Source organism: Nonlabens xiamenensis, from assembly GCF_003865345.1.
Classification (GTDB): Bacteria; Bacteroidota; Bacteroidia; order Flavobacteriales; family Flavobacteriaceae; genus Nonlabens; species Nonlabens xiamenensis.
In genome coordinates, this window is sequence record NZ_RMVE01000003.1 from 1 (window position 1) to 115,343 (window position 115,343).

Annotated in this window: 112 protein-coding genes and 1 pseudogene (1 of these 113 running past the window's edge); 75 read left to right on the plus strand and 38 right to left on the minus strand. The window is 39.8% G+C overall.

The window, feature by feature from the left end:
- The 7 genes from EGM47_RS08445 to EGM47_RS08475 all read left to right on the plus strand — a co-directional run.
- Nucleotides 1-2,650, plus strand: a 2,650-nt coding sequence (locus tag EGM47_RS08445; RefSeq protein WP_164510848.1) for a gliding motility-associated C-terminal domain-containing protein, incomplete at its 5' end; no start/stop codon positions are given.
- 36 nt (nt 2,651-2,686) lie between these two features.
- A complete protein-coding gene (locus EGM47_RS08450; protein WP_240642367.1) occupies nt 2,687-3,622 on the plus strand; it encodes a PorP/SprF family type IX secretion system membrane protein in 936 nt (311 codons plus the stop codon).
- Between the two features lie 16 nt (nt 3,623-3,638).
- Nucleotides 3,639-5,528 carry an OmpA family protein gene (locus EGM47_RS08455; RefSeq protein WP_124980373.1) on the plus strand — a complete coding sequence of 630 codons (1,890 nt, stop codon included), beginning with the start codon at nt 3,639-3,641 and terminating at the stop codon, nt 5,526-5,528.
- Between the two features lie 190 nt (nt 5,529-5,718).
- Nucleotides 5,719-6,024 carry an HPF/RaiA family ribosome-associated protein gene (locus EGM47_RS08460; protein WP_124980374.1) on the plus strand — a complete coding sequence of 102 codons (306 nt, stop codon included), beginning with the start codon at nt 5,719-5,721 and terminating at the stop codon, nt 6,022-6,024.
- A 4-nt stretch (nt 6,025-6,028) separates the two neighbouring features.
- On the plus strand, nt 6,029-6,430 hold the full coding sequence (locus EGM47_RS08465; protein ID WP_124980375.1) for a hypothetical protein: 402 nt from the start codon (nt 6,029-6,031) through the stop codon (nt 6,428-6,430).
- A gap of 76 nt (nt 6,431-6,506) precedes the next feature.
- Nucleotides 6,507-7,493 (plus strand): TerC family protein, encoded by a 987-nt coding sequence (locus tag EGM47_RS08470; RefSeq protein ID WP_124980376.1) that lies wholly within the window; start codon nt 6,507-6,509, stop codon nt 7,491-7,493.
- 145 nt (nt 7,494-7,638) lie between these two features.
- Nucleotides 7,639-7,938 carry a hypothetical protein gene (locus EGM47_RS08475; protein ID WP_124980377.1) on the plus strand — a complete coding sequence of 100 codons (300 nt, stop codon included), beginning with the start codon at nt 7,639-7,641 and terminating at the stop codon, nt 7,936-7,938.
- An 84-nt stretch (nt 7,939-8,022) separates the two neighbouring features.
- On the opposite strand, the gene EGM47_RS08480 is transcribed toward EGM47_RS08475, so the two are convergent.
- From EGM47_RS08480 to EGM47_RS08500, 5 genes are all read right to left on the minus strand, one after another.
- Nucleotides 8,023-8,646, minus strand: a complete 624-nt coding sequence (locus tag EGM47_RS08480; RefSeq protein ID WP_124980378.1) for an NADPH-dependent F420 reductase — start codon at nt 8,644-8,646, stop codon at nt 8,023-8,025.
- Nucleotides 8,647-8,667: 21 nt separating this feature from the next.
- On the minus strand, nt 8,668-9,288 hold the full coding sequence (locus tag EGM47_RS08485) for a nitroreductase family protein (protein WP_124980379.1): 621 nt from the start codon (nt 9,286-9,288) through the stop codon (nt 8,668-8,670).
- 1 nt (nt 9,289) lies between these two features.
- A complete protein-coding gene (locus tag EGM47_RS08490) occupies nt 9,290-10,006 on the minus strand; it encodes an MBL fold metallo-hydrolase (RefSeq protein ID WP_124980380.1) in 717 nt (238 codons plus the stop codon).
- Nucleotides 10,007-10,109: 103 nt separating this feature from the next.
- Nucleotides 10,110-12,698 carry a phosphoenolpyruvate carboxylase gene (locus tag EGM47_RS08495; protein ID WP_124980381.1) on the minus strand — a complete coding sequence of 863 codons (2,589 nt, stop codon included), beginning with the start codon at nt 12,696-12,698 and terminating at the stop codon, nt 10,110-10,112.
- Nucleotides 12,699-12,701: 3 nt separating this feature from the next.
- Nucleotides 12,702-12,971 (minus strand): acyl carrier protein, encoded by a 270-nt coding sequence (locus EGM47_RS08500; RefSeq protein ID WP_124980382.1) that lies wholly within the window; start codon nt 12,969-12,971, stop codon nt 12,702-12,704.
- 268 nt (nt 12,972-13,239) lie between these two features.
- Between EGM47_RS08500 and EGM47_RS08505 the strand changes: the two genes are divergently transcribed.
- The 9 genes from EGM47_RS08505 (at nt 13,240) to EGM47_RS08545 (ending at nt 22,804) form a co-directional block, all read left to right on the plus strand.
- Nucleotides 13,240-14,613: an aldehyde dehydrogenase gene (locus EGM47_RS08505; RefSeq protein WP_124980383.1), complete on the plus strand. Its 1,374-nt coding sequence runs from the start codon at nt 13,240-13,242 to the stop codon at nt 14,611-14,613.
- Between the two features lie 167 nt (nt 14,614-14,780).
- A complete protein-coding gene (locus tag EGM47_RS08510; protein ID WP_124980384.1) occupies nt 14,781-14,993 on the plus strand; it encodes a hypervirulence associated TUDOR domain-containing protein in 213 nt (70 codons plus the stop codon).
- 10 nt (nt 14,994-15,003) lie between these two features.
- Nucleotides 15,004-15,306, plus strand: a complete 303-nt coding sequence (locus tag EGM47_RS08515) for a hypothetical protein (RefSeq protein ID WP_124980385.1) — start codon at nt 15,004-15,006, stop codon at nt 15,304-15,306.
- 12 nt (nt 15,307-15,318) lie between these two features.
- Complete coding sequence (locus EGM47_RS08520; protein ID WP_124980386.1) at nt 15,319-15,936, plus strand: L-threonylcarbamoyladenylate synthase; 618 nt, start codon at nt 15,319-15,321, stop codon at nt 15,934-15,936.
- A gap of 177 nt (nt 15,937-16,113) precedes the next feature.
- Nucleotides 16,114-16,950, plus strand: coding sequence for an alpha/beta fold hydrolase (locus EGM47_RS08525; RefSeq protein ID WP_124980387.1), 837 nt, complete (start codon nt 16,114-16,116; stop codon nt 16,948-16,950).
- A gap of 160 nt (nt 16,951-17,110) precedes the next feature.
- Entirely contained in the window at nt 17,111-19,036 is a 1,926-nt protein-coding gene (locus EGM47_RS08530; RefSeq protein ID WP_124980388.1) for a transglutaminase domain-containing protein, read from the plus strand.
- 41 nt (nt 19,037-19,077) lie between these two features.
- A complete protein-coding gene (locus EGM47_RS08535; protein ID WP_124980389.1) occupies nt 19,078-21,249 on the plus strand; it encodes a DUF3857 domain-containing protein in 2,172 nt (723 codons plus the stop codon).
- 279 nt (nt 21,250-21,528) lie between these two features.
- Nucleotides 21,529-21,882 (plus strand): hypothetical protein, encoded by a 354-nt coding sequence (locus EGM47_RS08540; RefSeq protein ID WP_124980390.1) that lies wholly within the window; start codon nt 21,529-21,531, stop codon nt 21,880-21,882.
- 340 nt (nt 21,883-22,222) lie between these two features.
- Complete coding sequence (locus tag EGM47_RS08545; protein WP_124980391.1) at nt 22,223-22,804, plus strand: pseudouridine synthase; 582 nt, start codon at nt 22,223-22,225, stop codon at nt 22,802-22,804.
- Nucleotides 22,805-22,809: 5 nt separating this feature from the next.
- Here EGM47_RS08545 and EGM47_RS08550 read toward each other — a convergent pair whose 3' ends face one another.
- The gene (locus tag EGM47_RS08550; protein WP_124980392.1) at nt 22,810-23,421 is read right to left on the minus strand and encodes a hypothetical protein; all 612 of its coding nucleotides are present in this window, start codon (nt 23,419-23,421) and stop codon (nt 22,810-22,812) included.
- A 208-nt stretch (nt 23,422-23,629) separates the two neighbouring features.
- Nucleotides 23,630-24,940 (minus strand): UDP-N-acetylglucosamine 1-carboxyvinyltransferase, encoded by a 1,311-nt coding sequence (gene murA, locus EGM47_RS08555; RefSeq protein ID WP_124980393.1) that lies wholly within the window; start codon nt 24,938-24,940, stop codon nt 23,630-23,632.
- Nucleotides 24,941-25,106: 166 nt separating this feature from the next.
- On the opposite strand from murA, the gene EGM47_RS08560 reads away from it, so the two are divergent.
- Nucleotides 25,107-27,182, plus strand: coding sequence for a DUF3857 domain-containing transglutaminase family protein (locus EGM47_RS08560; protein WP_124980394.1), 2,076 nt, complete (start codon nt 25,107-25,109; stop codon nt 27,180-27,182).
- Nucleotides 27,183-27,196: 14 nt separating this feature from the next.
- Here the strand turns inward: EGM47_RS08560 and panB are convergent, their stop codons facing one another.
- The gene (panB, locus tag EGM47_RS08565) at nt 27,197-28,015 is read right to left on the minus strand and encodes a 3-methyl-2-oxobutanoate hydroxymethyltransferase (protein WP_124980395.1); all 819 of its coding nucleotides are present in this window, start codon (nt 28,013-28,015) and stop codon (nt 27,197-27,199) included.
- A 59-nt stretch (nt 28,016-28,074) separates the two neighbouring features.
- Between panB and EGM47_RS08570 the strand changes: the two genes are divergently transcribed.
- Entirely contained in the window at nt 28,075-28,566 is a 492-nt protein-coding gene (locus EGM47_RS08570) for a nuclear transport factor 2 family protein (RefSeq protein ID WP_124980396.1), read from the plus strand.
- Between the two features lie 25 nt (nt 28,567-28,591).
- On the opposite strand, the gene EGM47_RS08575 is transcribed toward EGM47_RS08570, so the two are convergent.
- The 12 genes from EGM47_RS08575 to EGM47_RS08630 form a co-directional block, all read right to left on the minus strand.
- Nucleotides 28,592-29,407: a prohibitin family protein gene (locus tag EGM47_RS08575; RefSeq protein WP_124980397.1), complete on the minus strand. Its 816-nt coding sequence runs from the start codon at nt 29,405-29,407 to the stop codon at nt 28,592-28,594.
- 43 nt (nt 29,408-29,450) lie between these two features.
- A complete protein-coding gene (locus EGM47_RS08580) occupies nt 29,451-31,469 on the minus strand; it encodes a vWA domain-containing protein (protein WP_124980398.1) in 2,019 nt (672 codons plus the stop codon).
- Between the two features lie 17 nt (nt 31,470-31,486).
- Nucleotides 31,487-32,233, minus strand: coding sequence for a 3-oxoacyl-[acyl-carrier-protein] reductase (fabG, locus tag EGM47_RS08585; protein ID WP_124980399.1), 747 nt, complete (start codon nt 32,231-32,233; stop codon nt 31,487-31,489).
- Nucleotides 32,230-32,760: a hypothetical protein gene (locus tag EGM47_RS08590; RefSeq protein ID WP_124980400.1), complete on the minus strand. Its 531-nt coding sequence runs from the start codon at nt 32,758-32,760 to the stop codon at nt 32,230-32,232. Before EGM47_RS08590 ends, fabG begins: the two co-directional genes overlap by 4 nt.
- A gap of 23 nt (nt 32,761-32,783) precedes the next feature.
- Nucleotides 32,784-33,656: a succinate--CoA ligase subunit alpha gene (gene sucD, locus EGM47_RS08595; protein ID WP_124980401.1), complete on the minus strand. Its 873-nt coding sequence runs from the start codon at nt 33,654-33,656 to the stop codon at nt 32,784-32,786.
- 32 nt (nt 33,657-33,688) lie between these two features.
- Entirely contained in the window at nt 33,689-34,069 is a 381-nt protein-coding gene (locus EGM47_RS08600; protein WP_124980402.1) for a nuclear transport factor 2 family protein, read from the minus strand.
- A gap of 85 nt (nt 34,070-34,154) precedes the next feature.
- On the minus strand, nt 34,155-35,105 hold the full coding sequence (locus EGM47_RS08605; protein ID WP_124980403.1) for a UDP-3-O-(3-hydroxymyristoyl)glucosamine N-acyltransferase: 951 nt from the start codon (nt 35,103-35,105) through the stop codon (nt 34,155-34,157).
- Nucleotides 35,106-35,672 (minus strand): elongation factor P, encoded by a 567-nt coding sequence (gene efp / locus EGM47_RS08610; RefSeq protein ID WP_124980404.1) that lies wholly within the window; start codon nt 35,670-35,672, stop codon nt 35,106-35,108.
- A gap of 3 nt (nt 35,673-35,675) precedes the next feature.
- On the minus strand, nt 35,676-36,461 hold the full coding sequence (gene lpxA, locus EGM47_RS08615) for an acyl-ACP--UDP-N-acetylglucosamine O-acyltransferase (RefSeq protein ID WP_124980405.1): 786 nt from the start codon (nt 36,459-36,461) through the stop codon (nt 35,676-35,678).
- Nucleotides 36,458-37,861, minus strand: coding sequence for a bifunctional UDP-3-O-[3-hydroxymyristoyl] N-acetylglucosamine deacetylase/3-hydroxyacyl-ACP dehydratase (locus EGM47_RS08620; RefSeq protein ID WP_124980406.1), 1,404 nt, complete (start codon nt 37,859-37,861; stop codon nt 36,458-36,460). Before EGM47_RS08620 ends, lpxA begins: the two co-directional genes overlap by 4 nt.
- Complete coding sequence (lpxD, locus tag EGM47_RS08625) at nt 37,862-38,881, minus strand: UDP-3-O-(3-hydroxymyristoyl)glucosamine N-acyltransferase (protein WP_124980407.1); 1,020 nt, start codon at nt 38,879-38,881, stop codon at nt 37,862-37,864.
- A 23-nt stretch (nt 38,882-38,904) separates the two neighbouring features.
- Complete coding sequence (locus tag EGM47_RS08630; protein ID WP_124980408.1) at nt 38,905-40,131, minus strand: HD domain-containing protein; 1,227 nt, start codon at nt 40,129-40,131, stop codon at nt 38,905-38,907.
- Nucleotides 40,132-40,164: 33 nt separating this feature from the next.
- Between EGM47_RS08630 and porX the strand changes: the two genes are divergently transcribed.
- The 6 genes from porX to EGM47_RS08655 all read left to right on the plus strand — a co-directional run bounded on the left by porX (nt 40,165) and on the right by EGM47_RS08655 (nt 44,666).
- Complete coding sequence (porX, locus tag EGM47_RS08635) at nt 40,165-41,715, plus strand: T9SS response regulator signal transducer PorX (RefSeq protein WP_124980409.1); 1,551 nt, start codon at nt 40,165-40,167, stop codon at nt 41,713-41,715.
- Nucleotides 41,715-42,122 (plus strand): tRNA (adenosine(37)-N6)-threonylcarbamoyltransferase complex ATPase subunit type 1 TsaE, encoded by a 408-nt coding sequence (tsaE, locus tag EGM47_RS08640; protein ID WP_124980410.1) that lies wholly within the window; start codon nt 41,715-41,717, stop codon nt 42,120-42,122. Before porX ends, tsaE begins: the two co-directional genes overlap by 1 nt.
- A gap of 166 nt (nt 42,123-42,288) precedes the next feature.
- The gene (locus EGM47_RS16310; protein WP_164510849.1) at nt 42,289-42,456 is read left to right on the plus strand and encodes a hypothetical protein; all 168 of its coding nucleotides are present in this window, start codon (nt 42,289-42,291) and stop codon (nt 42,454-42,456) included.
- A 110-nt stretch (nt 42,457-42,566) separates the two neighbouring features.
- The gene (locus EGM47_RS08645; protein WP_124980411.1) at nt 42,567-43,049 is read left to right on the plus strand and encodes a hypothetical protein; all 483 of its coding nucleotides are present in this window, start codon (nt 42,567-42,569) and stop codon (nt 43,047-43,049) included.
- A gap of 34 nt (nt 43,050-43,083) precedes the next feature.
- Nucleotides 43,084-44,283: an alanine dehydrogenase gene (locus EGM47_RS08650; RefSeq protein WP_124980412.1), complete on the plus strand. Its 1,200-nt coding sequence runs from the start codon at nt 43,084-43,086 to the stop codon at nt 44,281-44,283.
- 8 nt (nt 44,284-44,291) lie between these two features.
- The gene (locus EGM47_RS08655) at nt 44,292-44,666 is read left to right on the plus strand and encodes a DUF4258 domain-containing protein (protein WP_124980413.1); all 375 of its coding nucleotides are present in this window, start codon (nt 44,292-44,294) and stop codon (nt 44,664-44,666) included.
- Here the strand turns inward: EGM47_RS08655 and EGM47_RS08660 are convergent.
- Nucleotides 44,663-45,832: a proline dehydrogenase family protein gene (locus tag EGM47_RS08660; RefSeq protein WP_124980414.1), complete on the minus strand. Its 1,170-nt coding sequence runs from the start codon at nt 45,830-45,832 to the stop codon at nt 44,663-44,665. The genes EGM47_RS08655 and EGM47_RS08660 overlap by 4 nt on opposite strands.
- Before the next feature lie 156 nt (nt 45,833-45,988).
- Between EGM47_RS08660 and aroB the strand changes: the two genes are divergently transcribed.
- Nucleotides 45,989-47,059, plus strand: a complete 1,071-nt coding sequence (gene aroB, locus EGM47_RS08665; RefSeq protein ID WP_124980415.1) for a 3-dehydroquinate synthase — start codon at nt 45,989-45,991, stop codon at nt 47,057-47,059.
- An 85-nt stretch (nt 47,060-47,144) separates the two neighbouring features.
- The gene (locus EGM47_RS08670; RefSeq protein WP_124980416.1) at nt 47,145-47,453 is read left to right on the plus strand and encodes a hypothetical protein; all 309 of its coding nucleotides are present in this window, start codon (nt 47,145-47,147) and stop codon (nt 47,451-47,453) included.
- A gap of 68 nt (nt 47,454-47,521) precedes the next feature.
- Here the strand turns inward: EGM47_RS08670 and EGM47_RS08675 are convergent, their stop codons facing one another.
- On the minus strand, nt 47,522-47,872 hold the full coding sequence (locus tag EGM47_RS08675) for a 4Fe-4S binding protein (protein WP_124980417.1): 351 nt from the start codon (nt 47,870-47,872) through the stop codon (nt 47,522-47,524).
- Between the two features lie 35 nt (nt 47,873-47,907).
- Between EGM47_RS08675 and EGM47_RS08680 the strand changes: the two genes are divergently transcribed.
- From EGM47_RS08680 to EGM47_RS08700, 4 genes are all read left to right on the plus strand, one after another.
- Nucleotides 47,908-49,023, plus strand: a complete 1,116-nt coding sequence (locus EGM47_RS08680; RefSeq protein ID WP_124980418.1) for an acyl-CoA reductase — start codon at nt 47,908-47,910, stop codon at nt 49,021-49,023.
- A gap of 73 nt (nt 49,024-49,096) precedes the next feature.
- Complete coding sequence (gene serC, locus EGM47_RS08685; protein ID WP_124980419.1) at nt 49,097-50,158, plus strand: 3-phosphoserine/phosphohydroxythreonine transaminase; 1,062 nt, start codon at nt 49,097-49,099, stop codon at nt 50,156-50,158.
- 29 nt (nt 50,159-50,187) lie between these two features.
- Nucleotides 50,188-51,141, plus strand: coding sequence for a D-2-hydroxyacid dehydrogenase (locus EGM47_RS08690; RefSeq protein WP_124980420.1), 954 nt, complete (start codon nt 50,188-50,190; stop codon nt 51,139-51,141).
- A 438-nt stretch (nt 51,142-51,579) separates the two neighbouring features.
- A complete protein-coding gene (locus EGM47_RS08700) occupies nt 51,580-52,296 on the plus strand; it encodes a pirin family protein (protein ID WP_124980422.1) in 717 nt (238 codons plus the stop codon).
- 6 nt (nt 52,297-52,302) lie between these two features.
- On the opposite strand, the gene EGM47_RS08705 is transcribed toward EGM47_RS08700, so the two are convergent.
- Nucleotides 52,303-52,734 carry a hypothetical protein gene (locus EGM47_RS08705; RefSeq protein ID WP_124980423.1) on the minus strand — a complete coding sequence of 144 codons (432 nt, stop codon included), beginning with the start codon at nt 52,732-52,734 and terminating at the stop codon, nt 52,303-52,305.
- A 180-nt stretch (nt 52,735-52,914) separates the two neighbouring features.
- Here EGM47_RS08705 and EGM47_RS08710 point away from each other — a divergent pair, with 180 nt between their 5' ends.
- The 7 genes from EGM47_RS08710 (at nt 52,915) to EGM47_RS08740 (ending at nt 59,708) form a co-directional block, all read left to right on the plus strand.
- Nucleotides 52,915-53,559 (plus strand): DUF937 domain-containing protein, encoded by a 645-nt coding sequence (locus tag EGM47_RS08710; protein WP_124980424.1) that lies wholly within the window; start codon nt 52,915-52,917, stop codon nt 53,557-53,559.
- Nucleotides 53,560-53,788: 229 nt separating this feature from the next.
- A complete protein-coding gene (locus EGM47_RS08715; protein ID WP_124980425.1) occupies nt 53,789-54,199 on the plus strand; it encodes a DUF6146 family protein in 411 nt (136 codons plus the stop codon).
- Between the two features lie 14 nt (nt 54,200-54,213).
- Nucleotides 54,214-54,717, plus strand: a complete 504-nt coding sequence (locus tag EGM47_RS08720) for a DUF6787 family protein (RefSeq protein WP_124980426.1) — start codon at nt 54,214-54,216, stop codon at nt 54,715-54,717.
- Nucleotides 54,718-54,878: 161 nt separating this feature from the next.
- On the plus strand, nt 54,879-57,335 hold the full coding sequence (locus tag EGM47_RS08725) for a glycoside hydrolase family 9 protein (RefSeq protein ID WP_124980427.1): 2,457 nt from the start codon (nt 54,879-54,881) through the stop codon (nt 57,333-57,335).
- 238 nt (nt 57,336-57,573) lie between these two features.
- Nucleotides 57,574-58,503, plus strand: coding sequence for a hypothetical protein (locus tag EGM47_RS08730; protein ID WP_124980428.1), 930 nt, complete (start codon nt 57,574-57,576; stop codon nt 58,501-58,503).
- Between the two features lie 21 nt (nt 58,504-58,524).
- Nucleotides 58,525-59,019 (plus strand): YehS family protein, encoded by a 495-nt coding sequence (locus tag EGM47_RS08735; protein ID WP_124980429.1) that lies wholly within the window; start codon nt 58,525-58,527, stop codon nt 59,017-59,019.
- Between the two features lie 5 nt (nt 59,020-59,024).
- Nucleotides 59,025-59,708: an RluA family pseudouridine synthase gene (locus EGM47_RS08740; protein WP_124980430.1), complete on the plus strand. Its 684-nt coding sequence runs from the start codon at nt 59,025-59,027 to the stop codon at nt 59,706-59,708.
- Nucleotides 59,709-59,746: 38 nt separating this feature from the next.
- Here the strand turns inward: EGM47_RS08740 and EGM47_RS08745 are convergent, their stop codons facing one another.
- The 7 genes from EGM47_RS08745 to EGM47_RS08775 all read right to left on the minus strand — a co-directional run bounded on the left by EGM47_RS08745 (nt 59,747) and on the right by EGM47_RS08775 (nt 67,397).
- The gene (locus tag EGM47_RS08745) at nt 59,747-61,033 is read right to left on the minus strand and encodes a beta-ketoacyl-[acyl-carrier-protein] synthase family protein (RefSeq protein WP_124980431.1); all 1,287 of its coding nucleotides are present in this window, start codon (nt 61,031-61,033) and stop codon (nt 59,747-59,749) included.
- 46 nt (nt 61,034-61,079) lie between these two features.
- Nucleotides 61,080-61,523, minus strand: coding sequence for a 3-hydroxyacyl-ACP dehydratase FabZ family protein (locus tag EGM47_RS08750; protein WP_124980432.1), 444 nt, complete (start codon nt 61,521-61,523; stop codon nt 61,080-61,082).
- 10 nt (nt 61,524-61,533) lie between these two features.
- Nucleotides 61,534-62,316, minus strand: coding sequence for an SDR family oxidoreductase (locus tag EGM47_RS08755; protein ID WP_124980433.1), 783 nt, complete (start codon nt 62,314-62,316; stop codon nt 61,534-61,536).
- Nucleotides 62,310-63,365 carry a type III polyketide synthase gene (locus EGM47_RS08760; protein WP_124980434.1) on the minus strand — a complete coding sequence of 352 codons (1,056 nt, stop codon included), beginning with the start codon at nt 63,363-63,365 and terminating at the stop codon, nt 62,310-62,312. The genes EGM47_RS08755 and EGM47_RS08760 overlap by 7 nt, the downstream gene beginning before the upstream one ends.
- Nucleotides 63,349-64,065, minus strand: coding sequence for a methyltransferase domain-containing protein (locus EGM47_RS08765; protein ID WP_124980435.1), 717 nt, complete (start codon nt 64,063-64,065; stop codon nt 63,349-63,351). Before EGM47_RS08765 ends, EGM47_RS08760 begins: the two co-directional genes overlap by 17 nt.
- Nucleotides 64,062-65,174, minus strand: coding sequence for an NAD(P)/FAD-dependent oxidoreductase (locus EGM47_RS08770; RefSeq protein WP_124980436.1), 1,113 nt, complete (start codon nt 65,172-65,174; stop codon nt 64,062-64,064). Before EGM47_RS08770 ends, EGM47_RS08765 begins: the two co-directional genes overlap by 4 nt.
- A 306-nt stretch (nt 65,175-65,480) precedes the next feature.
- A complete protein-coding gene (locus EGM47_RS08775) occupies nt 65,481-67,397 on the minus strand; it encodes an alpha-ketoacid dehydrogenase subunit alpha/beta (protein WP_240642370.1) in 1,917 nt (638 codons plus the stop codon).
- A gap of 187 nt (nt 67,398-67,584) precedes the next feature.
- Here EGM47_RS08775 and EGM47_RS08780 point away from each other — a divergent pair, with 187 nt between their 5' ends.
- Nucleotides 67,585-68,337 carry a phosphatase PAP2 family protein gene (locus tag EGM47_RS08780; RefSeq protein ID WP_124980438.1) on the plus strand — a complete coding sequence of 251 codons (753 nt, stop codon included), beginning with the start codon at nt 67,585-67,587 and terminating at the stop codon, nt 68,335-68,337.
- Nucleotides 68,338-68,361: 24 nt separating this feature from the next.
- Nucleotides 68,362-69,312, plus strand: coding sequence for an isopenicillin N synthase family dioxygenase (locus EGM47_RS08785; protein ID WP_124980839.1), 951 nt, complete (start codon nt 68,362-68,364; stop codon nt 69,310-69,312).
- Between the two features lie 235 nt (nt 69,313-69,547).
- Here the strand turns inward: EGM47_RS08785 and EGM47_RS08790 are convergent, their stop codons facing one another.
- On the minus strand, nt 69,548-70,795 hold the full coding sequence (locus tag EGM47_RS08790) for an FAD-dependent oxidoreductase (RefSeq protein WP_124980439.1): 1,248 nt from the start codon (nt 70,793-70,795) through the stop codon (nt 69,548-69,550).
- Between the two features lie 98 nt (nt 70,796-70,893).
- Between EGM47_RS08790 and EGM47_RS08795 the strand changes: the two genes are divergently transcribed.
- Both EGM47_RS08795 and EGM47_RS08800 read left to right on the plus strand, forming a co-directional pair.
- Entirely contained in the window at nt 70,894-71,817 is a 924-nt protein-coding gene (locus EGM47_RS08795) for a mechanosensitive ion channel family protein (RefSeq protein WP_124980440.1), read from the plus strand.
- Nucleotides 71,810-72,103, plus strand: coding sequence for a DUF3817 domain-containing protein (locus tag EGM47_RS08800; RefSeq protein WP_124980441.1), 294 nt, complete (start codon nt 71,810-71,812; stop codon nt 72,101-72,103). The genes EGM47_RS08795 and EGM47_RS08800 overlap by 8 nt, the downstream gene beginning before the upstream one ends.
- Here the strand turns inward: EGM47_RS08800 and EGM47_RS08805 are convergent.
- Entirely contained in the window at nt 72,100-72,501 is a 402-nt protein-coding gene (locus tag EGM47_RS08805) for an acyl-CoA thioesterase (RefSeq protein WP_124980442.1), read from the minus strand. The genes EGM47_RS08800 and EGM47_RS08805 overlap by 4 nt on opposite strands.
- 60 nt (nt 72,502-72,561) lie before the next feature.
- On the opposite strand from EGM47_RS08805, the gene EGM47_RS08810 reads away from it, so the two are divergent.
- Both EGM47_RS08810 and EGM47_RS08815 read left to right on the plus strand, forming a co-directional pair.
- Entirely contained in the window at nt 72,562-73,377 is an 816-nt protein-coding gene (locus EGM47_RS08810; protein ID WP_124980443.1) for a TrmH family RNA methyltransferase, read from the plus strand.
- A 53-nt stretch (nt 73,378-73,430) separates the two neighbouring features.
- Nucleotides 73,431-74,675 (plus strand): M48 family metallopeptidase, encoded by a 1,245-nt coding sequence (locus tag EGM47_RS08815; protein ID WP_124980444.1) that lies wholly within the window; start codon nt 73,431-73,433, stop codon nt 74,673-74,675.
- Nucleotides 74,676-74,757: 82 nt separating this feature from the next.
- Here EGM47_RS08815 and EGM47_RS08820 read toward each other — a convergent pair whose 3' ends face one another.
- From EGM47_RS08820 to EGM47_RS08835, 4 genes are all read right to left on the minus strand, one after another.
- Nucleotides 74,758-76,281, minus strand: a complete 1,524-nt coding sequence (locus EGM47_RS08820) for a PH domain-containing protein (protein WP_124980445.1) — start codon at nt 76,279-76,281, stop codon at nt 74,758-74,760.
- Nucleotides 76,274-76,783 carry a PH domain-containing protein gene (locus EGM47_RS08825; RefSeq protein WP_240642372.1) on the minus strand — a complete coding sequence of 170 codons (510 nt, stop codon included), beginning with the start codon at nt 76,781-76,783 and terminating at the stop codon, nt 76,274-76,276. Before EGM47_RS08825 ends, EGM47_RS08820 begins: the two co-directional genes overlap by 8 nt.
- Before the next feature lie 87 nt (nt 76,784-76,870).
- The gene (locus EGM47_RS08830) at nt 76,871-80,545 is read right to left on the minus strand and encodes a metallophosphoesterase (protein ID WP_124980446.1); all 3,675 of its coding nucleotides are present in this window, start codon (nt 80,543-80,545) and stop codon (nt 76,871-76,873) included.
- Between the two features lie 75 nt (nt 80,546-80,620).
- Nucleotides 80,621-82,066, minus strand: coding sequence for an L-serine ammonia-lyase (locus EGM47_RS08835; RefSeq protein WP_124980447.1), 1,446 nt, complete (start codon nt 82,064-82,066; stop codon nt 80,621-80,623).
- Between the two features lie 256 nt (nt 82,067-82,322).
- Here EGM47_RS08835 and dnaK point away from each other — a divergent pair, with 256 nt between their 5' ends.
- The 14 genes from dnaK (at nt 82,323) to EGM47_RS08905 (ending at nt 99,698) form a co-directional block, all read left to right on the plus strand.
- Nucleotides 82,323-84,224 carry a molecular chaperone DnaK gene (dnaK, locus tag EGM47_RS08840; protein WP_124980448.1) on the plus strand — a complete coding sequence of 634 codons (1,902 nt, stop codon included), beginning with the start codon at nt 82,323-82,325 and terminating at the stop codon, nt 84,222-84,224.
- Nucleotides 84,225-85,251: 1,027 nt separating this feature from the next.
- The gene (locus EGM47_RS08845) at nt 85,252-86,277 is read left to right on the plus strand and encodes a DHH family phosphoesterase (RefSeq protein ID WP_124980449.1); all 1,026 of its coding nucleotides are present in this window, start codon (nt 85,252-85,254) and stop codon (nt 86,275-86,277) included.
- Between the two features lies 1 nt (nt 86,278).
- The gene (gldI, locus tag EGM47_RS08850) at nt 86,279-86,839 is read left to right on the plus strand and encodes a gliding motility-associated peptidyl-prolyl isomerase GldI (RefSeq protein ID WP_206052153.1); all 561 of its coding nucleotides are present in this window, start codon (nt 86,279-86,281) and stop codon (nt 86,837-86,839) included.
- Nucleotides 86,840-86,912: 73 nt separating this feature from the next.
- Nucleotides 86,913-88,055, plus strand: a complete 1,143-nt coding sequence (locus EGM47_RS08855; protein ID WP_124980451.1) for a peptidylprolyl isomerase — start codon at nt 86,913-86,915, stop codon at nt 88,053-88,055.
- A gap of 107 nt (nt 88,056-88,162) precedes the next feature.
- Nucleotides 88,163-88,561 (plus strand): Rid family detoxifying hydrolase, encoded by a 399-nt coding sequence (locus tag EGM47_RS08860; RefSeq protein WP_124980452.1) that lies wholly within the window; start codon nt 88,163-88,165, stop codon nt 88,559-88,561.
- Complete coding sequence (locus tag EGM47_RS08865) at nt 88,561-89,430, plus strand: nucleoside phosphorylase (protein WP_124980453.1); 870 nt, start codon at nt 88,561-88,563, stop codon at nt 89,428-89,430. The genes EGM47_RS08860 and EGM47_RS08865 overlap by 1 nt, the downstream gene beginning before the upstream one ends.
- A gap of 117 nt (nt 89,431-89,547) precedes the next feature.
- The gene (ppk1, locus tag EGM47_RS08870; RefSeq protein WP_124980454.1) at nt 89,548-91,620 is read left to right on the plus strand and encodes a polyphosphate kinase 1; all 2,073 of its coding nucleotides are present in this window, start codon (nt 89,548-89,550) and stop codon (nt 91,618-91,620) included.
- 3 nt (nt 91,621-91,623) lie between these two features.
- Complete coding sequence (locus tag EGM47_RS08875; RefSeq protein ID WP_124980455.1) at nt 91,624-92,505, plus strand: substrate-binding domain-containing protein; 882 nt, start codon at nt 91,624-91,626, stop codon at nt 92,503-92,505.
- A gap of 86 nt (nt 92,506-92,591) precedes the next feature.
- Nucleotides 92,592-93,206 (plus strand): hypothetical protein, encoded by a 615-nt coding sequence (locus EGM47_RS08880; RefSeq protein ID WP_124980456.1) that lies wholly within the window; start codon nt 92,592-92,594, stop codon nt 93,204-93,206.
- A 175-nt stretch (nt 93,207-93,381) separates the two neighbouring features.
- A complete protein-coding gene (locus EGM47_RS08885) occupies nt 93,382-95,913 on the plus strand; it encodes a hypothetical protein (RefSeq protein ID WP_124980457.1) in 2,532 nt (843 codons plus the stop codon).
- The gene (locus tag EGM47_RS08890; protein WP_124980458.1) at nt 95,900-96,829 is read left to right on the plus strand and encodes a hypothetical protein; all 930 of its coding nucleotides are present in this window, start codon (nt 95,900-95,902) and stop codon (nt 96,827-96,829) included. The genes EGM47_RS08885 and EGM47_RS08890 overlap by 14 nt, the downstream gene beginning before the upstream one ends.
- Nucleotides 96,830-96,950: 121 nt before the next feature.
- Nucleotides 96,951-97,676: a hypothetical protein gene (locus EGM47_RS08895; protein WP_124980459.1), complete on the plus strand. Its 726-nt coding sequence runs from the start codon at nt 96,951-96,953 to the stop codon at nt 97,674-97,676.
- 119 nt (nt 97,677-97,795) lie between these two features.
- Complete coding sequence (locus tag EGM47_RS08900; RefSeq protein WP_124980460.1) at nt 97,796-98,785, plus strand: SMODS domain-containing nucleotidyltransferase; 990 nt, start codon at nt 97,796-97,798, stop codon at nt 98,783-98,785.
- The gene (locus EGM47_RS08905) at nt 98,778-99,698 is read left to right on the plus strand and encodes an S-4TM family putative pore-forming effector (RefSeq protein WP_124980461.1); all 921 of its coding nucleotides are present in this window, start codon (nt 98,778-98,780) and stop codon (nt 99,696-99,698) included. Before EGM47_RS08900 ends, EGM47_RS08905 begins: the two co-directional genes overlap by 8 nt.
- A gap of 100 nt (nt 99,699-99,798) precedes the next feature.
- On the opposite strand, the pseudogene EGM47_RS08910 reads toward EGM47_RS08905, so the two are convergent.
- Nucleotides 99,799-100,182, minus strand: a pseudogene (locus EGM47_RS08910) (transposase); the annotation flags it as partial.
- A complete protein-coding gene (locus EGM47_RS16590) occupies nt 100,163-100,294 on the minus strand; it encodes a transposase (protein ID WP_164510850.1) in 132 nt (43 codons plus the stop codon). The pseudogene EGM47_RS08910 and the gene EGM47_RS16590, both read right to left, overlap by 20 nt.
- Before the next feature lie 369 nt (nt 100,295-100,663).
- Between EGM47_RS16590 and EGM47_RS08915 the strand changes: the two genes are divergently transcribed.
- The 18 genes from EGM47_RS08915 to EGM47_RS09000 form a co-directional block, all read left to right on the plus strand.
- Nucleotides 100,664-101,149 carry a GNAT family N-acetyltransferase gene (locus EGM47_RS08915; RefSeq protein WP_124980462.1) on the plus strand — a complete coding sequence of 162 codons (486 nt, stop codon included), beginning with the start codon at nt 100,664-100,666 and terminating at the stop codon, nt 101,147-101,149.
- 672 nt (nt 101,150-101,821) lie between these two features.
- Nucleotides 101,822-102,259: a hypothetical protein gene (locus EGM47_RS08920; protein WP_317126884.1), complete on the plus strand. Its 438-nt coding sequence runs from the start codon at nt 101,822-101,824 to the stop codon at nt 102,257-102,259.
- Between the two features lie 136 nt (nt 102,260-102,395).
- A complete protein-coding gene (locus EGM47_RS08925) occupies nt 102,396-102,974 on the plus strand; it encodes a nuclear transport factor 2-like protein (protein ID WP_124980463.1) in 579 nt (192 codons plus the stop codon).
- A gap of 205 nt (nt 102,975-103,179) precedes the next feature.
- Nucleotides 103,180-103,686 carry a hypothetical protein gene (locus tag EGM47_RS08930; protein WP_124980464.1) on the plus strand — a complete coding sequence of 169 codons (507 nt, stop codon included), beginning with the start codon at nt 103,180-103,182 and terminating at the stop codon, nt 103,684-103,686.
- A 143-nt stretch (nt 103,687-103,829) separates the two neighbouring features.
- Nucleotides 103,830-104,339: a hypothetical protein gene (locus EGM47_RS08935; RefSeq protein WP_124980465.1), complete on the plus strand. Its 510-nt coding sequence runs from the start codon at nt 103,830-103,832 to the stop codon at nt 104,337-104,339.
- Between the two features lie 876 nt (nt 104,340-105,215).
- Nucleotides 105,216-105,707, plus strand: coding sequence for a hypothetical protein (locus EGM47_RS08940; protein ID WP_124980466.1), 492 nt, complete (start codon nt 105,216-105,218; stop codon nt 105,705-105,707).
- Between the two features lie 81 nt (nt 105,708-105,788).
- Entirely contained in the window at nt 105,789-106,226 is a 438-nt protein-coding gene (locus EGM47_RS08945; RefSeq protein ID WP_124980467.1) for a hypothetical protein, read from the plus strand.
- The gene (locus EGM47_RS08950) at nt 106,223-106,570 is read left to right on the plus strand and encodes a hypothetical protein (RefSeq protein WP_124980468.1); all 348 of its coding nucleotides are present in this window, start codon (nt 106,223-106,225) and stop codon (nt 106,568-106,570) included. Before EGM47_RS08945 ends, EGM47_RS08950 begins: the two co-directional genes overlap by 4 nt.
- A gap of 335 nt (nt 106,571-106,905) precedes the next feature.
- The gene (locus EGM47_RS08955) at nt 106,906-107,439 is read left to right on the plus strand and encodes a hypothetical protein (RefSeq protein WP_124980469.1); all 534 of its coding nucleotides are present in this window, start codon (nt 106,906-106,908) and stop codon (nt 107,437-107,439) included.
- 314 nt (nt 107,440-107,753) lie between these two features.
- The gene (locus tag EGM47_RS08960) at nt 107,754-108,260 is read left to right on the plus strand and encodes a hypothetical protein (protein ID WP_124980470.1); all 507 of its coding nucleotides are present in this window, start codon (nt 107,754-107,756) and stop codon (nt 108,258-108,260) included.
- Between the two features lie 106 nt (nt 108,261-108,366).
- The gene (locus tag EGM47_RS08965; RefSeq protein WP_124980471.1) at nt 108,367-109,851 is read left to right on the plus strand and encodes a S41 family peptidase; all 1,485 of its coding nucleotides are present in this window, start codon (nt 108,367-108,369) and stop codon (nt 109,849-109,851) included.
- Nucleotides 109,852-109,993: 142 nt separating this feature from the next.
- Entirely contained in the window at nt 109,994-110,614 is a 621-nt protein-coding gene (locus EGM47_RS08970) for a hypothetical protein (RefSeq protein WP_124980472.1), read from the plus strand.
- A gap of 196 nt (nt 110,615-110,810) precedes the next feature.
- On the plus strand, nt 110,811-111,116 hold the full coding sequence (locus EGM47_RS16640) for a GldL-related protein (RefSeq protein WP_124980473.1): 306 nt from the start codon (nt 110,811-110,813) through the stop codon (nt 111,114-111,116).
- A gap of 185 nt (nt 111,117-111,301) precedes the next feature.
- A complete protein-coding gene (locus EGM47_RS08980) occupies nt 111,302-111,895 on the plus strand; it encodes a hypothetical protein (RefSeq protein WP_124980474.1) in 594 nt (197 codons plus the stop codon).
- 136 nt (nt 111,896-112,031) lie between these two features.
- Nucleotides 112,032-112,382 (plus strand): hypothetical protein, encoded by a 351-nt coding sequence (locus EGM47_RS08985; RefSeq protein ID WP_124980475.1) that lies wholly within the window; start codon nt 112,032-112,034, stop codon nt 112,380-112,382.
- 78 nt (nt 112,383-112,460) lie between these two features.
- Complete coding sequence (locus tag EGM47_RS08990) at nt 112,461-113,405, plus strand: carboxypeptidase-like regulatory domain-containing protein (RefSeq protein ID WP_124980476.1); 945 nt, start codon at nt 112,461-112,463, stop codon at nt 113,403-113,405.
- Nucleotides 113,406-113,653: 248 nt separating this feature from the next.
- Nucleotides 113,654-114,673, plus strand: a complete 1,020-nt coding sequence (locus tag EGM47_RS08995) for an SPFH domain-containing protein (protein WP_124980477.1) — start codon at nt 113,654-113,656, stop codon at nt 114,671-114,673.
- Nucleotides 114,673-115,343 carry the 5' portion of a diacylglycerol kinase catalytic domain-containing protein gene (locus tag EGM47_RS09000; RefSeq protein WP_124980478.1) on the plus strand. 262 nt of this gene lie beyond the right edge of the window, so the window shows 671 of its 933 coding nt (coding positions 1-671); it begins with the start codon at nt 114,673-114,675; the stop codon falls past the right edge of the window. Before EGM47_RS08995 ends, EGM47_RS09000 begins: the two co-directional genes overlap by 1 nt.

The window sequence follows — 115,343 nt, forward strand, 5'->3', positions numbered from 1 at the left end:
AAGCGATGTAGATTTGACCTTGTTGACTGTAGGTACTTATAATTACTCCTATACCATTACTGATGGCAACGGATGTACCAATACTTCTACAGTTCCAGTAACTGTTCAACCAGCTCCGGAATCAGGTAATTACGTAGGAACACCATTCCAAGTATGTGAGGATCAAGCTGCGGCAAATTCGCCTTATGACTTGTTCAACTTACTGGATGGTACCCAAGATACCAATGGAACCTGGTATGTAGGTGCTGATACTACCGGTGCTACCATTATGAACCCAATTGATCTGGCTACCTTAGGAACCGGAACATTCGACTTTACTTACTCTGTACCGCCGATTGGCACTTGTACGGATGTAGATGTTACGGTTCAAGTAATTATTGATGCAAATGTAAGTGCTGGGGTCGCTACGAATTATGAAATATGTGATGACCTACTTGCCGCCAATTCTCCACTCGATCTATTTGGTCAACTTTCTGGAAATGATGTTGGAGGTACATGGACCGATGACGATGCTACTGGAGCTTTGACAGGCAGTGATGTAGACCTCACTCAGCTGGCGGTTGGAAGCTACGGATTTACTTACACTGTTACCAATGGAAATTGTACAGATAGTGTCAGTCTGATGGTTGACATTCTTCCCGCTCCTGATGCTGGAAGCGCTTCTGATTTTGAAATTTGCTTGACAGATATCGCTCCTGGACAACAATTAGATCTGTTCAATCAGCTTGCAGGGAATGATGCAGGTGGTACTTGGTCAGACGATGATGCGACTGGAACTTTAACAGGCAGCATTGTTGATTTGACAGCGCTAACGGCTGGAAGTTACGACTTTACTTACAGTGTATCTCCATCGGCAGCATGTAACGCAGATACAGCGACTCTTTCCGTTATTATCAATGATATTGCCGCTCCTGTAGCACCAGCTTCACAGGAATTCTGTGATGCTGCGACAGTTGCCGACCTTACAGCTACTGGAAATATGATACAGTGGTATGCAGATGCTGGTCAGAACACTTTACTTACAGCGACGGATGCACTGATGGATGGCGGTGATTACTTTGCAACGCAAACTGATCCAGTTACAGGTTGTGAATCTGCTATGGCTACACAAGTTAGCGTTGTTATTAATACGAGTTCTAATGCAGGAAACGCTGTTCCATTGTCGGTATGTAATAACAATGCTTCAGTAGATCTGTTTACTGCCCTAGACGGTACGCAAGACGCTGGAGGATCTTGGATAGATACTGATGGAACTGGTGCAGTTACCGGAAGTAACTTCAACGCAAGTACGGTGGCTCCAGGAGTTTATAATTTTGAGTACATGGTTACTGGTATAAGTCCTTGTCCAGATGCTTCAACTGTAGTACAAGTAAACGTGGAAGTACCTGTTACCGCTGGAAATGATGCCTCGGTCGATCTTTGTTCTGACAACGGCACTGTTGATCTGTTTAACAGCTTAGGAAGTGCTGATATTGGTGGAACCTGGAGTCCTGCTTTGGCGAGTGGTACTGGAGTGTTTGATCCTTTGATCGACACGGCAGGTGCGTATTCGTATACGGTTTCAAGTGCTTGTAATATGGATACAGCAACTATAAACGTAACAGTTACACAAGCCCCTAATGCAGGAATGGACAATGTGATTTCTTTCTGTACTTCTGATGCAACGGTTGACTTGTTGACCCAACTGGGTGGAACTCCAGACGGTAATGGTACTTGGAGTCCTATGTTGGCCAGCGGTACCAATATTTTTGACCCTTCGGTAGATACTGCTGGACTCTACACGTATACAGTAAGTGCTACTGGACCCTGTACCACAGATGATTCTGCTACTTTGGACATCAGTATAGCATCTACCTCCGAACCAATGGTAGTGAGCAACTCGTTGAGTTTCTGTGTCACAGATAACGCCATGGTAATGGATCTCGATGTGGCTGTCACCGGAACAACGATCCAATGGTACGATACTGCGACGGCTCAGATACCTCTGGATCCTACCGACGACCTGGTTGATGGCGCGACTTATTTTGCTACCCAGACTGGTGCAAATGGTTGTGAATCTGCTACAAGAGTTAGCGTGAGCGTAAGTGTAGGAGATGCACCTACCCCAACTTTGGAGACTGGTGGGAATGTATTTTGTATTAATGACCAACCAAGTCTTTTAAATCTGACCCAGAACATCATAGAATTTGACTCAACCCAAGACAACGTCAGTTGGTATGATAGCATCAGTTCCACCACGGTTTTAGATTCGTCACAGCTTCTTGTGGATGGTGCTACCTATTACGCAGTTTTGATTGATCAAGCAACTGCTTGTGAAAGTAGTCAGCGACTGGAAGTTACAGTTGATCTTTCTGGTTGTGGAACGGTATCGATTCCTGATGGTTTCTCGCCAAACGGTGATGGAGTAAACGATGTTTTTGATATAGACAATATTGAATTCCTTTACCCCAATTATGAATTGGAATTCTACAACAGGTATGGGAATTTGGTTTACGAAGGATCTGCTGGAACCCCAAAATTCAACGGTTTTAGTAACCAGTCGGCCTTATTAAGTTCTGGCGAACTTCCTGTGGGTGTGTATTATTATATCTTGAAGTTCAATGACGGGTCTACTCAGCCCAGACAAGGACGAATTTACCTAAGCCGCTAATCACCCAAAGAGATCAACAAGATGAAAAATTTAAGAATGAAACAATTACTCATTGTATTGGTTTGCGGAATTTCTTTGGGCGCTTTTGCTCAGCAGGATCCACAATTTACCCAGTACCGTTACAATCAAAACATAATTAATCCCGCCTATGCGACCGACAATTTAGAAGAAGTCAATGTAGGCGTATTATATAGATCACAGTGGGTCGGATTGGAAGGAGCTCCAAAGACTGCCTCTGCATTTATACATTATCCAGTAAGTGATCGGGTCGAATTAGGACTGTCATTTACCAACGATGATATAGGGAATGTGGTTACAGAGAACAATATCTATGCAGACTTTGCCTATGTATTACCAGTAAGTGATGAAGGAAAGCTATCCTTGGGAATCAAAGCTGGTGTTACATTGTTTGATGCCAACTTTGATGGATTTGAATTACAGTCCGGTGGTAGAGATACAGATGTAGCTTTTAATGAAAATGTAACCCAGACTTTTCCTAATGTTGGTTTGGGAGCCTTTTATTTTACAGATAGGTTTTATGCAGGATTATCTGCACCTAACCTGTTGACTACAACCCATCTTGAAAATGAAAACGGTGTTCAGGCGACTGGAGTTCAAGATATTCATTTTTTCTTGACCTCAGGTTATGTAATGGATATCAACAATGACCTCAAATTTAAACCTGCTTTTCTGTTGAAAGGTGTCAAAGGTGCTCCGCTGTCGTTGGACTTAACCGCCAGTTTGTTATTCAATGAAAAATTTGAGGCGGGATTAGCTTACAGATGGGATGATGCGGTCAGTGCATTGGCTAGTTTCCAAGTGACCGATGATCTGAAATTAGGATATGCCTATGACTATACAACCAGTAATCTGGGTAACTATAATTCAGGTTCGCATGAGATTATCCTATTGTACAATATCAAAACTAAATTCTGGAGAAATGGTTACGATCGTTCCCCAAGATTCTTCTAATTCAACCATGAGAAACATGAGATCGACATTATATATCACGATTGTGTTACTGGCCGGGAGCTTTTTCGCGAGCGCACAGGAATATAATCTACGTCAAACCAACAAATTGTTTGAGAATCGTGCTTACAGTGAAGCCATACCTAGTTATGAAAAGCTGGAACCTACTCAAGAAGTGCTGCAAAATCTTGCCGACTCCTATTATTTCACTAATCGTTTAGATGATGCGGCTGCAACTTACGATGAGTTGGTGTCCAAGTATGGAGAAATCGCTGATACGGATCGTATTTATCGTTATGGGCATTCTTTATTGGCGGTAAAAGAATATAAAAAAGCTGATCAATACCTCAAGTTTTACTTGGGGAGTTCTTGGAATACAGAAGAGTATATTTACGAACTCAATAAGACCACTCCTCATGTGTTTGACGTTGTAGCACTTGACAACAAGGGGTCTAAGTCTGATTTTGGTATGAGTATGATGGAAGGTGATCGTGTTGCTTTTGCCTCATCCAGACAATCCTCTGAGGATGTTTATTCTTGGAATGGATTGCCTTACCTAGATCTTTATGAAGCCAGATTGGAAAATGGTACCAAAATCGTAGGAGCCAAAGCATTTCCAGCGACCATTAATACGCCTAATCATGAAAGTAATGCAGTTTTTGCTAGTGATGGTAAAGTGATGTACTTCAATCGTACCAGTGAAAAGCGTACCAAAGTAGATGGTGTCAAAGTTGCTAATATTAAAATATACCGAGCAGAAATGGTGGATGGCCAGTGGAGCAATGTTACTGCCCTACCCTTCTCTAGCGACACGTATAATACGCAACACCCAAGCGTGAGCAAAAACGGAAGACATCTTTATTTCTCTAGTGATATGCCTGGTGGATACGGAGGCTTTGACTTGTACCAGGTCATTATTAATGAGGATGGAACTTATAGCGAACCTAAAAATATGGGGGCAGCTATCAATACACAATTCGAAGAGGTATTTCCTTATATCAGTAAGATAAATACACTGTATTTTTCTTCCAATGGGCGACCAGGATTGGGTGGTTTAGATTTATACCGAGTAGATATGATCAATGGTAAATTTGGTAGCCCGATCAATTTAGGAACGACCATTAATAGTTCTTGGGACGATTTTGCCTATATCGTTGACGAGAATAAGGATATGGCCTATTTCTCTTCCAATAAGGACGATGGGATTGATAAAATTTACCGAACCTCCAGGAAAGAGAACATATTGACTAAATACCAGGTGGCTGGAATTGTTAGAGACAGTGTAAGCAACGAGCTATTACCAGGTTCATTGGTAACCTTAATGGATGAAAGAGGTACCGTATTGGATGATATGATTGTAGGTGAAGATGCAGCTTATCTCTTCAAAATTGATCCGAACAAAAAATACACGGTACGTGGGACACGTAAGCTTTACATTCCTGTAAATGTTGATTTTTCTACCGACAAAGATGGGAAGATCAGCCATGATATTTACTTGACCCTGCTTTCTTATAAAGATGCTGAGGAGCAAATAAAGGAAGATCGCAAAGGAGATGTTCAAGTCCAACTGGATAAGATTTATTTTGATTTTGACGAGGCCGTTATCCGACCACAGGCTGCGGAAACATTGGATGAATTAGTAGCCATCATGAAAAAATATCCAGATATGGAAATAGAGGTTTCTTCTCATACTGACGCCCGTGGTCCTGAAGAATATAATTTGATGCTGTCCAAACGACGCGCCAAGTCAACGGTGGACTACTTGATAAGCCAGGGAATTGATGAGAGCAGATTGCGAAGTATAGGTTATGGTGAGATGCAACCCTTGAATGATTGTGTGCGTGGAGGTATGTGTAGCGATGAAGAATACGATATCAATCGCCGATCTGAATTCAAGATCATACAATAAGTATTTAATTGTTTTTTATTAATCCCATATCCAAAAGATATGGGATTTTTTTTCGCGAAAGCGAAATGACCAGCATTGACCAAACGCATCTTTTTTAAAAGGTAAATCTTTCCCAAAAGCATCATAAGACTTATTTAAACCCCCATCGATTGATGTAAATGATAAGTATATTGAATAAAAATTATATATCATGGATATTCAATTCAACTATCAACATGTCTCTGGAAGTGATGAACTAGAGGCGTATACCAAAGAGAAACTTCAAACCATTGCCGAGCGATACAACTGGGTGACTAGAGCAGATGTTTTCTATCGAACTGAAAATACAGCGAGCGATGAAACCGGAATGATTACTGAAATAAGGTTGAGTGCTCCAGGCCCCAGGCTTTTTGCTGAATCTTCCAATGCTACTTTTCACGAATCGGTCAATAAAGTTGTCAACCAGCTCAAGACACAGTGCGAAAAAAGAAAAGCAGATCTAATATCTCATCAATAAACCTATGATTTCTATAGCTACCGACCCCAGGCAACTGATCCTGATATACAATTCAGTACAAAAAAATCACCGTGAAATCCATGCCTATGCCGTAAGCGCCGATAAAAATTTGCTTGCCATTGATGTTTCGAAAGACAAGGTGGCTGGTACGGTATGGACGGAAATTGCAGATTTATTACAGGTACGAGTGAGAGACCTGATCCATACAGATCATGCGATTTTTGAGGAGAAATACGGTAAAAATCATGATGTCGATTGTGATGGTGCTATAAAGATTTTACAACACGAACCTGATATGCTTATTTTTCCTTACTTAATCAGAGGCGGTCAGGCTAAAGAAACTAGACTCTATTCTGATGTTTTGGAATTTTTTGATAATGATACAGCTGAGGTAAGAATACCTTAATGCTTCATTAAAACAAACTTTATTTAAAGCTTCATTTCTTCTAGATTTGGAGCTTTATATTTATTACCTCCCTTTTATGATTGTTTGGATTGCCTTTGTCGTCGTCGTTTGTATTTTCCTAGCGCTAGACTTATTTGTATTTAATAGAAACGCTCATGTCATTGATACCAAAGAGGCATCAAAATACACAGCGCTTTGGGTAGGAATTGCCTTGTTGTTTACCTTTGGAGTGTATTACATATACGATGAGGGCTTAATTGCTAACCCAGACAATCTCGGTGCCTGGAATGCTGCCTTAAAATACCTTACAGGCTATCTGATCGAGCTTTCCCTGAGTATCGATAATATTTTTGTCATTGCTGTGATCTTCAAGTCCTTTGGTATTCCGCAGAAATATCAACATCGGGTGTTATTTTGGGGAATTGTTGGTGCCTTGGTGTTTAGAGCACTCATGATCCTTTTTGGTGTGGCTTTGATCAGTCAGGTAAGCTGGATGACTTATGTTTTTGGTGCATTTCTTCTGTACACAGCTTTTAAAATGTTGACCAGCCATGACGAGGAGTTCGATCCTGAGCAATCGGCTATATACAGGTATGCTCGCAAAATGTTTCCAGTGACCGACCGATTGGAAGGACAAAAACTCTTTATTGTCAAAATGGGTAAGCGTATAGCTACCCCTTTATTTCTGGCCTTGGTGGTCATCGAGTTAACGGATGTATTGTTTGCCCTGGATTCTATTCCTGCTATATTGGCGATAACTGCAGATCCTTTTCTGGTTTTTTCCAGTAATATATTAGCTATCATGGGATTGCGTAGTATGTATTTCTTCTTGTCTAACTTGCTGGATAAATTCCAATACATTCATTATTCATTAGTCGCTATTTTGGCTTTCGTCGGTATCAAAATGATATTGGTACATCACGTTCATTTTCCAGAATGGTTGTCTTTAGGCGTCATCTTTTTAGCATTAACCGTAGGTGCCTTATTTTCTCATTTCTATAAAGCAACGCCTGCAGACAAGAAAGATCAAAAAGAAACGCTCAACACCGAAAAAGACATCTAGGTTGTACCATTTGGTTTCAACTTCGTCAACCCTATTCCGTTTTTAATCGACTGCTATATCTAAAGATTGGAGTTTTATCGATTTTTTTAACATTTAATTGAAAACCACAATTGTTTTTCCTACGTAAGTAGTGAAAACAAGTACCATGATTCAATTTTTTTATGTGCACGTACCTACCAATCAGAAATTGGAAAGCTTTACGGAAGAATTAATACAACCTTTGATAGAACAAGACCTGATCCAACGGGCAGATGTGACTTTCAAAAAAATTATTGATATAAAAAATAGATGCCGAGAAGTGGTTACCATCAATGCCTATATTGATCATACTGTTGTACACTGTGAGGTGGCATCATTGACTTTCAAAAAATCGGCAGTTAAAGTAACCGACTTAATAAGAAATAAAATTTGCGGAGAAGTACAGTCAACTCTTATGTCGGCCTAATTAATACTATTTATTGCTTAAACTAAAATCGGCATCTGTAACAAGTTTTACAGATGCCGATTTCTTTAAAGAAAATAAACTTACCTACATCAATTGACGCAGTTCTTGAGCGGGCAATGATTTTCCATATACCTCCTGATCTACTTCCATTTTAGTGGTCTCGGCAAGATCTCCTGCATACACTGGTTCAAAACCTATATCGCCAATCAGTTGTGCGGCAACATTTTTACTGGTTTCATCTTGCGCGGCAAATGGAACTGCCACCTTATCTACGTTTCTCCAGGCCATATCTTTGATGTGTTGAGCATGTATAGTATTAAAAGCTTTGGCTGTACGAGCTGTGTTAAATCTGGTGGCCACATACTCACTACTATTGCGATTACTATCTCGCACTTCTTGCGCCATCTGACCGTCCCTTTCTGGGTACGGATTGGTAGCATCGATAATCACTTTATTTTTATATTCCCCAGCATACAATTCTGCTATTTTATCAACTGCATTAAATGGAGTTGCTAGTAGGTAGGCATCTGCATTTGCTTCCCATGCTTCTGCCACACTTACCGCTTTGGCATTACCTTCTGTTTCTCTTACCAGATCTTTTAATTGATCAGGATGACGTGAGCTGAACAAAATTTCGTGTCCAGCTTTAGCCCAGTGTTTACCGAGATTTCCTCCAATATTTCCACTTCCTATAATTCCAATTTTCATAACATTTTTTTTTAAAAGATTTTACTTTTCTAATTCTGCCGTTTCTCTATAATTCCCATTAAAAACGAAATCCTCTTGAGGTTTCCGCTTTCTTGGACCTTCTTCCGCATCCCTTAAGTCTTCCGGAACATCTTCTAAGGATCCACCATAATAACCCAGTGCAATAGCGGTAGCTACGTGAAAATCCTCAGGGAATTCAAATTCTTTTTTGGCTTCCTCATAGTTAATTCCTGCCATTTGATGCATCGCAATCCCCATGCTTTGGGCTTGTATGGCCATATTGGCTGCAAACTGCCCTAAATCATGCGGCGCATGGTAATTGTCGTCTCCTTTAGGTGTTTTTGTATGGATCACACCCAGTAGTAGCACAGGTGCATTTTTGGCCCAATTTTGATTGAATTCCATTAAACATTCCATGATGCGATCATAAGTATCACTTCCCTTGACACCCCATACGATATGCCATGGCTGAAGATTATTTGAACTTGGTGCCCAACGTCCTGCTTCAAAAAGTATTTGTAATTCCTCATGTGAAATAGGTTGCTCAGAAAAAGTTCGAGGACTCCATCTGTTCTTGATTACATCAAGAATTTTATGGTCAGTTGGTGTGTCTTTTTTAATGATTGTTTCTGTTGTACTCATATTATAAGGTTTTAGTAGGTTCTGTTTTTGTAAGATTTCGTAGAATAGACATCCGCTCTAATTCGGTAATATCAAATTGAGGCTTACCGTGAAGTGGTAAGAAGTGTTCAAATTCGATAGACATGGATCGCCAGCTTTCTGTAAGTGCTAGATCGTTTTGCGGATTCTCAATGATAGGCCGTTCAAAATAATAGGCATTGTTATCATATGGTGCTCCAACTGCACTATCGCCCACAAACAGTGCCTTATTGATGCCACAATAGATGACTATAGAGCCACTGGTGTGACCTGGGGTATGAAATATACTCAAGTCAAATTCTTTATAAACATCGTGGTAACCTGTTATGTCGAGGGCTCCAGTGCTCTGAGAATCTAGCGGATGAATGTAGACTTGTGTCTCAAATCGATTGGCAATATTGGACAAAGTATCAAAGCTCTGCCCAATCAAATCACTATGGGTCAATAGAATTGCTTTGATATCGTATCCGCTTTCGCGAAAGCGTACCAGCTCCTGCTCATGTTCTTTCCTTACCGTATCAATAAGGACGAGGTCTTTCCTATTGCGATGTCTTATGGCATAAGCGTTGCCAAACCTGTTTTCAAGTTTTTCAAATTTGAGCAAAAAAGTATCCGGTAGGATTTTTACCGACTGACCAAAAACTGCGGTACGCAACTCGTCCAGCCTGGTGAATATATCCACATTATCATCCTTATCCATTATCTTTTTATTTAAAAGTAAGGATGAGTTGATGCGGAATCTTTGGATTTAAGAGACTTTAACCAAGGGCTTAATAGTGTTTTAACTAAAAGCCTCAAAAATATTAAGCAGAGTTCCTGCTGGCATTGATATTCCCATATAATGATCGGGTGACCATACGTTCATAAATGTCCCGATCTTGGCTTTTTTGTTCTCGATTCATGTCCTGAACCTTTTTTAATGCATACTGTTGTATGGTTAAAAGCGGCAATACAATATGTTCACGGGCCTGAATACTGGCTTTTCCTGCGGGTTCATTTTCCATGAGTTCCTGCATGCCCGAAATTTTCAGCATATATTTTTTAGAACGTTCATATTCTTCATGTACGAGGTTCCAAAAATCACCATACTCTGGATCATTCTGCATATAAGCAGTTAAACCAAAGAATGACTTCGTTAAACTCATCATGCTGTTATCCAACAAGGTACGGAAAAACCGGTTGTTTCTATACAGCTGTTCAGCCGATTCCCATTTACCTTCGTTGGCAATGCGTTCCAAAGCAGTCCCTACACCATAAAAACCAGGTACATTTTGCTTGAGCTGACTCCAGGAACCCACAAAAGGAATGGCCCGAAGATCAGAGAATTTTAATTCGCTACTACCTCCTCTTTTACTGGGTCGACTACCGATATTTGTTTTGGCATAGTATTTCAGCGTACTCATCTTCTCAAGATAAGGCAGGAATTTAGGGTGAGCTTTAAAATCGGTATAGGCTTGATAACTTGTTTCAGCCAGTTCCTGCATGGTTTGCCGGTCTTCTGGACTCAAGTCATTTTCTTCATTGGCATACACCGCATTGCTTACTCCACTACTAAGTAATTGCTCAAGGTTGTACTGACAACTTTCTAAGGTACCGAACTTTGAACTAATTGTCTGACCTTGAATAGTTAACTGTATTTCCTTGGCTTCGATTTTGGAGCCCATTGAGGCATAAAAATCATGTGTCTGACCCCCACCTCTGGCTGGTGGTCCTCCTCTACCGTCAAAAAAGACGACATCTACATCAAATTTCCTGGAAACCTCAGTGAGGGATTCCTTCGCTTTGTAAATACTCCAGTTGGCCATTAAATAACCTCCATCCTTTGTTCCATCGCTGAATCCTAACATGATGTGCTGTGTATCTCCCATGCGCTTGATATGGTCGCGATAATGTTGATTGGTATAGAGTGCTCCCATGACCTCTTTGGCAGCTATAAGGTCTGGTACGGTTTCAAATAATGGCACAACATTGATGGGTGGTTCTTCCATACCACACAGACGTATCATCGCGTAAACCTCCATGATATGGGATATTTTTTGGGTGTTTGAAATGATGTAACGATTACATCCGGCTCTACCATTTCGTTCTTGGATGGTTTTAATGGCCTGAATACTACTCAAGGTGCGCTGGGTATATTCGTCCTTAAAGTCTGCCGGATTGATCTCGCCTTTAACTTTTACAAGCACGTTTAGTTTTTCTTGCTCACTAAGACTTTGGTAATCTTCAGGCAGACCTTGCACTTTTTTTTCACCTTGCTCGGTAGCGGCGTATTTCAATATTTCGTCGAATACCGCATCATGGGCACTACTATCCTGGCGAATATCTAGTGTAGCAAAATGGAATCCGAAAAGCTCGATCTTATGAATAAAACTTTCTACGCGGTCCATAAACAGCGCGTTGTGTTGATCCTTCAGAATTTTTTTGATCTCGGTCATCCTGTCGATCATGTCCTGAGGTGTAAATTCGAAAACCTCCTCTTCAAAAATTGCTTTATAGCATAAGGCTTCTAGCTCACTCAAACGTTCTTCCACCCCTTTAAAAGTAAGCCTCCTCCTCAGTTTCCTTAAGTCTCTATAGTAGTTCCTAAAAAGAGTAGCCCTCAATCTTTTGGCGACATCTAGGGTGATTTCAGTAGTTACAAATGGATTCCCATCCCTATCTCCACCTGGCCAAAAGCCAATTTCTACAATTTGGTTTTTAAAGTCCTCCGGATTTGGGATATGGGTTTTTAAATAATCATAAATGTTCCCCATGGCATGATAAAACACATTCTCCAAATACCAGATCAGGCTGATGGCTTCATCGTAAGGTGTGGGCTTTTCTTTTTTAAAGAACGGAGTCTTTCCCAATTGTGCTAGCAAGAGCTTTACTTGCTGTATGTTATTTTTCTTCACAGCGGTGCCTAGATCATTGATGATTCCCAACACAGCGCCTGGATAGAATTGGGTGGGGTGAGCGGTTAAAACAGGTCGTACCTTGAATTCTTTGAGGTACTGAGATAGCGCCTCGGTTTTATTTAATGCTACTGCCTCGTCCTTGATACTACGTAAACTACCTCTACCATCTAGGTTATTTACTTTGCCGAAGGCAGCATCTTCAATGGCATCAAACAAAACTACCTGACGTTCTATATATTGAATAAACCTAAACAGCATGGCATCCCGTTCTTCCTGCTTACTGTCACGCATATAGCGCTCAAAGAAATATTCAACAATCTCTGTAGGGTTCTTTCCTTTATCGTAACCGCGAATGCACAATTCGTGAAACAGCGGTAACAGGCCTCCCGTATTTGATATTCTATCAAAGGGAAGCGTCATGAATATACCGTTAAAGATTTGGTATTTAGATTCTACTTCGTTTCTAAATCTTTCAATTCTGGGTAGTCTAGACATGTTTTAAGTTTGAGAGGATTCGGTCGTGGAAATCTTTTTATTTACAATACGGATGGCATCTTCCACGGTTTGCATCTCTTCCATATCTGGTTCCTGTAACATGATGTCAAATTCGTCTTCTACGTCAAGGGCAATATCTACCAGGTGTGCGCTGTTGATTCCCAAGTCTTGCATCAAATGGCTGTCGCGTTGAATAGCATCTGCAGATACATCTTGGGGAAGATACACTTTGACAATGCGGAATAAGGATTCCTCGATTTGTTGGTCAGTCATGTGTAATAATTTTGTAGTAAGATAAATGTACGATCTATCTGGCAGAATGATCAAGGATTTAGGACAGTCTTTGCAATACTTTCCACGCAAACCTTATAGTTGATTGAGGTTTTGATTACTTGATTGCAGCAGGCTTTAAATTAAATGTTATAATTTGATAACAAGTGTTTTAGTCCAGCTTTACCAGTTGCTTTGAAAACATTTATTTTCTGGTCATTCGTGTATCAATCCCCCTGAAATTTAGAGCCAAATCAAGTATATTTACATCATGGAGATCCCTGATTTATATCAACTACAGCAAACATTTTTTAAATCCAGAAAAAGCCTGGAGATCTCCTATCGGGTCAACAGTCTGCAACGACTCCAAAACTTGTTATCCAAACGTGAAGAGGAAGTGTATCAAGCACTGGCAGAAGACCTGGGTAAAAGTAAATACGAGACTTTTTTGACAGAGTATCAAGTAGTATTGAGCGAACTCAAAAAGTTTATTTATCACACAAAAAATTGGTCCAAGCCCCAAAAGGTCAAACCTTCCCTATTTAATTTTCCCTCCCATGCCAGGCGATACCCTGAGCCTTACGGAAACACCTTGATCATATCGCCTTGGAATTATCCTTTTCAGTTGGCACTGGCGCCATTGATTGGAGCGGTAGCGGCAGGAAATACGGTGATCCTTAAGCCAAGTGAGTTCTCATCTGCTACTAGTACTTTACTCAATGAATTGATCAGCGAAGCTTTTGAACCAGGCCATGTGAGCGTGGTTCTAGGCGACGCTACCATCGCACAGCAATTGACTGGGCTACAATGGGATTACATCTTTTTCACAGGAAGTCCAGGTGTTGGAAAAAAAATATACCAAGCCGCAGCCCAATACCTTACACCCGTCACACTCGAATTAGGCGGTAAAAATCCTTGTGTAATTGATCCTAGTGCGCCTATTCCACTCACAGCACGCAGAATTGTATGGGGTAAATTTCTCAACGCGGGACAGACCTGTATCGCGCCGGATTATTTATTGGTGCATCATACGGTTAAAGACCAATTGATAGAATGCATCAAAAAGGAAGTGGAAAAGGCTTTTGGTACGGATCCAAAAAACTCTCCCGACTTTCCCAGAATTATTAGAGAAGCGCATTTTGATCAACTGGTCAATTATTTGGAAGGGCAAACCTGTCTGATGGGGGGCAATCACGATAAACAACAGTTGTATTTCTCGCCTAGTCTTTTGGACGAACCCAATCGTGAATCAGCGGTCATGCAAGGTGAGATTTTTGGCCCGATATTACCTGTCATCTCCTATAAAGATCAACAGGAGGTGGTCGATTGGATTGAAAGCTACCCAAAGCCTTTGGGCGGTTATTGTTTTTCAAAAGATAAAAAATTTCAGCACTGGTTTATTCATCGTTTTTCCTTTGGTGGCGGAGTCATCAATGATAGCATCGTGCAATTTGTCAACGACCGCGTGCCATTTGGAGGCGTTGGGAACAGCGGTATCGGTAGTTACCACGGTAAAAAGACTTTTGATACCTTTTCGCATTATAAGGGAGTGATTCATCGCGGTACATGGTTGGATTTGCCCGTTCGCTATGCCCCCTACAAAGGTAAATTCAAAAAAATGAGGTCCTTACTCACCTGGCTGTAAGTGGCACCTATTGAGGTTTAATTTACTCTATTCATTTCAGCACTATTTAGTGTTACCCAGCGGAATCCTGATAGCGCTTAAAAAATTTGGCTTATCATAATTTAGGGTTAAAGTAAGTGAGTTTCGCTTTCGCGAAAGCGCAAACCATAGTATCTTTAAAAGAAAAAATGATTAAAGAGGGAACAAAAGTACAATGGGATTGGGGCAACGGAACGGCTGTTGGTAAAGTGCAATCCACATTTACCAAAGAAGTAACCCGCACCATTGAGGGCAATGAAGTGACCCGAAAAGGAGAGGAAGGGAATAAAGCACTGTACATTAAACAAGATGATGGCGCTAGTGTTCTCAAATTAGAAAGCGAAGTCAAACGAGCAGATTAACTGACAAAGTATGTATTTGACATCAACCACCACATCAAGTTTGTTATGGCAATGGTCCACCGGCATGGTGATTTCGTCCATTTTACTTGCAGTCTTAGTCATTTCTGCTGGGGTTTGGTTGTACAAACACCGCAACGGATCTGATGGTGGGAGTACGATTTCAGTCAAGGTAGATCGCAATGGGAAATATCATTATGATCTGATTCCAGACTCAGAGAATGGTAATCTTTTGGTATGGATTAAAATTATTCTGGCCATCATTGCATTGGCCATCATTCTGCTTCCTTTTAAACATATTGTCTCAAGACCTTAATAAATTCCAGCTATGGCCGAGTTGATCAAAGTCTATGACGACCATCCTAACCCAAAAGATCTCAAACGTATTGTAGAAGCCATGAGGGATGGCGCACTAATTATTTATCCTACCGATACGGTTTATGGTTTAGGTTGTGACATCACCAATAAAGGTGCCCTGGAAAAGGTAGCCCGTTTGAAGAACGTCAAATTGGACAAAGCCAACTTTTCATTTATTTGTGAAGACTTGAGTAATCTGAGCGAATTTGCCAGTCAGATAGATTCTGCAACTTTTAAGCTCTTAAAAAGAAATTTACCAGGACCTTACACCTTTATCCTCCCTGGCAGTAACAATTTACCTACCTTTTTTAAAAAGAAGAGGACGGTTGGGATCAGAGTTCCCGACAACAATACGGCAACTTCTTTGGTTCGCGCATTAGGTAACCCTATTATTTCAACGTCTATCAAAGACGAGGACGATGTGATTGAATATACTACGGATCCCAGTCTTATCCTGGAAAAATGGGGCAAACTCGTGGATTTTGTCATCGATGGCGGCTACGGAGGAAACGTAGGATCTACTGTTATCGATTTAACCGGAAACGAACCTGTACTGATCAGGGAAGGTAAAGGCAGCGTGGAGCTGTAATCTCGGTAATTGCAGATATCTCGGCATTTTAAACAGAAGAATCATTTCATCGCTGGCATGGTAAGCTTAGAAGATCCGTTACAGGTACCTGGCAAATTCTTATTTATTTCATATTTCACAATTTATTACAAACTTTAGGAGAGTGCTTTATTATCTTAACTGATCAAATAAAATACTATGCCATATTTACAGAAAACTACGGCTGGACAAGACGCCGATGTACAAATTTATTATGAAGATCACGGTAGCGGTGATCCAATTATTTTAATTCATGGATGGCCATTGAGTGGTGCCATGTGGGAATATCAAGTTCCTGCTTTGATCGATGCTGGTTACCGGGTCATCACCTATGATCGCAGAGGTTTCGGTAGATCGTCAAGACCATACAGAGGTTATGATTATCATCATATGGCTTTGGATCTGAAGGATTTGATCGATAGATTAGATTTGAGCAATGTAACCTTGGTAGGATTTTCTATGGGTGGTGGTGAGCTGGCCCAGTATGTGAATACATTTGGTAATCAAAAGTTGTCAAAACTAATATTTGTTAGTTCGATCGCTCCATACCTTCTAAAAACTGAAAATAACCCTGACGGCGCTCCTGATGAAGTCTTTAAAGACATGGAAAATAATATAAAAAATGATCGTGCTGGTTTCTTAAAAGGATTTGGTGATGCTTTTGTCAATTATGAAGAGAATAAAGATCGGGTATCACAAGGCCAGTTAGACTATAATTTTAATATCGCTGTAAACGCCAGTCCAAAAGGAACCTTGGATTGTATCAATGCTTTTGGTCGTACTGATTTAAGACCTGCGCTAGAAAAAGTAAATGTTCCAACATTATTTATACACGGTGATGCCGACCAAGTCGTACCTTTGAAACCCAGTTCGCAACAAGGGCATTCTATTGTCAAAGATTCAAAACTAGAGATCATCTCAGGTGCGCCACATGGATTGTATGTGACACATTCCGAAGAGTTGAACAACATATTATTGGATTTCCTCAAGGGCTGATAGTTTTTACAATAACAATCAAACTCCCAAATTAGATTTTGGGAGTTTTTTTATGGCATTTAAGTTTTTTATCGGTAAAAAGACCTTGATAGCAAGGCTTAAAAGTAAAATACTTGTATTATCAGGGAGGTTGGATATATTTGTTTTTTAAGACTTAATTATGATTCAGCCCACCAAGCGACTTTTAATGGTCGCAGCCCTATGTCTCGGTAGTTTACTTTATGCACAACGAGACAATCCAACCGATGCAGATAAAATTCTCGCCAAAGAACTCCTCGCTGATTACCCAGACGATGAGGTTGTCATTAAAAATCAAGATATCTATATCAGTTTTGATAAAAACAGATCCTCTGGTAAAGTAGAAGCTACTGTATCAAAGCATATCACGTTTTTTTCTATTTCTAATCGCGCAACTATAGGCTATTCCACAGGTTATGACAATGAATCAAGCATAGAAAAATTGGAACTACGCTCTCGAAGGGACCGTAAACAAGAATGGGAAATTGAAGATGAAGCCTATTCTGACGAGTCTATCTTTCACAACGATTACCGTGTTCAGTTTGGTAAGTTGAATTTCCCTCTTCAAGGCTACACGCTAAGTGTGGAAGAGGAAAAAGAATATCAGGATATCAAATATTTGACCAGTCAGTATTTTGTGGAGCCTTATCGAATCATTGAAGGTACTGTTACTTTTAAAATACCTTCTTGGCTAGATTTGGAAATCAAGGAGTTTAATGTGGATACGCATGATATAAAAAGAACTGAAAAGGAGGAAGAAGATTTCCGCCTGGTCACCTATACCTTAAAGAGGATTCCACCTAGTAAAAGGGAATATCTTATGCCAGGTAGTTCTTACGTTTATCCACATGTTTTGCTGTTGTCCAAAAGCTTTATAGATTCATCAGGAGAAGAACAAATCCTTTTCAAAGAAACCAAGGATTTGTACGCATGGTATAGACAACTCGTCAATGAGGTTAAGATTGAAGAATCTGCCATTGATGAAAAGGTTCAAGAGCTCGTTCAAGGACTTGAAAAGGATGAAGAAAAAATCAAGGCCATTTATTACTGGGTTCAAGACAATATCAAGTATATCGCTTTTGAAGATGGATTAGCTGGGTTTCAACCTGATGCACCTCAAAATGTATTTGAAAAGCGTTATGGAGACTGTAAAGGCATGGCAATTCTGCTAAAGACAATGTTAAGCATTGCTGGTTTTGACGCTAGACTGGTTTGGATCGGTACAGATCATATTGCCTATGACTACTCCACCCCTTCGCTGAGCGTGGATAATCACATGATTTCCGCAATAATGATTGATGGCGAACCAGTGTTTCTCGATGGGACTGAAAAATTTAACAAGTTTGGATCCTTTGCCACTCGTATCCAAGGCAAACAGGCGATGATTGAAAATGGGGATGATTTTATATTGAAAAAAGTTCCTGAATCTAACGATAGTGCAAACACAGAATCCTATGATGCAAAACTTAATATGGAGGGTGCTGATTTGGTAGCCGATATATCCAGGACGTTTTCTGGTGAAGGGGCTTCTAGTTTCTTGTACAGATTTACTAATGTCCCTTTAGACAAAAGAGAAGAAGTTCTACTAAGAGTCTTAAAAGATGGAAACGAAAACGCTTCTATCGAACTGAACTCCAGTTTTGATCCTGCCGACAGAGATAACGACCTCAGTCTTCAGTATTCTATGAGAGTCAAAAACTCGGTCAGTGAGTTTGACAACACCTATTATATGGAATTAGACCCAGTAAGATATTTGGCAGAAGCGCAACTAGACGTTGACCGTCAGAATCCCCTAATGTTAAGTCACAAAGGTCAAGAAACCAAAAACTTTAACCTCAAGCTCCCTTCTGGCATTTCAGTAAGTTCTTTACCAGAACCTCTGGACATTGACAATAAATATCTTAGGATTAAGAAATCCTATCAACAACAAGGGGATCAAGTTGTCTATACATCTCAAATTGCTATCAAGAAACGTATGATTGCTGTAGAAGATTTCTCACTGTGGAATGAGAGTATAAAACGCCTTAAATCATTTTATGACGAACAAGTAGTGCTTAAAAAATCTTAATTAAAAATCCATTTTCAATCCAATTAACCAATTCCAATTTCATGCATCGAATTATTTACATCAGTCTTTTATTTTCATTAGTTGTTCAGCTTAATTATGCCCAAGATCAAGCAGAGTTAGAAGCGGAATTTTGGAAAATGTCACCCGATGAAATGATTGCCTTATCCATACCCCAACAATGGAATGATGAAAGCGCTATCATTTTAGAGGATGACAGTTACATTAGGTACATCAATAGTGGTAGACGCGTTTATATTACCAGGAGTAAACATCAAGTCGTCAAAATACAAGATCAGGCCTCTCTGGAAGATTTTTCTGAAATCAGACTGAGCAAGGATTCCAGACAAGGATTCATGTGGCGTACCTTTTCAAAAAAAGAAACCTTTTTAGGGATTAGATTGATAAAACCAGATGCTACTATAGTTAAAGTAGATATCTCACAAGAGGAAGTTCTAGAGGATGAAACACGTAAAATTGCCATTCCAAATTTGGAAATTGGTGATATTGTTGATCTCTTTATTTTTTCAGAAGAGAAACAAACCGATGCTTCGGGTTTTGAACTATATGACCCTATAGAGACTACATTAAAAGATGATTACCCCATCTTAAGCTATAAATTGGCCGTAGAAGTAGAGAATGACTTCTTTCTTAACATGAATTCGTACAACGGTGCTCCACCAGTTAAAGAGATACCAACCGATCGCAATGCGACCAAAAAATATGCGGTAGAAGCAAGCCATCTGGAGCGTTTAGATGCAAGGCGTTGGTATTACCCATTAATTGAAGAGCCTTCGGTTAAGTTTCAAGTTTGTTTTGCAAGATCGAGAGGAAATGAAACTTTCTCACCGATTTTTAAAGGTGAGGATGGTGAGCGAAAAGCTATAGTTACAAAACAAGATGTGCTGGATTTCTACGATAGGAAGTTTGGTCGTGCGGACGATGATCTAGTAAGAAGCGCATTAAAATACCTCAAGGAAAATAATATCACTGATCAAGAACAAAAATTTCATAAGGCTCTTGAATGGCTACGGTTTTACGGGAACACAAAGTACTACGAGGGAATTTTTGCTTACCAGTCAGATTTGATTGGAGCTTATCCCAATCCCAGATGTAATCACCTTTATTATGGGCGATATTCAGAAGCTAAGGAGGTAATTGACTTTCTGCGGGTATTATGTGAAAAACTAGATGTAGATTACGATATTTTGATGGCCCAGCCAAGATACGATGGGGCGATCGAGGATATGCTGATCAAAGCCAATGCTAGAGTAGGTATTAGAATTAATACTCCTTCTCCACTCTATTTCTTTACCTACAATGAAAACATGAAACTGAACCAAAATATGGCCAGCCTTGAAGGTGCTGAAGTTTATGTAGGAAAGGTGGTGAAAGGGAAAAAGATCACTGATATAACGATCGAAACTCTACCAACCAGTTCACCAGAAGATAATGTATATACTGAAGATATTGAATTGAGTCTTACCGCATCCAATGATATCGCTCTAGAGCGTACCATGACTGCTTCAGGTCAATTCCTACAGGATTATATTTATAGTTGGATTTCATGGGTTGATTTTTTGAAAGAAGATTATGAAAGATTTGACTCAACACATTTTTACGATTGCGGTAGTAAAAGGGAAAAAAGAGAAAATCCTCCTAAGTTTAAGGCGTTAGAAGATGAGACGGTAAAGGAATATAAAGAGAACAGAAAAACATCTGTGGAAAAAGAATGGGATGCAAAAATTGAGGATTATGACAATGCTTATATTTCTTCGGGCCGTTATGAAGAAGAAGCTCCATTAAGCATCTCAGAAAATTACGTCATCAAAGAAAAATTTGTCAAAAAAGCTGGACCCAACCTTATTTTGGAAATCGGGAAATTTATAGGTGGCCAAGTCGAAATTGAGGAAGAGGAAAGGACGAGAAAAGTAGACATCTATATTGACCATCCTAAAACCTATACTTACGACATCACCTTTACTATTCCTGAAGGTTATACCTTAAAGGGAGTGGAAAAGTTAAATCAATCTATCGAGAATGAAACCGGGGCATTTAAGGTCACGGCTCAATCAGATGGAAAACAACTTAAAGTGCAATCCACTAAGATTTACAAGAAAAATTACCTACCCGTTACACAATGGAAAGATATGCTTCCTTGGTTGGATGCAGCATTTGAATTTAATCAAGCCAAGGTATTACTGCAAAAAGTTTGATTTCTAAAGACATTATAACATTTAAAAACGTCTGACCGAACATCAGGCGTTTTTCTTTTTAGAAAAACTACAAAATCATTAAGTCAAACTTTGGATAAATCACCACAATCACCTTTATCTGCTTTTCTATATTTACCTGTGTGAATCAGTAATTATATGCTGAAAATCTATCAATGGGCTTGTGTCTTTTGACACGAGTTTTTGATGCAAGGTTTTAATATAACCTTGAGAAATTTCTGAATAAAAATACTGTAATTTCACTTGGTAAAATAAAGCCTTATGTCCAGATCACTACAATTTATTGCCGTTCTAGAAGACAGTGTCAATGCAGCCCGATTGTCCCAAATCTGGCAGGACCTTCAAGCCCAATTCGGTGTTGATCAGGAGCAGCTCCAAATCAGCAAAATCAAACCTACTATAGATACAGAATTACAGGATCTAATGGAAGACAATAATGATGACAGCTCCAAAAAATGTATTCTTTGTATAGAGCTCATGGAAGGAAAGATGGAGCATATGCGCAAAGCTTTGGCCAAAGCTGGATGTCATTTATTAAAATTGATCAAAATCCCAACAGCTTTTAGGAGTTTAGGCGGGCAGATCCCTTCACAAATCATGAGGGATCAGTTCTAGCACTACCTTCTTATAGCAACCACTATATTCTTGGAGGACAATCTTCTTTGGAATTCTTTTAGGCTGAATAGGTCGCTGTCCCGTTTTTATTTTTTTTTCCTGGTCATATGAGCAATAATTTAGGCTTGGGTTTTTAGCCAAATACCTGAGGTTAAGAGATGATCTTGTGCTTATCTTACATAGCTTAAGTTGGTTAGAAACAATACTAGAAATAGGTCAATTCTTCGTGCAATGACTCTTGGCTTAATTCGAAAGGGTTGGATTTATGGCACCTACCTTTTCTGGGTGGTTACATGGGTAAATATTTACTAAAATCAAGTAGATTACAGATCTTTGTCAGATGGAGCATCGCCACTATTTATTATACAAACCTTACCGAATGCTGAGTCAATTTATGACCAATAGCAAAAGGCAAAAAAAGAAACGTTTTTTGGGCGAACTCTATTCTTTTCCAGAAGATGTGATGTCGGTAGGAAGACTGGATGAAAAAACTGAAGGCTTATTGATCGTCACAACAGATGGTCAGTTGAGCTATAAGATCAATACTTCTGCCGAATTTGATAAGGAATATTATGCCCAAGTAGATGGAATGATTGATCAGCGTGCTATCGAGGAACTGACCAGAGGCGTTAAGATCAGTATTGAAGGTAAATCATACTCTACCAAAAGTTGCAAAGCCTTTGTATTGCAAACTCCGCCAGAACTTCCACCCACCCAACAGTATATCAGAGATGATAGACACGGACCCACCAGCTGGATTTCTATCACCTTAACCGAAGGAAAGTTTCGCCAAGTACGTAAAATGTGTGCTGTAGTTGGTTTCCCAGTATTGCGGTTGGCACGTATAAGAATAGGACCATTCGGCATTTCAGACCTAAAAGGTCAACAGGTGATGGAGATTACTGAAGAATTCGAGAGGTAATGGGCTTATTCATTTTTGAGAATCACCAAGGTGGCCCTCACGCCAGCCGCAAGATTCCAGATATTTTGCTGAACCACTTTACCTTCCATATCCATCACTTTGAATTCCGCTGTATTGGGACCAGAAGTACCTTGATTGAGAGCTTCAATCTCCAATTTATTAAAGCCATCTTTCAGCGGAATCGTCACGGCTTGATAGACATTGCGCAAATAGATCTTCTCCACCAGAATTTTATCGTCCATCCAAATCCTCACCAAATCTCCATCTTCATATTGGTGATCCCGACAAACCAGTCTCAGTAACTGTTTACCGGTTCTGATCTCTCCCAAAAAAGTGTCGCTCCTGAATCCAGCTCCTACAGGAGCATCTTGGGTAAATTTTCTTTTTTCAAATTTGATTCCTGGATCAACCAGATCAGTGGTCTGGCGCATATTGATTTCTTTTTTGGTATTGGGTCGCGTGTAGGTAGGTGTTTCCTTCTTTTCTGGAAACAACAAAGATCCTCCATTGATAGTTTTCGGTAGCCGTTCTATTGTACGTGGAGTAGAATTGGGGGTTTCTTGCGCACTTAAGCTAAGCGTTCCCATTAAGAATAAATAACCTACAATCTTTTTCATAACCTAAAGATATCAAAATCCTTGCCCAAATGCGCTGACAAGATGTTATTTAACCTTAATAAGTTGATTTTTTCTAACAGACCATACACAAATGAATGAATGGTGGCGGTTAAAATAATTGTTGATACCACCATGAAATAGATGTTCAGATATGTTTACATATTGTTCCGTTCGCTTTCGCGAAAGCGACTTTACCAATAGCCCTCTCCTAGCCTACTCTTTCAATCTTGGCTCCTATGGCTTTAAGACGCGTGTCTATGTTTTGATAACCCCGATCAATTTGTTCAATATTATGAATAGTACTGGTTCCTGTAGCACTCAAGGCAGCGATCAACAAAGAGATTCCGGCGCGAATATCTGGGCTGGTCATGGTTGTAGCCTTTAGCTGCGACTGAAAATCATGTCCGATCACACTGGCGCGATGCGGATCACACAAAATAATTTTTGCGCCCATATCGATCAATTTATCTACAAAGAAGAGTCGGCTTTCAAACATTTTCTGGTGAATCAAGACACTTCCTCTCGCTTGGGTAGCTACCACCAATACTATGCTTAACAAATCGGGAGTAAATCCAGGCCATGGAGCATCAGAAATTGTCAAAATGGAGCCATCAATATAATTCTGAATTTCATATCCATCCGTGTGAGCAGGAATATAGATGTCATCCCCACGCCTCTCCAATTGGATACCCAGCTTTTTAAAAGTCGCTGGTATAACGCCTAATTCGTCGTACGCCACATTCTTGATCGTGATCTCAGATTTAGTCATCGCAGCCAATCCAATCCAGCTACCGATTTCAATCATATCAGGTAAAATGCGATGGCTAGTTCCTCCTAATTGATTTACACCTTCAATGATCAACATGTTGGATCCAATACCATCGATTTTTGCTCCCATTCGTACCAGCATTTTACACAACTGCTGTAAATAAGGTTCACAAGCCGCATTGTAAATGGTGGTGGTGCCCTTGGCAAGGACAGCTGCCATCACAATATTTGCTGTTCCGGTCACAGAAGCCTCGTCCAGTAACATGTAAGTACCTTTTAATTCATCGGCCTCTACACCATAAAAATACTCTTCTTTGTTATAACGGAAATTTGCTCCTAGTTTGATGAATCCTTCAAAATGAGTATCCAAACGACGTCTGCCTATTTTGTCACCACCAGGTCTGGGTATATATCCTTTACCGAATCTAGCCAGCAACGGACCTACCAACATGATGGACCCCCTTAATCCACGTCCCAGAATTTTGTAGTCTTCTGACTGTAAAAAATCCAGATCTACATCATCGGCCTGAAATGTGTAAGAGTCTTTACCGTTTTTGGTCACCTTGACACCTAAATGGCTTAACAAATCAATTAGCTTATTGACATCGATGATGTTTGGAACATTCTCAATTGTCACCGGTTCATTAGTGAGAAGCACAGCGCAAAGAATTTGTAAAGCCTCATTTTTGGCTCCTTGCGGTTGTATATCTCCTTTTAACTGATGTCCTCCCTCGATGATAAATGTTCCCATGTAGATAATATTAGATCAAGGCTAAAAATAACCAACCCTCGATAGTTCCTAAAGCAAATTTGGGCGAAGTATCCACAAATAGTTAACAAGATGGAATTCCTAAGTACGTATGGTTAATTCCTAATGGGACATTACTTTTGCATTTACAACCAATCTTATACCTACTTTGAGAATTCAAGCCTTAAGTCTATTTCTAGTATTTTGCCTTTGTGGTGTTCAGGCACAAGTAAAAACTTCCCAGATACCAACATGGGTTACTCCCACTGAGTATAGCCAGTCGCCTGCGATTGATAAAAACGAGCTTAGCCAGGGTACCCTTCAATTATTAAGGGACAATCAGACCCATTTGGTCAAAGAAACCGTTTACATCAGGCAAGTGACCCAAGTGATTGACAACGCTGCTATACAGGAGGCTGGCACTATCAATGTTGATTATGATCCGACTTTTCAAGAGTTGGTTTTTCATGAGATAAATATCTTACGAAACAGCAGTTCGATCGATAAGCTTCAACCAAACAATTTTCAGCTTTTACGTCGGGAAGCAAATGCTGAAAACTATCTGTATGATGGGAGTATGACCGCTATGGTCAACCTATCCGACGTCAGACCCGGTGATATCATTGATTATAGCTATTCTATCAAAGGCTTTAATCCTATTCACAAGGGGCTATTTTCAAATTCTTATACTTTTGATGGTTATTCGCCGGTGGGGAAAATCAATGTTCGCCTCTTATCAAATAAACCGTTGAAATACAAGGGCTTTAATGGATTAGAAAAGCCATTTTTAAATAAAATAAATGGCTTGAATGAGTACACTTGGACTTCCACTGATGTTACACCTCTTACCTATGAGGAGTACGATCCAGCATGGAACATCAACTACAAGCTTTTACTTGTTTCGGCTTACGATTCTTGGGCATCCGTTGTCAATTGGGCTGTAAATGTCTATCAGGAAAACCAACCGTTGAGTGATGATCTTTCCTCACACATTGAACAAATCGCCAGTGCGACAGAAGATGAAGGAGAACGCATCCAAAAAGTCTTGGACTTTGTGCAGGAAGACATACGTTATCTGGGATTGGAAGAGGGAATTGGTGGTTACCAACCTTTCTCGCCTAACCAGGTATATGAACAACGTTTTGGGGATTGTAAGGACAAGAGTTTACTCATGGCCTCCATGCTTAAACAATTGGATATCGAGGCCTACCCCATGCTGGTGAATACTACTTTAAAACAAAGCATTCTTGACTTTTTGCCTTCCCCAATATTTTTTGACCATTGTGTGGTAAAGGTTATAGACAACTCTGGAAAAGTCTATTATTATGATCCTACCATCAGTTCGCAAGGTGGATCATACGCCAAAACTCATTTTCCAGACTATCGATATGGCCTGGTCATTAAAAGGGGTGTACGGGAATTTGATCAAATAAGCTCCAGATCTGAGAACAAAGTTGAAGTCAAAGACGAATACCGTCTGGATTCCATCGGCAAGGGAGCGATCTTAAAAGTGAAAAGTGTCTATCATGATGCCAAAGCCGATCAAATGCGACAGTACTTTAAATCGCAAAGCCTAAACGCCATCAACAAAGAGTACGAGAAATATTATGCCAATTACTTTTATAATATCAAATCCATCGAGCATCCCCAATTAACGGATGATGTATTAGCCAACAGGCTACAGGTAATTGAAAAATATAAAATTGATAGCATCTGGCAGCCAATGGAAGACAAGAAAAACTTGATCGAAGTTCAGTTCGTTCCCAATTCCATCGATGGGCTACTCTTTATACCCAATGTCGAGCATCGCAAGAATCCTGTAAGCCTCGACTATCCCTCTCATCATATTCATGATATAACGGTTCATCTTCCAGCAGCTTGGGATATCCAGTCAGAAATAGAGTCAGTAGAACACGACAGTTTTGATTATCAATATCGTGCTACCTACATCCCCTTTGTAAATCAATTAAAACTGCATTTTGAAATCAAGTCGAAAAAGGACCACATTACGGTAGAAAAATTCAGTGATTACAGCCGTAAGGTCAATGATCTATCCAATAAGTTGGGATATGTGATCTATACCACATCAGACGGTTCCTCTTTAACCGAATTTGAAACTGGTAATGGAACATTAAAAATAGTTGGGCTAATTGCTGTAGCCGCATTGATTATCATGATATTGGTAGTGCGTAGCAACCAATCCGCCAGGAATGATGCCTATCGCCGTAGAGGCGGATTTTATTAAAGTATAAACTGTGTTTAATACTGCTCGTCGTCGTTAGGAAAATCGATACTTTTAACGTCAGTGATATACTGGGCTACTGCTCCACCCATATCTTCATAAAGATTCAGGTATCGTCGCAGGAACCGCGGATTAAACTCATGGGTCATACCAAACATGTCATGCGAAACCAATACCTGGCCATCCACACCACTTCCGGCTCCAATACCGATAACAGGAATGGTCAGTTGTTCAGCGACCTTTTGGGCAAGGGATGCGGGAACTTTTTCTAAAACAAGAGCAAAACAGCCCCAACGCTCCAAGGCCTTGGCGTCCTCGACCAACTTTTCTGCCTCTGCCTCCTCCTTGGCCCTGACTGTATAGGTTCCAAATTTATATATAGATTGTGGGGTTAGACCCAAATGTCCCATCACCGGAATACCTGCGTTCAAAATGCGCTTAATAGATTCTTTAACTTCACTACCGCCTTCTAGCTTTACCGTATGTCCGCCGCTCTCCTTCATAATGCGTATAGCGCTGCGTAAAGCTTCTTTAGGATCACTCTGGTAGCTTCCAAAAGGTAAGTCAACCACGACTAAAGCGCGTTGCACTCCTCTAACCACACTGCTGGCGTGATAAATCATCTGATCCAAAGTAATGGGAAGTGTGGTCTCATGACCCGCCATTACATTACTGGCACTATCGCCTACCAAGATCACATCAATTCCGGCGTTATCAATAATTTTGGCCATCGTATAATCATAGGCTGTCAACATTGAAATCTTTTCTCCCGCGGATTTCATTTCAGTGAGAGATTTTACCGTGACTCTTTTGTACTCCTTTTTTGCAGTTGACATAATGTTCGTTGTATACTGCAAAAGTACTAATTTAGCCCAGCATACGCATTCATCATTCTATGAGAAAGTCAATACTTACCTGCATTATGGTGCTGGGCATCGTCACCGTCGGATGGTCACAAGTTGTATCGGATACAGTTAAGGCCGTCAGTATCAACCAAAGCAATCAGCCCATCAACCCTGTAGAGGCCGTAAAGGACTTCTTTAAGGATTTTCATGCTAAGGATACCACAGCCCTCAGGCAACATATCCAAAAAGGAACACAGCTTTCTTCAATGATCATTTCAAAAAGCAGGGGAAAACAACTGATCAGTTCTGATGTGGATCAATTTCTTAAAGGCATCGCCAACATACCCGATAGCTTATCTTTTGAGGAACGACTTCTGGAAATTAAATGGATGGGCGATGACCACCTGGCCAGCGTCTCTACCACTTACGAATTCTATTATGACGGCAAATTTACCCACAACGGCACCAACCTTTTCATTCTAACTTACATTGACAAACGCTGGAAAATCACTGGATTAACTGATTCAAGATTTTATCCTTAAACAGGTAACGGCAGTACATACTAGTTTATTGATTGCCAAGTATAATAGGCAATCCACCACCATCAGACCCACCAACTACAATTACCTTTGAATTAGGCGACTCGGCTAATTTTAGGGTAGCCTCAATACCTTTTTCGGTTAAAATTTTATCCGTTAAAGAAGCGCTTAAAATTCTATTGGCTACAGCTTTACCTTCAGCATCAATACGTTGTCTTTCAGCTTCTTTACTGGCCTTGGTCAATCTAAACTCGTATTCCAGCGCTTCTTGTTCCTGTCTTAACTTACGTTCAATGGCATCCTTTATTTTGGTAGGTAGCGTTACATCTTTTACCAGCACTCGATTGACTTGAACGTACTGAGTCTCTAGTTCTTTTCGAGCTTCTTCCAAGATTTCGGCTTGAATCACGTCTCTTTTACTGGAGTATAGTTGCTCTGGAGTGTACCGGCCAACAACGCTTCTGGCCGCGGCACTAATCGCAGGCTCTAGGATATCCTCTACATAATTACGTCCTTTTTCTTGATGAAGGTAGGGCAACTTGTCATATTGAGGTTGGTACCATACTGTTCCATCAACAGTAACCTCCAAACCATTGACTGACAACACTCTCATTTTATCATTGATGGATAACTGTCGTACGGGATAAATGATCATATCATTCCAAGGAGCGATGACATGAAAGCCTTCACCATATGTGGTTTCGGTCTCAACACCATCACTAAATGGTCTAAATAGCACACCTGCTTGACCTGCGTCAATCACCACCGAACTTTTGATAATAATAATTCCAACTATGACTAAAGCTATAACACCGAATACGGCAGCTCTGGGTAATTTTTCCATGAGTAAATTTTTTAAAGTTTATAATTGACTGGATCTGGTTCACTTAAACCAGACCTTGATATTTTCTTGCAAACCATTCCAGTGCCAGCAGCAAAATGATGATTCCCAGCAGGTATTTCCAATCTACCAGACTTGTTTGTGAAACAGTAGCTCTTTCCACCGTTTGCAATAAGGGATCGTGCGTTAATTCTTCTACAAGTGCATTAATTTGGTTGGGATACCAGACAGCCTCAGGCCCCACCAGTTGTTGCATGGATCCCGCCGAAGCACTGACAAATTGTTGCTCAATATCAAACTCCAATACGGTAAAACTTCCCGACTGGTTGAGTTTGTCATTTTCTACCTGTACTAAAAAACTGTAATCTCCAGCTTCCAAACCGCTCAGATCCACCTGATAAGAAAAGTTGTCTAAAATAAAGGGTCTGGTCAATACTTCACCAGTTTTCAATTCTTTCAACTTGAGGTTCAGTATTCCATTATCCTCAAATTGATAATTCTTGTCCAGATATTGAGCATTGAGACGTATGCTTTGGTTTTGGTAGTAGAAAGGCTCATAACTTACATCCAGCCTGTTTCTTTTTTTATTGCTTGCTAGATATTGAACCTGACTATTGATCAAATCGTCAAAATTGACAAATTCTTTATTGTTGATATATGATTGAGCACGCCATTTCCATAATCCAGCAGCTAGGGTTACGGCATGCCTAGTTTCCCCTTCTTCATACGTAAACCAGAAAGGTTGTGTAGTTCGAATATTACTGATTTGCTTGAAGAACAAGACCGAAATAGGCACTTGAGTGGTTAGTTCGCCGAAAGGGACACTTACCGGAGGGAAATCGGTATAATCAAATGATTCTAAGTTAAAGGTGGGATAGGAATCATTTAAAATAGGTTGGACTTCATCAAAGTCAGCTTCGTTTTCTAATTGAATGGCTTCTGTCAAGCTGTTGAAATAGGATAGATTAGGAAGAGGACCAGTAAAAGTCCAAGTATTTTTGTTGAGCAATTTGACTTGTGCGTCCGCTTTCGCGAAAGCGGGACCTACCCCATACCTGATCACTAATTGATATTCATTTAAATCTGGTAGCTCGGATATGTGCAAGAGGTCTACCTCACGTTGTTGGTTAGATTCGATGGCTTTTTTAATAGCCCCCAAGTCCGGATGAAGGCCATTGTGAAGCAAGGCAATCTTAGTTTGCTGATCTATGACTTCTACGGCAAAATTGCGGCTGTTATTACCCGTATTTTTTTCCTGAGCAAGATGGGTAATTGTAGCCTTCATGCGCTGTGTCCCAATCGACTTACTCACCAAGGTTGTGTTGACCACAGCACTGCGCTGTTCCTTAGAAAAATTAATATTTTGGGTGTAAAGTGTCGTATTTCCGTTGGTAATTGTAAATGTTTCAGTGATTGATTCATTACCTTGATATGAGATCAAGACCTCTACTGGAAACTCGTTGTTGAGATAAGAATATCGATTGACATTGACTTGCTGGATTTTGAGATCTGGATAACTGGTGGTATCACCATAGATGATAGGATACAATTGAGTCGATCTATCGACCGTCTGATATTGATAGCTCGATCCCGCTGTTTGATTACCATCAGTCATTAGTACAATGGCTTTATGGCGATCCCGATAAAGTTGTTGTGGTTCCTGAATCGCCTTAGCAATATCGGTTTCACTACCATCAAAAGATAGACTATCTAACGCCTTGACTTTATCAGTAAAAGAAAAAACCTGGATATCAAAATTTTCCTTTAGTGTTGGGTGATTGCGTATCTGATTGAGATCTCGTTGCACGTCATCACCAGCCTCCAAGGCTTCAATAGACCTGGAATCATCTACCATGATCACAAGTTGTGGCAATAACGAAGTATAGGTAGTAGTACTGATCTTAGGGGCGATCAGCAATATCAAAAGACAAAAAACCGTCAGGAATCGCAATAAAGCTAACCACGGTTTTTTTTTAGTTTTCTTGTGTTTTAAGATATAACCGTATTGAAACAGAGCCACACTGGCAGCAGCAAGCGCGGCAAGAATTATCCAAATAACGGTCATATCAACTTCATCAGGTATTAAGTGAGCATTCCACCATCAACATTCAGGGTTTGTCCCGTCACATAGGCAGATAAATCACTGGCCAAGAAAACACACGCATTCGCTACATCTTCTGGAGTTCCACCACGCTTTAATGGGATGGCATCGCGCCAGCTTTGCACGGTATCCTCATTCAAGGCGTCGGTCATTTCGGTCTCGATGAAGCCTGGTGCAATCGAGTTACATCTAATATTTCTAGATCCCAATTCTAGGGCCACGGATTTTGAAAATCCGATGATTCCTGCTTTACTGGCAGCATAATTGGTCTGACCAGCATTTCCTTTAACACCAACTACGCTACTCATATTGATGATACTACCTTGGCGTTGTTTCAACATGGTGCGTTGAACAGCTTTGGTCATATTAAATACCGATTTTAAGTTGACCTCAATCACTTTGTCAAAGTCATCCTCACTGATACGCATCAACAAATTATCCTTGGTAATACCAGCGTTATTGATCAGCACGTCTATGCTATCAAAATCTTTGCTGACCTCGGCCACAAGATGTTGTGCTTCCTGGAAATTGGCCGCATTACTTTTGTAAGCTTTGGCTTTGACACCCATTCCCAGCAGCTTTTTTTCTAATTCCAAGGCTGGAGCTTCAGAACTGGCATAAGTAAAAGCAATATTAGCACCGTGTTGAGCAAAAATTTCTGCAATACCTTTACCTATGCCTCTGCTGGCGCCAGTAATAATGACATTTTTATTTTCCAGTAGTTTCATTGACTAACAATTTTTGATTGAAACTCAGGATTCAATCGGCCTTCTTTTTCAAACCATTTTGTTAAACCCATGTATTTGGTGCGATCTCCTTTAATAGCATAAGTATCAATTTGGCCCTTTTTCTTTCTTAAAATAAAAGCTGCGGCAACAATCTTCTTGCGGGTGTTTTCAAAATCCGTAGGTGAAAGGTTCATCCTGGCGATAGCTTGATTAGTCATATCATCGTAGCTAAGCGGAGTTTGAGTAGCTTTCAATCTATTGAGTATAAATTTGCTCCATACCGGCTTTTTTCCTCGTTTCTTTTTGTATTTACGTTTAGGTTTGGGAGATTCATTCTCCTCGGATGAACTTGTTATTGCTGTCGTACTTTCAGACGACTCATGCATATAATTATTGGTTGGAACCGCCTCCATTTCTTGAAGAATGGATTTTAATTCATCCAACTTTTTGAGCGTTTTAGCATATTCTTCTTGATAATGGATTTTTATCTTGGCTGCTACCTCTTCATTTAAATTTATTGATTTCATCTTTTGGGGGATTAAATTTTACATTAATTTAAAACTTCAGCTACTTTCTTGCCGATTTCGGCAGGTGAATCCACTACATGGATTCCACAATCACGCATGATCGCTTTTTTTGCTTGGGCAGTATCTTCAGATCCACCTACAATAGCCCCAGCGTGGCCCATGGTACGACCTGCAGGTGCAGTTTCTCCAGCAATAAAGCCAATTACAGGTTTTTTATTTCCAGTTTCCTTTATCCACTTTGCAGCATCTGCCTCGAGTTGGCCACCGATTTCGCCGATCATTACAATGGCTTCTGTATCATCGTCTTCCATAAAGAGTTCTACCGCTTCTTTGGTAGTCGTACCAATAATTGGATCTCCTCCAATACCGATAGCCGTTGAGATTCCAAAACCTTGCTTGACCACTTGGTCTGATGCTTCATACGTCAAAGTTCCAGACTTAGATACAATACCTACTTTTCCTTTTTTGAAAACGAATCCAGGCATGATACCAACCTTGGCCTCTTCCGGTGTGATAACTCCAGGGCAGTTTGGACCAATTAGGCGGCACTCTTTGTCTTTTATATAGTCAGCGGCTTTTACCATATCTGCCACAGGAATACCTTCGGTGATAGTTATGATCACTTTAATACCTGCATCAGCAGCTTCTTTAATGGCATCTGCGGCAAATGCTGGTGGTACAAAGATGATGGTAACATCAGCCCCAGCCTTTTCCACGGCTTCCTGAACCGTATTAAATACTGGTTTTCCTAAATGTTCCTGACCTCCTTTACCTGGGGTAACTCCTCCTACCACATTTGTTCCATAATCGATCATTTGACCGGCATGAAAGGTCCCTTCACTCCCTGTAAATCCTTGGACTATAATTTTAGAATCTTTGTTGACTAAAACGCTCATTGTTTTTTATTTATATTGAGTTTTCTTCTTGTTTAATGTTGTTGTTCAGCTGGGTGGCTGGTTTGGTGTACTTCTATGATCTTTTCATCATCGATTTTAAATATAGAAATAAAATATCCTACAGGTATCTCCTCCCTAGGATTTTCTACTGTTCTCACATAGACGGTAAACCGAGCCGCCACTTCATTTTTATTGGAAAAAATATGAGAGATCTCGTTGCGCATACTCTCATAAGAATTAGCGGTAGACTGACATAGCCTGTGGTAGTCATCGTAATCAAACACCCTGAATCCAGAGCTTGCATGCCAATGTACCTTTAATTCTGGGTGCAAATATTGTTCAAAATCGTAAGTATTTACAAATACATCAGAATCCAAGAATTCTTTTACTATTTTCTTTGCTGAAACAGCCATTTTTTTATCAATTTTTCAACTGCTAAACTAGTTAAGTATCCACTGATAACCTAGCGTTTACAATATAGATTTTCATAAACCTACCTTAAGATTTTTTCTGCATTTTTAACTGTTCCATCATTAACGGAATTTGTTTAATGGAAGCAATTTCTTTGTACTTACTTCTGAAATCATCTGCGGGCACCCCAAAGTAGCTTTTATGCCCTTCCAAAGACTTACTCACACCTGACTTGGCAGATATAACGGCTTTTTTACCAATGGTTACACCGCTGGTTATACCTACCTGTCCCCAGATCGTTACTTCATCTTCCACTACTACACAACCTGCGATTCCGGTTTGACTAGCAATCAAAACGTGATTGCCCAAGACTGTATCATGTCCAATTTGCACCTGGTTGTCCAACTTAGAACCATATCCGATGATCGTATCTCCAGTTACACCACGATCTATGGTACACATTGCACCTAACTCCACCTTGTCTTTAATAACCACACGACCACCGCTAAGTAATTTGTCATAACCTTCGGGACGCCTCTTATAATAAAAAGCATCCGCCCCTAAAACAGTGCCGGCATGGATTATCACATCCTCGCCAATATGGCTTCCGTTTCCAACGACAACATTGGCATGAATAATGGTTCGTGCGCCAATCGATACTGCAGAACCTATAATCGCACTGGGGTGAATATGCGCAGAAGAATGAATTTTTTCCTTTATAGATTTATGTTCTTCGCTGTCGAAGCCTTCAAAAGGTTTAAAATGATTGGTTAGTCGATTAAAATCCCTAAAAGGATCATCCGAAACCAATAGCGCTTTTCCTTCCGGACATTCCACTTTTTTGTTGATCAATACTACAGTAGCCGCGCTTTCAAGTGCCTTGTCATAGTATTTTGGGTGGTCCACAAATACAATATCACCCGCTTCTACCACGTGGATTTCATTCATCCCACTTACTGGAAAATCTTCTGGACCTACAAATTCAGCTTCAATAATAGAAGCGATTTCGCTGAGTTGATATGTTTGCGGAAATTTCACTTATTGCTTCATGCGCTCGTGATAAGCACCTTTTTCTGTATCGATTCTTATCATATCACCTTCATTGATAAATAAAGGTACGTTAACTTGAGCTCCAGTTTCTACAGTGGCCGGTTTTGTGGCATTTGTTGCGGTATTACCTTTAACTCCTGGCTCGGTTGCCGTCACCTCCAACACAACGTACTGAGGCATATCCACAGAAAGTGGGGAATTATCCTCTGTATTGATTTGGATTTTTACATTTTCACCTTCCTTCAAAAGGTCGGGAGTGTCCAATGCACTTTCCAACAATCTAATTTGGGTATAATCTTCAGTATTCATAAAGTGGAACCACTCACCTTCCCTATACAGGAATTGAAAAGTATGGGTTTCCACCCTGATATCATCAATCTTGTGTCCAGCAGAGAAAGTATTGTCAATAACTTTACCTGTGGTAACAGACTTGAGTTTGGTACGAACAAAGGCAGGCCCTTTTCCGGGTTTCACATGTAGAAATTCTATGATTTTAAAAATGTCGTGGTTGTAACGAATGCACAACCCTTTTCTGATGTCGCTTGTATTAGCCATAAGTTATTGTTTGCTGATGTATCCTCTCATGATACCTCGCTTTGTATTTTTAATAAATTCCAGTATTTCGTCACGCTCTGGAGTGGCGCTCATTTCTGCTTCTATGATCTCCACTGCTTGGGAGACATTGTAATTTTTTTGATAGAGAATCCGGTAAATGTCTTGAATCTCACGAATTTTGTCCAATTCAAATCCTCGTCTTCTTAGTCCGACGCTATTAATCCCGACATAACTCAGCGGTTCCCTTCCAGCCTTAACGTAAGGAGGAACATCCTTTCGCACCAGCGAGCCCCCAGTTACAAAGGCATGACTACCCACTTGACAGAACTGTTGAACGGCTGCCATACCTGCCAAAACAACGTAATCGCCAACGGTGATATGTCCAGCGAGCGTGCTGTTATTGGAAAAGATACAATGATCACCTACTATACAATCATGAGCAATATGACAATAGGCCATGATCCAGCAATTTTTACCAATCACTGTTTTCATTTTATCCGAAGTTCCCCTATTGATTGTCACACATTCCCTGATGGTTGTCCCGTCACCTATTTCTACTGTAGTATCCTCATCCTCAAACTTTTTATCTTGAGGAATTGCACTAATCACAGCCCCTGGAAAAATACTGACATTCTTCCCAATGCGAGCACCTTCCATGATCGTTACATTGGACCCTATCCATGTTCCTTCACCGATTATCACATCATTATGAATAGTAGTAAAAGGTTCTATGACTACATTTTTGGCGATTTTGGCGCCTGGATGGACATATGCTAGTGGTTGATTCATTCTTTGACTTTTGAAATTTGAGCCATGAGTTCTGCTTCTGCACACAGAACACCATTGGCATAGGCATAAGCCTGCATGTGAGCGATACCCCTGCGAATAGGTGTAATCAACTCACATTTAAAAATTAATGTGTCACCAGGACTGACCTTACGTTTGAACTTAACATTGTCCATTTTCATAAAGAATGTCAAATAATTTTCTGGATCTGGGACCGTGCTTAAAACAAGGATTCCTCCAGTTTGCGCCATGGCCTCAACTATCAATACTCCTGGCATTACAGGTTGTCCTGGAAAATGGCCTACAAAAAATGGCTCATTCATGGTCACGTTCTTTAGACCAGTAACGTATTGATCAGTAAGCTCAAAGATCTTGTCTACCAACAGAAATGGACTGCGGTGCGGCAACACACTCATGATCTTATTGATATCCATCAATGGTTCCTGATGGATATCGATATGTGGCACATTGTCCTTGATCTCTTTTTTGATCAGTTTGGACATCTTCTTGGCAAACTGCGTGTTGATATAATGTCCAGGCTTCGTAGCGATCACTTTTCCGCGGATTCTGTACCCAATCAAAGCCAAATCACCCACCACATCCAGAAGTTTGTGTCTGGCAGCTTCATTGGGGTAATGCAATTCTAAATTATCCAAGATGCCATTTGCCCTGACAGATATATTGTCTTTTTTAAATGCTTTTTTAAGATTGTCCATGGTTTTCTCAGACAACTCCTTGTCCACATAGACAATAGCATTATTGAGATCACCACCCTGAATTAATCCATGCTCTAAAAGCATTTCTATCTCATGTAAGAAACTAAAGGTACGGGCATCAGCAATTTCATCTTTGAAATCAGCCAACTTGTGCAAAGTTGCATTTTGGGTACCTAACACTTTCGTGCCAAAATCAACCATTGTTGTGACTTGGTAACTATCCGATGGCATGATCATTATTTCACTACCTGACTCTTCATCAGTATAGGAAATGATTTCTTTCACCACGTACTCCATTCTGGGTTGTTCTTGCTCCACCTTACCAGCTTTTTCCAAGGCTTCAACAAAAAACTTGGAGGAACCATCCATAATTGGAGGCTCACTGCTGTTGATCTCGATAAGACAGTTGTCAATTTCAAGCCCCACCAGTGCGGCGAGAACGTGTTCGCAAGTATTGATTTGCACCCCTTTTTTATCCAGGGTGGTACCACGTTTTGTATCGGTGACATAGGTGGCCAGTGCTTCAATCACCGGACTACCTTCCAGGTCTACACGTTCAAAGGCATAACCATGGTTTTCTGGTGCAGGTTTGAAAACAAGGCTTACATTTTTCCCTGTATGCAACCCTACTCCGGTAAGGCTCACCTCCCTAGCTATGGTGGTTTGCTTAAATTCTGTTGCCGTCATTTACACTTTCTTTTTTTCAAGGTCTGTTATTCTTGACTCTATATTTCTGAGGTTCTTAAACAGTACATAACTTCTGTTCCAGTCGCCATAATCAAAAGCAGGAGAGCCCTGTACATTTGAACCAGATTTTAATCTTTTGCCGATCCCGCTTTGTGCCTGAATACCAACATTATCTTCAATCACGATATGCCCAGCTACTCCTACCTGACCTCCAATCCTACAATTTTTACCAATTTTACTGGATCCTGCAATTCCCGTCTGGGAAGCGATAACTGTATTAGCCCCAATTTCCACGTTGTGCGCTACCTGAATCTGATTGTCCAATTTGACACCACTTCTAATGATTGTACTGCCTAATGTAGCGCGATCGATGGTAGTTAATGCTCCGATTTCCACATAATCTTCAATAATCACATTGCCAGTCTGCGGCACTTTAGAATAAGTCCCATCGTCATTTGGGGCATATCCGAACCCATCTGCTCCGATGACGCAACCTGAGTTGATCACAACATTGTTACCAATAACTGTATCACTCATGATTTTTGCGCCAGAATGTAAAATTACGTTGTTTCCGATAGTGACATTTTCACCAATATTGACATTGCTAAAAACTTTTACCTGATCTCCCATCTTTACGCCTTCGGCTATATACGCAAACGCAGCAACGTAAAGACCATCTCCGTGGGATACGGATTCGTGGATAAAACTGGGATGTTCAATGCCTTCCTTGGACATTTTGGCAGCTTGATAGTATTCCAATAACTTAGAAAAGGCTGCATAAGAATCTTCTACCCTGATCAATGTACATGACACCTCCTTTTCAGGTTTAAAATCATTATTGACAATGACCGCACTGGCATTGGTCTTATAAATATACGGTGTATACTTTGGATTAGCGAGAAAACTCAGACTACCCTCAGATCCTTCTTCAATCTTGGACAGCGTTTTTAATTCCAGCGAGGAATCTCCATCGACGGTTCCGTCTAGAAGATCAGCAATTTGTTGGGTAGTAAATTTCATTTTGGCAAAAATACTAATTTATATCAATCTTGAATTTTAGGATAACAACAATAATATTTGGTCACAGGCTTCAGCAGGGCTTTAAAACTATCCTCTTTCCCGGCTTTGATTAACTCTACAAGTTTTCCTTTTTTTGTCAATATCATGATGGGTTTCGCTTTCGCGTAAGCGAGGTTGGAAATAGCACCAGTAAACACAAAATAGGAAGCTTCATGGTCTGACAACCCATATTTTTTCTGAAGCTTTGATTTTTTCTTGTTGACTTTATCCTCTGGGACTGGTTGTCTCGAAAATTTAATTTTTAACAATTGTCGATTCAGAAGCATGTTGCAGAGTTCGCTCAACACAAAATCAGGATGCCCTGCCCCTAGTTTAAGAGCGGTCAACAGGTCTGCGTCATCCAAGCCGGCAAAACGTTTTAAATCTTGCCCATTCAGACCAAAATCATAATACTCATGATCAAAAAAATAAGCGAGCTTGGTAGGCAGGTTGACATCGGTTCCCGCAGTCCTTAATTCAACAATTCGCCGCACCACTGATTGAAGCAGGTGTTCAGCTCCTATTCCGGTTTTGTGCAGGTAAACCTGCCAGTACATGAGACGACGACCAGAAAGAAAATTTTCCACACTATAAAGTCCTTTTTCTTCTACCACTAATCGGTCATCCACGACGTTCAACATAGTAATGAGCCGCTGACTATTGATGTTTCCTTCAGCCACGCCTGTGTAAAAACTGTCTCTTTTTAGGTAATCCAATCGATCCATGTCCAGTTGACTGGACACCAACTCCAACATAAATGGTCTGTGATAAATTCCTTTAAAGATTTTGATGGCTAGCGTTAAACTCCCGTTAAACTCATGGTTCAAATATTCCATAAAATGAACCGACAATTGCTCATGGGTCACATTTTTGACAATTTGATATTCCAATGCATGGGAGAATGGACCATGGCCAATATCGTGTAATAAGATGGTTTTGTAAAGAGCGTCCTCCTCTGCTGAAGAAATGCTAACATTCTTTGAACGAAGTACTTGAACAGCTTTTTGCATTAAATGTAAGCAACCCAATGCATGATGAAAGCGGGTGTGGTGAGCGCCAGGATAAACCAGATAGGACAATCCCATTTGAGTGATACGCCTTAATCTTTGAAAAAATGGATGCTCTATAATTTGAAAGATCTCCTCATTGGGTACGGAAATAAAACCGTAAATAGGATCGTTAAATATTTTAAGTTTGTTCTTTTGATTCAAGAGAGCAAGAAATTTAAAGACAAATATACTGATATGGCAGAGATCAAGATACTATGGGTAGATGATGAAGTGGACCTTTTAAAACCACACATATTGTTTTTGGAGAAAAAGGGCTATACGGTAGATACTCGGGTCAGCGGAACCGAGGCCCTTGAGGCGATAGAGGCAACCTCTTATGATATTGTATTTCTAGACGAAAACATGCCAGGACTGACAGGATTAGAAACGCTGCATGAAATAAAAGAAAAGCAATCCCAGCTGCCTGTCGTTATGATCACTAAAAGTGAGGAGGAATATATCATGGAGGAAGCTATTGGTTCCAAGATTGCCGATTATCTCATTAAACCGGTCAATCCAAATCAAATCCTGCTCGCTGTAAAAAAGAACTTGGATGTTTCCAGATTGGTCAATGAAAAAACCACCAGCGATTACCAAAGGGAATTCCGCAAGATCGCCATGGATATGTCTATGGTTAATTCCTACGAGGAATGGGTACAGCTTTATCAAAAATTGATTTATTGGGAGTTGGAATTAGAGGACGTGGATGATGCCGGAATGTTTGAAATACTGACAGCCCAAAAGAATGAAGCCAACCAGCAGTTCTGTAAATTTATTGACAGAAACTACCCCGATTGGTTTACCGAAGGCGAGGATCACCCTACTTTGAGTCATGAATTATTCCGTAAAAAAGTAGTCCCTCACTTAAAGCAGGACCAACCTGTTTTAATGGTAGTTGTGGACAATTTAAGGTATGATCAATACCGTGTATTTGAAAATTTGATCAATAACCACTACAAAAAGTCTGAAGAGGAAGCCTATTGTTCCATTTTACCTACCGCCACACAATATGCACGTAACGCGATCTTTTCTGGGTTGATGCCAGAAGATATGAAGAAACGCCATCCCAACTTATGGTTGGACGATACGGACGAAGGTGGTAAGAATATGCATGAGGACGAATTTTTACAGGCGCAGCTCAAAAGATTGGGACTAAATATCAAACACCAGTATCACAAAATCACAAATGAAGCTAGTGGAAGGAAACTTGTTGAAAACTTCAAAACACAAAAAGACAATGATCTGACTGTGGTGGTTTATAATTTTGTGGACATGCTCTCACACGCCAAGACAGAAATGGAAGTGATCAAGGAATTGGCCAGCACAGACAAATCTTACCGCTCTCTTACCTTGAGTTGGTTTAAAAATTCGCCGCTTTTGGAAATTATACAGCGTGGACAAGAGCTCGGGTTTAAATTGATTTTAACCACAGATCACGGTACAATTAACGTGACCAATCCTAGCAAAGTAATAGGTGATAAAAATACCAGTCTCAACCTGAGGTACAAAACTGGAAGAAGTTTGAGTTACGAGGATAAGGATGTTCTGGCCGCTACTGACCCAAGCACGATCAAATTACCTAAAATAAATATGAGCAGCAGCTTTATATTTGCCAAGGGTGACTTGTTCTTTGCTTATCCCAATAATTTTAATCATTATGTAAGCTACTACCGCAACACCTATCAACATGGAGGTGTTTCCCTGGAAGAAATGTTGATTCCTTTTGCGGTTTTTGATCCGAGATAATGCAATTAAAGTATTCTATTCTAGAGATTGACCTTGCGGCTACATGGCTTTTGGAGCATTCCAATCATAAGGTAATGTTATTTGATGCCCCCATGGGCAGTGGAAAAACGACACTTATCAGTAGCATTTGTAAGAGACTGGGGGTTGAAGATGAAATTAGCTCACCCACCTTTAGTATTGTCAACGAATATCGAGCAAATAATAATGCTATTTTTCACTATGATTTGTATAGAATTGAAGATAGTAATCAATTGTTTGATATTGGGATCAATGATTATCTGGATAATGACGCATTTCATCTGGTAGAATGGCCCGAGCTAATCAAACCATATCTTACTCAATATCATATAATTAATATCAGTGTGATCGATAATCATACCAGATTACTAGATATTAAAACCTTATAGTTTACTAAAAAGTTTAACAGAAGTTTGTGGGTTATTGTTAAAGAGCACTTAATCTTACCACTGATAGAAAATTATCATCAATTGATCCAAAATACACAATTGGCTTCAAGAAAAAAATGATTCCTAATTTACATTCGAATCATATAATTCTTAAAACCCATTTATTATGAAAGCCAAGTCTATCAAAGCCCTAGCCCTTCTTGCCATCTTTAGCGTATCTGTTGCCGGTGCAGCTGTACAATTCCAACCTAAAGAAACCAAAGAAAAGACATCTAAGAAAATTGACAAGAAGACCTTAGGTAGAGTTATTGCTGAAAGTGGGTTGTTGAAATAAAAACCAACTTCAACTATTCAAAAAAAGGCCGATTTATTTCGGCCTTTTTTTGTGAATAATATTAAAGGTATGTTATCTTTGATAGTATAAAAATCCCCTACGCCGTCTATATGGACATTAGAAAATTAGCCAAAAAATCATTTTTGATAGGCTCGATTGTCACCGTTCTATTGGCGATCACCCCTTACTTTTTCCATCTCTATGAAGTTATCCCTAATAATGCCTGGGAAATAGGGTTTCTCCAGAATATTGTTGCCTCCTATTCAGGAAATGCCAATGTTGCATTTTGGGTCATCTTTAATAAGCTGATACCCTTTTTCTTAATGCTCACGTGGTTTTTAACCTGCAGGCACTGGTGGTACCATATTATCCTTGTGCCGACTTGCATGTTTGGATTCCAATTGTTTTCTGCCATAAATCCGGATATTGAAATATTGGACAAAAATGAACTGTACTTTGTGGTGCCTGTTGTAATTTTTGCCCTCTCCTTAACTTATGTCGCCCGCATCAAGGTATTTGACCTCATTCACGGAATTGACCTTACAGAAATTGAAGGTGAATCCAAGAAACAGAAGGACCGATGGTTTTCCTAAAATCATTACCTTTAGACTAGTCTAGTCGTTCCCTATGAGCCAATTTTCAAACCCGTTTACCAAGGATCAACTTATACCGCAAGAAGAACGTCTTGAAATTCTGCGGACTAAAAAAGAGCTTTTCATTGGTATTCCCAAGGAAACCCAACACCAAGAAAAACGCATTTGCCTTACGCCAGATGCAGTAGCTGCTGTAACTGCTCATGGACATCGAATCCTCATGGAAAAAGGCGCTGGAAAGGGAAGTTCGTTTACCGACAAACAATATACTGACGCCGGAGCCGAGTTGACTACCGACACCGCCAAAGTCTTTTCCTGCCCCACCATTCTCAAGGTAGCACCGCCATCATTGGAGGAAATTAAACTTATTAAACCGCAATCCGTACTGATTTCTGCAGTGCAAATGAAAACGCGAAATAAGGCCTATTTTCAGAAATTGATGGACAAAAAGATCACTGCGCTGGCCTTTGAATTCATCATGGATGATCATGGCGCCTTTACCGCAGTGAATGCTTTAAGCGAAATTTCAGGGGTGGCCTCGGTACTAATTGCCTCTGAATTGTTATCCACAGGCGACAATCGTACCGGTCAATTGTTTGGAAATATCACTGGTGTACCGCCTGTTGATGTGGTGATCCTAGGTGCTGGAACTGTAGGCGAATTTGCTGCGCGTACTGCTTTAGGATTGGGAGCAAGCGTCAAGGTTTTTGATAACTCTATTTCAAAATTACGCAATGTTCAAACCAGAGTAAGTCAGCAGATTTATACCTCTACTATCCAACCCAAATACCTTTCTAAAGCTTTAATGCGATGTGATGTGGCTATAGGTGCGCTCGCGGGCGAAAACAGAGCACCCGTCGTTGTTTCTCAAACCATGGTGGAAAACATGAAACCTGGCGCTGTAATCATTGATGTAAGTATAGATATGGGTGGTTGTTTTGAAACCAGTGAAGTAACCTCACACGATCAACCCACTTTTGAAAAACTAGGCGTGACCCATTATTGCGTTCCTAATATTCCTTCCCGATATAGTAAAACGGCCTCTATTGCCTTGAGCAATATTTTCACACCTTACGTAATGAATATTGCTGATGATGGTGGTATCGAACACTCCATTAGAATGGATAAAGGTCTTAAATGTGGCATCTACCTCTATCATGGAATCGTGACCAATAAATCCGTAGGTGAATGGTTTAATTTGCCTTATAACGACGTAAATTTGCTGATCTTTTAGCAAAGAATATGAAATTTATTAAACGTTTGGGATTTTATGGTGTAGGATTCTCCATGGGAATGGTTTTTCTGATATTCTTCCTTACTGGAAAACGCGCGCAATGTACATGGTTACCGGAAGATCGAGTAATCAATGATATACGCAAGAAATCTATTCATTTTTCTCCAGAAATACGGACCATGTTAGCCAATCGAGAGATTGATACAGTGACCATCAAAAATATATTGATTGATGGTGAGATAGATTTTTCGAAATCTAACACAGACACTGTCCCATGCAATTTTTATCATATATCTGGGAAGAGAGAACTGAATAAAGTTAGCCTTTGGGTGCGTAATTGTGAAAGAACCGCCCGGGTAGAAAAAGTACTATCGAACAATTAGATCCCTCGACGCTTTATTTCCTGCTTGATCAATGCGAGTTCGCGACCAACTTGTCCTGCTACAGAGGTATTTTCTTGCGCGCGTCTGATCAAATAGGGCATCACATCCTTGATAGGTCCAAAAGGTAAAATCTTAAAAGTATTGTGTCCTAAGGCCGCCAAATTATAGGTGAGATTGTCACTCATACCATAAAGTTGCCCAAACCAGACATCTTGTGTATTTGGCTCCAAATCCTTTTCCTCCAAAATTTTCATGGCTTCCAGTGTGCTTTCTTCATTATGTGTTCCTATACATAATTTAATGACGTCTAATCGATCCAAAATAAAACGCATTACATTATTAAACATATCATCTGTATCTGCTTTGGTATCACAGATCGGACTGTCATAAGCCATTTTTGCAGCACGCTCGCGTTCTTTTTCCATATACGCACCACGTACAATTTTGGCGCCTATCATATAGCCATTGGCTTTAGCATCTTCGTATAAGTGCATCATATAATCCAGACGATCCTTGCGGTAACACTGAATGGTATTGTACACATAGACTTTTTCCCGATTGTAGCTAGACATCATTTCTTGGATCAAATCGTCTGCTGCATCTTGCATCCAGGTTTCCTCACCGTCAAAAAGGAGAGAAATACCACTATCAACCGCTGTTTTGCAAAGCAGATCTACCCTGTTGTAAATACGCTCCCACTCCAGCTCTTCTTCAGGTGTCAGGGGCTGTTTTTCACTTTTCTTTTGCCATAAGGCAAATCGACCAATTCCAGTAGGCTTAACTACTTCAAAAGGCAAGGCATTATTCTCACTGGCCATGTGAATTAAGGTAAGTTTTTTACCTACAACAGCATCAAAGTCCTCCTCATTTTCTTTACCTTCAACAGAATAATCTAGAATAGAACTCACCCCTTTTTCAAACATTTTCTCCACCAGCGGTATACACTCATCATCGGTAGTTCCTCCACAGAACTGATCAAAAACAGTATGTCGGACTAAGCCTTTGATGGGAAGATTCCATTTTAGCCCCAGCATCGTAGCTTTGGACCCCAGGTTCACCAACCATGGTTTACCCATCATGGTGAATATAAAATGTGCCTTTTTGAGTTCCTTATCCGATTTGAGAGAAAAGGCGTTTGTAGTATTGTCAAAAGGGTTTTGCTCCATAGCGCAAATATAATTGTTCAATCGTTTCACAATAGAATAGAACAACCTACTTTTGAACAAACTTAACAAGCCATTAAGAACTGTCTGGATGAGTCAAACTCCTGATCTCTGATAGGCAAACCCGATGGCCAAAGTATTCCCAACTAGACTTTTTATATGGATTCAATACACGGAGCAGATTACCAAATTCATTTTCAAGACAAGGCATTTGACGCCATGAATCAATTGGTGAAGAAATTACAGCCCAGTGTCATATTTATTTTGGTAGATGAGAATACCATGCAGCATTGCTATCCGGTCTTTATACCTTTCCTACAAACTGAAGCCCGTATAGAAGTCATAGAAATTGACGCCGGAGAGGAGCACAAAAATATCGACACCTGTACTGGCGTGTGGAATGCATTGATAGAATTAGGATGTGATCGTAATAGCTTGATAATCAACTTAGGAGGTGGTGTAATTACAGATCTAGGCGGATTTGTTGCCTCTACGATTAAGAGAGGTATCGAATTTATTCATGTGCCCACCACAGTATTAGGAATGGTGGATGCCGCAATTGGAGGTAAAAATGGGGTGGATTTAGGACACTTAAAAAATCAAGTGGGTGTGATCAATACGCCTGCCATGACTTTGGTTCACAGTATTTTTTTAAAGAGTTTACCAAAACGCCAGTTGATCAATGGTAGTATCGAAATGTTTAAACATGGTTTAATCGCAGATCGGGTATATTGGGAAAATATGTTGTCGCAAGGAGCCACTTTTGATTCAGAGACCTTTGAGCATTTGATCTATCAGAGTGTTCTTATTAAAAATGATGTAGTACAAAGCGACCTAAATGAAAATGGCGCTAGGAAATCATTGAACTTTGGTCATACCATAGGCCATGCGATAGAATCCTTTTGTCTGGCCAGTGATCGACACCCTGCTTTGCTCCATGGAGAGGCCATTGCTGCAGGACTATATTTAGAAAGTTTTCTAAGCCTGAAACAGGCGGGACTTTCCAAGGAGGAGTTTGACAGCATTGCTACTTGGTATAAAGGACTAGGATTATTACTGGCCTTTGATCAGCATGATATACTAGAAATACTGGGTTATATGACCCATGATAAAAAAAATATCAATGGACAAATCAGGTTTGTGCTGATCGCTCAAATAGGATCTTATGTCATCGATCAAATCATCCCAGAGACAGAGGTGATATCGGCATTTGACTTATTGAACAATTAGATAGCAACTAAGAATATCTTCTTACTTATTTTTTGAAAGTTGTATGAAAATATATACTTTCGATTAAACATTAAATGTTTTGGCAATGAGAAATGTAATTGTTGATTACAAGAAACTTACTCCTGAAGTGCTAGCCCTTCTGGTTGAAAAGTATCCTGATGGTTATGGCGATGATGACGTAATCACTTTTAAAAATCATAAATATGAAACCATTGAAGCGGTAGAAGTGGTGACTGAGGACACCAAGTATCTGGTCAAAATTTCAAAAAGGCTCTCCATGCAAATGGATGCCTTTGATGAGGATGACTACTCGGCCAAAGAAATGGATGATCCAGATGCGCTTCCTGAAATTACTCCCGAGGATGTTAAAAATGCCGAGGAAGAAGATGAATAAATCAAATGAACACAAAAAAACGCCAGGCAACAACCTGGCGTTTTTTATGGTTTCAAATAATTGAGGATTTAATTTTTATGCATGAAAGATTGCTTTGCGCGCAACTCTGTCTCCGACTCCACCACATCTTCATCTGGAACACAGCAGTCGACTGGGCAAACGGCAGCACATTGGGGCTCTTCGTGAAAACCAACACACTCAGTGCATTTATCAGGAACAATATAGTAAAACTCATCACTCACTGGTTCCTGGGTCTCATTGGCGTCCACTTCCTTTCCAGAAGGTAGCACTACATTTCCATCAAGATCAGTTCCATCGGCATAGCGCCAATCATCTGCCGCTTCATAGATTGCGGTATTCGGACATTCGGGCTCACAAGCGCCACAATTAATACACTCGTCGGTAATGATGATTGCCATAGCTTTTATTTACTTTTGTGCAAAAATAGTGCCTGGTGAATAGATTGTCAATTAATAGCTCGTTAAATGATCGTATTTCCGCTTTCGCGAAAGCGGGATCACTCCTATCCTTATACTTAGAAGGTCAACTAGGAAATGCAGAAAACAAGAATGCCAAATGGCAGGATGTCATTTCTAAAAAATTGTTGGAGGCCGAAGCTAAAAACAATTGGTTCACTCCAGATAACTTAAGGCATGCGCTGGAACAATGGTCTGCCGCACTTACTGAGGAAAACCTAAATAGTTGGCTGGAGCCTTATCATCTGAGCTCGATCACCCCTAAAACCATCAGCATTATTGCCGCAGGGAACATTCCGCTGGTAGCTTTTCATGATGTATTGTGTGTTGTTATAGCAGGTCATCACGCCCAGATTAAATACTCGACCAATGACGATGTGCTCTTGCCTATGTTGCTGGAAATGGCTACTGAGGCACTACCAGAATTAAATCAATCCTATTCCTTTGTCAAAGGTAAACTTGAACAACATGATGCTGTCATCGCCACAGGCAGTAACAATACAGCCAGATATTTTGAGCATTATTTTGGCGGAAAGCCAAATATCATCAGGAAAAACAGAAATAGCCTGGCGGTTTTGACAGGAGAAGAAACCCTGGAAGATATGCAGGCTTTGAGTCGAGATGTTTTTCAATATTTTGGATTGGGATGTCGCAGTGTGAGTCATATCAAAGTTCCCCATGGGTTCAATTTTGATCTGTTTTTCAATGGGATGTATGAGCAACGCGAACTCATCAAAAATGCTAAATATGTGAACAATTATGACTACAATAAAGCGGTGTATCTCATGAGTGAATTTGATTTGCTGGACAACGAATTTTTGTTGTTGAAGCAAGAAGATAGCTACTCCTCTCCTATTGCCAGTCTGGGATATAGTTATTATCAGGATCAAGATACGCTCCTAAAAGAATTGACCGAGAATGCCGAACAGCTGCAATGTGTTGTAGCCGGAGGTGAGATGGCCAATTCATTGGAAAGCGCTTTGGGAGTCATTCCAGCCCCTACTGTGGTGGATTTTGGAACTACCCAACAACCTGGACTTAAAGACTATGCCGATGGAGTGGATACGATGGCATTCTTGTTGACATTATCTTAAAAACCTTATGGCTTTGATAACATAAAAACCATGGGGGTTTTGCATTTTTGTAGTTCACCAGAAAAGCCGTTTCATGCTCAAGCACAATTTTAGCGCTGGACCTTGTGTCCTTCCTCAAGAAGTTTTCCAAAAAGCTGCACAGGCAGTTTTAAATTTTAATGATCTAAGTATACTCGAGATTTCACATCGCAGCAAGGATTTTGTCGCGGTAATGGAAAAAGCGCAACAATTGGCGCTGGAACATCTTGGACTTGAAAATAAAGGATACAAAGCCTTGTTTCTAGGCGGTGGTGCCAGTATGCAATTTTTAATGGTAGCCTACAATTTAATGGAGAATAAGGCGGCCTATCTCAACACGGGTACATGGAGCGCAAAAGCGATCAAAGAAGCCAAAATGTTTGGTGAAGTGATCGAAGTCGCCTCTTCCGCCAATGAAAATTATAACCACATCCCCAAAGGATATGTGATTCCTGAAGATGTGGATTACTTCCACTTTCAAACCAATAACACCATTTTCGGTACGCAAATTCAGTATACACCTGATGTATCGGTGCCCCTGGTATGTGATATGAGCAGTGATATCTTTTCGCGCAAGCGGGATTTTGCCAAATACGACTTGATTTACGCAGGAGCGCAAAAAAACATGGGTCCTGCAGGAACTACCTTAATTGTAGTCAAAGAGGATATCTTGGGACAAGTATCCCGACAAATACCATCTATGTTGGATTATAGGGTTCATATCTCCAAAGACTCTATGTTTAACACTCCTCCTGTTTTTCCTATCTATGTGAGCATGTTGACCTTGGAATGGTTGAAGGACAATGGCGGTGTTGAAGCCATTGAAAGCCTGAACAATAAGAAAGCCAGTTTGATCTACAATGAGATCGATCGCAATGAATTGTTCCAAGGTTTTGTGACGGACAAAGAAGATCGATCTGCAATGAATGCCACTTTTGTGCTTAAAGATGAGTCGATGGCACCTCAATTTGACCAACTTTGGAAAGATGCAGGGATCAACGGACTCAACGGACATCGATCTGTAGGAGGTTATCGAGCCAGCATGTATAACGCCCTAAGCCTGGAAAGTGTTGAAACTTTGGTCCAGGTCATGCAAGAATTTGAACAAAAAGCCTAACCTATCAACCACTGTAAAAACAGTCATCCATGAAAATATTAGCCAACGACGGAATATCTCAAAGCGGAATCGCCAAACTAGAAGCAGCTGGGCATGAAGTGATCACAACCAATGTCGCCCAAGAACAACTCCAGGATTATATCAATAAAAATGATATCGCTGTGCTACTGGTGAGATCAGCAACCACTGCTCGCAAAGACCTTATTGATAATTGTCCAACCTTGAAAATCATCGGTCGCGGAGGTGTAGGAATGGACAATATAGATGTCGCCTATGCTCGTGATAAAGGATTAAAGGTAATCAACACCCCTGCTGCCAGTAGTGCCAGTGTAGCCGAATTGGTATTTGCTCATTTGTATGGCGGAGTTAGATTTTTGTATGATGCCAACCGAAACATGCCTTTGGAAGGAGAAACCAATTTTAAAGGTTTAAAGAAACAATATGCCAAAGGGACTGAGCTGAGAGGAAAAACCTTAGGAATCATTGGTATAGGTCGAATTGGTCAAGAGGTTGCCAAAATTGCTGCTGGTGTTGGTATGAATGTTATAGCACATGACAGCTATGCAGCATCTGAGCCGGTAATATCCTGGGAACTTTTTGATGGACAGAAGATCGAGGTTAAAATACCGCTGGTGGAAAAGGATGAATTACTTCAAAACGCTGATTTTGTTACCTTACATGTTCCCGCACAGGATAAATACGTGATTGGTAAAGAAGAATTGGGCCAAATGAAAAATGGAGCGGCATTAGTCAATGCAGCGAGAGGTGGTGTAGTCGATGAAGTAGCCTTGGTCGAAGCCTTGGAAAACGAGCAAATCTCATTTGCCGCCTTGGATGTGTTTGAAAAAGAGCCCCAACCAGAAGTCGTCCTTCTCATGAACTCAAAATTATCCTTGAGCCCTCATATAGGTGCTGCCACCAATGAAGCCCAAGACCGTATAGGTACTGAGCTGGCCGATCAGATCATCCAGATTTTGGGGTGATTTGAATACAACTCCGTTGCTTCCATTTTACTGTGTTGAAATCTAACTGCATTTATAAGGCAAATGGATAGTAATGGAAGGTCTAATGATTTTGAAAAAGTCATCTACACCTATTTTTGAGTATGGGTTACCATGATATACGCGGCTTTGCGAAGCTAGCAATATTTCTTCACGATTACCCATCAAGTATTAGGTTGATATTGGGAAGCTGGCTGGTTGTTGTTACTGGTCTTGGATATTGGGTACTTGAACTTTCTGGTTGGCTACTCTATTTCTTCCACACCTTGTTCGTCTTGGGCTTAGGTTTGTTGGTTTGGGAATTGATTGATCGGCTGCGCTCCAACAATGACAAGACCAATCAACAGCTTTAATCTGTTCACTGGTACATTATTAAAAGCTTAACACAATGATATTTGTACCTACAATAGTTTTGTAGTTATGAAAACAGAACTTCACACCGCAGATTCTCGAGGCCATGCCGATCACGGTTGGTTGAACAGTTACCACAGTTTTAGCTTTGCCAATTATTATAATCCGCAGCGGATGAACTTCGGTGCTTTAAGGGTACTCAACGACGATACCGTCAATGGCGGAATGGGTTTTGGGGCACACCCACATGCCAATATGGAGATTGTCAGTATCCCGTTAGAAGGTGACCTCGAGCACCAAGACAGTACCGGTCGTAAGGCCATCATCAAAAATGGAGATATTCAGGTGATGAGCGCAGGTACGGGAATTACCCACAGCGAAAAGAACGCGAATAACGATAGGGAGGTGAAATTTCTTCAGATATGGATTATTCCCAACCGTCAACAGGTGGAGCCCAGGTATGACCAAATAACGCTAGACCCTAAAGATAGGCATAACCAATTACAGCAGATTTTATCTCCCCAGAAAGATGATGAAGGAGTGTGGATTCATCAAAATGCTTGGTTTCATTTGACCAATATGGATCAGGACCATAAGTTGACTTACGAAATAAAGCAAAAAGGCAATGGAGTCTACGCCTTTGTCATCAATGGTAAAGCTACGGTAGCAGGCGAACATTTGGGAATGCGAGATGCGTTGGCTATCACGGAAGTTGATACTTTTACACTTACCGCTTTATCTCATCAAACAGAAATGCTTTTGATGGAGGTACCGATGACAGTATAACCTTACTTATTGTCGGGTATAAACATAACCAGGTCCATCGCAAGCCATCCAATTGTTTTGTAGAGCATTTTGCTCATTGATATAAAAGGACTCCCATTTTTCTTTTCCAGAACAATTACCCACGATATCTGAATTTTGATCGTAGGATAATTCGATATGTTGTTCACTGGCATAGCTTTTCAATTCATACGTACCTGTCAATTCAATGCTTTGCCCTTGATCTTTGCGCAACCTTATAAAGGTACCGTCCGACCGAAACTTGTAAGTTTCTTCAAAAGGTAATTTATCACCCTTCAACTCACCGCCTGCTCTACCACCAATTATTTCATTAAGCGTGTAAATACCAGGCACTGCCTTTGAGGAAGTATCTGTATCGGCACCTTGGGAGCCACAACTATTTGCGAAGATCAAAACCAATATAAATAGATATCGTAACATAAATCAATTTTGTAGGGAAGGTACATTAAATAATAAAGATTCAAAAAGTGGTTGGTACAAGCTTTTGCGACCAAAGGGAAGCATGGATATGACCTCTGAAGTATGATCATAGCCTTTTTATTCTTAGAAGGGATCCGAAAAAAATTGTAACTTGAAAATTATTTATAATTTATATTTGACATGGCTTCTATTTTAGACCTACTACAATCTGATATGGGACAGACGCTGATCAACGGTGCTTCTCAGAAAACTGGTCAACCTTCAGATAAGACCGCAAATGTATTGTCACAGGCGATGCCTTTAATATTAGGTGCGATGCAACGCAATGCTAAAACTCCAGAAGGAGCAGCTTCATTAAACAATGCGCTCAACGACCCGCGACATAAGGGTGGTGATGTATTGAACATGCTGGGAGGTATTTTTGGAGACGGTGCGGGCAGTCCTGATCAATTGGAGCAAGATGGAGCGGGAATCCTGGGACATGTATTAGGAGCCAAACAACCGCAAGTTGAAAATGCGCTTTCCCAATCCAGTGGGATGGATATGGAAAGCGTGAGTAAAATAATCAAAATCGCTGCCCCTATCCTCATGGGTGTTTTGAGTAAACAGAAGCAGGAAAGTTCTACTGATTCCAGTGGTTTAGGGAGTATGTTAGGATCTGTATTAGGTCAATCCGGTACTCATGACCAATCTTTTATTGAAAGCATACTTGATGCAGATGGTGATGGTAGTGTTATTGATGATGTCGCTGGCATAGTGCTTGGAGGTGACAAGAAGAAAAAAGGAGGACTTGGAGGTCTTTTGGGAGGGATATTTGGCAAGTGATTGGGCGGACAACCTGAAAATTAAAGTCCTGGGGTCCAATTAAGATTGAATGGCACTAATGCCAACCAATGTTTTAATGATACTAATAGCCACACACCAATGTTATCCTTGCATTGAAATTAATTGGTTTGAAGGAACTTTTTCCTTTACTAATGGAAATCCCTCATTGAAAAGAACCGATGACTCATTGAACATTGCTGCCTATAATTAAAGGTAACATATTTGTGGCATGAAAAATTTAATCTATAGCATAATGGTTACCGCAATCTTTGTGGGTTGTGGTAGCGTGTCGTCACAAAAATCAAACTCTGCTGAGGCATCAGGTCAAGTCAATGATACCTTGCGAATTGCCAATGACAGTCTAGAGTATGAAGTCATCATCATTGAACCTGGGTTTTTCAGCTGGTTAGCCACCCAGCCTCCCAGAGGTTTTTACTCACAGAGCACCATGGAGATAGTCAACTCCAGAAAAGTCTTAATTTATAATTTAAGGTCGAGAAACCCGATACAGTTCGATCCTAATTTGTACCCTTTTCCTATAGATTATGAGCGTGATATAGATTATGGATATGAGGTCAACTATATGCTCTACAATTATTTTCTTTTCTTTGAACAACGCTATAATCAAAGGCTTCTCTAGCTTATTTTTGCGGTATGCAAAAACTAAAAAGACGCTGGGAAATTACCCAGAATTGGCAATTGATTTATATAGTGTTGGGAGTCCTGGGCCTTTTAGCCTGTGGTTTTTTTGTTGCCACAAAAATCATTCCTGGGTATTTTGAAGATGTAACTTACGAATATGTCTTTGTTCTTCTTACCAGCTTGATATTTGCTTATATATTTTATCGGTTATGTATATGGTTGTTTACCAAGCTTAAAAAGCGCTGGCAAGTCACGTACAGGTGGGAATTGATTGCCATATTCATTGTTTTTGCCGTAACAGGCTCTCTTTCTGCACGAATTTCAGGTCCTTTCATGGAATGGATCGGCATAAGTAGCGAGAATATGTCAGGCTGGTTCTTTTGGCCGATGCGGATTCTGATCATTTTTCCAATTTACCAAATTTTACTGTTGGCTATGGGTTGGTTGTTTGGACAGTTTGATTTTTTCTGGAGTTTTGAGAAAAAGATGCTATCCAGGTTCGGTTTGAAACTATAATGATCCGAAACATTTAAGGGGTAAAAGGCGATTCTTTAAGCGAACTCCTCTCAGCAATATCAGGCTTAATTATATTATTGGTAAAATAATATTAATAAAAGGTAAAATATTGAAATTAGACCATTGGTTTTTTGCATAATTTTCGGTAATTCGAAATAGTTATGAAAAACATTACCCTTTGCCTACTATCCCTTTTCGGGTTAATGAGTACAGCTCAAGTAGTTTACAGTGATCATTTTGACGGTAGTTCCCAAATCAGTTATGCTGCTCCGGGCTATAGCACAACAACAGGAAATAGCGTATTGACCTTTAGTGGAAATGGAACCGCTGGTGCCTTTGCTCCAGTCATTTATTCCATGGGCAGTAGCATTGATATTGCTTCTAGTCCTAAATTGTTTATCCGTGTAAAAAGTAGTACTAGTGTCGATTTGCGTATTGACTTACAAGACCAAACTGGATACGTGACAAATTTGAACTCCTCAAGTGTACAAGCCACATCTACTTATCAAGAATTTGAGATAAATTATACTGGAAAGTTGCAGGATGGTGGTTACGGTGGTCCTTGTTCCTCATCTATGGCTCCATGTGCAGTTGACAGTTCGAATATTACCGACCTCGTATTTTTTGTTAACGCTGCCCAAGGAGGATTTAACGGTAATATCGAGATAGATTGGATATCTTTTGGAGAATCTTTAAATGGGCCTGCTCCTACCCGAACTCACTATGCACGATATAATCAAATTGGATACTTTACTGGTCAGCCTAAAACCATTAGCCTGGTATATGACACTCAGCTGCCATCTATAGATTATGATGTATTTGACGCCTCTGGAACTAGCCTATTAAGTGGAACAACTTCAGGATCTAGTTATTGGTCTGAAGCCAGATTTTATGTTACTCAAATTGACATCAGTGGTATCGACACACCGGGTGATTATCGATTTGTCACCGCAGAAGAGGATGTGACTTTTACGGTGGCCGAACAACCATATTTAGCATTGTCCGAAGCGGCGTTAAAATATTATTATTTCAACCGTGCATCGACTGCTATTACCACAACACACGGCGGGCAATATGCTAGACCGTTTGGCCTTCCCGATACACAGGTTCGTATACATTCCTCTGCTGCAGATGGTTCAAGACAGACCGGCGATATCATATCCAGCCCAGGAGGATGGTATGATGCGGGTGACTATAACAAATATGTTGTTAATAGTGGTATCAGTACATATACGCTATTGGCTTCTTACGAGCACTACCCAGCCTTTCATACCAATTACGACATCAACATTCCTGAATCAGGAGACAGTATGCCAGACGTACTAGATGAAGCGGCTTATAACATTGATTGGATGTTGACCATGCAGGACCTGGATGGAGGTGTTTATCACAAGTTGACTGGATTGAATTTTTCTGGTATCATTATGCCCGATGCATATAACTTGAACAGGTACGTCGTTCAAAAAACAACAGCTGCTACACTTAATTTTGCAGCAGTGATGGCACAGGCTTCACGAATCTATGCAGCGTTTCCGAACGAAAAACCTGGTTACAGTGCAATTTTACAGCAAGCGGCGGAAAACGCATACACCTGGGCCAAGAACAATCCTACCACTTATTACAACCAGCCTAGTGATGTTACTACCGGACAATATGGTGATGGTAACATGACTGATGAATTCTTTTGGGCGGCCTGCGAATTGTTTATTACTACTGGACAATCCCAGTATTTGAATGACATTGATTTAAATGATGCCAACGGTAGTGTACCAGGCTGGCCGAATGTGGCTACTTTGGGGATGTATTCCTTATTGACCAACTCTGCTACGGTAGGAAGTTCGGTGAACTTATCTTTGGTTGGCTCTAAATTGACTACCCAAGCCAATAGCATTCGATCCAGGATCAATAATTCGGTAATGGAGATCGGTATGGGAAGTCAGGATTATTTCTGGGGAAGTAATGGAGGTGCTGCTAATCAGATCATGCTGTTGCTTAATGCCTATCAATATACTAATGACAATTCCTATTTGAGTGCCGCATATAAAGGAATGGACTACCTGTTGGGAAGAAATGGTACCGGATATTGTATGGTCACTGGTTTTGGTGATCAACGAGTTTTAGCACCACACCATCGAATCTCTGAGGCGGACGCCATCGCCGACCCTGTTCCTGGTATGCTGGCCGGAGGGCCACATTCACTTCAACCAGATGGTTGTAATTACCCTTCTACCGCTCCAGCCAGATCGTATTCTGACACTTGGTGTTCTTATAGTACCAATGAAGTAACCATCAACTGGAATGCGCCTTTGTTTTACACAAGTAGCGCCCTGGAATACCATCAGACCTTAGCAACCCTTTCCACGGATCAAGCAGTTTTTGAAGAAAGATTTTTTAAGATATATCCTAATCCAGTTGGTCAAACGTTGCATTTCAAATCAAACCATAGCGATGTTTCACCTACCATTGAAATCTTTCAATTAAATAGTTCTAAGGTGAGAGAGGTGAAGATCGATACCATTGATTCAACTATTGACGTAAGCAATCTAACCCCAGGAATGTATATCATCAAAGCAAAATATGGTGACGAGCAATATGTGGAAAAACTTATCAAGCATTAGCCTCTTGATGAACTTGTGAAAGCAATATTTATTTGAATTTTCCAACCACCATTAACCCGATTCTTTTGAATTGGGTTTTTTTGTGAAAAATTTTGAAAACCGATTAAAAGATCGAGCGCCGTTTATGCTATCCAAGACAGAACTACCGATTTCTAGCAATAGACCAACTGAGTTTTATACCGCTAGAAAGGAGTTAATATTTAGGAAGTCCGTAACTTTATAGCTTTAAATCAGCATAATGAAGCTCCGTTACCTTTTTTACACCATATTACTAGTTTTAACTGCCTGTAGTCCAACCCAGAATACAGTGGTCAATCCTACCCCATTTCAAGGGATTAAGTCCATAAAGACAACGGTTTATAAAGCTTCTGGTACGGAGAATCGTTTTGTCAAAGAGGAGCCTACTGATGAATATGAGTATGCCGAGAATGAAATTCGCGAATTTGACCTTAGTGGTCATTTATTAAAACATCGTAGCAATCGTCCTGATGGAAGCCTGCTTTCAGAAAAAGGATATCGTTATAATGAAAATACTGGGAAAAAAGAGCTCATTTATACCATGTCCTCTCCCCTGGATAGCCTTACCTATACCTACACTTATAGATTAGATGGTCAGCCCAAAGCGCGTCAGGAACGTAAACGCGGAGAAATCATGGTTTCTACTGATTTCCAATATGATGATGAGGCTAGATTGATTGAGGAAAAATCTTTTGATTTGGTGACCACCGACTATCATACCATTGCTTATGCTTACCCTAACGATACGAAAACGGTAGAGACACATTTTGATGATAACAACCGGTTGCAAAAAACTACCATCAAAGTGATCAGTGACAACGGTAAAACCGAAGAAATTACAGAGTACAATGCCGAAAACAACCCTGTAAAGACTTGGACTTACTACCGAAATGCACTTGCCCAATTGGTAAGAAAAACAACTTACAACCATGCGACTGATGACTTCACGGACACTTCCTTTACTTACAACGATAATGGCTTTGAAGCAGAGCGAGTGGTGTTTAAGTCTGCTGAAGAAGGTTTTCATACTTATACTTATGGTTACCAAAACAGCAGCCGAGGGGACTGGATTCAAAAAACAGTAGCCTTAGACGGCGAGCCTGCCTATCTGATTCAGCGCAGCATCGAGTTTTATCCTAACCTCCAATAACTGACGCAATCATTCTACCTCATGGACAACAATGATATTTTAAGAAGATTGCGCTACATTCTAGACATGGGTGATGATGCCATGATGGACATTTATGCAAAAGGAGGCGAACCAGTATCCAGATCCGAGGTAAGTGACTGGTTAAAGCCTGAAGACCACGAGCAATACGATATCGTAATCGATGAAAACCTGGCTACCTTTCTCAACGGACTGATCGTTCATCACCGCGGAAAGAAAAATGGTCAAACTCCGATTGCCGAAACAGTACTTGACAATAATATGATCCTCCGCAAGCTGAAGATTGCTTTCAACTTCAAATCCCATGAAATTGTTCATTTGATCAAAAAAGGCGGGCAAGAGATTACAGAATCTGAGCTAAGTGCTTTTTTCCGTAATCCCAAACACCCTAAATACGTTGCACTTAATGATCAATACTTGCGCAAATTCCTAAAGGGCTTCCAGTTACAGCGCAAAGGACAACGTCTTTGGGAAGAAAAACAGAAAAAAGGATCCTAATCATCATGTCTCTTTCTTCCAGAATCCTATTTGAAGACAACCACCTGATTGCCATCAATAAACATGCAGGCGATCTGGTTCAAGGTGACCGTACTGGTGATACTACCCTACCCGATGTATTGAAGACCTATATCGCCAAAAAATACGATAAACCTGGTGCTGTATATTTAGGGGTAATTCATCGTTTAGATCGTCCTACCAGCGGAGTCGTGATATTTGCTCGAACGTCCAAAGCGCTGCCCAGGATGAATAAACTTTTTGCCGATCATAAAACCGAAAAGACCTATTGGGCGATAATAGAAGGGAAACCACCGCTGGAATCTGACCGATTGGTGCACTACCTTAAGCGCAACCCAAAACAAAACAAAAGTTACGCTCACGATCACGAGATTCCCTCTTCAAAAAAAGCCATTCTAAACTATCGATTGCTTCAGCAGTTGGATAGATATAGCTTATTGGAGATCAAATTGGAAACAGGAAGACATCACCAGATCAGAACCCAACTGGCAAAGATTGGCTGTGTGATTAAGGGAGACTTGAAATATGGTGCCAAACGCAGTAATACAGACGGTAGCATTCATTTGCACGCCCGAAGCTTAAAATTTGAACATCCGGTGCGCAAAGAACCTGTAGAAATCATTGCGCCTGTCAATGAAAAAGATACGCTTTGGAGAAGTATTTCAATTTAAATGAATACTTTATTTAAACATTCATAATGAACTATATTTCATTTATTTAAATACTTTTCTAAAACAACACATGCATTTACATCGCCAAAACCAAAACTAGCTTTAATAAGCTTGTTGATCTCCATGGAATGGCTTTTCATCGGTACACAATCAGGATGGATCAAATCAGCGATTTCTGGTTTGAGATGACTGATGTTTGTGTTTCCGTAAAAAAATTGTCGGTCTATTTGCAAGACGGCACCTACCAGTTCTATACTTCCTGCCGCAGCCAAACAATGTCCAATGGTGGATTTAAAACTATTGATTGTCGGGAAATCCTTTCCAGTGCGTCCCAAAGCGGCGCACCAGGCTGCAATCTCTGCATCATCCTTTCCTGTGGCCGTAAGATGTCCATTGACGACATCAATATTTTTTGGCGAACAGGCGGCGTTTTGTAAAGCCAATTCAATACACGCGCGGACTGCCTGAGCATTGGGAGCTGTCATACTGCCATTGGATCGTTGTCCGCCAGAATTTAAAGCACCACCCTTGACCTCTGCATAGATATGAGCACCACGCTCTAGGGCAAGATCCAGTCTTTCTAGTACCAAAGCTCCTGCGCCACTTCCTGGTGCAAAACCAGCTGCATCATTGGAAAAAGGTCTGCTGGCTTGGCTCGGAGTATAATTATATCTGGTGACTAAAACCCTCATCGCGTCAAACCCTCCCCAGATATAAGGTCCAGAATCACTTGTAGCACCTACAATCATTCTGGATGCCCTTCCCGCTTTTATGCGTTCGTACCCCATCAATAAAGCCTCGGTACCTGTGCAACAAGCGCTAGAATTAGAAGTAATTTGATTACCACAGCCCAGTTCGCCAGCCAGCCATGCGCTGATACCACTGGTCATGGTTTGGATCACACTATTACTTCCCAATCGCCTTACCTTACCTTGATCAATTAAATGAATAGCCTCTCTAAATTTATGACCTCCACTTTGCCCAGTTCCAAAAACAATACCTATTTCCCAAAGCGGTTGATCGGGTCCAGCTGGTGTTAAACCTGCATCAGCAAAAGCTTCCTTACCTGCAATCACACCATATACGAGACCAGTGGCATGAAGTCCTCGCAATTGCAGCGGGCTAAAATATTGGGCGATCAGGTCTTCGGTCAATGGTGGGGTTCCGGAGACTTGGCAGGCAAATTGTAAATCCGCAAGCTCCTGGTCCTGTTTGATTCCAGAGGTTTGCTCCGTTAACGCTTTCGCGAAAGCGGGAACACCCACTCCATTCGGAGCAACCACCCCCAAGCCCGTCACCACAACCCTGGCCTCATTTACATCCATTATTATTGTTTTTCAGTCTTCCAGAAAATTTGATATCTCCCCTAGATTATTCTTCTTTCTGAGCAAGCATTATACCGCTCATCCACCCTTCTGCCACTTTATCCTCGTGCTCATCGAGCATTTGCACAATTACTTTTAGTTTGTTGAATCTAAAGTATTCTTTTTTAGCACTTACAATGACAGTGGTATTGGGAGGGACAGTTTTAAGGAAACGTATGTGATTTTCAGTAAAGGCAACGCCTTTTTGACTCCCTTCAACCAAATGACTCCCTAAACAGGCAAGTCCGATCTGAGCCATGCATTCGGTAAGCAAAACACCTGGTGTGATCGGCTCATCCTTAAAATGATGCTGATAAAAATAGGCGTCACTACGGAAGGTGTAAATCCCTACCACACTTTCTTCATCGACCTCCAGCAGGCGATCTACGAACTTAAAACCTTCACCATAGGGCAAATTGGCCACGATACGTTCAAGATAATCTAAAATCATAATTTATGTATTATCCCAGGTGTTCTCCGCCATCTACCTGGATGACAGTTCCATTGATCCACCTGGCCTCTGATTTAGCCAGTAGGTATACGACATCGGCTACTCTTTCAGGCGTAGTCAATTGTTGATGCGGATTGCGTTTGATACTTTCTGATTTTAATAATTCGTATTGAGGAATGCGTTTTAGACTTTCTGTATCGGTCACGCCTGCCTGGATACAATTAGCTGTCATTCCGTGCGCGGCCAGCTCTAACGCTAAACTACGTGTGATGGCTTCCAGGGTCGCCTTGGCAGCGCTGACGGCTGCATAACCCGGCATGGGTTTGGTACTCCCTTCACTGGTAAAACTTAAGATTTGTGCTTGCGCAGCCCAGCATTCTGATTGGAGCAGGGATTGGACCCAAGTGTATAAACTGATCCCCATTGAATGAATCGTTTGTTGAAAATCTCCTGTCGTTAAAGCATCCTTCCCTGCCAAAGGCTTTAAATTACCTTTAGCAATACTGTGCAACATCAAATCAAGTCGATCATCGCCTAGCTGATGCTTGATTTGCTTTACCGTTTCCTGTATCTTTTCTACTCTAGTGGCATCAGCATTAATAGCGATTAACTCTACACCCTGATCTTTGATATGATTGAATGAATCATCAATCTGAGTCTGCTGTAATTTTGAGGCGCGATAAATGATGATAAGGTTCATACCATGACGGGCAAGTTTTAAGGCACTGGCGTACCCTAAACCATGACTACCCCCCAGGATCAAGCCCCACTTATTTTGTAAATCCTTTACCATTCCAACAATATTCTTTGGGCCGTAAATCCTGGACCAAAACTCAACATTAACCCCTTGGAGTTTTTGTTTAAGTCACGATTCATAAAACGCTCTAAAACAAACAGAACTGTAGCGCTACTCATGTTGCCAAACTGTCGTAAGACTTCTTTAGTGTCGTCGATATTTTTGTCCATTTCGCCAAAGAGTGTTTCTACAGTTTGGACAATCTTTTTACCTCCAGGATGGAAAATTAAATGTGACACTTCTTCTAGACTCACTTGATGTTTTTCCAGGAAAGGATGTATGATCTGTGGGAAATGCGCAGCAATGGTTTCAGGCACCGATTTGTCCAAAACCATCTGAAGCCCGCTGTTGACCAAATCAAATCCCATCATATGGGTGGCATCAGGAAAGTGATACATTCCATGTCCAATAATTCGAGGTCCCTCTTCCTCACTTTCTACTGAGGATAGCAACACACAGGCACAACCATCACCAAATATCGCAGCACTGACCATATTGGCCATAGAATAATCGTTTAATTGAAAAGTAGCTGTGGGCGCTTCAACTGCGATTACGGCAGCTTTCTTATTAGGATTGGCACGCAGAAATTCGTCGGCATAGATCAGACCAGAGATTCCGGCTACGCAACCCATTTCCGTAACTGGTAGTCGGACAATGTCTTGACGCATGCCCATGCGATTGATTAAATAGGCGTCCAGAGAAGGTATCATAATTCCTGTGCAACTCACGCTGATAATGTAATCCAACTCATCAGATTGCCAACCTGCCTTATTTAAAGCTTTTTCTATGGCCTGTTCTGCCAGTGGAACTACTTCCCTTTTATAGATATCGTTGCGCTCACCAAAACTGGTGCGGGTAAATACCTCCTCAGGCTCCATGATCGAATAGCGTTTATCCACACCAGCACCTTCAAAGATCTTCAAGGTTTTGCGCCTTAATCGATCATCCTGATCCTCTAGCCAGGCTTCTACAAAAGGTAGAATATCCTTGGTTTCTTTATAATATTGTGGCGTTACACTAGCCACTGCTTTAATCCTTACAGCCATCTATAGGTATGATCCATATATATCGGAAAGACCACTTCCATGTCAATCGGTCGGTCGTACAATTCAAAAAGTCGGCATAGCGTTTAAAATCAGCTTTTTTAAAACCAGATGCAATGCTGACCAATCCATCGTGTCGAGAAATTTCGTTCCTGATAAAAATAGGACTTAAATATTTAAAGAGATAGTAAGCCACTGCATGTCTGTGTAGATCGTTGATGATGATCGCTTTACTGGTTAAACGCTTGAATTGAGCGAGAAAGGATAGAATCTGCTCCTCGTCAAAATGGTGCATGGTCAGCGAACTTATCATGATATCGCAGCCTAAATGTTCTTCCCTGAGTTGGTGGATATCGCTTTCGCGAAAGCGCAATCTGGCATCTCTTGGGCTCATTCTACGGGCTTGTTCTATAGAAGCAGCAGCGATATCCAGGCCGGTAAAACTCAATCGTTCATCATCCAAGTGTTGGTGTAAATACCTTAACATAGCACCGTCACCACATCCCACGTCTACAATGTGCAAAGGCACTTTTGGATATTGCGCCAACAATTCTTTTACCGCGTTCAATGTAAATTTAAAACCCTGAAGCAAGGAATTAATGGTATTGATATCATCAACTGCCGCCTGAAGTTCCCGTGGGTTTATTCCTGGATGGTCCATCCATTCTTCTTCCTTACTACGTAAATCTTTGCGGTAACTCATGACGAAATATTTCCATGGGTTCGTGCAATGATCTTAGGTAACAGTCCCGGAAATGTTTCCAAGATCTTGTAGGCAGTTTTGGTATAAAAGGGATGCATCAGTAAGTGTTGCAAGTATCTCCCTGTACGCAGTCTACTTGAAAATTCCCGCTTCCAGGCTGTCTCGTAATTTTTCAACGCCTGTTCTCTGCTTATTCTGCCTGTCAAAAAGGACCTCAGCGCCTCATGTGCCAAAGCCGCACTATGGATGGCCATTGCCATACCATTTCCGCAAAGTGGGTGAATTAAACCCGCAGCATCTCCCAACATAGGAATGGAATCTTCTACTGGTTTTTTGGGATCAAAATTGATTTGTGAGATACTGATGGGCTTATCCCATAAGGCTTCAGCGCTAGAAAAGAATTTGTCCAGCGCATGATTGGACCGCATCACTTTATCTTGAAATTGTTCAATGGAGCCTTGCTTTTTAAATGATTGATAGGTGGTTAAATAGCATAGGTTTACCCGATCATTTTCCACCTTTGACAACCCGGCATAGCCACCCTTAAAATTATGTAGTTCCACGAGATCCATTGGCATGTGGTACGCATAATGCATCTTGACCGCCAGCCAGGGTGATTTACGCTTCATAAAAGGCCTATTCAAGGCTTTGTCTAATATCGATCGCTTGCCGCTGGCCATGATGAATTGCTTGCATGTAATTTCGTGCTTGGTAGTTTTTACGATGTAGGTATCGTCTTGTAAATGCACCTTGAGTACTTTGTCTTGCTCTATGGCCGCCTGCCTACTGGCTTTGCGGAATAACTCCTGGTCCAAAACATATCTGGAAATACCGTAGCCGCCTAATGGCAAATCAGTCTCCAGGCGTTTGTTGTTTCTTGTGGTTAGGGAAAGTCTTTTGATCTTCACTTCCGTTAGATCATCAAGGGATACGTCAATTTGATGTAAGATAGATTGTACTTCCTGGCTCAAATATTCGCCACATAATCGATGTCTGGGATAACTATCTGGTTCAATGAGGAGGACGTTAAATTGACTTGAAAAAAGAATTGCCGCTGTCAGACCTGCGAGTCCGCCACCGGCAATAATGATATCGTAGTTGTTGTTCACTAATCAAAGTTAGGCAACAAAACCGAAAGGAACGCTAATTTGCGTTTTTGTCTCCGTATTTTTTCTTTTGGATAAACTTTAAGATGAGATAAATCACAAGCAAACTGCCAAACAGTATCAAAGACATGACGGCAGTTGGATATAAACTCCCGTCTTCTGGTCGGGGCCCCCACAAAACCAATGCGGCAAAAACAATGGTAAGTATCCAGAGAATATACCTGAAATTGTCTACCTCGTCCATGAATTTCATAATCTATCGTCTTTTAATCACAGCAAATCAAAAATATGCATATTTCATACAAATAATTAATAATCAAGAAGTTTTTTTAACAAGGTTTTCAAATGATCGATGGGCAAATATTGATTTTCTAGTCCTTTTTCAAAAGGTATAGGCGTGTCCAGGCTCCCCAACCTCATCACTGGCGCATCCAGAAATTCAAAACACTCTTCTCCAATGAAAGAAGCAATGTCACTGGCCACGCTGCCAGTCAATCCATCCTCAGTAAGCACCAGGACTTTTCCTGTTTTTTTCACTGACGCCTTGATACTTGCTTTGTCCAAGGGTACCAAAGATCGCAAATCAATCAGGTCGAGGTCTATATTCCATTCTTGTAGGAGGTTTAACATCCAGTGTACACCCGCTCCATAAGTTATTACACTGATATCCTTTCCTTCATGCAGCAATGCGGCCTGTCCCAATGGTAAATTGTAATAGCCATCAGGCACCTCTTGATAAATTGACCTGTAAAGCGCTTTGTGTTCAAAAAACAACACAGGATTGGGATCAGCAATGCTTTCCAACAATAAGCCTTTGGCATCAGAGGGAAAAGCAGGATACACTATCTTGAGTCCGGGAACTGTGTAGAACCAGGCTTCATTGGACTGCGAATGAAAGGGACCGGCTCCTACTCCAGCGCCACAGGGCATGCGTATCACCACGTCAGCCTGTTGTCCCCATCGGTAATGTGATTTGGCCAAATAATTCACAATCGGGTTAAAACCACTGGATACGAAGTCGGCAAACTGCATTTCTACAACAGATTTGTTTCCAGCAATGCTCAATCCCATACCCACAGATACAATAGCGCTTTCACAAATAGGCGTGTTCCTGACCCGGTCCCTGCCGTATTTTTCCATCAGACCCTCTGTGATTTTAAAAACCCCACCGTAATCTGCGATATCCTGTCCCATGACGACCAGATCTGGATGCTTTTCCATTGCTTCATCCATCGCATCTTTCAAGGCATCAACCATTCTGATATTTTGGGTGGATAGGCTAGCAACTGTCCTGGAATGATGGCTTGGGGCATAGACATCGGCCAATTCAATGGACGGACTTGATTCGGGTAATGCTTTCGCGAAAGCGATATCCAAATCCCGATTGATTAAATCAGTATTGTCTTGCTTCATTGCAGCCAATTGATCTGGGTTCAAGATGTTTTTGGACAACAAATAGTGCTCAAATCTGCTTACTGGATCGCGTTCTTCCCAATATTCCATTAAATCACTAGGTACGTATTTGGTGCCACTGGCTTCCTCATGTCCTCTTCTTCTAAAAGTTTTGAACTCCACCAAAACCGGTTTGGAATCCTTCCTCATTTGCTCCAGAATGGCAGAAATTTTGACATAGACTTCAACAATGTTGTTCCCATCAATGATATGAGATGTTATGCCATAGCCTACACCTCTTTCGGCCAGATCCTTGCAGGCATATTGTTCTGAGGTTGGCGTACTTAAACCATAACCATTATTTTCAATGCAAAACAACACAGGCAGCTCCCATACACTGGCTACGTTTAAGGCTTCGTGAAAGTCGCCCTCACTGGTTCCACCCTCACCGGTAAAAACGGCGGTGGCCATTCCGGTTCCTTTGATTTTTTGGGCCAAAGCTATACCATCAGCCACTCCTAATTGCGGACCCAAATGCGAAATCATTCCTACAATACGATAATCCTGTGTGCCAAAATGAAAACTGCGGTCCCGGCCTTTGGTGAAGCCATCGGCCTTTCCCTGCCATTGGGAAAAGAGTTTCCAAAGAGGAATATTCCTGCTGGTAAAAACTCCCAAATTGCGGTGCATTGGTAGAATGTACTCCTCGGTTTCCATGGCCATAGTCACGCCTACAGCTATGGCTTCCTGCCCAATACCTGAAAACCATTTAGAAATGCGCCCCTGTCTGAGCAGGATCAGCATTTTTTCTTCAATCATTCTGGGCAATAACATGCCTTGATACAACTTTATAAGCTGCGATGATGGCAGGGAATTTTGGTACAATTGTTCTAAATCGGATATTTTATATTCAATCATGTGCGATCTATCTATTCCAAATGTAATATAATCAGCGAGCATTCTTGTGGCATCGCTTTTTACATTGTTTGCATTTATTAACTTTGTTCCAACAATTCATGATATGCGCAACAGAATAGCTACACTGATTGTTTTGGTAGCGTCCTTTTGGAGTCAAGGCCAGGAAATCAATGATAGCCTTCAAGATACCTCGCTTAAATTTAAACCCGCCGCGCTCATCCTTCCTGCTGGTATGATTACCTATGGTATTATGGGTATTAATAATGATCCTGTAAAACGCTGGGATCGAGAAATCAGAGAAAGTTTGGAACCTGATGGTATCAAAACTAACATCGACGATTACAGCAGGTTTGCTCCCATCGCTGCAGTATACGGATTAAACCTGGCTGGTATCGAGGGTAAGCATCAATTCTGGGATCGAACCCTGATTTTAGGTACTTCTACCCTTTTAATGTACAGCAGTGTCAATTTAATTAAAAATAACACCTCAATCCGCCGGCCCAGCGGAAGGTCATTGAGTTCTTTCCCCTCAGGACATACTGCCATCGCCTTTATGGGAGCGGAATTCATGCACCAGGAATTTAAGCATCTTTCAGCATGGTACAGTGTTGGTGCTTATTCCGTGGCAGCTTTAAGTGGGTTTCTGAGAGTTTATAATGATAAGCATTGGTTTTCTGATGTGGTAGCCGGTGCTGGCATAGGTATTTTATGCACCAAAATCGGATATTGGGTGTATCCTATGCTAAAGAGTATTATATTTAAAAAAGAGAAAATGAATACATCCCAGGCCAGCCTGAGTTTCACCCCTTTTTATAACGGACGGGAACTCATGTTAGGCACGGGAATTATATTTTGATAGAAAAACGATAGCATTATGGCAATGACAAACATACCCAGCGTGGACCTGGCTGATTTTTTAAGCGATGATCCACAGCGTAAACAAAAATTTATCACAGAAATAGGAAATGCCTATGAAAATATTGGATTTGTGGCCTTGAAAAACCACTTTCTTTCTGACGAACTGGTAGATAAACTTTATCAAGAAATCGAAAAATTCTTCCAACTACCTACCGAAACCAAAAAAAGCTACGAGCGTGAGGAAATTGGAGGACAACGCGGTTATGTTTCTTTTGGAAAGGAACATGCCAAAGGCAAAAAAGAAGGAGACTTGAAGGAATTTTGGCATTTTGGACAGGAAGTAGCACCTGACGCCAATATTGATGAAGATTATCCTGAAAACGTCATTGTAAAGGAATTGCCTGAGTTTAATGAAACAGGAATGAAGGCGTACCGAATGTTGGAAAAAACTGGAATCTATGTGTTGCGTGCCTTGGCCTTGCATATTGGTCTGGAGGAAACTTACTTTGACCACTGGGCCAGCAATGGAAATTCTATCCTGCGCCCAATCCACTATCCGCCAATCACCAGTGAGCCTGAAAATGCGGTAAGAGCAGGTGCACATGGTGATATCAATCTAATCACCCTACTCATGGGCGCCAGCGCACCTGGATTGCAAGTTCAAAACCGTGATGGAGAGTGGATCGATGCCATCGCCAAAGAGGATGAACTCGTGATCAACGTTGGCGATATGCTACAACGCCATACCAACAACAAATTGAGATCCACCATTCACCGTGTGGTGAATCCGCCAAGGGAGCTGTGGCATACCAGTCGTTATTCCATTCCTTTTTTCCTTCATCCGCGCAGTGATATGCGCCTGGATTGTTTAGAAGAATGTATTGACGAGAATCATCCAAAACAATACGAAGACATTACGGCAGGCGAATTCCTGCACCAGCGTCTGGTAGAAATAGGTTTGATTAAGAAATAACCAGCAGCAGTCTAGTTGCTTTTAAAAAGAGACGGTCAAAACAGCCCCTTTTAATGTCAAACTGAGCCTGTTGAGGCAAGATTGAAATCTCAAAAGAATATTCAGTCTGCTTAGAGGGAACTTGTTCCTCGAATCGCCTTCGACGGGCTCAGGCTGACAGCTTTGGTTTTTACAGGTTTCTAGACATTGTCTATTTCGCTTGAATTTAATAAGGCTTGTACTTCAATTGATTCATTCAAACCAATACCCTATCCTCAATTTTTGCGATTACGGCCTGTGCCGCAGCTTTACCATTTAACAAGGCTGCATTGAGCGATCCATTACTCAATTGGTCACCGGCCAGGAATACGTGTTGGTTGAGCTGAGTTTCTGATGGGGGCATGGCATAATTCAGGCTTTCCAATTGTGGAAGTGCTTTAGGAATATGAAAGCATCTAACTAATTCATTGGCTTTTATACCAGTCTCTTCCCTTAATTCCTTGACGACACGTTCAGCCAACTGCTGATCGGATAAGTTGTGGGGCTTCACCACAGAAATACTGATGACATTGCGGTGATTATCAAAAATATCATTCAAAAAATGAAAATTATTGATCAGGCAATCTTCATTAGGTACCAATCCTATGATAGGCTCATTAAAACCAGCGTGATCGGTTTCAAAATATAAAACCGTCACTTGATGCCAGTCCAAGTCTTGACTGGAGAGGTTAGGAACCAAGGATCCAGCCGGAGTGGCTACTATGGTAAAGTCAGACTTGAACTGTTGACCATCCTCCATAATTATGGTATTACCCTGGATCGAGTCCACCTTCTGCTCAAATTTAATTTGATCTGCGGCCAATTGGGAGGCCATTTGCTCGGGAATTGCCTGTATACCTTTGGCAGGGAGGGTAGCATTCCCTTCATTGAACATCTTAAAGACAAACTCAAACATCCGGCTGCTGGTTGAAAGTTCTGTTTCCAAAAAAATACCGGCGTAAAAAGGCTTGAAAAAATTATGAATGATCTTAGAAGAAAAACCATAATCTTGCAAGTAGTCTAATGTTCTGGTCTCTGGTTCTTGGAAAATAGCTTCTACACTTTTGTTCTTTAGCTTTCGCGAAAGCGAGAAAACCAACCATTTATCTTTAAAAGAGCCTACCCCAGTGTATATGGTTTTCCAGAAAAAACTAGCGTTACGACGTGGATCTCCCAGTTTATAGGTTTTTCCATCTTTAAAGATCATGGACCCGGGCAGGAATTTGATTAAATTCAGGGCAGGTAAATCCAAAAACTCAGGAAGGGCAGGATAAGCGTCCAGCAATACCTGAAAACCATCATCCAATAGCAGACCGTTTTCCCTGAGCGTCTGTACCCTACCACCCACAGATTTGGCTTGTTCCAGTACGGTACAATGATATCCAGATTTCTTGAGTGTGATCGCTGCAGCAAGTCCGCTAGCTCCGGCGCCTATGATCGTGATGTTGGGTTGGTTGTCTTTCATTATACAAAAATAGTAGAGATCGATAACTAACCATGCATTTAATGTATGCTTAACATAAACAGCACGCAGGGCAAAGTATCTTTATAAAAAACTTACCTATGCTGCTATTTCAGGAAAGTGACGTGAACTTTACCGACGAAATTACGGAAGCCACCACCAGTTTTTACGAGGAATTTGTTGAATTCCTTCCTAGGTTGGGATTGGGTCTGGCTATTATTATACTCGGCGTGCTATTGGCCGGACTGATCGGTAGATTTGCCACTGCGAGAGTCAGCCGTCGTACCCAAGATCCCTTGATGAGTCGTTTTTTAGGAAAAGCCATTCGCTTTGTATTGATTGTCGTATTTATCATGTTAGCATTGCGTGCGGCAGGACTTGGAGATATCAGCGCAGGTATTCTGGCTACGGCAGGTGCCAGTGCAGTTGTACTCGGGTTTGCTTTTAAAGACATTGGGCAAAATTTTATTGCCGGTATCATTCTGAGCTTTAATCGGCCTTTTGATGTCAATGACACTGTGGAAATCGGTGATAATTTTGGTCGAGTCAAAACCCTTGAATTCAGGTACACCAAATTAAAAACTTTCGATGGTAAGGATGTTTATATTCCTAATTCAGATGTAATAACTCTTCCAGTGACCAATTATACGGAGGATGGATTCTTTAGATGGAGCTTTTTGGTAGGAATAGATTATGACGATGATATCAACCTGGCCAAAGATTGTATCATGGAGGCCTTAAATTCAGACGCTAGAGTGATTTCAGACGAAGAACATGTCAATTATGTTATCGAAGACGAACTCGCCACCAGCACCGTGAATCTCAAAGTGTTCTTTTGGGTGGATACTTTTGATTTTGGAAGGGTGGCCAACACCACAAGAGGACGGGTCATCGGAAACGTCAAACGTGCCCTAATGGAAAAAGGATTCTATCTACCGGCAGATATTCAGGAAATCAAATTGTATGGACGTGAATCTGACTTACCTTTGTCAGTGCAGGACAAACGTGATACGACCAATGCTTAAATTCTTTAAATACCTGGCCATTGTTGAAGGCTATTCCTTTCTATTGATTTTATTTCTTACCATGCCTCTGAAATATCTGGGCGGTATCATGTGGCCCAATAAATTCATGGGTATGACACACGGAGTTTTGTTTTTGGCTTATGTCGTTGTAACTATCGTCCTGGCACAAATGGCCAAGTGGAGTTTTAAAAAATTAGCCGTGGTCCTGGTTATGTCTGTGATACCTTTTGGAACCTTTTGGATGGAAAAAAATTATTTGGAGGAAACATCTGAAGTTGAGGCCTAAGCCAAGCCTTTATTTTTCATACGTATATGCTGGTATTCCACCTCGGTTTTTCCGTGGGCTTTTGGTTTACCATCAGGTCCCAAGTTCACCAAAATGATGGACTCAATGGTAATGATAACATCATAGGTCATCTTGTTGCGCACCACACATTGTAAGTCAATGGATGTAGTCCCGAATTTATTGACTTCCAAGCCTATTTCCACGATATCACCAGGTCGAGCGCTGGCCCTAAAATTAATCTCACTCATATATTTAGTGACCACCTTTTGGTTCTCCAACTGAATTATAGCGTACAATGCGGCTTCCTCATCGATCCATTCCAATAATCTGCCGCCAAAAAGCGTTCCATTCGGGTTCAGGTCTTCAGGCTTGATCCATTTGCGGGTGTGGAAATTCATAGGTCTCGGCTTAGATTTCAAAGATAGGAATATCGCAGGCCAAAGCCTTATTTTTGTCTCATGAAACATATTTCCAGTCCGCATAATGCCATCATAAGACATGGCGAACAATTACAGCGCAAGAGCAAGGCCCGTAAAAAGGAATCTATGTTCATGATAGAAGGTCAGCGCGAGATTAAATTGGCTGCAGCAGGAGGCTGGGAATTAATTCATGTATTGGTTTGCGGTGATATTTTACTGGGCAATTCTGACTTTGAAGCTCAAACGGTTCGCCAACAATTGAATCTTAAAAATCAGGTCGAGATCATAAGTGTATCTCCTGAAGTTTACGAAAAGCTAGCCTATCGCAGTGGAACAGAAGGTTGTATCGCTTTCGCGAAAGCGCAACCACACGACTTGAATCAATTGCAATTGTCTGACAATCCGCTGATACTCATCGCCGAATCCCCAGAAAAGCCTGGTAATTTGGGCGCATTGTTACGAACAGCCGATGCTGCCAATGTAGACGCTTTAATTTTGGCACAGCCTACAGTGGACTTGTATAATCCAAACGTGATCAGATCCAGTGTGGGATGTGTATTTACAGTAGATATTGGTGTGGCAAGCACAGAAGATGTGATTGCATTTTTAGCTCAGCAGCAGATTGATCTGTATGCCGCTACCCTGCAAACCAGTACGAGATATGACTTAATGGATTACCAGGGAGCCACGGCCATTGCGGTAGGTACAGAAGCGACTGGCCTATCCACATCCATGCGTGCCGCTGCTCGAGAAAATATTTTGATTCCAATGTCTGGAAGTATTGATTCCATGAATGTATCGGTAAGCGCGGCCATCATGCTTTTTGAAGCCAAACGCCAACGCGATTTTCAATGATTATCTAGTCTTGTTTCTAGCTCTGGTAACTAATATGCTTACTTTTACGCCTCATGGATGCACAAATACTCTTCTACATCATTATTGGAATTCTCATCGTTGATTTCGCACTTGAGCGTGTGCTCGGATACCTGAATTATACCTGGTATAAAAAACCGATTCCATCCGCACTGAAAGATGTTTATGATACAGAGGAATACCAAAAGTCCCAGGCTTATAAAATGGCCAATTTCAGATTTGGTCTTGTGTCCAGCACCTTTTCTTTTGTTGTCATGCTGGTGTTTCTTTTCCTGGACGGCTTTGCTTGGGTCGATAGTATTGCCAGGAGTATAACTGAACATTATACAGGGCTACCTTTGGTTTTCTTTGCCATTATTATGGGGCTGAGCGAACTCATTTCCCTCCCCTTTTCTCTGTATGGAACTTTTGTGATTGAGGAAGGCTTTGGCTTTAATACGACCACAAAATCAACATTTGTATTGGATAAACTGAAGTCTTATCTATTGACCGCTATTCTGGGTGGTGGTGTGTTGGCGTTGGTTATTTTGTGCTACCGATGGGCAGGAGACAATTTTTGGTGGTATGTATGGTTACTGATTTTTGCTATTTCCCTATTGATGAACATGTTTTACGCCCGCCTATTTGTTCCGTTGTTCAACAAACAGGCGCCGCTGGAAGAAGGTGCATTAAAAGACAAAATACAAGCCTATGCCGACCAGGTGGGCTTTCAATTGGACAAAATTTTTGTAATTGACGGCAGTAAGAGATCGACCAAGGCCAATGCTTATTTCAGTGGTTTTGGACGTGAAAAAAGAGTCACCTTATACGATACCCTTATTGAAAAATTAAGCCATGAAGAAATTGTGGCGGTACTGGCCCATGAGGTTGGTCATTATAAGAAAAAACATATCATTTATAACCTGATCGCCAGCACCTTGACCACCGGTTTTACCCTGTGGCTATTCTCCCTTGCTGTTGACAGCAACATCTTGTCGGAAGCATTGGGAGTTGAGCAAATGTCATTTCATATTGGATTGGTTGCTTTCGGTTTATTATACAGTCCGATTTCAACACTTACTGGAATTATTATGAGCTTGCTGTCCAGAAGGTTTGAATATCAGGCGGACTATTATGCCAAAACTACCTATGATAAGAAACCACTCATCAGCGGACTCAAAACATTATCCAAGAGTAGTTTGAGTAACCTTACTCCTCATCCTGCTTATGTATGGTTTCATTATTCCCACCCCAGTCTCTTACAACGGGTCAATGCCATGAATAGCGAACAGGTGTATTGATTCTTGAGCTCTTTGCCATTGTAACACGCCTAACGGAGGACGTGTCTAGCCCATAAATGGATTGAGCGGTTCGTTGAGGCTGTCACATCCAAGATGCTTGACTAGAAATCACCTGATTGTTGACAGCATTTAATAAATCATCTACCTCCTGCTCCTTGAGGTATCTCAATCCGCGTGAACCAGCAGCTGTATGTAACTTAAAGTGTGTTTCTTTTCTACGCTTGAGAAAAATACTGCGCCATTTTTCTACTGCTTGAGATTTGTAGGTCGGAGTAATCATTTCTTTGGGGAACAACCATCCAGTCTTGAAAACGGCAAAATCTGCTTCTTTGAGGATAAAGCTAAACTTCCCATATTGATAAGCAAAGAAACAACTACTGATCAACAAAACAACTGGCACGGCCAAACCCCAATACATTTCGAACCAATACGCCAATATGGCCAACGGGACACAAATCACTGACATGATATAAAAATTGAGCCTGGCATGAGACCACGGGTTAGAAGCCAATGTCATCAAAGGAGCCTGTCTGGTTTCCTGGAAAATGATATCCTGGAGCTGTTCCTGGTGTTCAGGAGTACAGGCGGGAATTGATACATTGCTGGCTTTTTGGCTTTCTGAATTGGCTTGAAAGATCAGTGCGGTTTTAAAGCCCAGTAACCTGCGCAGCGGATTAGAATGAAATTCCAAAATCTGAACTTTACTCAAGGGTATTTTGACTTCTCGCTTGTTCAATAATCCCATACGCACTTCAAGGTGATCTGCCCTTTTGATCACCCTAAAGTCCCAGTATTTATTGACTGTGGTAATGAGGCTCAGCAGTATCGACACCACCAAAAAGACAAGCAAGGCGGTAGTCATCAACCCCAGACTCGCTGAGGAGATCATATTATCCCAGGTCAGTCCTTCCATCACATCGCCAAATAAGGCTTCTACCAAATCCTTGATTTTATACCAAAATCCAAAAACGACCCCCAAGGCAAGGAAACCGCTGCGCAGGTGGTTTTGGGTAATGCCCACTTTTAATAGATCGATCAATCCCAATTCCATGACCAAAGACTCTTTGGCCTGGGAATGCGGTATTTCAGTTGTTAGCTCTGGTTCATCCGTTGTTTCTGGAATCTCTAAATCGGTATCAGATGCTGCTACCTGTTGCTGTTTTCTACCGTCCAGTAAATCCTTCAATTGCCGGGCATAGGAATCATCCAGCCCAGGAATTTCTAATTCTTTGGCTTTGGAACCAGCAGTTTCCACTTCTAGAGATACGATGCGCAATATGCGTTGACCCAAATTCTGATTGATATTGATGGATTGGATACGCTCAAGCGGTATGGCTTTGCGCTCCTTTTGTAGTAATCCCTTTTGCAAGATCAATTCATCACCCTCGATATGGAATTGGAAAAACCAATACTTGATTATAGGATTAATCAAAGAAACAAACGCCAGGAAGAACGTAAAGCCCATGATGTAGATGCTTCCCTCACCAAACGAACTCGTACCAAAGATGGCAAACAAAAAGTAGAGTAAAAGTCCTTTGATACTCTTGAATAAATAGAGTAAAATGACCTTCTTGCTCTGGCGCTGCGGAGTTTGCAGATCAAGCATAAGTTGAAGTTTTACTCGAGATATACTCCTTGAGTTTTTGTGCGTCAACAGGATCTAAGCCAGAGATGCTCAAATCACTAGAACTACCTCCTGCAGTAAAAATTTCTAATTCGCATAAGGTAAACATCCGATCGATAGGCCCGTGATTGATCTCGGTGTGCTGAATGCGATTAAATGGAACCGTAGTCTGATGATGAAACAACCAGCCTTTGCGATAGGTAATATCATGTTCGCGCAAGACATAACCGCGTACAAAATACTCTTTATAAGCCATAAAAATCGTCAGTAATAACAATACCAACCATAAAACCAAGGCTACTTTCCAGATCCATGGTTCCTCTTCTACGGCAAAGAATGGGACAACCACGGTCGCCAGCAGCGGAATAAATAAAAGTGTTTTTGCGATCAGCTTTTTATTTAGAAAGCGTTTGGGATGCTTTTGGAAGCTACTGCTTTCTACGGACGGCAGTTGGGGTACATCAATGGTCTGGTTTGTCATCATAGTTGATAGGTAGTATAAATTTACGTCATGTTACGCTTTCGCGAAAGCGATCAACTACAAAAGCCAATTTTATAGATGAGGTACTAATTATTTAGAAAAACTCAAGCCAAATTGCAATCGACCACCTTCCTCTCCATGAAAATAAGAGACATGGCTGTTAAAAAGTCCAGTCATCCCAATATGCAGGCCTCCACCATAGCTATTGTGTAGCCTCGAACTACGACGATCATCCTGCCATACTTTCCCCACATCGTATCCCAAGTACGGAATCAATCGCAGGGGTAAAAGTTTAGTTCTGAGAGGAGGTAAATCATAGGCCAGATCTGCACCAGCATTTAAAGCATAATTGGCAGTAAATCGCTGTTGTCTGAAACTACGTAGGCCTTGATCGGCACCTAGTCTTGCGGCCTGATAAAAATAAGGGTCATCCCCTATTCTCGTTTGAGCAGCTACACGTGTGTTTAATACCAGGCTGCGTGCATCGTTCATGGCATTCCAAAATTCCAGGTGTGGATCTACACTAAAAAATTTGCGGTCATTAGAAAGGTCATCAGTAAAAGCTGTAGAGGCCTTGAACACCATACCTCTGGTAGGAAAACGTTGGTGATCCCTGCTCTCATAGGCATAATCAAAATGATAGCGCATATAATCATCACGAGCCTGGGTTACTCCTGTATTTGCAGGTGAATTTCCATCTAGCTCAACAGCCTGATAACCCAATCCTAGCTTAAAACTACTTCCATAACTCCCGATTTTCACGAGTTCACCAGTCACCTCCTGACGTTGCATCAAAATGCGGTTCAGGTCATAGTCTGTGTCTCGATCAAAGTTGGTATTGTTGCCGTACCCAAAGAAATTCTCTGTGTAATTGTTGGTCGTGATTTGGGCTTTCCCTTCCAGGTTCCAGTGACCCAAAGCATTCCCTAATCCTCCCTCAATCCAAAATTTTGCGGCCTGTGTCAAGGAATAATAGGTAGAACCTATACCTAATTTTGAACTGTACGGATTGCGTTCAAAACCCAGATGTGTTTTGTTATAAAATAGCGTTGGTGTAAAACCAGTATCTGGATTATACGCAAAGTCCAATTTCAAGCTCCCCTTGGACACAGGTACTTTTTCGGTGTCATAGTGGTTGATTTCATAATCATCACGCAATATGACCTTGGCTCCATTTGATGAAGTAAATTCGTTGTCTTCACTGTCGTAATCATAAATGCTTACACCGTTTCCTCTAGATATCTTATACTCATCATCTCCTTTCCCACCAGAGATGACGACTTTTAAGCGGCTTAAATGCATGTTATTGATCTCAAAAACATCATCATCATCCAATCCATAAATCCATAACTCATCGGTCTGCTCGGGATCAAAGGTTCGATCAAAAAGAACACCTTCTTTTTCACCATCTATAATGCGATAGGCAACCACATGAGTCATTCCTTCCTGCGTGCCATTGATTTCAAAATAATCGTCTTTATCTGTTCCTTTTAAAGTTTGAAAGCTGATAAAGTGCTGGTAATATCTATCCACAATGTCTGGCAGGTTTTCCTTACGTGCCAATAAGTCAAGTTGGGTCTGGGACCATAGATCATCTTTCACCTCGTCTGGCATTTCGTTGAAAGCTAAGGCGACAATTTCTGGAGTAATGTTTTCCTGAATATACTTGACTTCTTCCTGCCATAAGTCCAGATCACTGCGTTGTAGCACGGCGCGATCCAATTTGATGGCGCTTTGGCTAAATTCTTTGATGTATTTGATATCAGGACCATAATTACCAAACTGACGCGTGGAGGTCAGAATATTATGTAAAGATTCCAACAACTTGCCATCGAACCTGGCAAAAACCTGGTCTCGATCCCTGGGAACTGCGATATAGGATTTTTTGTCTTCGTCCTCTGGATCTACGATTTCGGCCCATCGCCATTGGTCTTCATGTCGGTCCCAATCCCCTAACAGCATGTCAAAAATTCTCGCTCTGATGTACAAGCGCTCGTCCACGACATGGTGTTCATCCTCCCGGATTTTCTTAAAAAAGTCTGAGGTACTTTCCACATCCTGATTGTTCCCGAACATATGACGATCATCAAATGATTTATCAGGTTTTTCAACGATCATATACAATCGGTTGCCATGAATTTCATTGAAGTCACCTAAAACTTCTTGTTTGGGAATATAGTAGAGTTTGGGATGGGTGTGGTTCAAATCGATCGCTCCCGCTAGTCGAGGGACTGCAAATGCTCCATAGGGATGTGCGGCGGTGTAAAAATCGCGTACCATTTCTTGAGGAATGGTTTCAGCAAAGTATTTATCAGTATCTACGTTGCCATAACCAGCGCTCTTTAAGAATTGTAAAGCGTCCTTTTCCAGGGCACGCATATTGAACTCGCGGTCTTGTGCATCGAGTAGTCTTAATCCTTGGGTCTGATTACCACCTCCAGCTCGTTCGACCCGCATACCACCAAACAGCGTATCCAGTTTTACTACCGGTGCCTCTACCTCTATTCCATATAAATAGCGGTAATGTTTTCCGTAAAACTCTTCAAAATCGGCATCCTTTTCGGTTTCTTCCTTCTTGTAAACTGAGGATTTTACAAAATCCTGGGTGACAGGTGGCAATGAATCTGTGTTGTAGGGTATCGCTTTCGCGAAAGCGGAATGTGCATACACCTGGTCGATCTTATTGTCCTCTAGGGTGTAGAATTCTACCTGCGAACTTTGGTCTTGATAAACTTTTAAAATGGCATAACCCAATTGACCAGAACTCAGCCGACCTTTTTTTCCTAGCGTAGCAATTCCTTCTTCTACAGCGGTTCCTGAAACCAATTGTTTGATGGCCCCATCGTCAATATATTGTAGGCTGCGATCATGCGCGCTGACAAAAAATAGTCGGTCGATGTCCGCACTGGCATCCTTGATACTTTCCATAAGTTCGTTCATCAATGGATTGAACCTGTCCTGTCTGGACACGCCACCTTGGGCCCGAATAAAACTCCAAGCACCACCCAACACTGGGATATATCCATTATCAGAACTGGGTTTCATTATCATTCTAGGACCGATCTGTCCACCATAGATCCCGTTGGAATACAACGGATGATGCATCGCAACAATGACTGTTTTGTGTCTTTGCTTGCGCATTTCATCACCTAAAACGTACAAGAACTTTTCCCGGGTATTGATCTCACACTCATCGTTAAACTGAGGGTTACTGTCCCAATTTTCAATGTACCATTGAGAATCTACCACAAATAAATGTACACTATCCGAAATATCTAGTTCTTCAAAGGGACAACCATTTTCAGGTTGGAAAACCTCGTCATTGTCCAAAATATCCTCAGTAAGCTCTTCTATACTTTTTAAACCCTTTAGGCCCTCATCATTCCAATCTTCGTTTCCAGGAATAACCAATACCTGGTTACCGATATTGGCGATCATTTCCATGCGTTTGATGTAATTCTCTCGATCCTTTTTGTCGTGGTCCTCTTCATTAAAATCTTCAGAATCCACATTATCACCTAAGACAATGGTATAGTCCTCTGGGCGGGATTGACTTTTAATGGATGAAATTAGAGACTCAAACTCAGCTGTTGGAGCGGATTTAGAATTCAAATTCCCCAAGAGAAAAAATTGCTGATATGGAGTGGAAGAATTGACGGGTTCATGGCTGGGTCCGTCAAATTTTGTGGTCTTTACTGCACAAGCTGTAATGATACAACTAGCGACCAATAAAATCCCAGTGTTGGCGAGTAATCTTTTGCTCATTCAATAGATTTAAAGCTCAAAGATACAGGCCTCTCCTACAGAATTTTCCTATGTAATTCTTAAAATACGTTTTTGCTAGCAGTCTGAGAGTGCCACATTGACGGCTAGACCACCTTCACTGGTTTCTTTGTATTTGGAATTCATGTCCTGAGCAGTTTGCCACATGGTAGCGATGACCTGATCGAGCGGCACCTTGGCATTTTTAGCATCTGCGTCAAGCGCCATTTCGCAGGCATTGATAGCCTTAATAGCACCCATTGCGTTGCGCTCAATACATGGTATTTGCACGAGACCAGCTATGGGATCACATGTCATTCCCAGGTGGTGCTCCATAGCAATTTCGCTAGCCATCAACACCTGGGCAGGGGTTCCTCCCATTAATTCTGTGAGTCCGCCGGCAGCCATGGCACTACTTACTCCGATTTCGGCCTGACATCCTCCCATAGCCGCACTGATGGTTGCCCCTTTTTTAAAGAGCGCTCCAATTTCTCCCGCGACCAATAAATATCTTTTGATATCAGAGAAGTCGGCATCGTGGTTCTCGATGGTCATGTAATACATCATGACTGCTGGGATCACCCCTGCTGCTCCATTGGTAGGAGCCGTAACCACTCGTCCCAGAGAAGCATTGACCTCATTGACGGCCAAGGCAAAGCAGGAAACCCATTTCAGTATTTCCCTGAATTTCACTTCGGTGTTTCTGATCGCTTCAATCCACTCTTCTTTGTTGTTGTAGGTCGCCCCTTTTTGCAACCTTTGATGGGTGTCAAAAGCCCGTCTTCTCACGTTGAGTCCGCCAGGTAGAACACCTTCAGTATGACAGCCGATGTACATAGAATCCAACATTACCTCCCAGATTTCTTTGAGTCGCTGATCGATCTCTTCAGGCGGATGAAGGTACTCTTCATTCTCAAGCACGATTTGAGAAATGGATTTATTTTCCCGTTCACAATACGCTTGTAATTCGGTGGCTTTGGATATAGGTCTGGGGAAACATTCAAATATAGCCCGTTGTTTGGCTGCACGCCTGCGTTCTTTTTGCACAAAGAATCCGCCGCCAATGCTATAATAAGTTTCAAAATATTTTTTACCGTCTTCCAACACGGCTTTAAAACGAACAGCATTGGGATGGAAGGGCAAAAAGTTACGGTTAAAATGGATCTGTGTTGATGGATCAAAAGTAATCAGGTGGACCCCATCCAGTTGCAATAACTTATGGCGGCGTATGTAATCAATGGTCTCTGGAATTTCCGCTATGTCGCAAGTCTGGGGATCGGCATTGGTCAATCCCATAATAACTGCGATATCCGTGGCATGACCTTTCCCGGTTAAAGACAGCGAACCATAAAGATCTACTTCGATGGTTTGAACTGCCGACAGCCTGTTTTTGTCCCTCAATTTCCCCAAAAAATTTCTGGCTGCCCGCCATGGACCCAGCGTATGTGAACTAGAAGGACCTACTCCTATTTTAAGCATATCAAAAATGCTGATAGCTTCAATCTTTTTAGGGGTTTCAGACATAAATTACAAGCCGTTTTTTGCGGTGACAAATATAACAATTACCCCTATCTACAGATGCGCTGTTACACCAAAAACATTTGATCCAAGTCTGATTGATTAGACCCGTGCGATGTGGATTTATTTTACAAAATGTAAGGAGAAAGAAATGACATTTTTGACAGAACTAATGACAAGCTGTCACGGTAAAGTCGATGGCACGGACCTTGACTTAAGGAAAGCGAATTCAAATTGAAAACAGAAACTAAAACCATTTATAATGAGTAAAATAATAGGAATTGACTTGGGTACCACAAACAGCTGTGTTTCCGTGATGGAAGGTAGTGAGCCGGTTGTGATTCCCAATGCAGAAGGAAAAAGAACAACTCCCTCTGTCATTGCTTTTGTAGAAGGCGGTGAGATCAAGGTGGGTGATCCTGCCAAAAGACAGGCAGTAACTAACCCTACCAAGACCGTAGCTTCTATCAAGCGATTCATGGGGAATAAGTTCAGTGAGGTAAGCAATGAAGCTGACCGCGTACCTTATAAAGTTGTCAAAGGAGACAATGATACACCAAGAGTAGATATCGATGGGCGTTTGTACACGCCTCAAGAACTCAGTGCTATGATTCTTCAAAAAATGAAGAAAACGGCCGAGGATTATTTAGGAACGGAAGTTTCTGGAGCGGTGATTACCGTACCAGCTTACTTTAACGATTCTCAGCGTCAAGCTACCAAAGAAGCTGGTGAAATCGCTGGACTAAAAGTCGAGCGTATCATCAACGAGCCTACTGCCGCTGCTTTGGCTTACGGATTGGACAAGAAAGATACAGATCAAAAAATCGTTGTATTTGACTTTGGTGGAGGAACCCACGATGTATCTATTTTGGAATTGGGTGATGGAGTCTTTGAAGTATTGGCAACGGACGGTGACACCCACTTGGGTGGTGACGATGTGGATGAGAAAATCATCGACTGGTTGGCCGACGAGTTCCAAAAAGCAGAGGATATTGATTTGAGAAAAGATCCAATGGCCTTGCAACGCCTGAAAGAAGCTGCTGAGAAGGCAAAAATCGAATTGTCCTCTAGTGGACAGACTGAAATTAACCTTCCTTACGTAACAGCTACAGCCAGCGGTCCAAAACACCTGGTGCAGACATTGACCAAATCAAAATTCGAGCAACTGATTGCCGACTTGGTCAAGAGAACCATTACACCATGTGAAAAAGCCTTGAAAGCTGCTGGACTCTCTAAAAGCGATATCGACGAGATCATTCTTGTAGGAGGTTCTACCCGTATCCCAGCGGTACAGGAAGCTGTAGAGCAGTTCTTTGGTAAGAAACCATCTAAAGGAGTAAATCCTGACGAGGTTGTTGCTATTGGTGCTGGAATCCAGGGAGGTGTCTTGACTGGAGATGTAAAAGACGTATTGCTATTGGATGTTACGCCTCTTTCTTTGGGAATCGAAACTATGGGTGGTGTCATGACCAAATTGATCGACGCCAACACAACTATTCCTACCAAGAAGTCCCAAGTATTCTCTACCGCAGCCGATAATCAGCCCAGTGTAGAAATCCACGTACTTCAAGGGGAGCGTTCAATGGCTACCGACAACAAAACCATCGGTAGATTCCACTTGGATGGTATTCCACCAGCAAAAAGAGGAACACCACAGATTGAGGTAACTTTTGACATCGATGCCAATGGTATCATCAAGGTAAGTGCCGAGGACAAAGCGACGGGTAAAAAGCAGGATATTCGTATTGAAGCTTCTTCAGGATTAACAGAGGAAGAAATCGAGAAAATGAAGCAGGAGGCAGAAGCCAATGCTGAAGCGGATAAACAAGCCAAAGAAAAAGCTGATAAGCTGAATCAGGCAGATCAAATGATCTTCCAAACAGAGCAGCAATTGGATGAATTTGGTGACAAGCTAAGCGAAGACAAGAAAGCGCCGATCACTGAAGCCTTGGATGAATTGAAGAAAGCTTACGAAACCAAAGAAATCGAGCAGATCGACCCAGCTTTGGAAAAGTTGAACAATGTATGGACTGCGGCGAGCGAAGAAATGTACAAAGCCCAGGCTGAAGCCCAAGGCGGACAACCAGGTCCGGATGCAGGTGCTCAGGCTGAAGCTGAGGACACCAGCGACGTAGAAGACGTAGACTTCGAAGAAGTGAAGTAAGCAAGATGGCAAATCAATGATTTGCTTCATCGAACTTACGCCCTTTCTTCAATCATGAATTCAGCATACGCAATTCAGATTTTGAAAGAAGGACACTCGTAAGAAGGTTCATAATTATAAGAAAAGAGCTTTGGAAAACCCAAAGCTCTTTTTTATTGCTGATAACCTAGCAAATCCCAAACCTGCTTCGACGAGCTCCATTGTCAGTCTGACCTCCTTTGTCAGTCTGAGCCTATTGTCAACCTGACCCCATTGTCAGTCTGAGCCTGTCGAAGACGAGAAACAAAGAAAAATGCTTCTGAGATTCCAACCCTGCCTCGACGAGCTCAGCATGACATTCTTTGTCGGCCTGAGCCCATTGTCAACCTGAACTCCATTGTCAGTCTGAGCCTGTCGAAGACGTGAAACAAAGAAAAATGCTTCTGAGATTCCAACCCTGCTGCGACGAGCTCAGCATGACATTCTTTGTCGGCATGAGCCCATTGTCAGTCTGAGCCTGTCGAAGACAAGAAACAAAGAAAAAGGCTTCTGAGATTTCAACCCTGCTTCGACGAGCTCAGCATGACATTCTTTGTCGGCATGAGCTCCATTGTCAGTCTGAGCCTGTCGAAGACGTGAAACAAAGAAAAATGCTCGTGAAAAGTCCAACCCTGCTTCGACGAGCTCCATTGTCAGTCTGAGCCTGTCGAAGACGAGTATCGAAGGAACAAGCTTCTGAGATTTTAACACTGCTTCGACGAGCTCAGCATGACATTCTTTGTCGGCCTGAGCCCATTGTCAGCCTGAACTCCATTGTCAGTCTGAGCCTGTCGAAGACGAGAAACGAAGAATCATGCTTCTGAGATTTTAACACTGCTTCGACGAGCTCAGCATGACATTCTTTGTCGGCCTGAGCTCCATTGTCAGTCTGAGACTGTCGAAGACGAATATCGAAGGAACAAGCCTGTACAGGTTTCAGAGTTATCATTCCCATAACTCATTACTCAATATCCATATTCCAGAACAAAAGCTATACTTTTGCTAGCTTATGGATAAGAAAATGCTACAAACGCTCCGAGAGCGATTGCAACAACCACATAAAATAGTGATCATCCCACACAAGAATCCAGATGGAGATGCCATCGGATCTGTGACTGCACTTTGTGGTTATCTCGAACAACTGAATCATGAGGTAACGATGATTTCTCCTAATGAATTTCCCGACTTTTTGAATTGGCTGCCGCTGTCAGAAGAGTTCGTTATATACGACCAAGAAACTGATAAAGCCACGGAAAAACTGAAGGAAGCAGAGATGACCTTCCATTTAGATCATAATGCCTTTCACCGAACGGGTCAAATGGAAGAAGTTCTACAAAACTTGAATACCTTTTTTGTGATGGTCGATCATCATCAGCAACCCGATAATTTTGCCGACTTGACCTTTAGTGATCCAAGTATGAGTTCGACTTGCGAGATGATCTACCACCTGATCACAGGTGTAGGAGATGCAAAGTTGATCACACCCGCTATGGCCACAAGTATGTATACTGGAATCCTCACCGACACAGGGAGTTTCAAGTACAGATCTACCACACCCACAACCATGCGGGTAGCTGCCGACTTGATGGACATGGGAGCCAATTCCGAATCCATCAACCGCAAAATCTATGATGTCAATACCCCCAGCAGAATGAAACTGTTGGGCGTGGCGCTGAGCAACCTGCGTATATTACCGGAATATCGCACCGCTTTTATCACGCTCAGCCAACAAGAATTGGATGAAAATAATTTCAATAAAGGAGATACTGAAGGTTTTGTGAATTATGCACTGAGTTTAAATGATGTAGTTTTTGCTCAGATTTTCATCGAAAAAGAAAGCGAAGGCATCATCAAGACTTCTCTGCGATCCAAAGGAGACTTTGATGTCAACCTTATGGCCCGAAAACATTGGGACGGTGGCGGTCACCGAAACGCTGCTGGTGGTAAATCTGAGTTGGATATGGATGCCACAATGGAAAAATTAATTAGTATCTTGCCTGCTTATGAAAAGGAGTTACTGCAAACTGCTATTTAGAATGCTGCTTCCCGTTTTGGGATGCTTGATGGGAGTTTCCTGTAAAAACCTGGAAGGACGACGTCCCATTACCCAGGCTACAGATACATCCATTCAAGCCGCCATTGAAAACAACAAGGAACTCTATGCTGCCGAAGAGGCTGCCATTGAAGAAGTGATTGCCAATCAGGATAGGAATTTTGAGCGTGGTGCTACCGGTTTCTATTATTCCTTTGTCCAGAAAGACAGTATCGAAAGCAAACAGCCGACTTTTGGTGACAGGCTTACCTTTACTTATGATGTAACCGCTCTGGATGGCAGTGTGATTTACACGCAGGAAGAGATTGGCACGGTTACCAAAAGTATGGAACAAGAATACGGTATTTTTCGCGGGATGAGGGAGGCCTTGAAGTTGATGCAGGAAGGTGAGGAAATGATTGTATATTTCCCCTCTTATGCCGCTTACGGTTATTATGGAGATAACAATCGTATTGGTGTCAATGTGCCTTTCAGAAGTCAGGTAAAACTGATGGAAATCAAGGTGAATCAGGAAGAAGAGATCGTAGTACCTAAACAACAATAAACAGCCGAGGCCTTGCTGAACAAAGGCCAGAATAAACCCTAACAAATTCAATTAATCAAAATTAAAGCAAGAAATGAAAAAAGTACACGGAATACTTTTAATGTTGGCCATGGTAATTATGGCCGCCTCCTGTGAGGACAAATATCCAGACATCGAGGACGGAATTTATGCAGAAATTCAAACCAATGAAGGAACAATGTTGGCTGAACTATACTATGATGCCGCTCCTGTTACGGTAGCTAATTTTGTGGCTTTGGCGGAAGGAACCCACACCAAAGTAACTGATTCTCTGCAGGGAAAACCTTTTTACGATGGATTGATCTTCCACCGAGTGATCCAAGATTTTATGATTCAGGGAGGAGATCCTACAGGAACCGGAAGTGGTGATGTAGGTTATAAATTTGATCAGGAAATCGTTGACAGTTTAAAACACGATGAAGCAGGAATCCTTTCTATGGCCAATTCTGGACCGAATACGAATGGAAGCCAGTTCTTTATCATGCACAAGCCTAATCCTGCACTGGACGGACGTTATAATGTCTTCGGGAAAGTGATTGAAGGCTTGGCCGTAGTTGATTCTATCGCAACAACCAAAACGACCAGGGATCGTCCTGATTCTACCAAAACTATGGAGAAGGTGACGATCATCCGTAAAGGAAAAACTGCCAAGAACTGGGATGCGGTAAAAACTTTTAACGATGCGGTAGAAGCTGCCGAAGCCAAACGCGAAGAAGAAAGAAGGTTGGCCGAAGAACGAAGTGCTCAAGCACCAGCTAATATCGCTGCCAAAGAACAAGAATTGGCCGAACTTAAAGCTCAAGCAACCAAATTACCCAACAGCGAAGTCATGGTGTATGTCAAGACTAAAGGAGAAGGTGGTACGCCAGAAGACGGTTCTACCGTTTATTTGGATTACAGCGGATTCTTTATGGATGGAAAACTATTTGATTCTTCCAACTTGGAAACTGCTCAGAAGTTTGACAATGTGATCCCTAGAAAACAACAGATGGGTGCCTACGCACCTATGCCAGTGCAATACTCGCAATCTGTGGGAATGGTACAAGGTTTTAAAGATGCCATGTTGAGCATGAATTATGGAGATGAGATCGTAGCCTTTATCCCATCAGATTTGGCTTATGGTGAGCGTGGTGCTGCCGGAGTTATCCCTCCCAACACTGATCTTGTATTTGAAATGAAAATGACCAAGCCTGAATAAGGCAACAGAAATTTGATCACATCAATGCGCTACCCTCATCGGTAGCGCATTTTTTATGCACTGAACTCGCCGTGATCTACAGGGCATTTTTTATGTATTTTTATACCATGAAGAAAATCATATATACCGAGTTGGCACCCCAACCCATCGGACCTTACAACCAGGCTGTCTTTTATAAAAACGACTATGAACAAACTTTATACACCAGTGGTCAGATCGCAATTGACCCGGCCACCGGCGAATTAAAAATAGATGACCTAAAAGAAGAAACTCATCTCGTCATGCGCCATTTGGAAAACCTTCTTAAACAGGTAGGGATGAATTTTGAGCATGTGGTCAAAACCACCATCTTCCTGAGCGATATGCATAATTTTGCCACGGTCAACGAAGTATATGGCAGTTATTTTAAAGAAGAGACTGCTCCAGCCCGAGAAACGGTAGAGGTGGCCAATTTACCCAAGTTTGTCAACGTAGAAATTTCACTGATTGCTAAATACGACATCTAATGCCCATCGCTGAATCAGAATTGATCATCAATCCAGATGGCAGTATTTACCATCTCAACCTCAGGCCCGATCAACTCGCCCCTACCGTCATCACCGTAGGCGATCCAGAACGCGTTGCTGAAGTCTCTAAATATTTTGACGTGGTAGAATGTCGCGTCGGGAAACGCGAGTTCCATACGCATACCGGAGTCTATAAAAACAGACGCATATCAGTAATTTCTACCGGGATTGGGACAGATAATATTGATATCGTCTTTAACGAGCTGGACGCCCTGGTTAATGTGGACTTTTCCAGTCGAGAGCTTAAGCCGGTACGCAAAAGTCTGGAGATCATCAGAATTGGCACGAGTGGAGCTGTTCAGAGCGACATTCCTGTGGATGCCTTTCTGCTTTCCCAACGAGGAATCGGTTTTGACAGCTTGTTGCATTGGTATGACAGCGATGGTGGTGATATCGCTTTCGCGAAAGCGGTACAACAACAAATCAAACGATCAAAATTGCATGCAGCGCCTTATGTGGTGCATTGCAGCAAGGAATTGGCCCGTAGGTTCCAGACGGTGGATATGATCAACGGCAATACCATCACCAATGTTGGTTTTTATGGGCCGCAAAGTCGCAAGATCAGGCTGGAACCTGCTGTAAAGCAATTGAACCAGCAGATCGCCGAATTTTCTTATGAAGGTTCTAAAATTACTAACCTGGAAATGGAAACCGCTGGAATTTATGCCATGGCGCATCTCTTAGGACATAAGGCCGTTTCACTCAATGCCATCTTGGCCAACCGGGCTACCGGTCAATTTTCCACGACACCAGATGCTACTGTGGATGCTTTGATTAAGTTGGCACTGGATTGCATCGTCAGCCAATAAGCTGTTCAGGCTTTTTGATACCCTGACGGTTATCATTGACCGGGTTCATGGCGATGTTCCAATAGTTTAACTGAAATTTCAGAAGGTAGTCGGCGGTGGTTTGGTAAATTTCGTTCTATGGAAGAAAAGGACAAGTTTCCGTATAGGCATCGGGATATCAATTGGTTGAGTTTTAACGCACGTGTGTTGCAAGAAGCCGCCGATGAGGGTAATCCGCTGTACGAACGATTAAAATTTATCGCCATTTTTTCCTCCAACCTGGACGAGTATTTCCGGGTTCGTGTTTCTCAGCTGCGACAGTTGAAACGCGTAGAAAAAAGCATCCGAAAAAAACTGGACCTGCGACCCAGCAAATTTGTCAAAAGCCTATTAGCCCGGGTTCATGAACAACAAGAGCGATTGGGGGAGATATTTTTTGACAATATCCTGCCCGCCCTGGCCACCCATCACATCCACTTGCTCAGCACCCGACAAGTGGCCGAAAATTATGCTCAGGAAGCGCTAACCTATTACGAGAAAGAGTTGGCCGACTTGATGGAAACCACTACGGTCAAGGCTTCAAAGACCAGTGATATCTTTTTGGAAAACCAACATTTGTATTTTTTGGTCACTTTTGAAGATCCGAATGAATATGGAATTGTCAATATTCCATCTACTAAGGTGGATCGTTTTACCCAACTGCACCAACAAGGCGAAGATTATTATCTGTGTTTTATCGATGATATTGTCAAACTACAATTGTCTGAACTTTTTCCTGAAAAACAAGTAACCGGCTCCTTTGCCATCAAATTGTCGCGGGATGCAGAACTCTACCTGGACCAGCACATGGATGGCGAGTTGGCCGACAAAATTTATGAATCCCTTTCTCAGCGATTGGAAGGGCAACCTACTCGCCTACTCTATGACCAGCGCATGCCCAAAAACGTGCGTAAACACCTGCGCAAAAGCCTGGGCTTGGGAAAAATAGATATGGTGGCCGGTGGAACCTACCACAATTTTGATGACTTTTTTGGTTTTCCGGATCCAACGGATAACCCAAGATTACATGCCAAAGACTTGCCCAGTATACAACATCATTCACTGGAACAAGCCGACAGTTATTTTGATCTGATCGCCCAAAAAGACCAACTTGTTCACTTCCCATTTATGTCCTTTGACTATGTGCAGGAATTTATAGATCAGGCCGCGACAGATGAGTTGGTGGAAGAAATCAAAATCTCGCTGTATCGTGTGGCCGACGAGTCTGCCCTGACTGATGCCCTGATGCGCGCCTTAGAAAATGGCAAGCAGCTGACCGTTTTTGTGGAAGCCAAGGCCAGGTTTGACGAGGAAAACAATATCAAATGGGGACGTATATTTGAAGAGAACGGCGCTCGGGTGATCTATAGCTATCCCAGAATCAAAGTCCACAGCAAGGTACTGCTGGTCTACCGTCGGGAAGAGGGCAAAAAGAAACGTTATGCCTATATAGGTACCGGGAACTTTAATGCCACCACCTCAAAAATCTACTGTGACCACGGCCTGTTTACCGCCCATAAAAAAATCACCAAAGATCTATCTAGGGTTTTTCAAGTGCTGGAAGGCGACTTGATCATCCCAAGGGCTAAACATTTGTTGATCAGTCCCTTTACCACCCGCAGACGTTTTGAAAATCTGATACGCCGTGAAATGGAGTTGGCCAGGGAAGGAAAACCCGCCATGATCACTGCCAAAATGAACCAATTGGAAGACCGGGACATGATCAAGCTCCTGTACAAAGCCAGTCAGACTGGTGTACGCATCCGACTTTTGGTCAGAGGTTTTTCTTGTTTATTTCCTCAATTGGAAGGACTGAGCGAAAACATAGAGATCACCTCTATTGTAGATCGTTTCCTGGAGCACGGCCGTATTTACAAGTTCAATAACGACGGTGATCCGGTCATGTTTATGGGTAGTGCCGACTGGATGAGCAGGAACCTGGACCGACGTATTGAGGTGTTGACTCCTATTTACGACGCCGATATCTATAAAGAATTGAACGATATCCTTAATTTACAGTTGGCCGACAACCTCAAGGCACGTATCCATACCCCAGAAGAAGACAATCCATTTGTACAACCAGAAAAGGGACAGGAACAACTGCGTTCACAGCTCGCGATTTACGACTATTTAAAAAAGCTACATTCTGAGCCCGCTACCCTATCTTTGTGATCTATGAAAAAGCTGACCAGCATCCGGATCGGAGGCGTACCTGAACATTTTAACCTGCCCTGGCATCTGGCGTTGGAGGATGACGCTTTCGCGAAAGCGGGAATAGACTTACAATGGCAGGACGTTCCAGAAGGCACTGGGCAAATGAGCAAGATGTTGCGCGAGGGCGCGCTAGAAGTAGCCTGTATACTTACTGACGGGATTGTCAAGGACATTATCGCCGGTAATCCGTCACGTATCTTACAGGTCTATGTATCCTCGCCTCTGCTTTGGGGTGTTCATGCCCCTGCGCATATTGAAGCCGATCGTACCGAGCAATTAGAAGATGCCAAAATCGCCATCAGCCGATATGGAAGTGGTTCGCATTTGATGAGCTATCTACTGGCCAAAAAGCACGGCTGGGACACGGAAGACATCGAATTTGAGCTGACCAACACACTAGACGGCGCCGTCAGTGCTTTGAGTAACAACAAGGCCCAACTATTTTTATGGGAGCGTTATATGACCCAACCCATAGTGGACCAAGGTATTTTTAAACGCTTGGAAACCATTGCCACGCCCTGGCCCAGTTTTGTAATTGCCGCTACCCAACAATGTATTGCCGAGAAAGAAGACGCCCTGGTCACCATGCTGGAGGTGATCAACCGTTATACCGCCGACTTTAAACAAATCCCCAGTATAGACCGCAGCATTGCCTCCCATTATGATTTGCAGGTAGGTGATGTACAGCAATGGCTCCTACGCACCGAATTCAGCGATGACCAATTATGGGACAGTACAGTCGCCACGATTCTGGAAGAATTTACAGCCGTGGGTATCATTGAAGACAAAGTCGCCCTCCAGGACCTGATTCACGACCTGCCAAAGGCAGATGAAGAGGAGTAAATCTTTTGGGTGGGTTTTCGTAAAAGAGAAATATAGTAACTTGTACGTATATATAATTGTTGTAACACATTTGAGAAACAAGCAAAATGACAAAAGAAGATTTAATTAGAAATGCAGAAAGGATAAAGAAAACGTCTGAAAAAAACCCACACGGAGGACTAGTAGAAGCTAGAGAATTCTTGAGAATCTATGCTGGTGAAGACAGTTCTTTTTACAAAACTTTGGCGCAGTTAAAAAGTGGCGCGTATGACTCTACTAAAACAGCAAGAGTTAATGGAGTTTTAACAACGTTTATTGATTTTGTAAATAATGACCTTTTGAGAAGTATCTCTCTGGAAAGAGAAATTCAGATAGATACCGTTTCTGATTATTTGGAACAAGCTGAAAAACTTTTAAACGACAAAAAAGTTCATCCAGCTGCACCTGCCGTAATAATTGGAGCATCATTGGAAGAATTTTTAAGAAACTGGCTTGAGGATAGTGGATTTGACATCACAACCATAAAAAACAGTCTTGATGCTTACTCTACTGAATTAAGAAAACAGGACAAAATATCAAAACAAGATTTAAAAGACATTGTTTCTTGGGGTGGAACTAGAAATGATGCTGCGCACGGACATTGGGAAAGTGTTGAGGATAGAAAAAGAATAAAATTAATGTTAGAAGGTGTAAACTTATTTATGAGAAAGTATTCGGAATAAAAACGTGTTACAACAATGTATAACCGCAATTACGGCGGATTCGACTACGTCCGAATCCACTCGGAATTGCTAAAGTCAGTGCCAAACCGAATATTAACGCATAAAAAACCGTAACTGACGGTTATACGAGACCGTTAGCGGTCACCTAAAAACATCACTTATCATCTAAAAAATATTGAAACTTCCATTCAAAACATATTCAAACAAAAACTATTGGACTTTAAAAAATAAAGTCGAGAGGATAAGGTTTAGTTCAAGACGACAAAAATTTAGGATCAAGAATTTTTTCTTAGAAGAAAAATACAAAGCAAACTCTGCAGTAGCTCATATTAAACTGACCCTATGGAGTATTTTCAAAGCATTAGGTTTTGTTGCTTTGCTTTTCGTCATTGAACATTTTGCGACTGAGTATTGGCAATTGTATATCAGCTTATTTCCTGAATGGCTGATCAGATTTCAAGAGCTACTCCCAAAACCAACGTATCCTGATGACCGAGATGCGATAGTTGAACTGATTTCGGTAATAGCAAGTGTTACAGGCGTTATATTGGCCTTGTTCTACCCTATTCTTGCAACTATTGCAAGCACGGCTTACGCTAAGGTTCATGCAAGTATTAGAAATCTTTTGCTTTACGAAAAAGAAACACAAGCCTATTTAAGACGACTAACATACTTGACCGCATGTTCAATTGCTGTTTTACTATTTCTTAGTTTTCATCTGCTACCAGGGAATTTGGTTCTTTCATTTTTAGCATTTTATGCTTTCACAACTCTTTTTGGAATTCTTAAAATTGGTTTGGGTGTTTATAATTTCTTTGAGCCAAGCACTCTGTCAAGAATAGTTTTCAAAAAGTTGACTGACACAATCAAGAGTGTAACAACAGAAGGAGAATATTGGAACGAAAGAAATTTCCAAAATCACAACTATAAACTTGCATTTGAGCAAACTGAAAATTTGGCTTTGCTAACGAGTTTGTGTCTTAAAGACGATGATTTGAAGGAATCATCTTTCAAATCAATCTTTCAAACTTCACTTTACATTCTTCAATATTATCTCCAACAAAAACCAAAAATTCCTATTGACAGTCATTGGTTCCCTAATTCCTACCAGCATCTCTCATTCTTTGAGAGTGATATGACATTAAGAGGATTATCGCAAAACACTAATACTTTTATTCAACCGAAAGTGAAACAGAACCAATTATGGCTTGAAGAGCGCATAGTTAGTAATCTTTCAAGAGGATTGAAATCAGCTGTAGAAAGCGGGCACATAAATGTTTTAGGCGAATCAATTTTAATGACTCACTCTCTCTTTGATTCATTGAGCGCAATAACGGATTTGAGAACAGGAGAGATATTAATGGATAATCTTTTCTCAAACATAACTCTCATAAGTAAGAAAAAAGAAAAAGAGGTTGATGTTTCAAACTATGATGATTGGAAAGATGAGTTAGGTTGCGTTGAGACATATTGCTATGCACTTCTAAGATTTCAAGTTGGGATTTTTGAAGTAGCTACAAAGTTCAATTCCGACAAAACTATTAGTGAATACGAGAAAATTGATTGGGAAAAGAAAGATACGATTTACTCCACCGATTTTATTCCTGACCTCTATGAATCATTAGATAGGTTTCGGCATTTCGTTGAAAATGAAAAAGCGATTGAGGGAAAACAAATAACTCCTAATTGGTATTTTCGACAATCTCTGATAGCTGAACACTTGAGAGTAGTTTCAGAAAAACTACAGTCCTCCTTAGTTTTATTTGATTCCCACCTTCTTTCGTTAGCAAATGACTTTGAGAATGAAAACAACTCGCTACTATCAACCTTCACCGCCCAAATCGGATTGGAGATACTACATAAACTCAACTATAGAGTTGGTGACCTGAAGCCCACCTTATTAGACCTCGATAAGATCGAGGTTTGTAAAGGCGAGTTTAAGTGGATAAAACCAAACTTTGACGAAATTGAAAAATTGCTGAAAGGATATGAGAAAAAATGCTTTGCAATCATTATCAAAAACATTGAGAAACTTTCTTCTGTAAAATGGAATAACCAATTTCCAGATGTCTTTGCTCATTCATATTCTCTTTTGTCAATCCATTTGAACGAGTGCTTCGCAAAAAATGACTTAGCTGAATTTCAAGAAAGCTTTCCAGCTTTTTTGAAAGCATCTATAAATGCTTTTGGGAATCTTAATAAGACCTTTAAGCATTTTGACAAGCCGCAAAACATTTCATATCAAACACTCCTTGACTTGATGGAGATTAGTGGATATGCCTATATCTATTCTGTAATTTACAACAAGCCAGACTATTGGAATTGCGTTAAAACAACTTGGGATGAAAGTTTTACACCAACAAAAGAAAATTTTGAACTATTTGCTACATACTATGAATATTACAAAAACAACTTGCATGGCACAGGGATAAACTTCAATGAAAAACATCAAAGAGAAAGGACACTTTCAGATGTAACCCAAAGTTTAGGATTGCGTCCAAGAGATGTTGATGATTTAATTGTAAGACCCTTTATTAAAGATTCCTACTACTCCAATTTTTATAATGTTGCTGAACTCTTCATGGAGATTTATCTCTTCACTTTTGTAGAAGCCAAAAGTGCAACTAAACTATTGAGAAGAGAATTCTTCAAAAGATGGTGTTGGAATATTGATAATCCAAATCCAAGAACCGATGATGATTTCTGAAACAAATAGACTTTCTATTCGCTACCACACAAACACTCATGATGAAAGAGAACATAATTCATGGATGTTCATGGACGACTTTAGTCAAAATATAGTTCCCGTTTATGGCTCTAAACACGAAATTGTTCAATGCACATTAGAACCAGTAAATGCAGACTTTCAAGAACGGCTTAGTGAATTACTTCCTTCTTATAAGCATCGCTACAACGAAGACTTTAATGATATTATCTTAGGAACGATTCAGTTCATTGCTCAACATTTGGTTCATCATGGTTACTTGGTTCTTGAATTCGTTACCCAAAAGGATATTAACGAAGACGTTATTTATAAACTTGAAACCGTTTTCGGAAAGGAAGTGAAAATTAAAGGCGACAATGTTATTCAAGTAATCCATGCCGATGCAGCAGAACATTTAAAAATTACCGCACCAGTAGTGATACCCATTGCAAAATGTTTTGTGATTGACTTCCCAAAATCATTAGGTGGTAAAGAAAAATATTTGAAATTCCTTGAGGAGTTTAAAGAATTGGGACAGCAAAGCCCTATGATGAGTTACTTTAGAAATCCGCTGACAGGATATGCAGGTTATGACATGACAGAACATCAGAGATTGCATGACCTTGAACTATGGAGAAAGAGTAAAGTTTATAACTGGCATCACAGGGAAAGTAGCGGTAAATTATTTTCAGGTTATTACCATATCTACAGACATTTACAATTCCGAAAATCAAAAATAGAGTTGCGCAATTATGTGGTTGAACAACTCAAAGAAATAATTTCAAAGCTATCAGAGAAGTTCGGAGACAAAACAGAATTAAAAATTGAAGGACTTATTTCATCAGAAAGAATTGACGAAACACTTGAACAATGGAAATCAGGAGAATTAAAACCGAACAGTATAAGTGAAGTATTATAGCCATACGCACTTATTAAAAAGAAAAAAGGCGAACCGCTAACATCGTGTATAGCACATGCCCTGCGGGACACGTGCCATACACACACCGTTACCTGCAAGCTGAAAAAAATCTGAACTATAGATGAATATACTTCAAAAAATTGCCAGAAAGATAATAAAACAGTCATTTGACCTTTCTGTTTCGACAATCGAATATTTTAGTAAAATGGAACCTTATGAACAAAAGGTTTCGGAATTAAGAAAACTTGAAAACGGAACTTTAGGAAAAGAAATAGCCGAATGTCTTGACAAACATAATCTGACTTTAGTGCCAAAATATGAAAGTCACGATTTGAAACACGTTTTGCTGAATTACAAAATGACTGCTGAAGACGAGATTCGAATGCAAGCGTTTATGGTTGGAAATGGAAATTATTCTATTCCTTCATTTGCCATTTTGATTTTCGGAGCAATTTTGCTTCCTGATTTGTGGCGGACTTTTTACTCAGACTTTAAAAAAGGAAAGAAATCTATTGGAATTTCGGAATGGACAATCGAAGAGTATGCAACTCGAAATCTGACTGAATTAAGAGATGAATTATTAAAACCAGAATTTGAACAAAAAACAATATTTGATATGAAACGAGTTACCAAATTTGGAGCTTTTACTTCTATAACAGCAGGAATATTCGGAATGATATTCTGTTTGCCATTTCTTTTTTCATCGAATATCGCTGATTTAGTTGGTGCAGGATTTCCTTTTGTTGGTGGAGCAATATTAGCTGTCGGTGGACTTTTAGCTTTATCGAATTTATCACGACCGAATAAAAGCCAGCAGATAACAACGGCTATAATTCAGCGTGGCTGAATTGATAGCTCGAAACTCAATACTAATTAATCAAGGTCAGTGCAACTGCGGAAAGTTCTACCGAATTTTCCACGCCGAAATCATAGCCAAGACCGTTGTACGCAATATAACCAAACCAAATGGCAACATCAATAAATACAGCATTTAGCGAATTTAATACTGATACTGTTAATCTATTAAAAGACAGAAGCGATAAGGCAAAATCAAGTAGAGATTGGTTATACACGCAATTAAATGGACTTCAAGACAAAGACGATTTGAATTTCCCATACAAATACGAACTAAAACACATAAACTATGGTTCATTTGAAAGAAAAACTAAAATACGAGAACTAGATGATGTTGATTTAATGTTCTGTTTTGTAGCTGATGGAGCCACCTATTCGAAATCAAGTTACGGTAACACCTACACAATTCATACGCCAAATGCAGGTAATAGATTGAAATATTTATCAGATTCAGATATTCTGAATTCAAGAAAAGTCGTAAATAAGGTTAAGCTTTCATTAGCTAAAATTGACCAATATAAATCTGCGGATTTACACAGCAAAGGAGAAGCAGTTACATTAAACTTACTTTCGTATGAATGGGTATTTGATATTGTTCCTTGTTTCTATACAGATACGGATTTATATTTAATTCCAGACGGTAATGGTTATTGGAAACCAACAGACCCAAGAATTGACCAAAAAAGAGTAACAGACGCTAATAAAGCGCAGCAAGGTAGAGTTTTACAACTAATTAGAACTTTAAAATATTGGAACAGAAGAAATTCATCCTTAACAATTGGTTCATATTTATTTGAAAATATAGTTATTAACTATGTAAACTCACAAACCGAATTAAATCAATGGATTGATTTTAACTTGAGAAGTTTCTTTTACTACTTATCTTCAGCAATCTTAAATACTGTTAATGACCCTAAGGGATATCAAGGCGATTTGAATACATTTACATATGCTCAAAGGCTTTCGATTTCTCAAAAAGCAGATTGGGCTTATGGAAAAGCGGATGAAGCAATAAAAGCGGAAATTGACGAAAAGGATAATAAAAAATCAATAAATAAGTGGCGAGAACTTTTCGGTACTGATTTTCCAAGTTATGGGTAAAAAAGGCATTAAAATATTAAATAGGCAAAATCAACAAAATCACATTGATGAATTACTTGCTCAAAAAACAGTCTATTCAAAAGCAAAAAACTATCAAGGATTGTTAATTCTAATTACAGTCCCACTTCCTTTATTAATATCATTGATTATTAAATTTAGTCCAAGCCTACTAGACCAATCAAGCTATATATTTGTTTTATACACAATTATAGCAGCTACCGCAGAAAAAGTATTAGAAAGTACAATTGACAGACTAAAAAAAATTGCTGCATCTATCAAAGAAACATTTGACACCAATGTGCTTGGAATAATTGAAAATGACTCTTTAAATCTTGTTTTGATAGACAGAGAAATAATAAGAAGATATTCATTAAAAAAGAGGAAAAAACAAAATGAAGTTGATTTAGTTACAAATTGGTATTCATTGGAAATAAAAAAAATCAAAACAAATGTAGCAAGTCTATTATGCCAAAGAACCAATATTACTTATGATTTCTCGGTTCGTAAAAGATATAAATTGTTAATAATAATTTTGAGTGTAATCACATTTCTTATTCTATTCGCAATATCTCTTTCCCAAGATTTAAGTTTAAAAGGTTTTGTTATTGAGGTAATTCTTCCATCCATTCCAATAATAATGTTCGCATATAAAGAAATCAATTCGAATACAGAATCTATTGACAATCTAAATCATTTGAGAAATTTAATCGAATCTACAGTTAAAAAAACTGATATTGATGATGATATTGACAGACATCAATTAAGAAGTATTCAAGACAGAATTTATCACAACAGACTTTTAAGCCCATTAATTTCTGATTTTATATTTAAACTTTTACGACCTAAATTAGAAGATGAAATGGACTATTCAATTAAAGAACAGATAAAAATACTGCGTACAACAAAGAACTGAGGTAAAAAACAAGCAATTAATCAATTTTAAGTTGCCCAATAGTTTGCCAGCCCTAGATTGATCCAACCAAGGTTCTTCAATTCCTTATTCTCACTATGTTTTAGGCTGCCCGGATATTTTTAAATTCTGGGTCCCAGGGTATACCGCTTTTGCCCACTGCAAAGCACTGTCTGAGCAGCTTGTTGCTCACGGCTATCAGCGCCAGCTTCTTGCTCTTTCCCTTAGCCGTTATTCGTTCAAACAGCCTTTTGCAGGGTGCGTTGTGTTTACAGGCATTGAACGAACACATGAACAACAGGTTCCTGAGCTTCTTGTTGCCCATCTTGCTCATGTACGACCTGCCGCGCACACTCGTACCGGATTCACGTTGTACAGGCGTTATTCCCGCGTAGCTGACCAGCTGTGATGCACTCTCGAACTTCTTAAAACCATCCGTGATGGCCAGTAGATAAGTTGCCGTCCTGTTACCTATACCGGGAATACTCATAGTAACCTTTCTCATCGTTGGTAAAGCATTCGTGTCCAAAACGCTCACTGTAGACATCAAAGCTATCCTTGCTGATGTCCACACCATAAACTTCATTATATTTATCCATAGGAACTGAGTTTAGAAAGAGCAATCCATGGGTGCTACAGCAACTTAAAAACGAGATCCAGGTCTCACAGAACTGATCGTACTATTCATGGAAAAGGCAAAGGATAACCAATGTTGACGAAGTCCAAGGCTTCAATGTATATCATTACCTTATTCTTGCCTTTGTTCTTTCTATTAATATTTAGAAATGTAGTGAAATTCAAACTTAAGCAGTATATAAGCTATGGCTTGGTCTGTCCTCACTTGGTTAATAATGCGGATTTTCCAAAGTTACTTTTTATTTGAAGGGGTCTGTGCCAAAACACGCCACAAATCATATACAAGAAACGTTACGGGCAATGCAAAAAAGCCTCATCAAGATTATTAGGGAATGATAAGAGAAATGATTCCAAGTGATAGTAAGCGAATCCTTGAGATTTACAAAATGGGACTTGATACCAAGAATGCCACATTCGAGACAAGTGTTCCTTCTTGGTCAGATTGGGATTCAAAACATCTTAAACATTCGAGATTTGTATATATAGAAAATGACACAATACTTGGATGGATTGCATTATCTCCTGTTTCGACACGTAAAGTTTATGAAGGAGTTGTCGAAGTTAGCGTGTATATTGATACAAATATTTTAGGAAAAGGTATCGGTTCAAAGCTAATGGATAAAGTTATAATATCATCTGAGAACCACGGAATATGGACATTATATTCAAGTGTTTTTCCTGAAAATATTGCGACACTGAAGCTTCATGATAAATTTGGTTTTAGAGTTATAGGAAAAAGGGAGAGAATTGCACAACTTGATAATAAATGGCGTGATACTGTTTTATTGGAGAGGCGGAGCAAAAAGATAGGGATTTAGATTACTAATGAACAAAAATGCCCAGCCCAGAACATGTATGTAGCAAATAGGCTTGATAGTAGTAAATTCAACAGTTGTAGCCCGCTTCAAATTCATCTTGATTTGATAGGTTTGAAGCCCGCAATCGCCTACTTGCAATATACTAAACGTTGTAACCAATAGTTCAGAGGTTGAATATCAGAACGAAAGCTGAACGCTGAAAAGTAAAAAGGCTGAATCCATAGGTTCTTGTGTATTTACAAAATTCGGTTCTAGATCCTTTGAAAAAGTGAATTTTGCATTAGGCTATTGATAAATCCAAGGCCACAGACTTCGATGATCACTTTTTTGGAGTGTTTGGTGGAAATGATTCGGGAATTTTATCAAAACCTGTGATTAATGAAATGATAAAAATGGCTACGCCTTATCTTGATGATTCTCAGTACTGTGTGGATCGCTATAGACGCCGTTTTTATTGGCATTTTAAGATGGTCAGATTAAAAAATACTGGTTACAACACTATATAAGTGGTCATAGCAGTTTGGGAATAAATCGATAGGATCGTGTATTTTTGCAATGGTGCAATCCTTGATTTTGAATAAATTATCAATCATTGCGCAGAAAAATCGAAAAGTAGTGTAACATTTTGACCTGCTACGACACTTATATTTAACGTTAGCAAATAGCATAAAAGTGAAATATAAAGTGAAAATCAAATTCAAAAAGAAAAGATTAATCGTGAATTTAGTTCTCGGTTTAGTTTGGATCATACTCGGAACTGTAAGCGTCGTAACTAATGATAAAATTCGTTGGACGGATTATGGATATCTAGTAATTGGAATTTTATACGTTGGACACTATTTGTACGATCTGGCAAATCAATATCTGACTATCGAAAATGGTACAATCCGAAAAAACGGACTTTATGGTTTCGGCAAGAAAATAGATCTGAGTGAAATAAATTGGATCAAAAAGTTTGCAGGAGATTATACACTGAAAACTGAAAAAAAGGAATTGAAAATCAATACGGAACTGATTGACAAAGATTCACTGACTGAATTGAACAAAATATTGGCGGGACTGAATCTACCAACTGAAAAAACGCCATTTGCTAACAGAGTGTATAATTAATTGCTTTGGCAAGTGCCTATTTGGAAAATTCCTTCGGAAATTTCTCGGGTCCGAGTTTGTTTACAAAATTAGGTGCTGGCCACCGCACCTAATCATACACCAAACGTTGTAGCACATTATGAACAACCAAATTAATATGAATCGAATTCTGATAATTTTTCTCATCCTTTTAGTCGGACTTGTAAGTTGTAAAAATTCTGAAAAGACAATTGACAGGCTTCTTATTGCTGAAAATTATTTCGTGGCTCTTGATGAATCAAATAGCGCAAAAATGGAAGATTTATTAGCTGACAGTTTGATAATTACGATACCGAAATATGAATATAAAGTGAGATACTCTAAAAATGACTATTTGAGGAACTGGTTAAAATGGGACTCAGTTTTTGAGCCAACTTATAAAGTGCTTGAAATGAATATGGAAAACGGAACTGTCAAAGCAAATGTTTCAAAATCGGACAAGAGAATTATTTTCTTTATGGGAAAGCCTTTTGTTACAAATGAGATTCTAAGATTCAAAGATGATAAAATAATTGAATTAGAAACGGAGTATATAAATTTTGACGAAAAAACTTGGGGCAAGAATAGAACTGAGCTTTTAAATTGGACTAAAGAAAATCATCCTGAACTCAATCTTGACCTTAATATTAATATGCAAACTGAATCTGGTGGAAAGAAATTCCTAAAGGCAATTGAACGATATGAAAACGAAAAATAACGTGCTACAACACGGTGTATAAAACATAACTAGTAAGTGCTAAGTCAAAAGGGTTGAGCTTACTTGCAAAGAATGCCAAATTTAAAAATTTGGCTTTTAGAATAGAAAAATTAAAAATAAAAATTTGGCTCTGTGTTAAACCGAAAAGTTAGTGTCTTTTTACACGCTACGTTTCATACACAAACCGTTGACAACAAGCTGAAAAATGAAATACGCAATTATATTTATCTTAATTTTATTCTGTTCAAACCAGGAAGGAAAACCAAAATCAATTCCTTCTGACTTGAAAAAATTTGGAGTATCTGACTTTTATGAGCCAGATGAAATTTTGAGAGTTTGGAGATTTCCAGAAGGTGGTGCTGTATTTGAAGAGTTAATAGAAATAAAACGGAACGGAAAAAAATGGAATTCTATTCGGTACACATATTTACTGGACAAATTTAGCGACAAACCTGAATTTCAAGGTTTAAGAAAAAAACAAACTCTGAATTTAAAAAAAGAACAAATTTTGGAGTTTACAAATAAAAAATTATTAAAAACAAACATAGAACCGACTAAAGAAAACCAAATTTTCCTAAGCGATATGTATTTAGCCGAATACCGTTATGACAATCAAGCAAATTATTTTGAATTCTTTTTAGAAGAAAGCGGAAATGAAAATTCTGCAAAAATTACTTTAACAACATTCCTGAATAAAATGATAACGGAATAAAGCCAGTTGCCAACACCGTGTAAAATTAATGGCTAGTTTTAGCTTGCTTACGAAAATCCTCGCGGATTTTCTATTCCGTTTATATTTGCTAAATTAGGTGCTCAAACACGCCACTAATCATACACATCAACGTTCTACACCATTTGAAAAAAACATTCGTAATCATATTGACCTTAATCGGATTTGTAACTTTTGGACAAGAAAATAAACTTGACCGAATTGAAAGCGAGGTAAACTCAATCAACTCTGACCCTATTCTAACGAAATCTGAATTTGATTGGGCGAAACTGACTGGGATTACAAGTGATGGTGGCGGAATTTTAAAAGTATGGTGGAACGGAAATCAAATCACAAGAATTTACGAAGAAATCGGTCTTTCCTACGGTAGAGTTTCAACCGAAATTTATCTGGATAATGGCAAACCGATAAAAATTATTGAAACTGAAGAAAACTTTAGACAGACTGACCAAGGAATGGAATATGATGAACTAAATCAAGTTTTTAAAGCCGATATTTACGTTATCGATTGGGAAAACGATAATAGCGAAATCGTACGAACAGGTGAGAGAAATTTCAGCGAAGAAAATTGCTCAACTTTTGATTACCAACCAATCATTGAGAGAGCGAAAAAAGCAATAAGGAACAGCGAATGAAGAAATCATTTGTAGAGATTAGAAAGTATTTAAAAAGATTGTTATATCTATTGTTAGTGGTGTTTGGTATCACCTTACTACTATGCTTTTGGAAAGCGGAGATAATGTACATAAGCTTTTATATATTAATATGGGGAATTATGCCAATCTCACTATTTCTATTAGCGGATTTTATAGCAAGAAGATATAATTTCATCAAATAAAAACGGTGTAGAACAACGTATATAGCTCATAGCTCGTCAGTTGCTTAATAGAAGTTAAGGCATATTTGGAAAGTCGCCAAATTTTTAAATTTGACGACTTTCCAATGAAAAAGATAAATAGTAAATTTTAAAATCTGACTTGTGCTCAACCAAAAAATAATTGCTAATTTGCACGCTACGAGCCATATACAAAACCGTTACCATCAATAACCCTATTCCTTCAGAGCTTTAAACCTTTACACCGATTTTAAGCTCGAAAGAGCCTTTAAGTATTCTCTTCTACCCCACTCTTCGCCAAATCAACTCTTGAGCAGACGGAGTAACAGAAAACAGTCGCAGCGCCAATTATGGACGCGGTAATCATCAAGCGAACAAAACGAGCCGAGACTAACAATTAAAATTTAGTAGAGAATATAACTCCAACGTTCATGCAACTGCGAACTTTGAAGTTGTCGGCGAATCTGTCAACTCATGTGAAGATTACCCGGCGATCAAAAAGACGTCCTGAATATCATTGCGGGCGTTACAGATGGTAACAAGGGCTATGATTCATTGCAGCGGAATTTTCTGCCGAAAATTCCTATCTTGCCAGCAACGGCTTGGCGATGAGCGAAAATCCTAGCGAATTTTCACCGCAACGATATCATAGCCTGGACCGTTGTAGCCAATTAAAATGAAAAATAGAATCTCAATATCACTTATATTATTATTCGTAAGTCTAAATCTATTTGGGCAAGTAAATGATGATTCGATACGACAAGTGGTGTTGAATAATAATGTTACTGATAGTCTTTATGTCTTCGGTCAATGGAATGAAACAGACGGAACCGAAACTCATCTTAGATACCTTGGGACAATTAAATCTCCTGAAGGTGAATATAAGATTATGACCTCCTCTTGGTTTTGGGGACTATCAAAAAGAGCAACTAGCAGAATTTTAGTATTTAATGACAAAAATGAATACTTAGGGAATTACTATGTCGGCATGACTTATGACTTGCCAGAAAAAATTGAGAACAACCAGGTTGTGTTTTTACATTCTAAAACTGATGAATGTGACAAAAAGAATGTCACTAAATTATCTTTTGAAAGTGGAATTCCAGAAGAGTTCTTTTTAGAATGTAAAGATGGTTATGGAGATATTTACAAATTTGATAAAGAATAAAAACTAGCTACAACAAAAGGTATAGTGCATGCCCTTCGGGACACGCACCAAACCCAAAACGTTGCCACACATTTGAAAAAAATGCGAACTAAAATTATAACAATAGTATTTTTAATCGGAATTTTTATTGTCACGAACGCTCAAGAAAACGTGGATAAAAATGAAATGGTTGGGTTTGCTTGTTATTTTGCTGGACAACCTTCAAAAACAGTAAAAAAGTACACTCAAAAACTGAATAGTGAAAACTATAAATGGATTTCCAAAAAACTGCACTCTGAAAACAATGCAGAAAAATATATGTCAGTTATCACACTTGAAAAACTGACTGAACTTGAAAAATATGAACTCACCCAAACGGAATTGAACTTAATTGCGGAAATCAAAAAATCACCTGAATTGGTTTCAGTTTGTTCAGGTTGTACTTATTTCCAAAAAGTCAAACTGAAAGATATGTTTACGGAAGAAATGATGACAATGGCAAGTAATTGGCTGAATTATAATTTTAAAACAGACCAATGAATATGATGACCAGAGTTGCAAACAATATCAGCCGAATTGTATACAATCCAAAATTATCAGCTATTGTCATTTGCGTTCTTTGTTTATTGGGAATGCTTACTGCAAAATACATCGAAATTTGGTTTCGTTTTTCTGATTATAGATGGATATATCAATATGGTAGTTTATTTTCAAAAGGACTTGTACTTTTAATAATAGGTTGGTCTTTACTCCATCCTGTAATCGTTATATCGGAAAAGAGAAAACAATGGAAAAAATATTGGATTTGGATTTTAATTGGCTTAATTCCTTTTCTTTATTTCGGGATTATGATGTCAATTGCAATGACAAGAACAATAGAATAAAAACGTGTGGCAACAACGTATATAGCTCATAGCTTGTTAGTTGCTTAAACGAAGTTATAGCCTTATTTGGAAAGCCGCCAAATTTTTACATTTGACGATTTCCAATAAAAAAAGTAAATAGTAAAATTTAAAAATCTGGCTTGTACTTAACCGAAAAATAATTTCTAATTTAAACGCTATGAGCCATATACAGAGCCATTGTAGGTAATTTAAAAATACTCTCGAAAACAAACGATTACTCATTCATATGGCTTGTTTGCTAAATTGTACTTTATTTTAACGCTGAATAAAACTACTTTAGAATGTAATGGTTCGAATTAAATTATAGGTACCAAATGAAACAGACTTTATTAATTTTAATGTTGTTATGTTTTAGTTTTAGTCAATCTCAAAAAACTTATAAATCAAATAAATACAGGCGAACTATAACCGTCATAAATGACTCGATTTTAAAATTTACCGAAATAAACGGTTGTTTTAGTAATTCAAATACTTTAATCTATAATAAAGAAAGAGACATATTCAAAGTAAGTGGAAATCCAAAAGTAAAGCAAGTTGGTATATTTTCACTTTCGACTGATTTAAGTGGTTCAGAGTTAAAAATTACGACTGACAGCTTAGTTATAGTAAAAACTGGAGAAATTTTTTATGATAAAGAGTATTCGGAAAAGAAAGCTAAAAATGGATTTTCAAATTTCTATCTTATCATTGACAGTAAAATAACCCTTGTTACTTTTTCAAACTTCGAGCAAGTATTAACTAGTATTAATTTGGAAGAATATACTTTGAGAGAATTAAAAAAAGCAAGAATAAAAAGACGTTATGGAATAGATGAGAATTATAAAGTGTTGAAGTTAAAGCGGAAATAAAACTGCCTACAACACCGTATATAGCTTATAGCTAGTCATTTGCTTAATCGAAGCCCAGGTATATTTGCAAGTCCACCAAATTTTTTAATTTGGCTTATTGAAAAGAAAAATGTAATAAGAAAAATTAAAAAATTCGGCTCGTGCTTCATACGAAAATAATTTCATAATTTGCACGCTACGAGCCATATACAGAGCCGTTGTGAGAAATCCCTCATAGTCCTCAAAACTGTTAATACTATGCGAACGTCAAGAGCAATATCAGAACTAAAAATATTAATAAAAAACTTGACGTTAATCAGACTTAAAATCGACAAATGAGATATATTTTATTCTTTATATTAGCTGTTCTTTTTAGTTGTTCGGACAAGAAAACTAAGAAAGAAATAGTAATAGACATCAAAAATGAATTTAAAGACGAAGATGTTAAATGGTTCAAAAACGACGGAACTTCTAGTATAAGAGGAATTGCCAAATTTAAATCAATAAATGGAGATATCCGTTTTGGAAAAGAATTCAGGATAGAATTAAATCCATATTCAGCCTACACTAAAGAAAGGTTGAATCATATTTACAAAAATGATGATTCAGGTTATGTTAATATTGAAAGTGGAATACCAAAATTTAACCCTGATCCAGAAGGGTATCATCAGACTAGAAAAGTAATGTGTGATGAAAATGGAGAATTCGAATTCAAAAACCTACCAGAAGGAGATTACTATGTGATTGCTTTCATGCTCTGGGACAAAACAGGTGGGGGAATAATGAGACATATAACACTTTCAAATGATCAAACGAAGATTATTGAAATGACTAATTTTTAAAATAGGAGTTTATAAACTTCTCACAACACTGTATAACAAATCATAGCCGCCTATCGGCAGGCTACGCTTGTTATACCAAACGTTCTAGCCAATTAAACAAACCCGAATGAAAAGAACTTTTACAGTGATATCAATCATTTTATTATCAATTCAATTTTTATACTCACAAGATTATGGAGACCTTCCAAAAATCAAAAAGGAAAGATTATTGAATGACCTTGATTTACTGTATCAAGGTTTAGACAAATTCCATACAGGAATGTATTGGTATACACCCAAAGACAGCGTGGATTTTGCGTTTGAAATGGCAAAAAGAGAAATTGATTCTGACTTGAATATTCTCGAATTCCACAAAATCATAGCACCTTTGGTCGCTTTATCAAGAGAAGACCACACCAACATTTATTTACCAAAATCTGTAAGCGAAAAGTTACGTTCAGAAGCAAGTTTTTTACCAATGACAGTTGTTTTTTTAGGCAAACAACTTTATTGTGTAAAGAACGGTTCAGACCTTGAAAATATAGATTTTGAAGGTAAAATCATAGAGTCCATAAATGGAGAAACAACAAATGAAATTGTAGAAAAAATTGGAAACCTCTTTGCTTCTGACGGATTTATTAAATCTGTAAAATATAGTGATTTGGAAGGTTTTAATTTTTCCAAATACTACTTCTACTTTTATGGACAAATAAGCCAATTTGAAATCAAATTTAAGGATGCAGAAGAGATTTTGGTTCTGAAATCTCAGACCATTGAAACCATAAACAAAAACTTTAAATCGCGATATAAAGGCAGAACAGATGATAAAGAAAAAGACTTGTTAGAATTTAAGTTTTTAAATGATTCAACAGCCTACTTAGGCATTCATTCGTTTTCTAATTCAGATATTAAAGAGGAATCAAAAGAGAACAATCTCAAAACCTTTTTAAGAAATAGTTTTAAACTTATCAAAAAACGCAACATCCAGACCCTTATCATTGATGTAAGCGAAAATGAAGGTGGAACCGAAGGCAATGAAGGAATACTCTATTCTTATCTCGGAGAAAATTATCAAAAGTACTTAAAGGTAAAAGCCAAAACGCAAAAATGCATTTTAGACAATGGTGTTGACAAGCCAATTAAACTAAAAACTTTTGGATTGTTAGAGAGAGTATTTGCAAATAAAAAAATGAAAGACAAGTCATACGTAAGAAAACAATGGATTGGATATGGATTGATGGCTTATAAAAAAGAACCTGAATACAAATTTAAAGGAAAGATTTATGTTATCATTAGTCCTGAAACTTATTCAGGAGGAAGTGAGTTTAGCAATATGATGTTTACGAACGATTTAGCGACTTTTGTAGGTCAAGAAACAGCTGGAGGATATTTTGGCAATACAAGTGGTTATAGTCAAGAATTAATATTACCGAATTCTCAGATAGAGATTAGTATTCCTGCCTTACAATTCGTAATGAATGTCAAACCAAATTTACCATTTGGAAGTGGTGTAAAACCTCATTACGAAGTGATACCGACTTTTGAACAATATTTGAATGGCGAAAATGCATCTCTAAATTATATTTTGGAACAATTAGAAAACAAAAATTAACTGGCTACAACATTGTATAAGCGATAATGCGGGGTAAAGTGTGAAAGATAAACGAATTGAATATTAACAAACATATAGTTAAACCGAAAGTGAAGTGCATCTAATCCCGCACTTCGCTTATACGAGACCGTTGTGCATAATTATGAAAAACATCCAGCTTTTAATAATATTTCTATTTTCAATTGGAGTTTCAGCACAAAATATAACTGAAATTAATTCTGATTTGAAACTAACTGATTCGCTGACTTACGAAACTGAAGTCCGAATTTACCAAGGTGGCGGAATAACTAATTACTCTTCACTTTTTAGAATGTTTAAAGACAAATCGGAGAAATGGACAGCGGAATTTTACGAGCATTACGCAAAGGTTGACGGACAAGCCGAATTGCGGACTGAAAAGCGAACTCTAAAATCGGATAATGATATGGAATTTGTTTTTCAAAACTTTATTCGGAGCCATATTTTGGGTTTGCCAAGCTTGAGCGAAATTCAATGGAAATTAGTAACACGTGGAAATGTGGAAAAAGTAAAAAGAGTAATTCGAGGTAAAGAGATTGAGGAATATGAATTAATGAACAAAAAGATTGCAATTCTTGACGGAGAAGGATTTAAAGTTAAAATTAAAAGGTGGAATAGAACAAACGAATTTGAATATTCAAATCCAGATGGATATTTAACACATTATCCCGAAATTGACGAATTGAATTATATGTGTGAAATTCTGGATTTAATCCGAACTGAATTTCATATCTGGAAAAAATAACTATGCACAACAACGTGTATAATTCATTGCTAGTACTCGCCTACTTCTGAATCCCGATAGCTATCGGGACGCGGATTTTCTATCTGTGATTTATTTGCTAAATTAGTGCTTAAACCACACAACGAAATCATACACAAAACCGTTGTGCGGCATTTAAAACAATGGAAATTCATAAGAACACCCAAAATTGACGACAATGGAAAATCAAGACTTTAAAATTGGAATTAAAACGGTATGGTTTCTAGTATTTGGAAACTTCTTACTGACTGTGCTAGGAGCGTTAGCTAAAATTCAACATTGGGAATCTTCGCAATTCTTTTTGACTGTTGGACTGATGCTTTTCTTCACGACATGGATATTAATCTTAAGTGACATGGTGAAAAACAAAATTTATAATAAGACTTTTTGGATTTTGACAATGTTTATTATGCCGACTATTGCGACAATATTTTATCTAATACAGAGAAACAAGCTCTTAAGACTTGGACAGAGATTTTCATAAAAGAACTTGGGAAGAGAAAAGACGACCGCACAATAACGCATATAGCTTATGGCGGGTGAGCGGCTGCCAGCAAGGCTTGCGCTCCAGAGCGAGCTTTGGTTTCGATGGACAGGAAAGAGGTTACAATCCGCCACAAGCCATATGCAAAATGTTGGCAGTAATGCAAAACAGAAAAACGAAAAGAAATGATAGACAGATTTTTGAACGCAAAACATTGGCAGCTATTCCTATTGACATTTGGAATTCCAATGATTTTTCAATTTATAATAATGGGAATTATGTCCGCAAATATTGGAGCAAAAAACAACCCAGCCCCTGACTTTATGTTTAGTTATATGAAGTTCTTCCCAATAATGATGTTGCTATTCATGGGAGTATTTTTTGGTTGGTTTTGGTCTGTTGCTATCGGACTTCAAAGAGTGATTCCTGATGAAATAAAATTGAAAGTCAATAGCTTTAAAATCTTCCTTTTGATTCCCATTGTCTACATGATTTTCTTTCTCGGGTTTATTATGACTTCATTTACTTCGGGTGGACATAACCCAGGAATATTTGCTGTTATCGTACCTCTACATTTATTTTCAATGTTTTGCATTTTTTACAGCCTATATTTTGTTGCAAAAACCTTCAAGACTGCTGAACTCCAACGAAAAGTAATTTTTAGTGACTTTGCAGGTGAATTCTTTATGATTTGGTTTTATCCTATTGGAATTTGGATAGTCCAGCCGAAGCTTAACAAAATGATAAAAGAAAAAGCACATACTGCCAACAATGTCTAAAAAATCATAGCTGCCCTTCGGGACAGCAACGCTTTTTAGCCGAATTGTTAGATCGAAATAAAATATGATACATCGAATAACAAATAAACTCCTCTTCTTTTCTATATTAATAACTATAATCTCGTGTACTCATAAATTGCATTCAACAACTATTGAAGAAAATGAAAGTTATTCATTGATAAAAGGTGTGAATGACTTTGATGCAATCAATCAATCGTATACTGTAATTGTTGAAGGTAAATTGGAAGAATTTAAGCCTTGGAAAACAGGCAAAGGTGGAGGAACTCGGTATTTTGACTATGCAATTCGATTACACAATGGTTGCCAAGTACCTATTCATAATTCTGTTAAAATTGATAGCGAATATTTGAACAAAAAAATTAAAGCTTTGGGTGTGATTGAATGTGGCCCAATTAGTAAAACATCTATTCAAAATATTGATTTAAAACGACTACAAAGTATAATTAGGATAGAAAAATTAAAATGAAACTCTATCTGACAAAACCTAAAACCAATTAAAACTGGTTGTAGCCAGAACGTTGGCATTCATTTAAAACACAACACAATGAAAAACAAAATTTTAAAATTAGACAATCCTTGTAATGAAAAGTGGGACAATATGAAGCCCAATGAAAGAGGAAGTTATTGTGATTTGTGTTCAAAGAATGTAATAGACTTCACTAAACTAAATCAAATCGAGATTTCGGAGATAATGAAAAAATCGGGAAATAAAATTTGTGCAAGACTAACACATTGTCAATTGAAATCGCCATTATTAAATTTAGAAAATAATTTCGATTTAAATTTCCCGAAATCCAAAGTGGCCGCAGGTTTAATACTTGCCACTTCATTAACAATTGGACAAACTTCACACGCGGAAAATCGAAATATAAAAACTGAATTTATCCAAAGTTCAGGCTCAATTATGAATTCAATAAAGGAACAATCTACTTCTAAACCCAACGAACCAAAACTTGATGATCTAATGATATTCAAGGGAAAGGTAACTTCCGAGGATTTAAAAAAACCTGTTGAGAATGCAAAAATCACACTTGTAACTTCACAAAAAATATTGAGCGTTTATACTTCAGCAGACGGAACATTTTCTTTTGAAATACCTACAAATTTAATTGATGATGACAATGTTATAAGAGTTTCATATTATGATGTTAAGGAAAAAAGAGAGAACGAAATGTTTGTTGGATATGAAACAAAAGATTTCATTTTGTCAAAAGCGGAATTAAATACTAACTTTTTAATAGAAGCTGAACCTGAAGTATTATATGTTGGAGGAATTGGAGCCTATTCTGAAAAAAGAAAACCGATTGTATTAGGTAATGGAGTTGAAATTAAATATCGTGAATTTGTTAAGGCTCAAATGGGAGAAAAAAGCAGTTGCAGTCTTGAAAATAAAGACTATTTGTATTTCGATTCAAAGTTTGCGATAGCAATTTATGGAAAAAAAGCAAAAGATGGACTTTATATATTAACCAAAAAAACAGAAAAATAAAAACGAAATGCCATGAATGTGTATAGCAAATAGGGCGTTCAGTGGTTTCCGAAAGTCTGGTGGTTATTTGAAACACCGCCAAATCGTTGATTTGGCTTTTATAAATGAATTAGATAAAAACAAAATACAACGTTTTGGCTCAGTACAAACCCGAAAGTTTATCACTTTCTACTGCCCTACTTGCCATATACTAAACGTTGTATGGCATAAAAACGAACAGAGTAACAAAAATTAACAACTGAAAAAATATGTTTGGAATTAAACACATAAAATTTGACTCAATGACTTATGTTCTTCATTTTAAAAATGGGAATATAAAACGAGAAGGAAGAGGTCTATCGTTTTTCTATTTTGCACCAAATAGTTCAATAGCTGCAATTCCAATGGGAAGTAATGACTTGCCTTTTGTTTTTAATGAATCTACAAATGATTATCAAACAGTAACAATTCAAGGACAAATTAGCTATAAAATAAACAATCCAAAAACATTAGCAGACGTTTTAGATTTTACAGTTCAGGATAACGGACAATACAAAAAGAATGATATTGAGAAATTAAATCAAAGAATAATCAATGAAGCACAGACTGCAACTTCTGCATACATTCACGGGATAAAGCTGAAAGAAGCAATACGTTCTGCAAAGGCAATTGAAGAAAAAATTACAGAAGGACTAAAATCTTCAACCGCAATTGGTATGCTTGGAATTGAAATTCTTGGTGCGAATATCCTTGCCATTCAAGCAACCCCAGAAATGGCAAGAGCATTGGAAACTGAAACACGTGAAAAACTGCAACAAGAAGCCGACTTGGCAGTTTATGAAAGACGAAATTTTGCTGTCGAGCAAGAACGAATAATAAAAGAATCAGAACTAAATACAGAAATTGCAGTTGAAGAAAAACAAAAGCAAATTGCCGAAAAGAAAATGGAATCTGATGTTCAAAAGGCAGAAAACCAAAGAAAATTAAGAGAAATGCAGTTGGAAGCAGATATTTCAGTCGAAAACCAACGTAAATCACTCATTGAACAAAAAACAGAAAATGACAAAAAAGAGGCGGAAACAAAAGGCTACGTAATAGAAACAACTCTAAAACCATATCGAGATATGGATTGGAAAACTTTGACTGCTTTAAATAATAATTCTGACCCAAGATTTAATATTTCACTTGCTTTTAGAGAATTAGCTGACAATGCTGAAAAAATTGGTAACTTAAATATTAGTCCTGACTTGTTAGATTCAATTCTAAATGAAAAAGGAAAAACCAAATAATGAGTTTCGAGTATGCCATAATTGTAAAAAGTAAAACTCGACTTGAATCTCTTATTGAAAGATTTAATACTAAGTCGCAAGCCAAGTTCTATATAGAAAGACTTGGTGGAAATTTTGACGAGTATGAAATTGAAGATGAGATTTTTAAAAACTCGTTAAATTCTTTACAAACTCAATTATCAAAAGTAATTAAGAACAAAACTATTGACAGACAATATGTTTCTTCTTACATTTTTTCCAAGAAAAATATAATAATCGTTATTGGTCAAGATGGACTTGTTGCTAATACCGCAAAATATTCTAACAATCTACCTATTCTTGCAGTAAACCCTGATATAGAGAGATATGATGGAATATTATTGCCATTTAATGTTTCAAATTTTATTCAAGGAGTTGAAAATGTGTTAACTAATAAACACCAGTCCAAGATTATGAGTTTTGCAGAAGCAAAATTAAATGACGGACAAAGATTGCTTGCATTTAATGATTTATTTATTGGTGCTTCTTCCCACGTATCAGCACGGTACAAAATATCCTTTAAAAACAAAACCGAACAACATTCGTCAAGTGGAGTTATTGTTTCAACTTCAGCTGGCTCAACAGGCTGGTTGAGTTCAATTTTTAATATGGCATATGGTGTTACAAATATCTTTGAGAAAAACCTAACTAC

Excerpts from the sequence above, each read along its gene's own strand:
- dnaK (WP_124980448.1), top strand. The coding sequence starts at position 82,323 with ATGAGTAAAATAATAGGAATTGACTTGGGTACCACAAACAGCTGTGTT.
- EGM47_RS08475 (WP_124980377.1), top strand. The coding sequence starts at position 7,639 with ATGATTCAATTTTTTTATGTGCACGTACCTACCAATCAGAAATTGGAA.
- EGM47_RS08455 (WP_124980373.1), top strand. The coding sequence starts at position 3,639 with ATGAGATCGACATTATATATCACGATTGTGTTACTGGCCGGGAGCTTT.
- EGM47_RS08450 (WP_240642367.1), top strand. The coding sequence starts at position 2,687 with ATGAAACAATTACTCATTGTATTGGTTTGCGGAATTTCTTTGGGCGCT.
- EGM47_RS08855 (WP_124980451.1), top strand. The coding sequence starts at position 86,913 with ATGAAAAAAGTACACGGAATACTTTTAATGTTGGCCATGGTAATTATG.
- EGM47_RS08755 (WP_124980433.1), bottom strand. The coding sequence starts at position 62,316 with ATGGTAAAGGATTTACAAAATAAGTGGGGCTTGATCCTGGGGGGTAGT.
- lpxA (WP_124980405.1), bottom strand. The coding sequence starts at position 36,461 with ATGAATCAACCACTAGCATATGTCCATCCAGGCGCCAAAATCGCCAAA.
- EGM47_RS08760 (WP_124980434.1), bottom strand. The coding sequence starts at position 63,365 with ATGGCTGTAAGGATTAAAGCAGTGGCTAGTGTAACGCCACAATATTAT.
- EGM47_RS08550 (WP_124980392.1), bottom strand. The coding sequence starts at position 23,421 with ATGAAAAAGATTGTAGGTTATTTATTCTTAATGGGAACGCTTAGCTTA.
- EGM47_RS16310 (WP_164510849.1), top strand. The coding sequence starts at position 42,289 with ATGAAAGCCAAGTCTATCAAAGCCCTAGCCCTTCTTGCCATCTTTAGC.
- aroB (WP_124980415.1), top strand. The coding sequence starts at position 45,989 with ATGGATTCAATACACGGAGCAGATTACCAAATTCATTTTCAAGACAAG.
- EGM47_RS08750 (WP_124980432.1), bottom strand. The coding sequence starts at position 61,523 with ATGATTTTAGATTATCTTGAACGTATCGTGGCCAATTTGCCCTATGGT.
- EGM47_RS08915 (WP_124980462.1), top strand. The coding sequence starts at position 100,664 with ATGATAAGAGAAATGATTCCAAGTGATAGTAAGCGAATCCTTGAGATT.
- EGM47_RS08505 (WP_124980383.1), top strand. The coding sequence starts at position 13,240 with ATGGAGATCCCTGATTTATATCAACTACAGCAAACATTTTTTAAATCC.
- EGM47_RS08990 (WP_124980476.1), top strand. The coding sequence starts at position 112,461 with ATGAAAAACAAAATTTTAAAATTAGACAATCCTTGTAATGAAAAGTGG.
- EGM47_RS08580 (WP_124980398.1), bottom strand. The coding sequence starts at position 31,469 with ATGACCGTTATTTGGATAATTCTTGCCGCGCTTGCTGCTGCCAGTGTG.
- panB (WP_124980395.1), bottom strand. The coding sequence starts at position 28,015 with ATGTCAACTGCAAAAAAGGAGTACAAAAGAGTCACGGTAAAATCTCTC.
- EGM47_RS08740 (WP_124980430.1), top strand. The coding sequence starts at position 59,025 with ATGTCTCTTTCTTCCAGAATCCTATTTGAAGACAACCACCTGATTGCC.
- EGM47_RS08930 (WP_124980464.1), top strand. The coding sequence starts at position 103,180 with ATGAAATACGCAATTATATTTATCTTAATTTTATTCTGTTCAAACCAG.
- EGM47_RS08525 (WP_124980387.1), top strand. The coding sequence starts at position 16,114 with ATGCCATATTTACAGAAAACTACGGCTGGACAAGACGCCGATGTACAA.
- EGM47_RS08575 (WP_124980397.1), bottom strand. The coding sequence starts at position 29,407 with ATGGAAAAATTACCCAGAGCTGCCGTATTCGGTGTTATAGCTTTAGTC.
- EGM47_RS08940 (WP_124980466.1), top strand. The coding sequence starts at position 105,216 with ATGAAAAATAGAATCTCAATATCACTTATATTATTATTCGTAAGTCTA.
- EGM47_RS08745 (WP_124980431.1), bottom strand. The coding sequence starts at position 61,033 with ATGGATGTAAATGAGGCCAGGGTTGTGGTGACGGGCTTGGGGGTGGTT.
- EGM47_RS08720 (WP_124980426.1), top strand. The coding sequence starts at position 54,214 with ATGCAAAAACTAAAAAGACGCTGGGAAATTACCCAGAATTGGCAATTG.
- EGM47_RS08845 (WP_124980449.1), top strand. The coding sequence starts at position 85,252 with ATGGATAAGAAAATGCTACAAACGCTCCGAGAGCGATTGCAACAACCA.
- EGM47_RS08660 (WP_124980414.1), bottom strand. The coding sequence starts at position 45,832 with ATGGAGCAAAACCCTTTTGACAATACTACAAACGCCTTTTCTCTCAAA.
- EGM47_RS16590 (WP_164510850.1), bottom strand. The coding sequence starts at position 100,294 with ATGGATAAATATAATGAAGTTTATGGTGTGGACATCAGCAAGGATAGC.
- EGM47_RS08540 (WP_124980390.1), top strand. The coding sequence starts at position 21,529 with ATGTCCAGATCACTACAATTTATTGCCGTTCTAGAAGACAGTGTCAAT.
- EGM47_RS08675 (WP_124980417.1), bottom strand. The coding sequence starts at position 47,872 with ATGGCAATCATCATTACCGACGAGTGTATTAATTGTGGCGCTTGTGAG.
- EGM47_RS08460 (WP_124980374.1), top strand. The coding sequence starts at position 5,719 with ATGGATATTCAATTCAACTATCAACATGTCTCTGGAAGTGATGAACTA.
- EGM47_RS08730 (WP_124980428.1), top strand. The coding sequence starts at position 57,574 with ATGAAGCTCCGTTACCTTTTTTACACCATATTACTAGTTTTAACTGCC.
- EGM47_RS08900 (WP_124980460.1), top strand. The coding sequence starts at position 97,796 with ATGGCAACATCAATAAATACAGCATTTAGCGAATTTAATACTGATACT.
- EGM47_RS08705 (WP_124980423.1), bottom strand. The coding sequence starts at position 52,734 with ATGTTACGATATCTATTTATATTGGTTTTGATCTTCGCAAATAGTTGT.
- EGM47_RS08530 (WP_124980388.1), top strand. The coding sequence starts at position 17,111 with ATGATTCAGCCCACCAAGCGACTTTTAATGGTCGCAGCCCTATGTCTC.
- EGM47_RS08945 (WP_124980467.1), top strand. The coding sequence starts at position 105,789 with ATGCGAACTAAAATTATAACAATAGTATTTTTAATCGGAATTTTTATT.
- EGM47_RS08495 (WP_124980381.1), bottom strand. The coding sequence starts at position 12,698 with ATGTCTAGACTACCCAGAATTGAAAGATTTAGAAACGAAGTAGAATCT.
- EGM47_RS08950 (WP_124980468.1), top strand. The coding sequence starts at position 106,223 with ATGAATATGATGACCAGAGTTGCAAACAATATCAGCCGAATTGTATAC.
- murA (WP_124980393.1), bottom strand. The coding sequence starts at position 24,940 with ATGGGAACATTTATCATCGAGGGAGGACATCAGTTAAAAGGAGATATA.
- EGM47_RS08600 (WP_124980402.1), bottom strand. The coding sequence starts at position 34,069 with ATGGCTGTTTCAGCAAAGAAAATAGTAAAAGAATTCTTGGATTCTGAT.
- EGM47_RS08535 (WP_124980389.1), top strand. The coding sequence starts at position 19,078 with ATGCATCGAATTATTTACATCAGTCTTTTATTTTCATTAGTTGTTCAG.
- EGM47_RS08830 (WP_124980446.1), bottom strand. The coding sequence starts at position 80,545 with ATGAGCAAAAGATTACTCGCCAACACTGGGATTTTATTGGTCGCTAGT.
- EGM47_RS08500 (WP_124980382.1), bottom strand. The coding sequence starts at position 12,971 with ATGACTGACCAACAAATCGAGGAATCCTTATTCCGCATTGTCAAAGTG.
- EGM47_RS08800 (WP_124980441.1), top strand. The coding sequence starts at position 71,810 with ATGCTTAAATTCTTTAAATACCTGGCCATTGTTGAAGGCTATTCCTTT.
- EGM47_RS08620 (WP_124980406.1), bottom strand. The coding sequence starts at position 37,861 with ATGACGGCAACAGAATTTAAGCAAACCACCATAGCTAGGGAGGTGAGC.
- EGM47_RS08590 (WP_124980400.1), bottom strand. The coding sequence starts at position 32,760 with ATGAAATCAATAAATTTAAATGAAGAGGTAGCAGCCAAGATAAAAATC.
- EGM47_RS08955 (WP_124980469.1), top strand. The coding sequence starts at position 106,906 with ATGAAACAGACTTTATTAATTTTAATGTTGTTATGTTTTAGTTTTAGT.
- EGM47_RS08810 (WP_124980443.1), top strand. The coding sequence starts at position 72,562 with ATGAAACATATTTCCAGTCCGCATAATGCCATCATAAGACATGGCGAA.
- EGM47_RS08465 (WP_124980375.1), top strand. The coding sequence starts at position 6,029 with ATGATTTCTATAGCTACCGACCCCAGGCAACTGATCCTGATATACAAT.
- EGM47_RS08570 (WP_124980396.1), top strand. The coding sequence starts at position 28,075 with ATGAGAAAGTCAATACTTACCTGCATTATGGTGCTGGGCATCGTCACC.
- EGM47_RS08970 (WP_124980472.1), top strand. The coding sequence starts at position 109,994 with ATGAAAAACATCCAGCTTTTAATAATATTTCTATTTTCAATTGGAGTT.
- EGM47_RS08835 (WP_124980447.1), bottom strand. The coding sequence starts at position 82,066 with ATGTCTGAAACCCCTAAAAAGATTGAAGCTATCAGCATTTTTGATATG.
- EGM47_RS08485 (WP_124980379.1), bottom strand. The coding sequence starts at position 9,288 with ATGAGTACAACAGAAACAATCATTAAAAAAGACACACCAACTGACCAT.
- gldI (WP_206052153.1), top strand. The coding sequence starts at position 86,279 with ATGCTGCTTCCCGTTTTGGGATGCTTGATGGGAGTTTCCTGTAAAAAC.
- porX (WP_124980409.1), top strand. The coding sequence starts at position 40,165 with ATGGCAGAGATCAAGATACTATGGGTAGATGATGAAGTGGACCTTTTA.
- EGM47_RS08880 (WP_124980456.1), top strand. The coding sequence starts at position 92,592 with ATGACAAAAGAAGATTTAATTAGAAATGCAGAAAGGATAAAGAAAACG.
- EGM47_RS08905 (WP_124980461.1), top strand. The coding sequence starts at position 98,778 with ATGGGTAAAAAAGGCATTAAAATATTAAATAGGCAAAATCAACAAAAT.
- tsaE (WP_124980410.1), top strand. The coding sequence starts at position 41,715 with ATGCAATTAAAGTATTCTATTCTAGAGATTGACCTTGCGGCTACATGG.
- EGM47_RS08785 (WP_124980839.1), top strand. The coding sequence starts at position 68,362 with ATGACAAACATACCCAGCGTGGACCTGGCTGATTTTTTAAGCGATGAT.
- EGM47_RS08805 (WP_124980442.1), bottom strand. The coding sequence starts at position 72,501 with ATGAATTTCCACACCCGCAAATGGATCAAGCCTGAAGACCTGAACCCG.
- EGM47_RS08780 (WP_124980438.1), top strand. The coding sequence starts at position 67,585 with ATGCGCAACAGAATAGCTACACTGATTGTTTTGGTAGCGTCCTTTTGG.
- EGM47_RS08995 (WP_124980477.1), top strand. The coding sequence starts at position 113,654 with ATGTTTGGAATTAAACACATAAAATTTGACTCAATGACTTATGTTCTT.
- EGM47_RS08775 (WP_240642370.1), bottom strand. The coding sequence starts at position 67,397 with ATGTTATTGCCCAGAATGATTGAAGAAAAAATGCTGATCCTGCTCAGA.
- EGM47_RS08670 (WP_124980416.1), top strand. The coding sequence starts at position 47,145 with ATGAGAAATGTAATTGTTGATTACAAGAAACTTACTCCTGAAGTGCTA.
- EGM47_RS08510 (WP_124980384.1), top strand. The coding sequence starts at position 14,781 with ATGATTAAAGAGGGAACAAAAGTACAATGGGATTGGGGCAACGGAACG.
- serC (WP_124980419.1), top strand. The coding sequence starts at position 49,097 with ATGCTCAAGCACAATTTTAGCGCTGGACCTTGTGTCCTTCCTCAAGAA.
- EGM47_RS08520 (WP_124980386.1), top strand. The coding sequence starts at position 15,319 with ATGGCCGAGTTGATCAAAGTCTATGACGACCATCCTAACCCAAAAGAT.
- EGM47_RS08815 (WP_124980444.1), top strand. The coding sequence starts at position 73,431 with ATGGATGCACAAATACTCTTCTACATCATTATTGGAATTCTCATCGTT.
- EGM47_RS08895 (WP_124980459.1), top strand. The coding sequence starts at position 96,951 with ATGAATATACTTCAAAAAATTGCCAGAAAGATAATAAAACAGTCATTT.
- EGM47_RS08690 (WP_124980420.1), top strand. The coding sequence starts at position 50,188 with ATGAAAATATTAGCCAACGACGGAATATCTCAAAGCGGAATCGCCAAA.
- EGM47_RS16640 (WP_124980473.1), top strand. The coding sequence starts at position 110,811 with ATGGAAAATCAAGACTTTAAAATTGGAATTAAAACGGTATGGTTTCTA.
- EGM47_RS08795 (WP_124980440.1), top strand. The coding sequence starts at position 70,894 with ATGCTGCTATTTCAGGAAAGTGACGTGAACTTTACCGACGAAATTACG.
- EGM47_RS08890 (WP_124980458.1), top strand. The coding sequence starts at position 95,900 with ATGATGATTTCTGAAACAAATAGACTTTCTATTCGCTACCACACAAAC.
- EGM47_RS08650 (WP_124980412.1), top strand. The coding sequence starts at position 43,084 with ATGAGCCAATTTTCAAACCCGTTTACCAAGGATCAACTTATACCGCAA.
- EGM47_RS08865 (WP_124980453.1), top strand. The coding sequence starts at position 88,561 with ATGCCCATCGCTGAATCAGAATTGATCATCAATCCAGATGGCAGTATT.
- EGM47_RS08965 (WP_124980471.1), top strand. The coding sequence starts at position 108,367 with ATGAAAAGAACTTTTACAGTGATATCAATCATTTTATTATCAATTCAA.
- EGM47_RS08790 (WP_124980439.1), bottom strand. The coding sequence starts at position 70,795 with ATGAAAGACAACCAACCCAACATCACGATCATAGGCGCCGGAGCTAGC.
- sucD (WP_124980401.1), bottom strand. The coding sequence starts at position 33,656 with ATGAGCGTTTTAGTCAACAAAGATTCTAAAATTATAGTCCAAGGATTT.
- EGM47_RS08860 (WP_124980452.1), top strand. The coding sequence starts at position 88,163 with ATGAAGAAAATCATATATACCGAGTTGGCACCCCAACCCATCGGACCT.
- EGM47_RS08765 (WP_124980435.1), bottom strand. The coding sequence starts at position 64,065 with ATGAGTTACCGCAAAGATTTACGTAGTAAGGAAGAAGAATGGATGGAC.
- EGM47_RS08490 (WP_124980380.1), bottom strand. The coding sequence starts at position 10,006 with ATGGATAAGGATGATAATGTGGATATATTCACCAGGCTGGACGAGTTG.
- EGM47_RS08875 (WP_124980455.1), top strand. The coding sequence starts at position 91,624 with ATGAAAAAGCTGACCAGCATCCGGATCGGAGGCGTACCTGAACATTTT.
- EGM47_RS08735 (WP_124980429.1), top strand. The coding sequence starts at position 58,525 with ATGGACAACAATGATATTTTAAGAAGATTGCGCTACATTCTAGACATG.
- EGM47_RS08480 (WP_124980378.1), bottom strand. The coding sequence starts at position 8,646 with ATGAAAATTGGAATTATAGGAAGTGGAAATATTGGAGGAAATCTCGGT.
- EGM47_RS08820 (WP_124980445.1), bottom strand. The coding sequence starts at position 76,281 with ATGCTTGATCTGCAAACTCCGCAGCGCCAGAGCAAGAAGGTCATTTTA.
- EGM47_RS08470 (WP_124980376.1), top strand. The coding sequence starts at position 6,507 with ATGATTGTTTGGATTGCCTTTGTCGTCGTCGTTTGTATTTTCCTAGCG.
- ppk1 (WP_124980454.1), top strand. The coding sequence starts at position 89,548 with ATGGAAGAAAAGGACAAGTTTCCGTATAGGCATCGGGATATCAATTGG.
- EGM47_RS08700 (WP_124980422.1), top strand. The coding sequence starts at position 51,580 with ATGAAAACAGAACTTCACACCGCAGATTCTCGAGGCCATGCCGATCAC.
- EGM47_RS08960 (WP_124980470.1), top strand. The coding sequence starts at position 107,754 with ATGAGATATATTTTATTCTTTATATTAGCTGTTCTTTTTAGTTGTTCG.
- EGM47_RS08825 (WP_240642372.1), bottom strand. The coding sequence starts at position 76,783 with ATGATGACAAACCAGACCATTGATGTACCCCAACTGCCGTCCGTAGAA.
- EGM47_RS08710 (WP_124980424.1), top strand. The coding sequence starts at position 52,915 with ATGGCTTCTATTTTAGACCTACTACAATCTGATATGGGACAGACGCTG.
- EGM47_RS08655 (WP_124980413.1), top strand. The coding sequence starts at position 44,292 with ATGAAATTTATTAAACGTTTGGGATTTTATGGTGTAGGATTCTCCATG.
- EGM47_RS08725 (WP_124980427.1), top strand. The coding sequence starts at position 54,879 with ATGAAAAACATTACCCTTTGCCTACTATCCCTTTTCGGGTTAATGAGT.
- EGM47_RS08545 (WP_124980391.1), top strand. The coding sequence starts at position 22,223 with ATGGAGCATCGCCACTATTTATTATACAAACCTTACCGAATGCTGAGT.
- efp (WP_124980404.1), bottom strand. The coding sequence starts at position 35,672 with ATGGCTAATACAAGCGACATCAGAAAAGGGTTGTGCATTCGTTACAAC.
- EGM47_RS08980 (WP_124980474.1), top strand. The coding sequence starts at position 111,302 with ATGATAGACAGATTTTTGAACGCAAAACATTGGCAGCTATTCCTATTG.
- EGM47_RS08645 (WP_124980411.1), top strand. The coding sequence starts at position 42,567 with ATGGACATTAGAAAATTAGCCAAAAAATCATTTTTGATAGGCTCGATT.
- EGM47_RS08515 (WP_124980385.1), top strand. The coding sequence starts at position 15,004 with ATGTATTTGACATCAACCACCACATCAAGTTTGTTATGGCAATGGTCC.
- fabG (WP_124980399.1), bottom strand. The coding sequence starts at position 32,233 with ATGAAACTACTGGAAAATAAAAATGTCATTATTACTGGCGCCAGCAGA.
- lpxD (WP_124980407.1), bottom strand. The coding sequence starts at position 38,881 with ATGAAATTTACTACCCAACAAATTGCTGATCTTCTAGACGGAACCGTC.
- EGM47_RS08715 (WP_124980425.1), top strand. The coding sequence starts at position 53,789 with ATGAAAAATTTAATCTATAGCATAATGGTTACCGCAATCTTTGTGGGT.
- EGM47_RS08925 (WP_124980463.1), top strand. The coding sequence starts at position 102,396 with ATGAATCGAATTCTGATAATTTTTCTCATCCTTTTAGTCGGACTTGTA.